Origin of the sequence: Shewanella eurypsychrophilus (assembly GCF_007004545.3) — a bacterium.
GTDB classification, from domain to species: Bacteria; Pseudomonadota; Gammaproteobacteria; order Enterobacterales; family Shewanellaceae; genus Shewanella; species Shewanella eurypsychrophilus.
On the sequence record NZ_CP045503.2, the window covers coordinates 5,193,185 to 5,308,527 of the forward strand.

Annotated in this window: 101 protein-coding genes (1 of these 101 cut by a window edge); 31 read left to right on the forward strand and 70 right to left on the reverse strand. The window is 44.2% G+C overall.

Annotation, left to right across the window (positions count from 1 at the left end; translation table 11 throughout):
* Positions 1-118 precede the first annotated feature (118 nt).
* Positions 119-1,177, forward strand: a complete 1,059-nt coding sequence (locus tag FM038_RS22230) for a nuclease-related domain-containing protein (protein ID WP_142873794.1) — start codon at positions 119-121, stop codon at positions 1,175-1,177.
* A 55-nt stretch (positions 1,178-1,232) separates the two neighbouring features.
* A complete protein-coding gene (locus FM038_RS22235) occupies positions 1,233-1,757 on the forward strand; it encodes a hypothetical protein (protein WP_142873793.1) in 525 nt (174 codons plus the stop codon).
* A gap of 424 nt (positions 1,758-2,181) precedes the next feature.
* Here FM038_RS22235 and FM038_RS22240 read toward each other — a convergent pair whose 3' ends face one another.
* The 3 genes from FM038_RS22240 to FM038_RS22250 form a co-directional block, all read right to left on the reverse strand.
* On the reverse strand, positions 2,182-2,778 hold the full coding sequence (locus FM038_RS22240) for a hypothetical protein (protein WP_142873792.1): 597 nt from the start codon (positions 2,776-2,778) through the stop codon (positions 2,182-2,184).
* 413 nt (positions 2,779-3,191) lie between these two features.
* Positions 3,192-4,844 carry a chaperonin GroEL gene (gene groL / locus FM038_RS22245; protein ID WP_142873791.1) on the reverse strand — a complete coding sequence of 551 codons (1,653 nt, stop codon included), beginning with the start codon at positions 4,842-4,844 and terminating at the stop codon, positions 3,192-3,194.
* A gap of 83 nt (positions 4,845-4,927) precedes the next feature.
* Complete coding sequence (locus FM038_RS22250; RefSeq protein WP_076411974.1) at positions 4,928-5,218, reverse strand: co-chaperone GroES; 291 nt, start codon at positions 5,216-5,218, stop codon at positions 4,928-4,930.
* 250 nt (positions 5,219-5,468) lie between these two features.
* On the opposite strand from FM038_RS22250, the gene FM038_RS22255 reads away from it, so the two are divergent.
* Together FM038_RS22255 and FM038_RS22260 are read left to right on the forward strand one after the other, a co-directional pair.
* Positions 5,469-6,803 (forward strand): MATE family efflux transporter, encoded by a 1,335-nt coding sequence (locus FM038_RS22255; protein ID WP_142873790.1) that lies wholly within the window; start codon positions 5,469-5,471, stop codon positions 6,801-6,803.
* Between the two features lie 54 nt (positions 6,804-6,857).
* A complete protein-coding gene (locus tag FM038_RS22260; RefSeq protein WP_142873789.1) occupies positions 6,858-7,547 on the forward strand; it encodes a Qnr family pentapeptide repeat protein in 690 nt (229 codons plus the stop codon).
* 64 nt (positions 7,548-7,611) lie between these two features.
* On the opposite strand, the gene FM038_RS22265 is transcribed toward FM038_RS22260, so the two are convergent.
* Positions 7,612-8,556: a LysR family transcriptional regulator gene (locus tag FM038_RS22265; RefSeq protein WP_142873788.1), complete on the reverse strand. Its 945-nt coding sequence runs from the start codon at positions 8,554-8,556 to the stop codon at positions 7,612-7,614.
* A 249-nt stretch (positions 8,557-8,805) separates the two neighbouring features.
* Between FM038_RS22265 and FM038_RS22270 the strand changes: the two genes are divergently transcribed.
* From FM038_RS22270 to FM038_RS22285, 4 genes are all read left to right on the forward strand, one after another.
* A complete protein-coding gene (locus tag FM038_RS22270) occupies positions 8,806-9,885 on the forward strand; it encodes an efflux RND transporter periplasmic adaptor subunit (RefSeq protein ID WP_185965826.1) in 1,080 nt (359 codons plus the stop codon).
* Between the two features lie 63 nt (positions 9,886-9,948).
* The gene (locus tag FM038_RS22275) at positions 9,949-13,020 is read left to right on the forward strand and encodes an efflux RND transporter permease subunit (RefSeq protein WP_195873153.1); all 3,072 of its coding nucleotides are present in this window, start codon (positions 9,949-9,951) and stop codon (positions 13,018-13,020) included.
* 217 nt (positions 13,021-13,237) lie between these two features.
* Positions 13,238-13,639, forward strand: a complete 402-nt coding sequence (locus tag FM038_RS22280) for a hypothetical protein (RefSeq protein WP_223292949.1) — start codon at positions 13,238-13,240, stop codon at positions 13,637-13,639.
* A gap of 116 nt (positions 13,640-13,755) precedes the next feature.
* The gene (locus FM038_RS22285; RefSeq protein ID WP_142873787.1) at positions 13,756-14,115 is read left to right on the forward strand and encodes a hypothetical protein; all 360 of its coding nucleotides are present in this window, start codon (positions 13,756-13,758) and stop codon (positions 14,113-14,115) included.
* A 185-nt stretch (positions 14,116-14,300) separates the two neighbouring features.
* On the opposite strand, the gene FM038_RS22290 is transcribed toward FM038_RS22285, so the two are convergent.
* From FM038_RS22290 to FM038_RS22310, 5 genes are all read right to left on the reverse strand, one after another.
* On the reverse strand, positions 14,301-14,603 hold the full coding sequence (locus FM038_RS22290; protein WP_142873786.1) for a hypothetical protein: 303 nt from the start codon (positions 14,601-14,603) through the stop codon (positions 14,301-14,303).
* 192 nt (positions 14,604-14,795) lie between these two features.
* A complete protein-coding gene (locus tag FM038_RS22295; protein ID WP_142873785.1) occupies positions 14,796-15,200 on the reverse strand; it encodes a hypothetical protein in 405 nt (134 codons plus the stop codon).
* A 139-nt stretch (positions 15,201-15,339) separates the two neighbouring features.
* Positions 15,340-17,742, reverse strand: a complete 2,403-nt coding sequence (locus FM038_RS22300; protein WP_142873784.1) for a zinc-dependent metalloprotease — start codon at positions 17,740-17,742, stop codon at positions 15,340-15,342.
* A gap of 233 nt (positions 17,743-17,975) precedes the next feature.
* Complete coding sequence (locus FM038_RS22305; protein WP_142873783.1) at positions 17,976-21,683, reverse strand: response regulator; 3,708 nt, start codon at positions 21,681-21,683, stop codon at positions 17,976-17,978.
* 286 nt (positions 21,684-21,969) lie between these two features.
* Positions 21,970-23,364, reverse strand: coding sequence for a PhoH family protein (locus FM038_RS22310; RefSeq protein ID WP_142873782.1), 1,395 nt, complete (start codon positions 23,362-23,364; stop codon positions 21,970-21,972).
* A 407-nt stretch (positions 23,365-23,771) separates the two neighbouring features.
* Between FM038_RS22310 and rapA the strand changes: the two genes are divergently transcribed.
* Together rapA and FM038_RS22320 are read left to right on the forward strand one after the other, a co-directional pair.
* Positions 23,772-26,678 carry an RNA polymerase-associated protein RapA gene (gene rapA / locus FM038_RS22315; protein ID WP_142873781.1) on the forward strand — a complete coding sequence of 969 codons (2,907 nt, stop codon included), beginning with the start codon at positions 23,772-23,774 and terminating at the stop codon, positions 26,676-26,678.
* Between the two features lie 128 nt (positions 26,679-26,806).
* Positions 26,807-27,721, forward strand: coding sequence for a DUF3530 family protein (locus tag FM038_RS22320; RefSeq protein WP_142873780.1), 915 nt, complete (start codon positions 26,807-26,809; stop codon positions 27,719-27,721).
* 45 nt (positions 27,722-27,766) lie between these two features.
* Here the strand turns inward: FM038_RS22320 and FM038_RS22325 are convergent, their stop codons facing one another.
* Positions 27,767-28,264 (reverse strand): YqhA family protein, encoded by a 498-nt coding sequence (locus FM038_RS22325; protein WP_142873779.1) that lies wholly within the window; start codon positions 28,262-28,264, stop codon positions 27,767-27,769.
* Positions 28,265-28,425: 161 nt separating this feature from the next.
* Entirely contained in the window at positions 28,426-29,232 is an 807-nt protein-coding gene (locus FM038_RS22330) for a crotonase/enoyl-CoA hydratase family protein (protein ID WP_142873778.1), read from the reverse strand.
* A 286-nt stretch (positions 29,233-29,518) separates the two neighbouring features.
* Between FM038_RS22330 and FM038_RS22335 the strand changes: the two genes are divergently transcribed.
* Together FM038_RS22335 and FM038_RS22340 are read left to right on the forward strand one after the other, a co-directional pair.
* Positions 29,519-30,514 (forward strand): response regulator, encoded by a 996-nt coding sequence (locus FM038_RS22335; RefSeq protein ID WP_142873995.1) that lies wholly within the window; start codon positions 29,519-29,521, stop codon positions 30,512-30,514.
* Positions 30,515-30,527: 13 nt separating this feature from the next.
* Positions 30,528-31,490: a GGDEF domain-containing protein gene (locus FM038_RS22340; protein ID WP_142873777.1), complete on the forward strand. Its 963-nt coding sequence runs from the start codon at positions 30,528-30,530 to the stop codon at positions 31,488-31,490.
* Positions 31,491-31,582: 92 nt separating this feature from the next.
* Here FM038_RS22340 and rraB read toward each other — a convergent pair whose 3' ends face one another.
* The 6 genes from rraB to FM038_RS22370 form a co-directional block, all read right to left on the reverse strand.
* Positions 31,583-31,996, reverse strand: a complete 414-nt coding sequence (rraB, locus tag FM038_RS22345) for a ribonuclease E inhibitor RraB (protein WP_142873776.1) — start codon at positions 31,994-31,996, stop codon at positions 31,583-31,585.
* A gap of 131 nt (positions 31,997-32,127) precedes the next feature.
* Positions 32,128-32,853, reverse strand: coding sequence for a 1-acylglycerol-3-phosphate O-acyltransferase (locus tag FM038_RS22350; RefSeq protein ID WP_142873775.1), 726 nt, complete (start codon positions 32,851-32,853; stop codon positions 32,128-32,130).
* Positions 32,854-33,094: 241 nt separating this feature from the next.
* Positions 33,095-33,886 carry a metal ABC transporter permease gene (locus tag FM038_RS22355; protein WP_142873774.1) on the reverse strand — a complete coding sequence of 264 codons (792 nt, stop codon included), beginning with the start codon at positions 33,884-33,886 and terminating at the stop codon, positions 33,095-33,097.
* Positions 33,887-33,957: 71 nt separating this feature from the next.
* Entirely contained in the window at positions 33,958-34,872 is a 915-nt protein-coding gene (locus FM038_RS22360) for a metal ABC transporter solute-binding protein, Zn/Mn family (RefSeq protein ID WP_185965825.1), read from the reverse strand.
* On the reverse strand, positions 34,856-36,073 hold the full coding sequence (locus FM038_RS22365; protein WP_142873773.1) for a hypothetical protein: 1,218 nt from the start codon (positions 36,071-36,073) through the stop codon (positions 34,856-34,858). Before FM038_RS22365 ends, FM038_RS22360 begins: the two co-directional genes overlap by 17 nt.
* 242 nt (positions 36,074-36,315) lie before the next feature.
* Positions 36,316-36,600: an ABC-type zinc uptake system zinc chaperone gene (locus tag FM038_RS22370; RefSeq protein ID WP_142873993.1), complete on the reverse strand. Its 285-nt coding sequence runs from the start codon at positions 36,598-36,600 to the stop codon at positions 36,316-36,318.
* Positions 36,601-36,935: 335 nt separating this feature from the next.
* Here FM038_RS22370 and FM038_RS25345 point away from each other — a divergent pair, with 335 nt between their 5' ends.
* Positions 36,936-37,061, forward strand: coding sequence for a hypothetical protein (locus FM038_RS25345; RefSeq protein ID WP_272877520.1), 126 nt, complete (start codon positions 36,936-36,938; stop codon positions 37,059-37,061).
* A gap of 138 nt (positions 37,062-37,199) precedes the next feature.
* Here FM038_RS25345 and FM038_RS22375 read toward each other — a convergent pair whose 3' ends face one another.
* Positions 37,200-37,535, reverse strand: a complete 336-nt coding sequence (locus tag FM038_RS22375; RefSeq protein WP_142873992.1) for a hypothetical protein — start codon at positions 37,533-37,535, stop codon at positions 37,200-37,202.
* 220 nt (positions 37,536-37,755) lie between these two features.
* Here FM038_RS22375 and FM038_RS22380 point away from each other — a divergent pair, with 220 nt between their 5' ends.
* Positions 37,756-39,360, forward strand: coding sequence for a mechanosensitive ion channel family protein (locus tag FM038_RS22380; protein ID WP_142873772.1), 1,605 nt, complete (start codon positions 37,756-37,758; stop codon positions 39,358-39,360).
* Between the two features lie 54 nt (positions 39,361-39,414).
* Here the strand turns inward: FM038_RS22380 and FM038_RS22385 are convergent, their stop codons facing one another.
* A complete protein-coding gene (locus tag FM038_RS22385; protein WP_142873771.1) occupies positions 39,415-41,127 on the reverse strand; it encodes a formate--tetrahydrofolate ligase in 1,713 nt (570 codons plus the stop codon).
* A 187-nt stretch (positions 41,128-41,314) separates the two neighbouring features.
* Here FM038_RS22385 and FM038_RS22390 point away from each other — a divergent pair, with 187 nt between their 5' ends.
* A complete protein-coding gene (locus tag FM038_RS22390) occupies positions 41,315-42,262 on the forward strand; it encodes an aldo/keto reductase (RefSeq protein ID WP_142873770.1) in 948 nt (315 codons plus the stop codon).
* Positions 42,263-42,403: 141 nt separating this feature from the next.
* Here FM038_RS22390 and FM038_RS22395 read toward each other — a convergent pair whose 3' ends face one another.
* The 3 genes from FM038_RS22395 to FM038_RS22405 form a co-directional block, all read right to left on the reverse strand.
* A complete protein-coding gene (locus FM038_RS22395) occupies positions 42,404-43,237 on the reverse strand; it encodes a MaoC family dehydratase (protein WP_185965834.1) in 834 nt (277 codons plus the stop codon).
* 261 nt (positions 43,238-43,498) lie between these two features.
* On the reverse strand, positions 43,499-44,125 hold the full coding sequence (locus FM038_RS22400; protein ID WP_142873768.1) for a chemoreceptor glutamine deamidase CheD: 627 nt from the start codon (positions 44,123-44,125) through the stop codon (positions 43,499-43,501).
* Positions 44,126-44,263: 138 nt separating this feature from the next.
* Positions 44,264-45,145 (reverse strand): TraB/GumN family protein, encoded by an 882-nt coding sequence (locus FM038_RS22405; RefSeq protein ID WP_142873767.1) that lies wholly within the window; start codon positions 45,143-45,145, stop codon positions 44,264-44,266.
* Positions 45,146-45,200: 55 nt separating this feature from the next.
* Here FM038_RS22405 and FM038_RS22410 point away from each other — a divergent pair, with 55 nt between their 5' ends.
* The gene (locus FM038_RS22410) at positions 45,201-45,512 is read left to right on the forward strand and encodes a prephenate dehydrogenase (RefSeq protein WP_142873766.1); all 312 of its coding nucleotides are present in this window, start codon (positions 45,201-45,203) and stop codon (positions 45,510-45,512) included.
* 108 nt (positions 45,513-45,620) lie between these two features.
* Here FM038_RS22410 and FM038_RS22415 read toward each other — a convergent pair whose 3' ends face one another.
* Positions 45,621-46,157, reverse strand: a complete 537-nt coding sequence (locus FM038_RS22415) for a DUF3016 domain-containing protein (protein WP_142873765.1) — start codon at positions 46,155-46,157, stop codon at positions 45,621-45,623.
* Between the two features lie 230 nt (positions 46,158-46,387).
* Here FM038_RS22415 and FM038_RS22420 point away from each other — a divergent pair, with 230 nt between their 5' ends.
* The 3 genes from FM038_RS22420 (at position 46,388) to FM038_RS22430 (ending at position 47,733) form a co-directional block, all read left to right on the forward strand.
* Positions 46,388-46,693, forward strand: coding sequence for a hypothetical protein (locus FM038_RS22420; protein WP_142873764.1), 306 nt, complete (start codon positions 46,388-46,390; stop codon positions 46,691-46,693).
* A 92-nt stretch (positions 46,694-46,785) separates the two neighbouring features.
* The gene (locus FM038_RS22425) at positions 46,786-47,067 is read left to right on the forward strand and encodes a hypothetical protein (RefSeq protein ID WP_185965824.1); all 282 of its coding nucleotides are present in this window, start codon (positions 46,786-46,788) and stop codon (positions 47,065-47,067) included.
* A gap of 348 nt (positions 47,068-47,415) precedes the next feature.
* The gene (locus tag FM038_RS22430) at positions 47,416-47,733 is read left to right on the forward strand and encodes a hypothetical protein (RefSeq protein ID WP_142873762.1); all 318 of its coding nucleotides are present in this window, start codon (positions 47,416-47,418) and stop codon (positions 47,731-47,733) included.
* A 58-nt stretch (positions 47,734-47,791) separates the two neighbouring features.
* Here the strand turns inward: FM038_RS22430 and FM038_RS22435 are convergent, their stop codons facing one another.
* Positions 47,792-48,307 carry a DUF4240 domain-containing protein gene (locus FM038_RS22435; RefSeq protein ID WP_142873761.1) on the reverse strand — a complete coding sequence of 172 codons (516 nt, stop codon included), beginning with the start codon at positions 48,305-48,307 and terminating at the stop codon, positions 47,792-47,794.
* A gap of 226 nt (positions 48,308-48,533) precedes the next feature.
* Here FM038_RS22435 and FM038_RS22440 point away from each other — a divergent pair, with 226 nt between their 5' ends.
* From FM038_RS22440 to FM038_RS22455, 4 genes are all read left to right on the forward strand, one after another.
* Complete coding sequence (locus FM038_RS22440) at positions 48,534-48,938, forward strand: hypothetical protein (protein WP_142873760.1); 405 nt, start codon at positions 48,534-48,536, stop codon at positions 48,936-48,938.
* A gap of 276 nt (positions 48,939-49,214) precedes the next feature.
* Complete coding sequence (locus FM038_RS22445; RefSeq protein WP_142873759.1) at positions 49,215-49,487, forward strand: HU family DNA-binding protein; 273 nt, start codon at positions 49,215-49,217, stop codon at positions 49,485-49,487.
* A gap of 263 nt (positions 49,488-49,750) precedes the next feature.
* A complete protein-coding gene (locus FM038_RS22450; RefSeq protein ID WP_142873758.1) occupies positions 49,751-50,443 on the forward strand; it encodes a TorF family putative porin in 693 nt (230 codons plus the stop codon).
* Positions 50,444-50,848: 405 nt separating this feature from the next.
* On the forward strand, positions 50,849-51,022 hold the full coding sequence (locus tag FM038_RS22455) for a hypothetical protein (protein ID WP_185965823.1): 174 nt from the start codon (positions 50,849-50,851) through the stop codon (positions 51,020-51,022).
* 142 nt (positions 51,023-51,164) lie between these two features.
* Here FM038_RS22455 and FM038_RS22460 read toward each other — a convergent pair whose 3' ends face one another.
* The 3 genes from FM038_RS22460 to FM038_RS22470 form a co-directional block, all read right to left on the reverse strand.
* Positions 51,165-51,650: a helix-turn-helix domain-containing protein gene (locus tag FM038_RS22460; RefSeq protein WP_142873757.1), complete on the reverse strand. Its 486-nt coding sequence runs from the start codon at positions 51,648-51,650 to the stop codon at positions 51,165-51,167.
* Between the two features lie 2 nt (positions 51,651-51,652).
* On the reverse strand, positions 51,653-52,852 hold the full coding sequence (locus tag FM038_RS22465; protein ID WP_142873756.1) for a potassium/proton antiporter: 1,200 nt from the start codon (positions 52,850-52,852) through the stop codon (positions 51,653-51,655).
* A gap of 346 nt (positions 52,853-53,198) precedes the next feature.
* A complete protein-coding gene (locus tag FM038_RS22470; RefSeq protein ID WP_142873755.1) occupies positions 53,199-54,572 on the reverse strand; it encodes an alanine/glycine:cation symporter family protein in 1,374 nt (457 codons plus the stop codon).
* A 1,237-nt stretch (positions 54,573-55,809) separates the two neighbouring features.
* Here FM038_RS22470 and FM038_RS22475 point away from each other — a divergent pair.
* Positions 55,810-56,061: a YgjV family protein gene (locus tag FM038_RS22475; RefSeq protein ID WP_142873754.1), complete on the forward strand. Its 252-nt coding sequence runs from the start codon at positions 55,810-55,812 to the stop codon at positions 56,059-56,061.
* Positions 56,062-56,960: 899 nt separating this feature from the next.
* On the opposite strand, the gene arsJ is transcribed toward FM038_RS22475, so the two are convergent.
* The 4 genes from arsJ to FM038_RS22495 form a co-directional block, all read right to left on the reverse strand.
* Positions 56,961-58,193, reverse strand: coding sequence for an organoarsenical effux MFS transporter ArsJ (gene arsJ, locus FM038_RS22480; protein ID WP_142873753.1), 1,233 nt, complete (start codon positions 58,191-58,193; stop codon positions 56,961-56,963).
* Between the two features lie 88 nt (positions 58,194-58,281).
* A complete protein-coding gene (locus FM038_RS22485; RefSeq protein WP_142873752.1) occupies positions 58,282-59,319 on the reverse strand; it encodes an ArsJ-associated glyceraldehyde-3-phosphate dehydrogenase in 1,038 nt (345 codons plus the stop codon).
* A gap of 132 nt (positions 59,320-59,451) precedes the next feature.
* The gene (gene arsB, locus FM038_RS22490) at positions 59,452-60,498 is read right to left on the reverse strand and encodes an ACR3 family arsenite efflux transporter (RefSeq protein WP_142873751.1); all 1,047 of its coding nucleotides are present in this window, start codon (positions 60,496-60,498) and stop codon (positions 59,452-59,454) included.
* A 23-nt stretch (positions 60,499-60,521) separates the two neighbouring features.
* Positions 60,522-60,869 (reverse strand): metalloregulator ArsR/SmtB family transcription factor, encoded by a 348-nt coding sequence (locus FM038_RS22495; protein WP_142873750.1) that lies wholly within the window; start codon positions 60,867-60,869, stop codon positions 60,522-60,524.
* Between the two features lie 240 nt (positions 60,870-61,109).
* Between FM038_RS22495 and FM038_RS22500 the strand changes: the two genes are divergently transcribed.
* On the forward strand, positions 61,110-62,381 hold the full coding sequence (locus FM038_RS22500) for an alpha/beta fold hydrolase (protein ID WP_142873749.1): 1,272 nt from the start codon (positions 61,110-61,112) through the stop codon (positions 62,379-62,381).
* A 42-nt stretch (positions 62,382-62,423) separates the two neighbouring features.
* Here the strand turns inward: FM038_RS22500 and pmbA are convergent, their stop codons facing one another.
* A complete protein-coding gene (pmbA, locus tag FM038_RS22505; RefSeq protein ID WP_142873748.1) occupies positions 62,424-63,764 on the reverse strand; it encodes a metalloprotease PmbA in 1,341 nt (446 codons plus the stop codon).
* A gap of 140 nt (positions 63,765-63,904) precedes the next feature.
* Here pmbA and yjgA point away from each other — a divergent pair, with 140 nt between their 5' ends.
* The 3 genes from yjgA to FM038_RS22520 all read left to right on the forward strand — a co-directional run bounded on the left by yjgA (position 63,905) and on the right by FM038_RS22520 (position 67,601).
* Positions 63,905-64,444, forward strand: a complete 540-nt coding sequence (gene yjgA, locus FM038_RS22510) for a ribosome biogenesis factor YjgA (RefSeq protein ID WP_142873747.1) — start codon at positions 63,905-63,907, stop codon at positions 64,442-64,444.
* Between the two features lie 83 nt (positions 64,445-64,527).
* On the forward strand, positions 64,528-67,032 hold the full coding sequence (locus FM038_RS22515; protein ID WP_142873746.1) for an Ig-like domain-containing protein: 2,505 nt from the start codon (positions 64,528-64,530) through the stop codon (positions 67,030-67,032).
* Positions 67,033-67,199: 167 nt separating this feature from the next.
* Positions 67,200-67,601 carry a hypothetical protein gene (locus FM038_RS22520; protein WP_142873745.1) on the forward strand — a complete coding sequence of 134 codons (402 nt, stop codon included), beginning with the start codon at positions 67,200-67,202 and terminating at the stop codon, positions 67,599-67,601.
* 235 nt (positions 67,602-67,836) lie between these two features.
* Here FM038_RS22520 and FM038_RS22525 read toward each other — a convergent pair whose 3' ends face one another.
* From FM038_RS22525 to FM038_RS22710, 38 genes are all read right to left on the reverse strand, one after another.
* Positions 67,837-68,985, reverse strand: a complete 1,149-nt coding sequence (locus FM038_RS22525; protein WP_142873991.1) for an ABC transporter permease — start codon at positions 68,983-68,985, stop codon at positions 67,837-67,839.
* A 14-nt stretch (positions 68,986-68,999) separates the two neighbouring features.
* Positions 69,000-70,154 carry an ABC transporter permease gene (locus tag FM038_RS22530; RefSeq protein ID WP_142873744.1) on the reverse strand — a complete coding sequence of 385 codons (1,155 nt, stop codon included), beginning with the start codon at positions 70,152-70,154 and terminating at the stop codon, positions 69,000-69,002.
* 13 nt (positions 70,155-70,167) lie between these two features.
* Positions 70,168-71,139, reverse strand: coding sequence for an HlyD family secretion protein (locus tag FM038_RS22535; RefSeq protein WP_142873743.1), 972 nt, complete (start codon positions 71,137-71,139; stop codon positions 70,168-70,170).
* The gene (locus FM038_RS22540) at positions 71,129-72,544 is read right to left on the reverse strand and encodes a TolC family protein (protein ID WP_142873742.1); all 1,416 of its coding nucleotides are present in this window, start codon (positions 72,542-72,544) and stop codon (positions 71,129-71,131) included. Before FM038_RS22540 ends, FM038_RS22535 begins: the two co-directional genes overlap by 11 nt.
* Before the next feature lie 130 nt (positions 72,545-72,674).
* The gene (gene tldD, locus FM038_RS22545; protein ID WP_142873741.1) at positions 72,675-74,126 is read right to left on the reverse strand and encodes a metalloprotease TldD; all 1,452 of its coding nucleotides are present in this window, start codon (positions 74,124-74,126) and stop codon (positions 72,675-72,677) included.
* Between the two features lie 58 nt (positions 74,127-74,184).
* Positions 74,185-75,039: a carbon-nitrogen hydrolase family protein gene (locus FM038_RS22550; protein ID WP_142873740.1), complete on the reverse strand. Its 855-nt coding sequence runs from the start codon at positions 75,037-75,039 to the stop codon at positions 74,185-74,187.
* Positions 74,963-79,153: a YhdP family protein gene (locus FM038_RS22555; RefSeq protein WP_142873739.1), complete on the reverse strand. Its 4,191-nt coding sequence runs from the start codon at positions 79,151-79,153 to the stop codon at positions 74,963-74,965. The genes FM038_RS22550 and FM038_RS22555 overlap by 77 nt, the downstream gene beginning before the upstream one ends.
* Positions 79,153-80,655 (reverse strand): ribonuclease G, encoded by a 1,503-nt coding sequence (rng, locus tag FM038_RS22560; RefSeq protein WP_142873738.1) that lies wholly within the window; start codon positions 80,653-80,655, stop codon positions 79,153-79,155. Before rng ends, FM038_RS22555 begins: the two co-directional genes overlap by 1 nt.
* A gap of 55 nt (positions 80,656-80,710) precedes the next feature.
* Positions 80,711-81,304, reverse strand: a complete 594-nt coding sequence (locus FM038_RS22565) for a Maf family protein (protein WP_142873737.1) — start codon at positions 81,302-81,304, stop codon at positions 80,711-80,713.
* A gap of 3 nt (positions 81,305-81,307) precedes the next feature.
* On the reverse strand, positions 81,308-81,796 hold the full coding sequence (gene mreD / locus FM038_RS22570; protein ID WP_142873736.1) for a rod shape-determining protein MreD: 489 nt from the start codon (positions 81,794-81,796) through the stop codon (positions 81,308-81,310).
* Entirely contained in the window at positions 81,793-82,680 is an 888-nt protein-coding gene (gene mreC / locus FM038_RS22575) for a rod shape-determining protein MreC (RefSeq protein WP_223292950.1), read from the reverse strand. The genes mreD and mreC overlap by 4 nt, the downstream gene beginning before the upstream one ends.
* Before the next feature lie 161 nt (positions 82,681-82,841).
* Positions 82,842-83,891: a rod shape-determining protein gene (locus FM038_RS22580; protein ID WP_142873735.1), complete on the reverse strand. Its 1,050-nt coding sequence runs from the start codon at positions 83,889-83,891 to the stop codon at positions 82,842-82,844.
* Between the two features lie 244 nt (positions 83,892-84,135).
* The gene (locus FM038_RS22585) at positions 84,136-88,803 is read right to left on the reverse strand and encodes a DUF6701 domain-containing protein (RefSeq protein ID WP_142873734.1); all 4,668 of its coding nucleotides are present in this window, start codon (positions 88,801-88,803) and stop codon (positions 84,136-84,138) included.
* Positions 88,796-89,272: an MSHA biogenesis protein MshP gene (locus tag FM038_RS22590; RefSeq protein ID WP_142873733.1), complete on the reverse strand. Its 477-nt coding sequence runs from the start codon at positions 89,270-89,272 to the stop codon at positions 88,796-88,798. Before FM038_RS22590 ends, FM038_RS22585 begins: the two co-directional genes overlap by 8 nt.
* Entirely contained in the window at positions 89,262-90,101 is an 840-nt protein-coding gene (locus FM038_RS22595; protein ID WP_142873732.1) for a PilW family protein, read from the reverse strand. Before FM038_RS22595 ends, FM038_RS22590 begins: the two co-directional genes overlap by 11 nt.
* Complete coding sequence (locus FM038_RS22600) at positions 90,101-90,709, reverse strand: type II secretion system protein (protein ID WP_142873731.1); 609 nt, start codon at positions 90,707-90,709, stop codon at positions 90,101-90,103. Before FM038_RS22600 ends, FM038_RS22595 begins: the two co-directional genes overlap by 1 nt.
* Positions 90,699-91,154, reverse strand: a complete 456-nt coding sequence (locus FM038_RS22605; protein WP_142873730.1) for a pilus assembly FimT family protein — start codon at positions 91,152-91,154, stop codon at positions 90,699-90,701. The genes FM038_RS22600 and FM038_RS22605 overlap by 11 nt, the downstream gene beginning before the upstream one ends.
* 210 nt (positions 91,155-91,364) lie before the next feature.
* On the reverse strand, positions 91,365-91,886 hold the full coding sequence (locus FM038_RS22610; protein ID WP_142873729.1) for a type II secretion system protein: 522 nt from the start codon (positions 91,884-91,886) through the stop codon (positions 91,365-91,367).
* A gap of 132 nt (positions 91,887-92,018) precedes the next feature.
* The gene (locus FM038_RS22615; protein WP_142873728.1) at positions 92,019-92,516 is read right to left on the reverse strand and encodes a pilus assembly FimT family protein; all 498 of its coding nucleotides are present in this window, start codon (positions 92,514-92,516) and stop codon (positions 92,019-92,021) included.
* A gap of 179 nt (positions 92,517-92,695) precedes the next feature.
* A complete protein-coding gene (locus FM038_RS22620; protein WP_142873727.1) occupies positions 92,696-93,199 on the reverse strand; it encodes a type II secretion system protein in 504 nt (167 codons plus the stop codon).
* Positions 93,200-93,213: 14 nt separating this feature from the next.
* Entirely contained in the window at positions 93,214-93,717 is a 504-nt protein-coding gene (locus FM038_RS22625) for a type II secretion system protein (RefSeq protein WP_142873726.1), read from the reverse strand.
* A gap of 95 nt (positions 93,718-93,812) precedes the next feature.
* On the reverse strand, positions 93,813-94,418 hold the full coding sequence (locus tag FM038_RS22630; protein ID WP_142873990.1) for a pilus assembly FimT family protein: 606 nt from the start codon (positions 94,416-94,418) through the stop codon (positions 93,813-93,815).
* 130 nt (positions 94,419-94,548) lie between these two features.
* On the reverse strand, positions 94,549-95,037 hold the full coding sequence (locus FM038_RS22635) for a hypothetical protein (protein ID WP_142873725.1): 489 nt from the start codon (positions 95,035-95,037) through the stop codon (positions 94,549-94,551).
* Positions 95,038-95,147: 110 nt separating this feature from the next.
* A complete protein-coding gene (locus FM038_RS22640) occupies positions 95,148-96,368 on the reverse strand; it encodes a type II secretion system F family protein (protein WP_142873724.1) in 1,221 nt (406 codons plus the stop codon).
* Between the two features lie 29 nt (positions 96,369-96,397).
* Positions 96,398-98,143 carry a GspE/PulE family protein gene (locus FM038_RS22645; protein WP_142873723.1) on the reverse strand — a complete coding sequence of 582 codons (1,746 nt, stop codon included), beginning with the start codon at positions 98,141-98,143 and terminating at the stop codon, positions 96,398-96,400.
* Positions 98,140-99,378, reverse strand: coding sequence for a tetratricopeptide repeat protein (locus tag FM038_RS22650; protein WP_142873722.1), 1,239 nt, complete (start codon positions 99,376-99,378; stop codon positions 98,140-98,142). The genes FM038_RS22645 and FM038_RS22650 overlap by 4 nt, the downstream gene beginning before the upstream one ends.
* Positions 99,375-99,620: a hypothetical protein gene (locus tag FM038_RS22655; RefSeq protein ID WP_142873721.1), complete on the reverse strand. Its 246-nt coding sequence runs from the start codon at positions 99,618-99,620 to the stop codon at positions 99,375-99,377. Before FM038_RS22655 ends, FM038_RS22650 begins: the two co-directional genes overlap by 4 nt.
* On the reverse strand, positions 99,611-100,525 hold the full coding sequence (locus FM038_RS22660) for an ExeA family protein (RefSeq protein ID WP_142873720.1): 915 nt from the start codon (positions 100,523-100,525) through the stop codon (positions 99,611-99,613). The genes FM038_RS22655 and FM038_RS22660 overlap by 10 nt, the downstream gene beginning before the upstream one ends.
* A gap of 3 nt (positions 100,526-100,528) precedes the next feature.
* Positions 100,529-102,232, reverse strand: coding sequence for a pilus (MSHA type) biogenesis protein MshL (mshL, locus tag FM038_RS22665; RefSeq protein ID WP_142873719.1), 1,704 nt, complete (start codon positions 102,230-102,232; stop codon positions 100,529-100,531).
* A gap of 5 nt (positions 102,233-102,237) precedes the next feature.
* Positions 102,238-102,567: an MSHA biogenesis protein MshK gene (locus FM038_RS22670; RefSeq protein WP_223292951.1), complete on the reverse strand. Its 330-nt coding sequence runs from the start codon at positions 102,565-102,567 to the stop codon at positions 102,238-102,240.
* Positions 102,548-103,204 (reverse strand): MSHA biogenesis protein MshJ, encoded by a 657-nt coding sequence (locus FM038_RS22675; protein ID WP_142873718.1) that lies wholly within the window; start codon positions 103,202-103,204, stop codon positions 102,548-102,550. Before FM038_RS22675 ends, FM038_RS22670 begins: the two co-directional genes overlap by 20 nt.
* Positions 103,201-103,806, reverse strand: a complete 606-nt coding sequence (locus FM038_RS22680) for a PilN domain-containing protein (protein ID WP_142873717.1) — start codon at positions 103,804-103,806, stop codon at positions 103,201-103,203. The genes FM038_RS22675 and FM038_RS22680 overlap by 4 nt, the downstream gene beginning before the upstream one ends.
* A complete protein-coding gene (locus FM038_RS22685; protein WP_142873716.1) occupies positions 103,803-104,744 on the reverse strand; it encodes an MSHA biogenesis protein MshI in 942 nt (313 codons plus the stop codon). The genes FM038_RS22680 and FM038_RS22685 overlap by 4 nt, the downstream gene beginning before the upstream one ends.
* A gap of 313 nt (positions 104,745-105,057) precedes the next feature.
* The gene (gene csrD / locus FM038_RS22690) at positions 105,058-106,968 is read right to left on the reverse strand and encodes an RNase E specificity factor CsrD (protein ID WP_142873715.1); all 1,911 of its coding nucleotides are present in this window, start codon (positions 106,966-106,968) and stop codon (positions 105,058-105,060) included.
* A gap of 281 nt (positions 106,969-107,249) precedes the next feature.
* The gene (locus FM038_RS22695; RefSeq protein ID WP_142873714.1) at positions 107,250-108,497 is read right to left on the reverse strand and encodes a malic enzyme-like NAD(P)-binding protein; all 1,248 of its coding nucleotides are present in this window, start codon (positions 108,495-108,497) and stop codon (positions 107,250-107,252) included.
* 177 nt (positions 108,498-108,674) lie between these two features.
* A complete protein-coding gene (locus FM038_RS22700; RefSeq protein ID WP_142873713.1) occupies positions 108,675-109,511 on the reverse strand; it encodes a thermonuclease family protein in 837 nt (278 codons plus the stop codon).
* A gap of 417 nt (positions 109,512-109,928) precedes the next feature.
* Positions 109,929-110,141, reverse strand: a complete 213-nt coding sequence (gene rpmE, locus FM038_RS22705; RefSeq protein WP_142873712.1) for a 50S ribosomal protein L31 — start codon at positions 110,139-110,141, stop codon at positions 109,929-109,931.
* A 172-nt stretch (positions 110,142-110,313) separates the two neighbouring features.
* Positions 110,314-111,081: a LysM peptidoglycan-binding domain-containing protein gene (locus tag FM038_RS22710; protein WP_142873711.1), complete on the reverse strand. Its 768-nt coding sequence runs from the start codon at positions 111,079-111,081 to the stop codon at positions 110,314-110,316.
* Between the two features lie 100 nt (positions 111,082-111,181).
* Here FM038_RS22710 and priA point away from each other — a divergent pair, with 100 nt between their 5' ends.
* From priA to FM038_RS22725, 3 genes are all read left to right on the forward strand, one after another.
* On the forward strand, positions 111,182-113,377 hold the full coding sequence (gene priA, locus FM038_RS22715; RefSeq protein ID WP_142873710.1) for a primosomal protein N': 2,196 nt from the start codon (positions 111,182-111,184) through the stop codon (positions 113,375-113,377).
* Between the two features lie 135 nt (positions 113,378-113,512).
* Positions 113,513-115,258: an arginine--tRNA ligase gene (gene argS, locus FM038_RS22720; RefSeq protein WP_142873709.1), complete on the forward strand. Its 1,746-nt coding sequence runs from the start codon at positions 113,513-113,515 to the stop codon at positions 115,256-115,258.
* Positions 115,259-115,278: 20 nt separating this feature from the next.
* Positions 115,279-115,343, forward strand: the 5' portion of a protein-coding gene (locus FM038_RS22725) for an SPOR domain-containing protein (protein WP_142873708.1). The gene runs 523 nt beyond the window's last position; the window shows 65 of its 588 coding nt (coding positions 1-65); it begins with the start codon at positions 115,279-115,281; its stop codon lies beyond the right edge, outside the window.

Here is a 115,343-nt window from a genome sequence, read left to right on the forward strand (position 1 = left end):
GCCCTCTTTTACAGTAGCTTTTTTATACTAAGACTATGTATTATAAAGCTGATTTTTATCAAGCTGCTAGCTCTTACCTAACGAAAGAGTTAAAGCAGTGAATGGATGCGATTGATAAATGATTCTTAAAACTAAGCAACTGCTAAACGCCAAGTCACCTCAAACTATTGCAGGTCAAAAGCAAGAGACGAATGTCGCCTTCTTTCTGCGCCGCGCCTATAAAGATAACCAACAAGTGCTGGTCATCAACGATTTTAAATTCACTTTTAATGATGAAACCGCTCAGATCGATCACTTGATCATTTACCCCTATGGCTTTGTATTGATCGAATCTAAGAGCATCAAGGGTCATGTCAAAGTGAATAAGCAAGGAGAGTGGACAAGAAGCTACAGCAGTCAATGGAAAGGCATTCCCTCACCCATCAAGCAGGTAGAGCTACAACAAGCCCTGCTCAAAGCGCTATTACGCGAGCACCGAACAGAGATATTAGGCAAGATGTTCGGTATCACCCAAGGGATTGATGGACGCTGCTGGGATCACCTCTGTGCCATATCCAGCGATGCTGTCATCGACAGAGATAATATCCCCTCAAAGGTTTCCGACAAACTGGTTAAGTCTGAATTCGTGGTCGATAAGCTCAATAAGCTGATGAACATCAGAAACAGATTCATGAGAGTCGTCAACATCAGCGACACACGCCCTGACTTTTCACAGAAAGACTTAGGCTCAATAGGCTCATTCCTACTTGATCAATGCTTAGAAAATGGTTTAGTAAAGCGCACAGTTCAAGGCTCAGAAACTTGTAAAAGTCATCAAGCAGATTCAGCAACCACTCTCCCTAAAGCACACATAGCAGAACCAACTCCCAGTGACCCACAAAAGATACAAGTCCCAACAGCCATCTATCAAGGCGCACCAGCAAAAGCAGCCGATAGTACAATCACTAAACCAGCTCCTCAAATAGGAATAAGCTGTAAACATTGCGGAGAATCAAACAACACCACCCCAATGTATGGCAAGTTTGGCTATTTCGTTAAGTGTAATATTTGCACCAAAAATACACCGATGAAACAGGCCTGCGTGAAGTGCGGTAGCAAGAGTACTAAAGTGCAGAAACGAAAAGAGACCTATACGTTGAACTGCCAAGATTGTGGTAGTGGCCAACAGGTGGTTTAGTGATTATGAAAGATCTACGCTTCCCTTATTTACCCATTTGTAAAGAAGGAACTTTATGAACAAATTATATTTAACCATTGCTCTACTAGGATCTCCTTTCCTTACAGAAGCATCCTGTGACGATAGAAAACCTATACCAACTATTGAGCAAAAAGAAATTATTAATAAGTTAATCGTGAATAGATTGAAGCATCAACGCTACTCAGTGAACAAGGAGTTCCATCAAAGGGATGGCACTGACTTCTTCGAAATCGAAATCCCTGAATTATATAAAGATATAATATTAGACTCAGTGAACGTAACTTATTGGGATAGTAATCAAATTCCTGTTGTTCATGCATCCTTATTTATGGGTGAGGGGTTTAATTTTAAAAACGAAGTGATTGAAGAGGATTTACCAAGTATTCCTCTTAAAGGTTGGGATCGCACAGGTTCAAAAGTTGTAATTCTATCAGTCAATGATAGATCGCAACTAACTCCATCCGTCACCCTAAACTTTGGAAATATGTGTTACAACCATTTCGAAATGTCGATCAATAATATGCCAGAGCTTATCGATAAAAAGTTACAATCCAAATAGCATTACTCTTTATTGCACAACTAAAAAGACCCGGTATCGTTAGGTACCGGGGCTTTCATTCGTTTTGCTTTAAGCTTTTAGGCTTTAGACCAGCAATGACTTTTTGCTAATTTTGGCGCCGGATAAATCGTGTTAGAGCAAGGCGCTTTACCACGACGTTTAGATCTCTTAAATGAGTGGTGTTAATAAAAAGGCCTGCGCCCTTCATTTTGAGCAGTAGTAGAGATAGCGCCCTTGGTTTGACTCTCCTATTCCACCTGAACAACTTGATATCTTCAGAGAGTGGCTAAATAGCAAATATCAACTCGGAAGTGATAAGTTCAGAGCCGAAATAGAAGCACATCAGCTTGCTAAGTTGGTCATCGAATACCAGATATTTCAGGGTAAAGCTAAAACTTAATGAGCTCAGATTTTGTCCCGTCAGTCAGATTTCAATCTTCATCGAGGCTATAATTTTTTTAAGCTCCTGTTCATCATCAGAGTGTGAGAAAGAGAAAGCTATTTGAATCAAATACGGTGGACTCCAATAAGCGTATTGGTATTGGGAAAATATTCGTTTCTCTTCAGGCAATATAGCCAAGAAATTATGAATTGATGGATATTCTGGAAGAGGAAAAGCGTTCGCTATTATCATAACATCCGGAAAATTTACTCTAATTAAAGTCGTTTGATCTTGAATCAACCTATCCAGATTCCCCCATTCATCTTTTCGAATAGGGGTAGCTACAACATTAATAATAGAGTTACTTGCGATGCCATTAACTTGCCGTGGTTTAGCCAAACGTAACAATGTCAAAGGGATAAAATCTCTAGCAAAGCCTATCGCTTCTTGAGACATTGTCATGTGTTTTTCAGCTGAAATAAGAGCTTCATCGAGAGCTGAGTCATTTATGACCTGCCATGAACCGCTGTAAGTTATTTTCAATCCAATTTCTAGATTATCATAAACCTGTGTTTCTGATTGTTTGCTGCAAGACAACACCATCATTACTACGAGAATTAAATAAATTGTACTTTTCATAAATTAAGACTAGCAACCTTACTTTTCATTCCCTTGAAGTTTCAGCTTACCCAATACAAAATAAACTTGTCAATTAATAGATTAACTCCAAATAAGTGGAGTAAAAGTAAACTTAACTAAAAGAGCTGGATTCCGGCCCAAAAGCATTGCCGGAATGACGGTGTAGTTAGCTGCGCTGACAGCTAGAAAACAAAAAAGCCCCGATACAGTTAGGTATCGGGGCTTTCATTACTCTTTTTCAAGAAGTTTGGCTTTAAGCTTTTAGGCTTTAGACCAGCAAGAACTTTTTGCTAATTTGGGCGCCGGATAAATCGTGTTAGAGCAAGGCGCTTTACCGCGACGTTTAGTTTTTCTTAAACGAGTAGTAAAGGAACGCAGCTATCACCGATTTAGACCAGCAAAAAAAGCAAAAATTACATCATGCCGCCCATTCCGCCCATACCACCGCCCATTCCGCCCATGCCGCCCATATCACCAGCGCCAGCTTCTTGTGGTGCATCACACACCATAGCTTCGGTTGTGATCATTAGGCCTGCAATAGATGCTGCAAACTGTAGTGCACAACGTGTCACTTTAGTTGGGTCAAGGATACCCATCTCTAGCATGTCACCGTAAGTGTCGTTACCGGCGTTGTAACCGTAGTTACCTGTGCCGTTCTTCACGTTGTTAGCAACAACTGAACCTTCTTCACCCGCGTTAGCCGCGATTTGGCGTAGTGGTGCTTCCATAGCGCGAAGTGCAATAATCACACCGTGCTTCTGGTCTTCGTTGATAACTGCAACATCGCCAATCTTGCTAGCAACACGTACCAGTGCAACACCACCACCAGCAACCACACCCTCTTCAACAGCAGCGCGAGTCGCGTGTAGTGCATCTTCTACGCGAGCTTTCTTCTCTTTCATTTCAACTTCAGTGGCTGCGCCAACCTTGATAACGGCTACGCCGCCAGCAAGTTTAGCCATACGCTCTTGAAGCTTCTCTTTGTCGTAATCTGACGTTGACTCTTCAGCTTGGATCTTGATCTGTGAAACGCGAGCCTTGATTTGAGTCTCTTCACCGTTACCGTCAATGATAGTGGTGTCATCTTTAGTGATGATAACGCGCTTAGCAGTACCAAGATCTTCTAGCGTCGCTTTTTCAAGCTCTAGACCAATCTCTTCAGCGATAACAGTACCGCCAGTTAGGATTGCGACATCTTGTAGCATAGCTTTACGACGGTCACCGAAACCTGGCGCCTTAACAGCTGCCACTTTCACGATACCGCGCATGTTGTTTACAACAAGAGTAGCTAGTGCTTCGCCTTCAACGTCTTCTGCAACGATAAGCAGTGGCTTACCTGTTTTAGCTAGACCTTCAAGAATTGGCAGCAATTCACGGATGTTTGAGATTTTCTTGTCAACAAGTAGGATGAACGGGCTTTCTAGCTCAACGCTGCCAGTCTCTGGCTTGTTGATGAAGTATGGAGATAGGTAACCGCGGTCGAACTGCATACCTTCAACAACGTCTAGTTCGTTCTCTAGTGCCTGACCCTCTTCAACAGTGATCACGCCCTCTTTACCAACGCGCTCCATCGCTGTTGCGATGATTTCACCGATAGTCTCATCAGCGTTTGCTGAAATCGTAGCAACTTGTGCAATCGCTTTAGACTCTGAACACTCTTGAGATAGGTTTTTAAGCTCGGCAACTGCAGCGATAACCGCTTTGTCGATACCGCGCTTAAGATCCATTGGGTTCATACCAGCAGCAACTGCCTTTAGGCCTTCAGTCACAATAGACTGAGCAAGCACTGTTGCTGTAGTAGTACCGTCACCGGCTGCATCGTTGGCTTTAGAAGCAACTTCTTTAACCATCTGTGCGCCCATGTTTTCGAACTTGTCTTCAAGTTCGATCTCTTTAGCAACAGACACACCATCTTTAGTGATCAGTGGAGCACCGAAGCTCTTGTCTAGTACAACGTTACGACCTTTTGGGCCCAAAGTTACTTTTACTGCGTTTGCTAGTACGTTAACGCCTGCAAGCATTTTTACGCGTGCATCGTTACCAAATAATACTTCTTTAGCTGCCATCTTTAATTGTCCTTTAAATTCTTTTTAAATTGCCTGTGGCATATTGATACCAGAGGCACTGGAAAATATCTAAACGAAGTGATTTAGCTCACTACAGCCATTAGATCAGATTCTGAAAGGATCAGAACTTCTTCACCATCAATTTTTTCTTTCTTCACGCCGTAACCTTCGTTGAAGATCACTGTGTCGCCAACTTTTACGTCAAGTGGCTGAACAGAACCATTTTCAAGAATACGGCCATTGCCTACTGCAAGTACTTCACCGCGAGTTGACTGCTCAGCTGCACTACCGGTTAGCACGATGCCACCAGCAGACTTTGATTCAACTTCAGAACGTTTAACGATAACGCGGTCATGTAATGGACGAATATTCATGTATGCTCCTAATGATTTTTTTACCCAACACAGTTGTTGGCAGATTATCAATTTATCCGGCTGTGTTAATACGGTAACGGGTGCTACCTTTAACAGACAAACGCCGTTAGATGTTTGATATATGGGGGTCATAAAGAACAGATCCAAGGCCTTTACAAAAAATATCTCACTTTTTTTAGCTGGTCTTTATAAATGCGAGGGCAATCCTGATAGAATTGCGCTCCCTCTTTAGATTAGGCATCACTTCTCCATGAAAGACAGACACGGGCTGCTAACACAGCCAATTGGTCGTGTACTGCTAAATATGAGCCTCCCAAACCTGATTGGTATCTTAACCATTCTGGGGTTCAGCCTCGTCGACACGTTTTTTATCAGTCAGTTAGGTACTGAGTCTCTGGCTGCTATCAGTTTTACTTTTCCAGTTACCTTAGTGATCTCTAGCATTGCAATCGGCATTGGCGCTGGTGTATCGACTAATCTTGGTCGATTAATCGGTAGCGGCCACGCGCCCAAAGCCAAAGTCTTTCTTCATGACTCCTTGCTGCTCACCTTTTTACTTATCGCCTTTGTTTCACTGCTAGGTAGCTTGTGTGTCAATCCGCTATTTAGCCTGCTTGGGGCCAATGATTCCAGTCTGCCCTTGATCCGTGATTACATGTTTATCTGGTATCTTGGGGCGCCGTTATTGGTACTCTTGATGGTGGGAAACCAGGGGCTTAGAGCCACTGGCGACACTCGCTCACCGGCAAAGATCATGATGCTAGCGGCATTGATTAACTTGATATTAGATCCACTGCTTATCTTCGGTATCGGGCCTTTTCCACGCCTTGAGATCCAAGGTGCGGCCATTGCAACAGTGATCTCTTGGGTTGTCGCCCTCGCGCTATCGAGCCATCTACTGATCTTTAAGCGTCACTTAGTGGAGTTTGCCGAATTTGATTTGCAGCGGCTCAAGTGTAACTGGAAGCAGTTAGCCCATATTGCTCAACCCGCGGCCATGATGAACCTACTCAATCCGCTAGCCAATGCGGTGATCATGGCTTTACTGGCACGAATCGATCATAGTGCGGTCGCGGCCTTCGGCGCCGGCACTCGTATCGAATCGGTACTGTTAATTGTCGTGATGGCGCTGTCATCGAGCTTAGTGCCCTTTATTGCCCAAAATTTAGGAGCTGGCCAAACGGCGCGCGCGCGTGATGCGCTGTTACTGTCCCTCAAATTTATACTGATTTTCCAGACCTTGCTCTATCTGCCTTTAATGCTGATGGCAGCCCCAGTGGCACAGATATTCAGTAGCGATCCGCAAGTCATCGAATGGCTCACCTTCTACATTATTGCTTCGCCTGCTGCCTATGGACCTTTGGGGATCGTGATCTTGATGGCAACCTCGCTCAACGCCTACCACAGACCCATGAGTTCCTTGGTACTCAACATCTGTCGCTTGTTCTTGATCATGCTGCCTTTAGCGGCGCTAGGCTCATACTTAGGTGGAGTTAAAGGCTTAATGTTGGCGCTACCAATTACCAATACTGTGATGGGTATTGCCTGCTATATTTTGGCAAAAAAAATATCTGAGCCTGAATAGTTATAAACAGTACATAAACCAGTAGATAAGCGCCAACAGATAAGAGAGACCAAGATGCAGGCCGACAATTTCACAGACTCATATACAGACTCACACACAGGTAAGAAGTTTTTCGAAACGAGTTTCAGCGGAGAAGATCTGCAAGATGCCATATTTGAGCGCTGCGAGTTTTACCGTTGTGATTTCAGCCGTGCCGATCTTACAGATGCCGCCTTCAACAAGTGTAAATTTATCGAGTCTGGTGAGAGTAAAGGCTGTAACTTTAGTTACGCCACCTTGAACGGTGCCAGTTTTAAGCACTGTAATTTGAGTATGGCCAACTTTACTGGAGCCCGCTGTTTCGGCATCGAGTTTCGAGAGTGTAACCTGCAAGGCGCGGACTTTTCTCGCGCCTCGTTTGCCAACCACATCACCCAAAAAACCTTCTTCTGCAGCGCCTATATCACAGAGTCGAACCTCTCTTACGCTAACCTTGAATCTGCCAAATTGGAGAAGTGCGAGTTAATGGACAATCGCTGGCGCGGCGCCAACTTGCTAGGCGCTTCGATGAAAGGCTCAGATCTCAGCGGCGGTGAGTTCTCACAATCACAATGGGGGACTTTTGAGTTGGCAGGCTGTAACTTATGCCGAGTAGAACTCGAAGGCCTCGACCCGCGCAATGTCAAACTTGAAGGCGTGATGATAAACGAGTGGCAGCAGGAGCAACTGCTCGCACCACTGGGAATAATAGTGGCGCCGAATTAAAACAAGGAAAATAGGTACTAGGTTCGAGTACCTAGGATCTAAAGCCTATCACCTAGGACCTCAATTAAACCCATGACTTAATTGAGCCTCTTAACCTCTCTTCACGACCACAGCCTTTACCTGAATTACAACGTTCAAGCGTTGCCATCATATGATCGATAAATCGCTGACTCGCTAAGCTGATAAAGCGCCTTGAGGGGTAAACCAGACAGCACTTACCGAGGTAGGGTTCTACCTCTTTAAATAACATGGTCAACTCACCACTTTCCACATATTCACGTGTCAGCTCTATAGGCAGAAAAGCGATACCACGACCCGATAACGTGGCTTGTAAACAGAGCTGAATACTATTGAGGCATAGGTTTCCTTTCACCGCTATGGTCCTATCATTGCCAAACGGCACCTCATTAAATATTCGTCCATTAGGATAACGAAATAGGATGGAGTTATGTTTGCTGAGATCTTCTGGTAGCACAGGGGTTCCAGCCTTTGCCAGATAATCGGGGCTGGCAACAAAATGCAGCTCTTCATTGAGCACCTCACGAGCCACCATCTCATTTTCGTTAAATGAGTCCTCAACCATAAAGGCGAGATCGATATTATTGCGGATCATATCTTGCTGTTCAGTGCTGACAATCAGCTCGACGGTAAGCTCAGGGTTATGATCCATAAACTCGAAGATACCACTGACAATATCCATTATCTGGGGCACTGGAAAAATGAGGATCCGCAAGTGCCCGCCAATCTCGGCTTGTGTATCGGTAAGCTCTGCCATGGTCTGCTCTAAATCGCCGAGTATAGACAGGGTCTTATCGTAGAAGTGGCTGCCAGACGCCGTTAATGTCATAGAACGACTCTGACGATGGAACAACTTTATATTGAGATCATCTTCTAATATTTGCAGCCGGCGACTCACGGTCGATTTAGGTAGATTTAGTAGATCTGCCGCATCCACTAGACTGCCAGTTTCAACGATACGGTGGAACAGGGAGATATCTTCAGTTTTCATAACTTACTCTCATAACTTACTCTCATAACTTACTCTCATAACTTTTCTCATACGACTTCACATTCAGCCAAGCCGATAAGCTAAATCGATGGCATTAAAGATCATGCTCACGGTTAATGATAGCAATCAAGCTTTAATAGTCTCATTTTATGGAACTCATGATTCCACACACTCCCATTTTGTTCAACTTTAGATATTGCTATCTTAGCCGCCAATGATACATCTTGTCGCACATACGGAATTCGGTTTATGAAATATCTACCCAACACACTCGTCGTCGCTATGCTCGCTACGATATTGGCTGGTTGCAGCGCAGAATCTACTGAAGTTGCCCCACAACCAATAAGACCGGTGAAATTATTAGAGGTCACAGATATTAATGCCGCTTCTATTCGTGTGTTTCCAGCCAAAGTTGCCGCCACTAAGCAAGCTGAACTCGGCTTTAGGGTATCGGGTCAGCTCATCGACTTTACGCTGGTCGAAGGTGTACACGTTAAAAAAGGCGCTGTTCTGGCACAGTTAGATGATCGAGATGCCCGCAATACCTTGCTTAATCGCGAAGCCGATCATGAATTAGCGACTGCCGACTATAAACGTAAAGGGGAGTTACTCCGTCGCCAACTCATCTCTCCAGCCGATTACGATCTCGCTAAGGCCCAACTTAAATCAGCCACCGCGGCGCTGGCCAATGCGCGCGATCAATTAAGCTACACCAGCTTAATCGCCCCTTATGATGGTACGGTTGCTAAAATATCAATCGATAATTTTCAGATGATCCAGGCCAATCAGTCGGTGTTAATCTTACAGAAAGATAACGATATCGATGTGGTCATTCAGGTGCCAGAGTCGATGGCCAACCAAGCCATCACATTTAATCCTAATGCTAAATTTCAGCCTCAAGTCCGTTTCAGCAATCAAGCTGAAAAAAGCTATCAGGTAAGCCTTAAAGAGTATGCAACTCAGGTCACTCCGGGCACTCAAAGCTATGAAGTGGTCTATACGCTACCAAGACCCACACAGATTAATGTACTGCCAGGCATGAGTGCTGAGCTGATGTTAGATCTCTCATTAGGCAACGAATTAAGCAAAACCGTCATCCCTGCAAGTGCAGTAATGAAGCGTGATCTTGATGGCGAGAGCATCGTCTGGGTCTATCAAGATGAGACGGGAAAAGTGACGCCAAAAATAGTCACCTTAGGTCGTGTCACAACCGATGGGATCGAAATATTAACTGGGCTTAGCCTAGGTGATCAGCTGGTTGTTGCTGGTGTCCAGTACCTGAGCGATGACCAACAAGTTAAGCCGCTTCGCTGGCAACGTGGGGTGTAGTATCCACAGACTTCACCTTCATTCACTCTCTATTACTGTCTTTCGCCTGCAAGGATTTAACCTGTGAACTTCGCTCAATACTCAATCGAACATAAAGTTGTTAGCTGGATGTTTGCCCTACTGCTGCTCGTGGGGGGCAGTATCTCCTTTCTTAATCTCGGGCAGCTGGAATTTCCTGAGTTTACCCTTAAGCAAGCCCTTGTCGTTACCGCCTATCCTGGCGCCTCGCCTGAGCAAGTAGAGGAGGAGGTCACCTTAATCCTTGAAGATGCGATACAGCAACTCGATGCCGTCAAACATATCACCTCGGTCAACAGTGCGGGTTTATCTCAGATTGAAGTTGAAGTTGAAGAGCATTACGGCGCGGATGAACTGCCCCAAGTGTGGGATGAACTTCGCCGTAAGGTTAATGACAAAATAGCAGAGCTGCCGCCCGGCGTTGCTACGCCTTCTGTTATCGATGATTTTGGTGATGTTTATGGCATCTTGCTCAACATCACAGGCGATGGCTACACCAGCCGAGAGCTGCAAAATTATGCCGACTTTCTGAGACGTGAACTGGTACTGGTCGATGGCGTTAAGAAGGTCAATATTGCCGGTGATATTACCGAGCAAGTTGTTGTCGAGATATCGCAGCAAAAGCTCAATGCCTTAGGCCTAAACCAAGACTATATTTATGGCCTGATCAACAGTCAGAACGTCGTCTCTAATGCCGGCAGTATCCGCGTCGGAGATAACCGTATTCGTCTACATCCTACTGGCGAGTTTAATCATGTTAAGCAGATGGAACGCTTGCTTATCAGCGCGCCAGGTAGCACTAAGCTTATCTATTTAGGTGATATTGCTAAGATCTATAAAGACGACGATGAGACACCCTCAAATATCTATCACGGTAATGGTGAAGCTGCACTGTCGGTAGGTATCGCTTTTTCCAGCGGCGTCAATGTTGTCGATGTAGGCGAGGCGATAAACCAAAGGCTTATCGAGCTTGATAACCAACGTCCAATTGGGCTAGAGCTCGTTACCGTCTATGACCAGAGCAAGATGGTCGACCAAACCGTGACAGGTTTCTTAATCAACCTAGCCGAATCTATCGCTATCGTGATCGGTGTACTGTTACTGTTTATGGGAGTGCGTGCAGGCCTATTGATGGGCTTGGTACTGCTGCTGACTATTTTAGGCACCTTTATCATGATGAATGTGCTCAATATCGAGTTGCAGATCATCTCGCTCGGTGCATTGATCATAGCATTAGGTATGCTGGTCGATAATGCCATTGTTGTCACCGAAGGTATTCTCATCGGCATTAAACGAGGCTACAGTCGCCTAGAAACGGCTAAACAGGTGGTCAAACAGAGTCAGTGGCCGCTATTAGGCGCAACCGTTATCGCCATTCTTGCCTTTGCTCCCATCGGGCTGTCCGACACCGCAACGGGCGAGTTCTGTAAATCATTATTCCAGGTCTTGCTGATCTCTCTGTTTATCAGCTGGATCACCGCCATGACCCTGACCCCCTTTTTCTGTCATCTTATGTTCAAAGATGGCGAAGTCAGCAATGATGAAAATGATGACCCGTACAAGGGCTGGTTATTTCAGATATACCGTAACAGCTTAAACATGGCGATGCGCTTTCGCGCTATCACGATACTTTTCGTTGTCGCCGCGTTAGTCATGTCAGTAATGGGCTTTGGCCATGTGAAAAACGTGTTTTTCCCCGCTTCGAACACCCCGATGTTTTTTGTCGATGTGTGGATGCCTGAAGGGACTGACATTAAGGCCACCGAACATCTACTGGGACGCATCGAACAAGACTTGATGCAGCAGCAAGAGACCCATGACATTGGCTTAGTCAATCTCACTGGTGTCGTTGGGCAAGGTGCGCAACGCTTTGTGCTCTCTTATGCTCCAGAGAAAGGCTACAACGCTTACGGTCAACTCTTGATTGAAATGACTGACCTCACCAGCTTAAACCAGTATATGCGTACCCTGGAACGGGAGTTAAGCCTCAAATACCCAGAAGCGGAATATCGCTTCAAGTATATGGAGAATGGCCCAAGCCCAGCGGCTAAAATAGAGGCACGCTTCTATGGCGAAGACCCTGAAGTATTGCGTCAGCTCGCGACTCAAGCGGAAGCGATTTTAGAGGCTGAACCGACAGCTGTCGGTGTAAGACATAGCTGGCGTAATCAGGTTACCTTAATTCGTCCCCAATTGGCCTTAGCTCAGGCTCGCGAAACCGGGATCAGCAAACAAGATCTCGATAATTCTCTGCTGGTTAACTTCAGTGGTAAACAAGTCGGTGTCTATCGTGAAAATAGCCACCTGTTACCTATCATTGCCAGAGCACCTGCCGAGGAACGACTCGATGCGGACAGCTTATGGAAACTTCAAGTATGGAGCAGTGAAAACAATGTCTTTGTCCCGGTAAATCAAGTGGTATCTGAGTTCACCACCGAATGGGAAGATCCACTCATCATGCGCCGAGACAGAAAGCGTATGCTGGCCGTCTATGCCGACCCGATCAATGGCACCGATGAAACAGCCGATTCCGTATTCAGAAAAATCAGATCTGATATTGAAGCGATCCCACTGCCGAGTGGCTATGAACTGGAATGGGGTGGGGAATTTGAAACCGCTGGAGAAGCACAGGTTTCGGTATTTAGCTCGATACCTATGGGATATCTAGCCATGTTCTTAATTACCATATTGCTATTTAACTCTGTGCGTCAGCCTCTGGTTATCTGGTTTACGGTACCACTCTCCTTGATTGGTGTGGTGTCAGGTCTATTGATATTTGATGCACCGTTCAGCTTTATGGCACTGCTTGGGCTACTCAGTTTGACCGGCATGATCATCAAGAATGGTATCGTACTGGTTGATCAGATAAATCTGGAATTAAGCCAAGGTAAAGAAGCTTATCTCGCCATCGTTGACTCAGCGGTGAGCCGTGTCAGGCCGGTATTAATGGCTGCTATCACCACCATGCTAGGCATGCTGCCGCTGTTGTCAGATGCGTTCTTCGGATCTATGGCAATCACCATCATATTCGGCTTAGGCTTTGCATCGGTGCTGACACTGATCGTCTTGCCTGTTACCTATGCGCTAGCCTTCCGCATTCCTTACCCTAAACCGTAATAGAAAATAGGAAGTAGGCAAAAGAAAGTAAAAGTAGGAGGTAAAGCACCTATAGAACCAGCAAGAGTCACACGTTTACAATTTGCTTCCCGGCAAGCCCGACCCATTTATGGGTCGGGCATACTCCTTTGGTCACCTTGTTTACCCGATGTGAAGTTTCACTATAAATGCGCCCCTGATATGCTGTGAACTTCTGCGATCAAATAGGCAGCTTAAAATGAAGCCCTCACTCTCCATCATATTTATCAGCTGCACATTAGTCATATCGGCCTGTGCCCATCAAGAAACGCCTGTTCCAACAGCCACAGAGACGAATGACAGTTCACAAACCTATCAAATCGGCGTCATGGTTGAGGCCATCTCTATAGCCTTAACTAAATCCCACGAGCCACAATCTCTCGAAACGATTAGCCTTTACGGCACAGACTCACGCTACTATGTGATGATCCGTGGCTGGCTAGTTCAGGAGCTAGCGGGTGTGCAGAGTCAGTTAGATGCAAGCCAACAATCACAGTCCAGATCCATTTCAATATCGGAGTCCGATTTGGAAACTAAACAAAAATTCATCGAACAGGTGGTATTTTTACAGCAAGCGATACGCAGAATTGATTTAGAATGATCCTCGCATCCGAAATTTGGTAAAAGGTTTTATACCATGTCGTCATCAATGTGCCTTGAATTGAAAAAACTGACAGTCTCTGAACTGACCACATACTTATATGGAATGGTATTAATATGAAAAAGGCTATCACAGCAAGTCTACTTTCAGCATTTGTCTGCCCCGGCGCCGGGCATTTTTACCTAAAAAAGTACAATATAGGTACCTTAATCTCAGCCGTCAGCTTAACGGGCTTAGTTTATTTACTCTATCAGGCGGTAGAGCGAGCGCGCGAGATCTCAGATCAGATCTTATCTGGCGCAGTCCCTCTGGATATCGAGATTATCACTCGGTTGGTTACACAGCCACCCGCTAACGCGCAATACGTTACCTTAGCAACTTGGGTATTTATTCTAGGTTGGGCTGTGGGGATATTCGATGCTTATCGACAAGGGCATGCGTTAGATAAGAAAGAGGAAAAAGCTGAGGAGCTGTAAGTTTAAGTTTTAAGTTTTAAGTTTTAAGTTTTAAGTTTTAAGTAGAAGCGAATCTCTCAAAAAAGAAAGGCCCCAAGCAAGACTGTTCATCTTAGCCTGGGGCCTTTACTTCAAACGTTTTGACTATTGCAGCTATCGATTATTTAGCTATCATTTCATCTGTCTAAGATACGGTCTCGCGACTTTCAACTCTGCTTGAGAGCCGTTGTGGTGGAGAAGTCATGCTGTATCGAAGGCGATACTGTGACTTCCCTTGCTTCAACATCATTTTTTGAAAACTGGTAATCTTTGCTCGCCGCTACGGTTTTTGAAAAATCATGTCGGCTCGAGTCTTGCTGTAACTGATTACCTGTTGCTGGCTGATTTTTTGAAAAATCATAGCTAGATTTGGCCGCAGAGGTTTTTGAAAAATCAGGAATATCTGCAAAAGCAGACGCCGATGAAAACACAAATACTGCAGATAAGGCCACGCTGGTTAACAACTTCATATAACACTCCAATCTTTTTGACCACAAATATGTAACAACCACTCTAGATTAAATTACATCATCAGTGAACAAATGAATTACATTTTATGCAAATTGATACATTTATGTTCAAAATGATAAAAAAAATGAGCCAGAAACATCTGCTATTTCTTTGAATAGAAATAGCGTTCTAGGCTAAAAATAGATGTGAAGTTAAGCGATTGGAGGGCGATATACTTGAACTGACTCGGCAGTCTGAACTGACCAGAAGCGGTTGGGCATCATTTCTGAAGATGTCGACTGCATTAAATCTAATGAAGACTGAATAACGATACCAGTCATCGCAGCACAATGTGTCACACAGTGGCCGCTGGCCAATATGATACAAGATAAGTCACCTTGAACACGCTGGTCTTGAGGGGAGACTGGGCTAGTTGCAATATCAGCACCGAGTGAGGCTGTTTGCTGGTCAATACCAGCTAACTGAAATGCCGATGGCTGCGTCGCGACTTCATGGCTCACCGAATGTAAAAACTCAGAAGTAGCCATCGCAGGGGACAGAAGATTCTGGCCAACTAACGCGATAAATAACAGCAGATGTATGATCTGTTTTGCCATGACTTAAATTATTCAGCCTTAAAAAATGCTACAAGGAATAGATGACACAGGGATAGACATTCAGCCCAGTGAATAGTTCAAAAAAACAGGCTCTAGTTCCTAGGTCCTAGAGCCTGATACTTATTTCCTATAGATTTTTCTAAATCGGTGATCCCGGTGGCATCTTTAGTGGCTGTGGGATTAACTTAACCTTAGCGTCTTTTAATCCGCTCTCAACACCTTCAGCAAGCCAGGAAAAATGCGCTGCCTCATAGGCACTCACACGTTTTACTTTTCGCTTAAGTTGCTTGAGGGTATAACGCAGTCGATCGGCAAGCTGCGCCTTTACTTCGGGTCGTGTCTGCTTAGCATGATAACTCGTCAGTATCTCATCCAATATCACAGTATTTACCCGCATCCATACACCTTGTTCGGCGCCTGCAGGAATATCGTCATATAAGGTACTGCCCAATAGCTTATCGACAATGGCAGGCACAGATAGCTGCTCCCTGTCGCTGATATAACCTTGATTCACTCGATTCAAACGCTGGGGTGATAACAATTGTTGTACCGTATGTCGGCTCAATACCTCCGCCATGCCTAGCGGATCTGTGATGACGCCCAGGCCAGAATCGAAACCCTCACGCGTTTTGCTATAGTTGCCCGCTTTAGGCACTAAAGCATCTTGCAGTGACTGCGAGATTGACAGTGTTGAGGGGCTCAAAGTATCAAGCAAGGCATCAAGTGCACTTCTTTGCAGCTGAGGGGCTAAATAGTGCCAAGACTCGCCGTCGATACCTTCACTGTAGCTGTAGGTTGTGCCGCCTATAAATTTGGCAGCCGCGGTAATTTGGTAACGATTCAATAAATAAATCGGTACAAAGATATCGCTTAGCTCACCTCGTGGCTGACCTTTCAGCAGTGCATTAGTCGAAAAATCTTCGATGGCTTTTGAGCGTATCTGGCCGATACGAATGAGCTCGGCAACGGGATCATTGCCATTATCCCATAGGCTGGCATAGGCATTACTGGCACTCTTTGAACGTGAATCAGCCTCACCGATATAACGCAGTCCTTCCGCTTGAACCTTCTGCATCAGCTCCGTGAGCTGTACTGATTCTTCTGCTTGGCTGGCAAACTCACGGTAACCATATTCGACAATATACTTATCCCAAGCACCAACCCCGACTCCATAAGGCGCCGATATATCGATCTTATCGCCTTTCAGCGTCGCCTGAGGATGTGGGTAGTCCATCACAGATGCATTATCGTTACTTGAAGCTGCAAAGTTATGATCGAAGCCTAAGGTATGCCCCACTTCGTGCGCCGAAAGTTGACGGATCCGCGCGAGTGATAACGCCATGGCAGCATCTTCTGCCGCTTGCCTATCTTCCCATCCAGCTGTCAGGCCACGGGCAATAAGATGATCTTGGCGTACACGTTGGCTACCTAATGTCACATGCCCTTTGATGATTTCACCGGTTCTTGGATCGGCAACTGCAGAGCCATATGACCAGCCTCGAGTGGCTCTGTGAACCCACTGGATCACGTTATATCGCACATCTTGTGGATCGGCATCTTCAGGCAACAACTCAACCTTAAACCCACCAATAAAGCCTGCTTGCTCAAATGCCGTTTCCCACCAGCTGGCCCCATCGAGTAGTGCACTGCGCATTGGCTCAGGCACTCCAGGATCTAAGTAGTAAGTAATAGGCTTAATCACTTCACTGGGCTCTGAGCCAGGATTGACTTTCTGTAAGCGATGACGCAACAGATGGCGCTGCTTAATATCTTGATTAACTTGGGTACCATAATCTAAATATTCATCAGAGAGATAACCACTCATAGGATGATATTCACGGGCCACATACCCCTCTTCTGGCAGCTGAATAAAGGAGTAACGCAAACGTACCGACATATGATTAGCGTCAGGGGTAACCTGAGCGACATAGTTACCCGCTTTAGCACTGTTAAAGGTCAGCAGAACATCCACATCACTATTGCGCTCAAAAGACTTAACGCCTTCGGGAATAATAAGAGAGCGTGTTTTGTCGAGCTGATAACTGCCTTGTTTAGTGTCTTCTAGCACCGCACTGATACCGTGAAGATCATTAATGACCAAATCATTGATGGAGACTAGCGCTCGCTTGCCATCTATCACCTTACCGCGCCAGAGAACTGATTCGGCAAAAGCCTCTTTAACCGCTCTTTGCTCAGCGGCATTATCTGTACTGGCACGATACTGAGTATTAAGTTGTTTTAGGATGAGATAGGGACCGTGACGCTCAAATTGCACCATGCGGGTATAACCTAGCTGACCACGGTCTAAGCCAATATCATTTGACCCCACGCCATGGGGCAGGCTGGTCAGTAACAAGAAAGGTTGATCGAGTTTATTGGCTTCTAAATAGAGTTCGCCATCGACTTTAGAATAAAACAGATTAATAAAGCCCTTGGCTGACTGGCTTTTTTTAATAATGGATGCAGTACTTGTTGCTGCGGCGACATCGACGATGGGCATGGATAACAGTGCTATCGCCAATGCGAGATTGTAGGGTTTCATTTTGTCTCCTTGAATGAGGCTCTGGCAGTATTTTATGCTCAACAATTCAATATTATTTTTTGTTTTATACCAATGAACAAATGTTGAGATACTGTTGTAATTTTGCACTAAAAACACTAAAGGGATAGCTTAACAGCTATCCCTTTAGTCTCAAGTGCAAATCATTCATTTAGCCCGTAGAGATTAAATTAGTTCTTGTTTAACTTAATCAGTGATCGGCAGAACTGTCAGCCTTAACTCACCTCATCTTTCAGCTTGATCCAGTAACTCAAGGTATCAAACAATTCATTAAGTACTATGGGCTTAGTGATGTGAGCATTCATGCCTGCTGAGAGACTCTTTTCTCTGTCACCAGACATGGCATGAGCCGTCATGGCGATAATCGGCAACTCTTGCAGACTAAAGTGTTTTCTGAGCTCTTTGGTGGCCGTTAAGCCATCCATGACTGGCATCTGAATATCCATCAACACCGCATCAAAACTCTTCTCAGCAATCATATCTATGGCGATTTGACCATTATCAGCCACATCGACCTCATAACCCGCACTTTTAAGTAGTTCGGTGGCCACCTGCTGATTGATAAAGTTATCCTCAACCAGAAGCACGACACCAGCATGTTCATCTATGCTCTCTTCCACCGGTATCTCTTGTATCGGATTCAGTTTTGGCTCATCGGCGAAGGCACCGATAATCTCATCGAACAAGGCAGAAGCCTTAAATGGCTTTTGTAACATGGCGTAGATGTTGGAACGATCGGCGTCCTCCTTCAATGGCTCAGCCGCATAAGCTGTCATCATTATCACTATCGGACGCTTATCTAAACGGCCATCAGCCACCATACGGTCCAGCTCTTCGATGACTTGAATACCATCCATTTCAGGCATCATCCAATCGAGTAGCAGAAGGTCGACCGACTCTTTTTCTAGCTTATACAAGGCTTCAGTACCATTAGCGGCAGTTTCAACATCGAAGTGAAAATCTCGCATGACTGCAGAATATATCTGTAAAGCAGTAGGGTTATCATCGACAACCATGGTCTTCAACTGACCTAACTTTTCAGGCACTATCATGGGCCTGATTTCTGCTTCCTCGGCAATTTCAAAGCTAATGGTGAAGCTAAAGGTACTTCCGACTCCCATCTCACTCTCGACCTGCATCTGGCCACCCATCATAGACACTAAGTGTTTACTGATAGATAAACCCAGTCCGGTGCCACCGTATTTACGCGTGGTCGAGCCATCTGCTTGAGCGAATGCATCGAACAAACTTGCCTGCTGCTCTTTACTGATCCCGATCCCGGTATCACGCACCCAGAATTTGAGTGTAATGCGGTGATCTCGCTCGCCCACATCTTCACAGCCAAGTTCAATTTCACCGCTTTGGGTAAATTTAACCGCATTCGAGAGCATGTTAATCAATACTTGCCCTAAACGAAGTGGATCCCCTTCCAAGATCAAACCAGCGGTTACCGGTGCATAAAGTAACAGTTCGACACCTTTCTGCTGTGATTTAAGCGCGTTAAGATCCAGCGCATGATCCAGCACTTTATCCAGTGGAAATGCCACCCGCTCCAGCTCTAACTTACCCGCCTCAATCTTAGAAAAATCGAGAATATCATTGATAATTCTTAGTAGTGATTGCGCAGAGAAGCCCGCTTTCTCTAAGTAATCTTCCTGTTTAGGAGTTAGGTCGGTTCGCTGCGCCAGCTGCAACATGCCAATAATGGCATTCATGGGCGTACGGATCTCATGACTCATATTGGCCAAGAACTCACTCTTGTACAGGTTAGCCGACTCAGCATCTTGCTTAGCCTCAAGCAAGGCCACCTCGTTACTCTTGTGCCGAGTAATGTCTTTGTGAGTTCCTACCATACGCTTTGGCTGATTATCGGCTGTATACTCAACCACACGGCCACGAGACAGTAACCAGTGATATTGGCCACTCTTGCCCAGCATCCTAAATTCAATATCGAAGGCGCCGATAGGATCGGATAAATACTGCTCACGGTACTCTTGCACACGGATTCTATCGTCTGGGTGGATCAGATTATCGAGCGTCGATACCAGTGCCGGGAACTCATTGCTCTTATAACCTAGCATTGAGTAATAAGCCGGATTACAGATAATTTGCTTAGAGTCCAGATACCAATCCCACAGACCATCTTCTACCGCATCCATGGCCAGGTGATAACGTTCTTCCGAGAGCCTTAGTTGTTCAGCAGACTCATACTCTCGAGTCACATCACGCCAGACGGCGATCAAGCCAAGTAGCTCGCCACGTCGATTATAAAAAGGCAATTTCAAGGTATCGAGTAGCACAGGCTTACCCGCCAGCTCGACTTTCTCCTGATAACGCAGAGGTGTACGCTCAGACAAGACGCGCTCATCCTCAGCCCTGATCCGAACCGACTGTTCATCCGAACTAACCTTTATCGTCTGTTGACCAATCATTTCACTTTCGGTGTAACCCAGCATGCGCTCAGCCGACTTATTACACCCTAGGTATTTGCCCTCTTTATCCTTGAAGACAATAGCTTCAGGGATCGCATCGAGCAATGAACGCAGTAAGGCGTACTCCCGTTCACGACGCTCTGTGGTCTCTTTGAGCCTATCGGTACGACGGGCAACTAGTTTATCCAGCCTTCTATTTTGCTCGGCCAAGTGTCTAGTGTATTGCTGGTTTTCCTCAAAAATACGACTCACCAGCAGGAACCATGGCTCCCAACCTTGTGAGATCTGCTCAGGTGGCTTGCGTGGTTCCTGGGAGCAACCTTCTAGGTGGCTCAAGAGTCGTGACGCCGGATTAACGAAAGAGCGTCGAGTCTGCCAATGGACTATGGTGACCAATATAGACAAGGCCAATACAACCAGAATGAAGGTCAGCTCCAGTTTCTCCCAGGAGTCCTTAAATAGCTCATTTCGTTCTTGCAGATAAAGCAAACGCCAAGGGGCGTTCTGTAGAGCGACTGAATGAATGTAATAGCCATTACGAATGATGCCTTCATGAGCATCAAATAACTCAGACTCAGGAATAGAGTGCAGCTCTGAAGGGATCTTCTGGCTAATATGATAAACACGGCTGATCTCAGTACCGTCAATATCACTATGGGACAGAATATTATTGTTTTGATCCAGCAAGATAACGGTACCTGGCATCTTGAAATAGAGACGGATTTGTCTGGCGAGTGATGCCAGTGTCATGTCTAGATTAATTGAGCCAATAAACTCGTCTTGCAGGTAAATGGGCACACCAAGCGTGGTCAATAATCCCTTATCTGTTGGATCGACATAAGCCGGACTCCAGAATACGCTACGCTGGGGATTCATTGCAGGTGTGGCTAACTGAAACTGATTTTTATTGAGCAGCTCTTCCCTAAATCTTTGCTCATCCGACGGCCAGGGAAAATAAGACATGATGCGGCGTTTAGAGATGTAGTAGATAGAGGATGCTTTCGGCGCGGCTTCCGTCGCGACAGGAAATGACAACGACAGCTCGAACAACATCTCTAGCTCTTGATAAAACTTATCACTACGACCATTAAGAGAGCCTGAACCGGTAATGCGCCCCATATTAGTAAAGGGCTCACCACTCTGGGCATAGCTGGGCTCTAGAGTAAAATATTGGCCACTCTCATTGAATTTTTCATATTGGGGTAAGCGGTCTTTTCGTACCAATTCACCTAGCCTTAAGTGATCGACAGCAACGTTTCTAAGACTCTTTACCGCACGAATACTCGACTCAAGCAATAGATCGATCTGCAGGACATGACGGTCAACCTGCTCTTCTCTTTGCTCCATAAGCTGTGTTTTTTGGCCTTCAAAGAAAAACCAAGCGGTGATCAATGCCATGATAATCACACCAATATAGGTATAAAAAACAGCACGATTGTAGTTTTTCTGTATCGGGGACTTCAGTTGAAGATCCGGCTCAGTCGATTTCATTCATGGCCCTTGAATAAGCCCGCACTTCCTGCACCGACTCTAAATTTCATTATCAGTATAGTATCAGGAAGATAGCTGAATGGAATACATCATATTAATCTAATAAGTTAACTATTTTCAGATAAAGACGTTCGCTAAACACTCGACTTACAGATAGATAAAAAGATAATGACAATTTTACGATTTAGCTACATCTTTTCTCAATCAATAATCACTGACAAAAAAGCCCTCCTAAATTAATTGAAGGGCTTTCTTACACCGATTGGCATAAGTGACGTCTTGTCACTTATAAGTTTTCTTCGGCAAACTCTGCCAAACGAGAACGTACCACGCCATTGAGGTAGATATTAGCGCTGCCTTCAAAGTCTTTAAAGCGCTCTACGATATAGGTTAACCCTGACGTTACAGGAGTCAGGTAATTAGAATCGATCTGTGACAAGTTACCTGCACAAATCAACTTAGTGCCCTCGCCCATCCGGGTGATCATCGTTTTTATCTGCGATGCGGTTAGGTTCTGACATTCATCGAGGATCACCACAGAGTTTTGAATCGAGCGTCCACGCATAAAGTTGATCGACTTAAACTGAATATTAGCCTTATCCATGATGTAGTTCATGCTACCACTTGGGTTAACATCATTTTTATGCAACACCTCTAAAGTATCGGTAATCGCCGCTAACCAAGGGGTCATTTTCTCCTCTTCAGTGCCGGGTAAAAAACCAATAGACTCGGCAATTTCAGGGGTATTACGGGTCACGATTACCTTGTCGTAGAGTCCGCGCTCAACCACCATCTCCAAGGCGGCAGCCATGGCTAACAAGGTTTTACCACAACCTGCTGGGCCCGTTAAAATAACCAGGTCGATATTGGGATCAAGTAGAGCCTGTAGCGCCATCCCTTGGTAGATATTTTTAGGACGGATCCCCCAAGCATCCAAATTGAGCAATCTGTCTTTACCTAAGTCCAGTAACTTAAGCTGACCATCTACTATCTGCTGAATTCGGGCGCAAAAATTGGAGTCTTCATCTAACAAGTATTGATTAATATAGAAATTTTCATCGCCGACCTCAGAGACTGGAATCGTATGTACTGTATGTCGGCCGTGATTTTCAGTTAATACGTGTTCTTTTCGCTCCCAGAAATCACCTTTAAATTGATGGAATCCTTTGGTTAAGAAACGAATGTCATCGATAAGTTGATCGGTGCGATAATCTTCGACCTGCTTTATCCCTGCCCCTTTAGCCTTGAGGCGCATGTTAATGTCTTTGGTGACCAGAACAACATGGCGAGGGTGATTAATTTTCTGCAGGTGAAGTGCGGTGTTAATAATACGATTATCGTTGTTATCTCCCGGAAGGGAAGCGTGAGTCATTTCGAGTTGATGGTCTGGGAAAATAGCAAGCGTCCCGCATGCATCACCATGATCTTCTCGCCGAGGTAAGCTGACCCCCTGAACAATCTCCTCTGGTGTGGTTTTGCCACCGAGAATAACCTCCAGAGCCCTGATGGCTACACGAGCATCTCTGCTAACGTCTCGTTTTCTATCTTTTATTTGATCCAGTTCTTCCAGAACTGTCATGGGGACAACTACATCGTGCTCCTTAAATGAATAGATAGCTAAGGGTTCATGTAGTAATACATTGGTATCCAGTACAAACAACTTTCTGTCGTCTTGTTCCATGGCGCCTCCAATTGTGTCTCTCAATTTTATTTTGTGATTTACACGGCTCCCAACCCTTAAATGAGTCTTTAAAAATAATAATACAGATAAAATTTCAGTGAGCACTTGTAAGAAAAAGTCGCTATCACCTTGATTTCATACTGCCACTATTAAAGGCCTGCTTCAATCACTTGCTTAGAACATTCTATAATCGAGACTCAACTAGTTAGATGACACTGCTATTACAAATGGCAAAATATGAATTTGTTTGTATAATTTGTAATCACGACTATAAATATTTAAGCTAACAACAAGCAGATTCTTTAGCCCATTAGCCCCCTTTACCTAGGCTAGCATCCTTGCACTTTTAGGGAGTTTAGGTAAAATACGCGCCCTTTCGTGGTTCACCCGTAGATGAGAAATAGTTAATGCCCTTTTCCTTAGGTCAACGCTGGATAAGTGATACAGAATCAGAACTTGGTTTAGGTACTGTAGTAGGATTAGAAGGCCGTATGGTCACACTAATGTTTCCAGCAACTGATGAGAACAGGTTGTTCTCACGCGCCGAAGCTCCCCTAACTCGAGTTATTTATAATCCTGGCGACAAAATTGAAAGCCACGAAGGCTGGAGTCTGACCGTCAGTGAGCTTGAAGAAAAAAATGAGCTCATCATTTACCACGGCATTCACACAGAAACAGGTGAACAGGTCAGTCTAAGAGAGACCCTGCTTAACCATAATGTGCGCTTTAACAAACCACAAGACAGACTGTTTGCGGGTCAGATAGACCGTCTTGACAGATTTGGTGTGCGTTATAACTGTCAGCTTCTAAGAAATAAATTAGCCACTTCAGACCTACTCGGTCTACAAGGCCCAAGAGTCGGTTTAATTCCTCATCAGCAGTGGATTGCCCATGAAGTGGGTCGCCGCTTTGCGCCACGCGTATTGCTAGCCGATGAAGTAGGCTTAGGTAAGACCATTGAAGCGGGTCTAATTATTCATCAGCAGCTGCTCACAGGTCGTGCTGAGCGTATTTTAGTGATAGTTCCTGATACGCTCCGCCATCAGTGGCTCGTTGAGATGCTGCGTCGTTTTAACCTTAAATTTTCTGTATTCGATGAAGACAGATGCATCGAAGCTTACGCCGACAACGACAATCCTTTCTACACCGAGCAACTGGTGATCTGTTCACTTGAATTGCTACGTAAAAAGAAACGTCTTGAACAGGCATTAGAAGCCGATTGGGACTTGATGGTTGTCGATGAAGCTCATCACTTAGAGTGGGCCGAAGATGCACCGAGCCGTGCATATCGCGTCGTTGAAGCTCTCAGTGAAGTGGTGCCAGGCGTACTGCTACTCACCGCAACCCCAGATCAACTCGGTCATCAGAGCCACTTCGCTAGACTGCGCTTGCTTGACCCAGATCGTTTCTACGATTACGAAGCCTTCCTCGAAGAAGAAAACAGTTATAAAGATGTGGCCAGCGCAGCCGAAGCACTTGCCAGTGGTAATCAACTGCCGAGTGATGCTGTCGCCAACTTAACTGAGTTGCTTAGCGAAAAAGATATTAGCGCTAGCATTGAGTTGATTCAGGCAAGTGACGCCGATATCGACCAACAACAAACTGCCCGCGATGCACTGTTACAAGATCTGCTAGACCGTCATGGTACTGGCCGCGTCTTGTATCGTAACAGCCGTGCGTCAGTTAAGGGATTCCCGACTCGTATCTTTAATGCCCACCCACAGGCAATGCCGAGTCAATATGTCACCGCCGCCCGCGTTGGTGTGATGATGAATGGCCACTTAGATACTGCTGGTAAGGTTAAACAAGCCCTAAGTCCAGAAAAAATCTACCAAGATTTTGATAGCAATAGTGCAAGTTGGTGGAAATTTGATCCTAGAGTCGATTGGCTCATTGAGTTCTTAAAGACTCATCGCAGAGAAAAAATCCTTATCATCGCCAGCCAGGCTGAAACAGCATTGAGCCTGGAAGAAGCACTACGCACCCGTGAAGGTATTCAGGCAACCGTCTTCCACGAAGGCATGTCGATTATCGAACGAGATAAGGCCGGCGCTTACTTTGCTCAAGAAACCGGTGGTGCTCAGGCTCTTATCTGTAGCGAAATTGGTTCTGAAGGTCGTAACTTCCAGTTTGCCAGTCAGCTTGTCTTGTTTGATCTACCACTCAATCCTGATTTGCTAGAACAGCGAATTGGTCGCTTGGACCGTATTGGTCAAAACAACGATGTAGAGATCCACTTGCCTTACCTTGCAAACACGGCACAAGAATCCTTAATGCAGTGGTACCATCAAGGGCTCAATGCATTCGAACAAACCTGTCCAAGCGGACATATTTTGTTCAAGGAATTTTCTGAACCTCTGCTTTCTCAGCTGATCAACCAAGATGAAACAGAGATGCTGGTGCTTCTCGAAAGCACGCAAACTCGTTACCAAGAATTGAAAATAGCGATGGAGCAAGGTCGCGATAAACTACTAGAGATAAACTCTCATGGTGGTGAACGTGCCACTAAGCTAGTTAAGCGCTTAGCCGAACGAGATCAAGATACTCAGCTGATCGGTTCTGTGATCCGCCTATGGGACATTATCGGTGTCGAGCAAGAGGACTGCGGTGAAAACAACATAGTGCTTAGGACCAGTGAACATATGATGTTCCCGACCTATCCAGGCCTATCTGAAGATGGTATGACAGTCACGTTCGATAGAGATGTTGCACTCTCAAGAGATGACATCGCCCTCATCACTCAGGAGCATCCGATTGTACAAACTGGTTTAGATCTGATCACCTCATCTGAGACCGGAACGACCAGTGTTGCAGTCTTAAAGAACAAGGCTCTGCCAGCGGGTACTATCTTCCTTGAACTGATCTATATGGCCGATGCATCCGCGCCTAAATCGAGTCAGCTGTACCGTTATCTGCCACCAACGCCAGTGCGTATCTTGCTGGATAAAAATGGTAATAACCTGTCTGATAATGTCACCTACGAAAGCTTCGATAAGCAACTGAGTGCGGTTAATCGTCATATCGCCAGCAAGCTTGTCAATGCTTCACAAGCTGTGTTGCACCCTCTGTTCGCCAAAGGTGAAGAGTTTGCCCAGATTGAACTCAAGCTTCTTGCTGATAGTGCACGAGTGAAAATGACCACTCAGCTTACCAGTGAACTTGAGCGCCTTGAGGCATTGAAGGCTGTCAATCCTAACATTCGTGATGAAGAGATCTCTCACCTTAAAGAGCAGATGACTGAACTCAATGGCTACCTTGATGACAGCTTGTTACAACTTGATGCAGTGAGATTAGTACTCGTGAGTCACGTTTAACAATAACAAGTATTTAGACCCCAGGTGCTAGCACCTAGGGTCTATCTCTTTGGTCCTTTTCACTCTCTTAACCTGTATATCCTGTTATACTTTCATTACCATTTCCTTTATCTCTCTCCTCTATCGTTATGCGCTTATCTGTCTCTTCAGTTCTCATATTATCGCTCTGCTTTACTTGCTTATCGATAAGCTTTACAAGCTTGGCTGCCGATCCTGAAACTAAGACCTCTAATGAAGAAACTGTCGAGAAGAAAATTGAAATGCGGGCTAAATATGACTATCTTCCTCCAGAGGAAGTTATCGAGATAACGGTGGGCAAGCAGAAGAGTGAGATATTAGTCAAACCATGGAGTGGTAAAAAGAAGTTAGGGGCTGCCATTTTAATTGCGACCCCTGGTATGGGAGCTGATGGCGCAGGCTTAAATGCCTATCTAAGACGTGAACTAAACTCTGCAGGCTGGGCAACGATTGCCATAACACCGCCGAAAAATGTCTCTACACCTAACTTCACCACTAAACCAGAGGATATCGTCGAAGCAGGCAAGGCAAGCGGAGTTCAAAAAGCCAATGAAGCGACGCGGCAATACTCAGAAGCCTTGTGGAAAGAGATCCGTGAGAAGCAGACTCAGTTTGTCAGTCAGACCATGAGTCAACTTGACCAACTCGGTGCCCCCTATCCAGGCAAACGCTTACTTATCACCAGTGGACAAGGCGCAGGGCTCACCATCTCCATGATTAGCAATAACCTATTACCAAAACCTGATATTTTGGTACTGATAAACCCCTACATGAAGATGAAGTCTGAAAATCAGGCGCTAGCAAAAATGTTAGCTAGCTTAGATGTTCCGGTATTGGATATCCAATCAGTCGATGGACATAGAGCCTCGTATGCTACGGTGGAAATGCGCGCCGAACTTTCGCCACAAAATGAGCCTTATCGATACAGCCAGCAAGTTTTATCACTCAACCTCAATAACCAAACATCCTGGCATACCGCATTAAAGTTGATTGAAGGATTCGCATTAAGGATCAGCAAACACTAGAAGCTAGCTAGATCCTAGAGTCTAGGAGCTAGGACCTTCACTCAATCACTTCTTCTCTTTTGTCAGCATCAGCGATAGCGCGATCAAGACGACGATGATACCCATATAGAGCAGCTCTAACATGGAAGTAGGCTTCATCTCGGTAAAGTAGGAGAACACCTTGATGATCAGCATCATCAGGATCACTTTTCCCAGCTTACTTTTAAGCGAATCTATGCTGCTAATAATCAGAATCTTACCACCAGCCTCACTTTTCTCTGCCACCTCTAACTTACTGATAAACAATTCATATAGGCCGAAAGCAAAGATGAGTAACACAGCACCTAGCAAGAAGGTATCTAATATCTCAACCACCACCATTACCAGCTCATTTCTCACTTCATGACTACTGCTAAAGATATAGTTCCAGATAAGTTCAAGCATATGGATGACATCTATAACCCCCATGATGAAAATCACGAATGCGGCGACAATACATGCAAAGACGCCCAACATAACCGAAAGTCGGCTACTCCATAAAATACGTTCAAATAAGTTTTGCATCTCGATCCTTGATTTATACCAATCGGCATAAGACTAAAAATTGAGTGGGATGATAGAGATTCACCTAAGGAAGACTAGCAGTATATGGACAGGATGTGATCAGGCTCACCTTCTAATCAACTAGAGTCTAGTAGGGAAAGTGAGCCAGTAGGAAAGCTAAGTTACCACCAAGATTGCCGCGCTTGATACGCTTTATCGGGGTCGCCTGTCTGGCGTTTTGCGGCGACAATTCGATTCTTGCCAAGCAGTAATTTAATTTGGCTAATCGACTCACGAGACAGCAAGCTTCTGATACTTGAGTTCCAGCTCTTATTGATACTCTGTTTAATCGCGGCATTGGCATCGGGCGACGTCTTAGCAAGTTGCTCAACAAGCTCAATGGCCCTCTCCATAGGAGAATCTATAACCTCAGTGACTAGACCTTTACTTAGGGCATCTTTTGCGGTGATGACACCTGCAGTCATAGTCAGCAGCATGGCTTGATCTTTTGTTACCAGCTCTCTCAAGGACACCAGCCCTGCCATATCCGGCAGCAATCCCCACTTTGCTTCCATAATCGATAGCTTGGCATCTTGCTCGGCAATGCGAATATCGGCGCCTAGTGCTATCTGCATGCCACCACCAAAACAACAGCCTTCAATCACTGCAATAACGGGAACCGGTAATCGACGCCAACCTAACGACACTCTTTGCGCTAAATTAGCATTGCCTGGTAACCACTTAAATAATAGCTTCATGGGCTGCATAGGTGATTGGATAACACTTTTCACATCGAGACCTGAACTAAAGTTACCCTTGCTTCCAGATAAGATCACCGCACAAATTGAGCGATTCTTCTTTAGTTCACGGATCACTGAATCTATCTCAGAAAACATCTCAAAGTTGAGTGCATTGTATTTATCAGGCCGGTTTAAGGTGACATAGGCCACCTGCTTGCTAATGTTAAGTTGAACGAACTTCCTTGCCATATCACCCTCGATTATTCAAACTGGTCTGTCCAGAATAGAGGTTAACATATTTGGATTATTTCACTAATAGGGATAACATATAAAATAAGTTTTGACTTACGTCAAAAAAATGACGTATCATTTTCTTCTTTTTATCCATAGTGATAGATACCCGTTTGCCTTTAAATTAAAGTCGAACCAAAAATAAAATAACAAAAACCACGCCTAAATTTATCAATTGAACCACCGAGCTCATTAATAAGTGTTATCTTGAATAGATGGGCAGATTAGGATGTTTAAAACGATAATGCCGATCCCAGTATTAATATGCGATGACTCCGCACTAGCAAGAAAGCAGATGGCAAGAACGCTTCCCAAAGAGTGGGACGTCGATGTCACCTTTGCAAATAATGGTGCAGAAGGCATAGAAGCCATCCGCGCGGGAAAAGGCGAGGTAGTCTTTCTCGATCTGAATATGCCTGTAATGGATGGTTATGAAGTATTACAAACCATTCAACAAGAAGATCTGCCTGCACTTGTCATTGTCGTCTCCGGCGATATTCAGATTAAAGCTCACGAACGAGTAAAAGCACTCGGTGCTTTGGATTTTATTCAAAAGCCTGTCAGTGCCGACGCCATCAGTAATATTTTACAAGAATACGGTATTCTCACCATTGCCTTAGGTGATGAAGTCGCTGACAGTCCAATGATAGAAGTTGATCTTCGTGACGCCTGTCAGGAAATCGCTAATGTCGCCATGGGGCGTGCTGCCGATCTGCTCGCTAAATTACTCGATGTATTTGTCTTACTACCTATCCCGAATGTTAATGTGCTCGAAGTCAGCGAGCTGACCATGACGCTCAAGGCCACTGAAGAGCACAGTAAAATTTCGGCTCTATGTCAGGGTTTTATCGGTGCTGGAGTTGCGGGGGAGGCCTTACTGCTATTTCATGACTCGTCATTTAAAGATATGGCCAAATTAATGGGGCTCGAGAATCCAGAAGATCAAAATACTGAAATGGAAGTCATGATCGATACGGGTAACGTGTTGATCGGTGCCTTTCTTAACGGTATCTCTGAGCAACTGCATATGAAGTTCAGCCAAGGTCACCCAGTTGTTCTCGGTCGCCACTGTACCGTGAACGATCTCATCCATGATAATTCTGAGAAATGGTCCCGTACTTTAGCGATGGAGATTAACTATCGGATCGAACACCACGATATTCAATGTGACCTGCTCCTGCTGTTCACAGAAGATTCATTACCGACGCTTAATTATAAGCTCGGTTATCTGTTAGATTAAGTTGGGCCTATCTATGTCACATGACCGAAGCGCAATGAACGAACTCCACTGGTTGATCGATATGGTTCAAACCATTGAAGTTGGCCTAGTGGTGCTAGATAAGAATTTTGATATACAGCTTTGGAATGGCTTTATGGAGAACCATAGTGGTGTATCTCCAAACTCCATTAAGGGAAGCAATCTATTTGAACAGTTCGACTATCTGCCTGCCGACTGGCTAAAGCAGAAGATGGAATCGGTATTTCTTCTTAAAAACCGCGCTTTTATCAGCTGGGAACAGAGACCTTACGTTTTTAAGTTTAAAAATTATCGTCCAATTACCGGGCGAGCCGATTTCATGTATCAAAATGTCACTCTACTGCCCTTATCTTCTCTTACAGGACAAATCACTCATATTAGCTTAATTGTGTATGACGTCACTGACGTTGCCATCAATAAACTGCAGCTTAAAGCGGTCAACGAACGACTAGAGCACTTGAGCCAAACCGATGGACTCACTCAGTTACACAATCGCAGATACTGGCAGATATGCATGCAGAAAGAGTTTGATCGTCATGCCCGCTATGGCGATGCTACCAGCTTAGTCATGTTTGATATCGATCATTTTAAAAAGGTCAATGACACTTATGGCCATATGGCTGGCGATAAAGTGATCCAACATATCTCGCATATCCTCAAACAGTCATTACGTGAAACAGACTGCGCTGGACGCTATGGTGGTGAAGAATTTGCCGTTGTTCTAGCTAAAACCAGTGCAACCGATGCGTTAACGTTTGCTAATCGATTAAGACAAAAAATTGAAAATACCGCGCTAGTCTTTGAAGGGAACTCGATCAAAGTCACCGTGAGTATGGGCATTAGCGATCTACATGAGCAGGTAGAAAATAGTGGCCAATGGTTATCTTTTGCCGATCAAGCACTTTATGAAGCTAAAGAAGCTGGCCGTAATCAATGCATGATCTACAAGGCTAAATAATCGATACCGGGACCAGAGTCCTGAACATTGAAGCATAAAAAAGGCCCACTACCCGGGCCTTTATCATTGTCTAAAACTAAAGCCTACAAGGCTTAGTCTAGGTTATCTTCATCAAGCTCTTCGTCCTGCTCATCATCACGTACTTCACCGTTCTCATCGATAAAGTAAGTACCCCAACCGTCATAATCAACTTTTTGCTTTTTGGCTAGCTTAAGTAAGCCTTCACATGCTTGATCAAGCAGTTCAACTTCAAGTTTATGGCTTGCAACAGCATCAAAGCAGTAGATAACAGAGCCATCTTCTAGCTCCATCTCTTCGGCATCATTGACTTCAAAACCTTGCTTAAAAGCGTCAACAGCGGCTTTCTCAAGACGATCGAAGTTAGTTGATGAAAAATGATGCTCAATTGTGTACTCGGCATCAGGCTCTGAACCGTCACCAAGAATAGCTTCGACTATTTCTTGATTTTCCTGTTTCTGTGCCTCTAGTAAACGCTCAATTGACATGGTGACTCCCAATAAAATAACTGCGGGGATTATATCTTATCCCCAGAGCAGTTCAAAGTACCGCTAGAGGCAATAAAAAGCCTCCATATAGGAGGCCGTATCTATTAGCGTCTTTTTAGATGCTCAAACCATTACTTAGCCATTAACGCTGTGGCCTCTTGATTAAGCTGCGTTAATCTCGCTGACATAATCGTATGAATACGAGAAGACAACTCTTTCACTTGATTCTTCGCGAGTCCCTTTGTCTCAATCGGGTCCATCATCTCTATGATAACGACACCATTGTTCCAACGGTTCAGCTTAATATGCCCTTGATTGGACGCTAAAACTGGCACCATAGCAACGCCCGCTTCAATCGCAGTATGAAATGCGCCTGACTTAAACGGTAATAAACCTTTACCACGAGATCGGGTACCTTCTGGAAATATCCAAACTGAGAGGCACTTATCTTTAATTTTTTTAGCCGTTTGAGCCATGGTTTCAAACGCTCTATTACGATTCTTTCTATCGATAAGAATGTTTCCAGACAACCAATATATTTGGCCAAAGAAGGGGACCCATGCCAGACTCTTCTTACCTAAACTTACTGTTCCTTTAGGAACCGCAGCTGTATGTGTAAACATATCAAAGTTATTTTGATGATTAGCCAGATAGATACAAGGCTCTTCTTGCACCTTAGCTTCAGGCTTACGAACGATAACTTTAATACCGAGTACAGGAGCTGCATAAGAAAAAATCTTAGCTAACATGTGTACATTGTCACGATGGCGCGGTCGCATTAAACAAAAAAGACCACCAAAAACAAACGCTAGCAAAAGCATTACAGCTAATATCAACGATCTGAGGATTAAAAGCACAACTATCTCCCTTGATTCCAGTCGCGACAGTATAGCCAGCAAGCAGATTCGACTCAATATAAGTTTACATATGTAGTCTGAGATCCGATGACACTAAAATAATGTTCAGACACCCATTCCAAGATCCGATCCCATAACGGTATTGTTTACATACCCAGTTTGAGATACGACTCATCGTTCCATAGTAGGACACCAGAGACATTTGAGTCTAACGCTTCTGACTTAATTAGCATGTCATTTATTACGAATTTACTACGCTAGTCGCAGTTTTCTGCTTAGGTTTTATCGCCAAAACAAATCTGAACAAGATAGCACTAACAGCCAGCGTCGCCACAATGGCGGCTCCGCTCGGCAGGTCTAATGTCGCCGATAAAATCAAGCCAAAGATATAGCCCATCAAACCCACAGAATATGCCGCCACCAACCTATACTTAGAGCCAAATTTATTGACCGCCAATGCCGGTAAAATCAAGGTACTAAAGACTAAGTAGACTCCAACCAGTTCGACAGATAACGTAATGACAATAGCGAAGAGTATGTAGAAACCACTGCCATCGAGCAGTTTAGGTTTTAAGTAAATCACTGACAGTATTATAAAAGAAACAATAGCAGGAAGAATAAGTTGAGACCAATTCACCCACAATATTTGGCCTGACATCAGCTGTTTAAGCATCTCAGCACCATGAGGGTCGTTAGACAACATCAACATAGCGGCAACGGCAGCAAGCACATAAAAGCAACCAATAATAGCTTCTAGCTCATCGGCCATACACTTAGATAACCAAGCGATAAATCCTGCTCCAGCAAGAGCAAATAAAGCCGGCATCCATACATTGGAAAATGGCAAGTGCTCAATATCATGGTTAAGGTGAGCGACGATAGCCCCCAATGCCGCAACTTGGGCTATGGCCAAATCAATAAAAATAATACCGCGTTTTAATACCTGCTGGCCAAGTAAAACATGGGTCGATAAAACTAATACACCCGCAGCTAAAGCGGGTAATAAGATTGAAATTAAATTGATATCGAACATAGGCGAATTCTCGCTTATTGTAATAGAAAATAAGGGCAGCCGATAACTCAGCTGCCCTTATGCAGATTGCTCTAGCGAGTACTTACATCCAACAAGAGATCTAACACACTGTCATATAAGCTAAACAGATCTTGACTCTGATCGTTGCCACCCACTGACATAGGGAGCACCTGAACTGGCAGATTGGCACGTTCGCCTAACCAGTTCGCCCCACGTTCGTCTTGGTAAGAGGCCACAATAATCGCCATCACATCACCCGCTTCGGTACGTGTCAGCAAGCTAGCAAGATGACTGCTACTCGGTGGCAGACCTGGCTTAGGCTCTAAATCGGCAACCTGCTCAATTCCCACCCAAGTAAACAAATATTTAAAGCTTGAGTGGTAAGCGATAACTTTCTTGCCTTTCAAAGGCTCAGCTTTCTTTTCCCAAACAGGAATCGCTGCTGACCATTTATGGCTAAAGCTCTTCAGCGCAGATTCATAGCTGGCTTTTGAATCAGGATCGATGGCAATGAGCTTAGATGTCAGGCCTTGTGCCACCTGCAACATTCTCTCGGGAGAAAAGTGTAGATGCGGATTTCCTTTAGCATGAACATCACCCATGCTGCGGTCTACGGACTTAAGTTGATCGATTGTCTCCACTTGCTCCGCAGCATAAAATAACCCCTGATCCGTTGAACGAACCTTAGCGTTAGATGACTTCATTTGCAGCATAGGCAGCCAACCAATTTCCAAATCTGCACCAGCACAGACAGCGATATCCGCCTGACGCATTTTAGCGATTAGACTCGGTCTGGCTTGAACCTGATGGGGGTCCTGCATCGCGGTCGTCGCCGAATAGATTCTGGCACTAGGTGCCAGCTCCTTTGCCAGAGCCGCGTACTCAGGTTCACAGGCAAAAATATTTAACTCGGCAGATGCGATACTCGAATAACTCACTACTACTGCGGCTATCGCCGACTTTACTAACTTAGAATTGATGCGCACCGTGAGCCCCCAGAGTCATAACATATTGAAGAGTTAACACATTGTCATCTTCGATACCGAAGTAGTTTGTGCCTTGTTGATTGGTGTACTGCAGGCGAACCGTAGAAAAATGACTGTGGTGCCACGCTAGGCTCACTTCCGTTTCCTTTAACTTCTGAGGGTCGAAATGATCGCCATGAAGCTCCTGCACATCGGTTTCACCATAACGAACACCAGTCGACCAGTTAGGGCTAAGCTGATACACACCGCTTAGATACCAGCCCTGCATATCATCGACACTGTCTGCAGAGTGCACATCTGTATCATGACCATCTTCCAGCGGCGCAAAGTCGGTAACTTTGAAGTACTCGCCACTGACTGTTAGATGTTGGTATTTGTAGTTACCATTCGGCGCCCATTTATAGACAAAATCGGCAATATAGGTATTTTCGCCAGTAAATGTTGCACTATGACTATGATCATCATGGCCAGCCTCAAGTGCTGCATGATCTTCATGTTCACCCTCTACCATACGGCCATTTTCGTTGCGCATATAGCTTAAACCAGCCTGCCATGAGCCATGACCAATATCACCACCAATCTTGGTATACGCGGTGTAAATACCTATGTTCTTATAATCGCGCTCAGCATGATCATCATGCTCTTCGAAATGCTCGTCACTTTCACCACCAGCGGCACGCATGTTATCGCCCTTAAAGCTCTCAAGTCCCATGGTCCAGTAAAGGTCTGTCGGCGCAACATAGTTAACACGAACACCATCGTCGAAATAATGGCTACCTAAGAAGGCACGGTACGCAGCAGGACGATCGGAGAAGGCATCGGTATGAACATGTTGGTTATTCAGGTAACCGACATCCGATAGGAAACGACCAGCACGGATAGAAAAACCACCAGGCATAGCCAAGGTTTGAATAAATGCTTCCTCTAGACCAAGTTCAGTTTCGCCATCATGCATCTCAATAACAGCGGTTAACTTACCGTAAAACATATCATCAATATTGGCGCTCATAGCGAGCTCAGTATGACCTAAACCGAAGCCTTCACCACGCTCTGCCATCGGTCGCTCTGTGTTTTGGTAATAGCCATCGAGTACTGCACTGATAGCTGGGTTTGTCAGTGTCGGATTATCAGCAAAAGCCGAAGTCGAAAAAAGGGCGCATGCAGCAGCGACGCAAGATATGCGTTGATTTAAAACAGTCATTTGTCTCTCCAAAATACAACAATTGTCCCCTAACATTCTTATGAATATTAAGTAATTAGGTGCTAGGTGGACATAATCAAAAAAATTATTACAAAGTGCTGAGTTAACAAATTAGCTGAATCACAAAAGTAATTTAGAATAGCCTAAACTAGCTTTGCAAAATCAATTGAGCACAAGAGCCCGCTAGCGTCTCTTGCTACAACTGAAAATACAGTTAAAAAAGTTAACGAAAATAATTTAATTTACGCTGCTGGAGGCGCGCGGCTATGGAAAAAACTAACGTGTGACGCTTTATGTTCACATAACAGAAAGGAAACGGTTTCGAAGGTCTGGGTAGATGCCTGTAAACTAAAAGGCGTTGTAGGTAATAGCTTATTGAGCTGATGCTTATGGAAACATAAGGTACATTCACCTTGCGCTCCATGATCAATATGCTCAACGCTATGGACTGAGGCAGCAAATGACAGGCAGATCAATATGGCTGAAAGCCATATTGCAATTCCTCGTCTTATACTGTTACTGACCATAAATACCGCCGTTAAAAACCCTAGTAAACCTCTTATCTCTATGTCGATACGAGATAAAATCGCGGTCAAGTTTATGCAAACAGCGAATTAAGTCAAGTTACCCTTTTAATAAAAATAGCTAATATTCATGTTATAAATGTAAGAAAAATACATGCAACATATGCTAAACCTCGTGAATCAGTAACAAAAATCAAGTTAGATAACATGATCAAGGTCACTTAAACTTGGATCATAATTAATACTGATTTAAGCTCTAAAGTCTAAAATTGCAACAGATAAGCCAATAAGCCTAATCCTATTGAGCTGAGATTTAACCCATGGGGGGAGTACAGATAATGTTAAAATTCTTACAAGAAAACGGCAAGATGATCTTTTGGACAACGTTTTTCTTTATCGCTATCGGCGGTGGCATCTATTATGTCGATGCTGCATTAGAAGCTCAGGTAACAGTTATCAACTAGCAACTAGCAACTAGTTAACTGGAATTGCAGTGATGTGGCCATCACTGCAATTTGTATTCTTTCGCCTTCAAACTGCTGTAAACCTCAGAGTAAGCAAGACAAGTCTATCAAATTTAATCTAAATCCATCATTTCTAGTCTATCGATACTTCTGCCGATGCTCACTGTCATCAACCACTTCAACTTCCGGAGCTTCTGCCACCTTGAGGTGATCCATCAGATGACTCACCAGCAAAACTATCACTGACACTATAGCCAATGGCGTTGTTATGTTGCGCATATCGGCTTCAAAATATCCATAAACCAATGCTGCAACACCAAAATAAAAGGCAAGCATCTTTAAACGAGTCAAGATCGGGTTTTTCCCCAACCACGCAGTGCAGTGCGGACATTGAACCTGAGCATTAAGCCCTTTACCACGTTGGTTTTTAACGGCATTGACACCGAATGGCTTACAACAATGAGTACATAACACAAGCAGGCTCTCTAAGCTTAGAAATTCGGTGACAAAGTTTAGCAGAAACGGAGGGGGAAATAAGCTTTCGTTTCTCAAAAAACCTCATTGCAGACTTCCCATAAATGGATCTGTTGCCCATTTATTTTAAAATCAAATAACGATAATTTGTTAATGAGAATTTACAGGCACTACTGCAAAGTAATATTATAAGCGCCTACAAAAGTAACAGGATTTACCTATGTATCGCACGCTCATCATAATGATGCTCGCCATCTGCTCTGTCTCGGTAACTCAGGCATATGCAGAAGACAGCAAACTTGCTTTAGAACTTAGTGCCCTACAGCAATCTATCGACCGTGACGTAAGCCAATTACGTTTAGATCAAGGTGAGCTTTCGCAGTTTACCGAATACCGAATTAAGCAAAAAGCAGACAAACTGCATCAAAAACTCAAAGAACAGATGGGAGTTACACCATTAGATATTGAGCTACTCACCCCTTATGTCACAGAGCAGATCAAGTTTCTTCAAGCCGTTGATGCCCACTATGCAGCGAGTATCACTAATCTCAAGTCTCAGCTTGGCAAAGGTAATGATGCCGAGATCATGATGCTATTTGCTAACAGAGAGATGGAGCGTGATGACCTACTCCAAGCTAAGTTAGACGTTTTGACTTGGGCAGAGCAACTTTCAATCAATACAGGTGATATGAAAGCTCAGTTCACGGCAAATCTGTTACAACGTGCCGATACCTTAGATAGTTTAGTGCATTACACTCAAGATAAATTGAAAGTAGCAGTGGCGGATGCAAGCTTAGCGGGTAAGGATGTCTCGAGCGAACAAACGGTTAAAGTCACTCAGCTTAACGAAAGGCTGAGCCATAGCAGTTCTAGCTTAGGTGTCGCAGTCGAGCTGTTAGATACATTAGGACAGGATACTTCAGAGCTGAAACAAACACTGTTTAGTACTTCCGGTGATATTACTCAAGATGTCCTTAACCTAGATGTTGCCAGCAGTTTAATTGAACAGTGGTTTACTAGCGCAAAAACTCAGGCAATGGAAAATGGTCCGAGTGTGGTATTTAAGCTATTTATCTTCTCCTTGATCCTATTACTATCTAGCCTAGTTGGTAAAGGCGTAGAGAAGCTCGTCAAGAAGGCTGTAAGCAACTCAAAGCTTAAGTTCAGTAAATTACTGCAAGACTTTTTTATCTCACTGTCTGGTAAGGCCGTATTCACGATCGGCCTGCTCATTGCCCTGTCGCAATTAGGCTTCGAGCTCGGTCCATTGCTAGCAGGTTTCGGTGTTGCTGGTGTGATCATAGGTTTTGCATTACAAGATACCTTGTCTAACTTTGCATCTGGCATGATGATCTTAATCTATCGTCCTTACGATGTCGGCGACCTGATCAACGCGGCAGGTGTCACAGGTAAAGTCAGCCACATGAGTCTAGTATCCACCACGATAAAGACCTTAGATAACCAGAGACTGATTATTCCGAACAATAAGATCTGGGGCGATACCATTAACAACATTACCGTCGAGCATCAAAGACGGGTAGATATGACGTTTGGCATTGGCTATAGCGATGATATCGAAAAAGCGGAGCGTGTCCTCAAGGAGATCATTCAAGCACACCCTAAAACGCTTCAAGAGCCAGAAGCTATGGTAAAGCTGCATACTTTAGGCGAGTCTTCGGTAGACTTTATTGTTCGCCCTTGGGCAAGACCTGAAGACTATTGGGATGTTTATTGGGATATCACCCGTGAAGTGAAAATGCGCTTCGATCAAGAGAACATCAGCATTCCGTTCCCACAACGCGACGTACATATTTATCAGAACTAGTTAAATTTAAGTTCTAGGATCCAGATCCTAGGAACTTAAGCCTAGGAACTTATTTTACGCTAATCCAACAATTTCGTCTTGTTCGTTGATATCGATATTCAAGTATCCCGGCTTTATTCCAAGACCCGGCATAGTCATCACTTTACCGACAAGCGCGGTAATAAAACCTGCACCAGCATTGATTTTAAACTGAGTAATTGGCAGTTCAAAGTCAGCGGGGATGCCCTTAACTTTCGGATCGTGACTAATTGATAATGGTGTCTTTGCTACACAGATAGCCAGTCCATCCAGCCCCATGGTTTTTATCTGAACCAGTTGCCGCTTAGCCTCATCGGATAGCTTGATGCCTTTAGCGCCATAACCAGACTCGGCAATCGTAAGCAGCTTAGCCTCAATGCTCGCCTCTAAGGGATAGAGAAATTTAAATTCAGAGACCTGATCTGTGGCATCGGCAACCATTTTGGCCAAGGCTTCAGCTCCTTTAGCTCCCTTTGCAAATGCCTCACTAATTTCACAACCAAAAGCCGATGTATCGCTCACAGCCGATTTTAACCAGCTAATTTCAGATTCGGTATCAGTTGGAAAACGATTAATGGCCACAACGACAGGAACACCGTATTGGCTGACATTATTTATATGCCATCTAAGATTAGCAAAACCCGCCTGTAGACGGAGCATATCTTCCTCGTTGATATCGAGTTGAGATGTTAACCCTGAGTTAGCCTTGAGCGCTTTTAGGGTAACGACCACTACCGCGGCATCAGGCGCTTTCCCCGACTCTCTCACCTTGATATTACAGAACTTTTCAAATCCCATGTCTGAGCCAAAGCCACCCTCTGTGACCACAAACTCAGATAACTTAAGTGCGATTCTATCGGCTATAATGGATGAATTCCCATGGGCAATATTGGCGAAAGGCCCCGCATGAATCAAACAAGGATCACCCGTTAACGTCTGCATCAGGGTAGGCTCAATGGCTTGGCTTAATATGACGGTCATCGCGCCTGCGACACCAATATCTTCCGCTGTGATCGGCTTGCCCCGAACATCTAACGCCAATATCAGTTTAGCGATGCGCTGACGCATATCTTTAAGATCTCGACTCAATGCAAGGATAGCCATAATCTCAGAGGCCGCGGTAATATCAAAACCCGAGTCATGAATCGGCCCATTATTGTCGCCAAACCCTACACTGATATTTCTCAGACTGCGCTCATTATGATCGACAACACGACGCCACAATATCTGCTTAGCAGATATATTCAACGGTTCGCTGCCAGCTTGCTCAATATAGTCTTCTCTGGATAGTCGGCTCTCATGAAAAAGGCAGGCATCGATGGCTGCTGCAGCTAAGTTGTGAGCGCTGCTGACCGCATGAATATCTCCCGTTAGGTGAAGATTGAGTTCCTCCATGGGCACAACCTGAGCTAGCCCCCCTCCTGCCGCGCCGCCTTTAATACCAAATACAGGTCCCATGCTAGGCTGACGAATACAAGCCGTCGCTCGCTTGCCTATGGCATTTAAACCTTGAGTCAGCCCTATGCTTGTGACTGTTTTCCCCTCACCAAACGGAGTCGGTGTCACGGCAGTGACAATCACCAATTTGCCTTCTAGGTTATCATCGAGACGCTTTAAAACTGATAGATGTACTTTGGCTTTCGACTCACCAAATGAGGACAGTTCGCTAGGTTCAAGACCCAGTTTATTGGCTATATGTTTGATGGGACGAAGTGTTGCTTGGCGTGAAATCTCAATATCTGACAGCATTCTATTGCTCCTCTTATTAGAGATGTATAGGGTAAGCGACCTATAATAGGAGCCAAGAATATAGTTGATCTCGGTGGCAGGCTAAATAGCTAAACCGTGATTAATGCTGCTTAGTTAAGCATTCATGAATCCAAATCAATAAATGGTAATCTAGTTGAATAAATTAACGTCGGATTAAGGAAAGGGTATGGCAACGACATCAGAATCTCACCGTCAGGTACTTATCGACACACATTCGCATCAGCCTCAAATTAAACTCTCTGATTTCATCGCTGGTTTTTGGCGAATGGATAGCTGGGATATGTCTGCTCAGCAAAGGATCCAACTCATCGAAGCCTATATTGATCTCGGAGTCACCAGCATGGATCATGCCGATATATACGGCCAATTCCAGTGTGAAACTTTATTTGGCGAAGCGCTGGCCCTAAAGCCTTCGTTGCGAGAGCAGATACAGTTAATCAGTAAATGCGGGATTAAACCCGCTTTCGATTCGATGCCTGAGCGCTATGTTAATCATTATGATACCAGTAAAAGTCACATCTTAGCCTCAGTCGATAACTCTCTCACTCGATTACATACAGATCGACTCGATCTACTGTTGATCCACAGACCCGATCCCTTGATGAGTGCCCACGAAGTGGCTGAAACCTTTAACCAACTCAAGCTAAGTGGCAAGGTTATTCACTTTGGCGTATCTAATTTTAGCCCTGCACAGTTCGATTTACTTCAGTCCAGTCTCAATCAGTTTGATATCAGTCTAACGACCAATCAGATAGAGATCTCACCACTGAATATGAGCAGCCTTAACGATGGTACCTTAGATCATTGCCAGCAACATCATATCTCCCCTATGGCATGGTCTTGCTTAGGTGGGGGGAATATATTTACCGGCAAAGATGAGCGCTCTATCAGGCTGAGAAAGCAGTTACATAAAATTGCCGATGAACATGGGATCCAAGATATTAGCCAAATTATCTATGCCTGGATATTGGCACTTCCCTGCCAGCCTAAACCTATTATCGGCAGTAGCCAGCCCCATAGAATAGAGTCAGCGATAGCGTCTAAAGCTATCAAACTAGACAGACAGCAATGGTTTAGCATCTGGCAAGCCTCAACAGGACATAGCGTACCTTAAAGTATGATTTTAGTTTTCCTCTATGTAGCTAAACCTATAGGTACTAGGTACTAGGTACTAGAGGTTGTTACACCGCTTTATTACAGATAGCAAAAAGGCGCCTGTAGCGCCTTTAAAATGAGTCAGTCATGAGTGTGAAGACTACAAAAAGCTGATCTGGCCAGAAAGATGCGGTCGACGACCTCGTGCATCTCTAAGCTCAAACATGAGATTATCTTCATCGATTTCAGTATCGAAGCTTACATCCGACGGCATAAACAGAGGCAACTTGAATGCCACATCGACTGTACAGGGGCGATCACCAATTTGTGGCATCATCTGAGCGATACAGCGAGCTTTAGACCACATACCATGGGCTAACACGCGGTCGAAACCGAAACGTTTTGAGAGTACAGGATGCAGGTGAATAAGATTGTAATCACCCGATGCTTTAGCATAGCGACGCCCAAGGTCCTCGGCTAGACTCCAGGTCTCAGCAGTATCCCAAGCCATGGCATTCGCTTTAGGTGGGCGCACACGGCGCTTACTGTTTTCGATGCGATAAAGGTAAGTCGACGAAGATTCCCACACCAATGTTCCATCAACAAAAGCTTTCGATACAAGCTCAAACTCCAAACCTGAATCCGTCACTGTACTCGTCGTTAGCATACATTCAATATCAAATTTCTCATCGATACTTAAGCCACGGTATTGGGTGATACTGTTTCTGAGATGTATCATGCCAAGCAGAGGGAAAGTGATCGCTTCATGAGTAAAAATAACCGCGTGTAAACGGAAGGCCATCACGTACATATAGGTCAATGGCAGGTTTTTACCGTCGAAATCGAAGCCACACACTTGAGAATATTGTGTCACTTTATCTGACGATAAACACACATTAGAACTTGAGACATAGATCTTCGGCAGTGGCAGCTCATTCCAACCAGGCTTGCGCCCGAAGAAGATCTTACGATAGAGGGAAAACAGAGAAGGCATCGCCTTCAATTCAATCGAATAATCATTTTCCACGTTAACCGAACCTTTCAAATTTCAACTCACCAAACCAATTTCTAGCTGGCGAGTATACCTTAAAGTCTGTCGGCGTGTGTTAAATTCAAACATATTTAATCTGTTTTAAAATTATTTGAGCGTACAGATGACTTAGAGGGAATAGCTTAACAAGACTGATTATAAGAGCAATTAAGCTAAGTTTAACAAGGCTCTTAGCGAGGTTAACTAAGAGCATACTCGTTAAAATCAAAACAGTTCGACCTGATTATCCTCTTGCTTCTTAACGATTTGCTTCAAGTAGACTTTTTCTTCTGACATCATCTGATCGATGCGTGCAGGTGATAAACGCTTTAGCAAAACTTTACCGCTGTTAGGGTGAAATAACACCTTGCGTGGCCAAGGACCGCCTAAATCTTCTCCCTCTATGGCAATTCCTTCAGTATCTAAATATTCCTTCACAAATTCGATATTCGATTTACCCACATTAAGTACTGAGGATTTTGTCATCTGTGCACCGCCAAAGATTTTGGCCTTCAATCTTTGCCGCTGACCTCCAGCACTCAAGATACCATTGATAAGTTGCTCCATCGCCAAGTTGCCATAGCGACAAGAATAGCTCGTTAGTTGATGCCAATCTTCATGTAGCTCCTTTTCAGGAAGAAGGAAATGATTCAAACCGCCGATGCCGAGGAATGGGTCCCAGATACAGGCAGCCACACATGAACCTAATCGCGTAAAAATTAATTCGTCCTGAGAAGAGATATAGAAGACACCGGGATCAACTCTTGCTACAACCTTGCCATGCTTATTATCCCAATTCCTGGGTATTTCCTCGAAGCCTATTCGTGGTGGAGGTATTGCGACAGCTTGCATTCAGCCTCCTTGCTGTTTGATTCTCATGCTTAATGAGCCCCAAGTATAGTCAGTCAAATGCAAGCAAGCCCTAATACTTAGTCATTATTTATCCCAGTTAAATTTAAAGCGATTCAGTCGATAAATTTGAGGGTATGATTATTCGCATGCTTGCTGCCAGCAATTCTTTACCTTGGCCCCGTGCTGGTTAAGCTCAATGGGAACACTTCTTCCTCCAACAAGATGTCCAGCCCCTATGACGATAAACATCGGCTGCTTGGTGGAAGTATCTCGCATCAACTCTCTAATTTTTATTGCCATATTGACGTTACGTTGCCAGAGAAGCTTTTCTAACATTTGGGTGTCGTCGCCTTCTGACATCTGGCCTTCCATAAGATCGGCAATATGCTGCTCATCCCCACTTCGCCATGCGCTAACTAAGCCGTGCATATCCTCATCAGGGGATGCAATTGCTTCCCTTACCATTTCCCACTGGGAAGCTTCATCGAATGAAGCCAGTAACTTGAACTGGAATTCAGTACTTTCCAGTTCAAGCAAGGGTCTGCCCTTATTTTTTGATATCAACACTTGATCGACACCATAATTCGCACTGTAACCCAGCTCTTCGAATCTATTCATGCCCAGTTGCATTGATTGTAACCAAGGGGAAAAATTGGCAAGCGAGGCACATACATGAGCCTTTGTCTTACAATATTCTTCTAAAACGGCTTGAGTCTCCTCATCCATTTCTAATGGATGTAAGCCATATTTTTTTATTAATGCCATTATATCGGCACTGGCAGCATCGGCTTCGACCACCAGAGAAGCTGCAGAATCAAATTTAGACTCGATAATCTCAGCCATGGGATAAAAACTTGCTTCCCCAACGTGGATGGACCCTAGCAAATACGCCGTTTGACCTTGATACTCAACTTGGAAGAAGGGAGGTTTGTCATCAACAGCCGCTTGGATCGGTGAAATATAACCAGCACATAGCAGCGCCCCTAGAGCAAGTAATAACTTATATTGACTTGTTGCCATCTTATTAGCCCCTTATAATCGCGATAATTAAAAGTTTATCCAATGAGAGGCTGTTATGCCACACACACGTGTAATTGAACAATTAAAAGAAAATCTACAATCAGCCTACCGCAAGTCCATCGATGCAGATGGCAAGCTTGATGAACTAAAGAAAGCGGGTCATGTGAAGTTCAATACTATTTTCAGTCAAAAGGAAGGCTTCTCTGCCAGCAGCAATCGCTTCAAGCCTTATGTTCAAGAGCTTGCCGATGAATTAGACAAGTTGCCAACAGATCCAGACAAACTGCCTGCCGCGCTGGCTACGTTTGTAAAAAAACTCGCCACACTGATCCAGACATTGCAGGCGTTTAAAGAGCAAGCCAAATAGATATAAACATAAGTATGCAGCCACAAAAAAAGCTAAATAAGCCATAATCTTATTTAGCTTTTTAGATTAACCATAATCACTCATTTTTACATCAAGCGATAACTGCAATCACAGCTTTGGTTTTACCGTTTTTTTCATCCAATCAGCCAGTAGCTTATCTTCAAATCGTAATGGCTTATCATTCATTCTGCCAACTGTATGCATAAATCCTAGGTCGGTAAGTTTTTCATCGCCAACCATAACGACTTTATCCCCTTCTAGAATTGAATAACTGAAGGTGATACGTGGAGGATAGATATCTTGAATAACACGGATATCATTCATCGTCGCGCCAAAAGTGGGTCGAACATCACCAGCGAGATCCAGATCTGTCACGATCATCTCTAGCTTTTGCTCCGGCTTAAGGATTTTACCCGCCTCTTTATTGAGGTTTTTTGTTAAGGTTTCAAACGTACGAGCCTCATATCGAGACTGAATATCGCTTGCAGCCTTCACATCCCGAAAACTTTTGGGATCTTGCCAAGTGATCTTAACCATGCCTTGTTCGGTCACAGGGTTTTCAACCACCTCTTCAGCAACCGCTATACCTGAAAGCGCTGCACCAGAAACCATAGTTCCCGCTAATAGTAAGTGAGTAAATTTCATATGAGCCTCCTAGGGCTTAGTATTCTTTATGGCATTTATCGTACAAAATCTAACCTGAATATTAGCTTAATGCAAAATAAAAAATAAAAATTCAGTTGTATAGCACACCATTTATATAAGACCGTAACATGAATGAGTTAATTACATATTATTGATCAAAGTCTGTATCAAAATTTATCATGCCTACTTAGAATAAGCCCCAGCTATAAATATTCCTAACCAGAGAAATTATGAAAAACGCCTCCTCGATCATCTTTGTTGTCCTGATCTTTACGATCCTTGCGGCGACACTTTACCTTATAGCAGATTCAGAAAAGAGTCCGTCACCGGAAACCTGGTCCTCCTTTGTCTATACCAATGGTTACAATTCGGGGCGCTACAAAAAAGTTGATGATTTTGAAAGCTATCAAGCTTGCCGGGAGTTCTCATTAGAGAAATCATTCCAGTTTGAAAATGTTCCCTGGGAATGTGGCCTAAGATGTCGTTTTGATTCCAGCCGACAAGGGTTTCAGTGCGAAACGATGGAAAGTGATTAGCCCACTTATATTGAAGATGAATTCAGCCAATATTCAAGTTCACAGTGATAACATAGCACCAAATGTTCACCCTAGTATTATTGAGATTAACGATGACTTCATCACTAAAAAATATTCTAATGATTGCTCTATTGACCACATCTTCAATGGCAAGTGCCACTGAACACACCACATTGGATATCGATGAGAGCACTGCTACTGCCGATGAACTACTGGTTCAGTATGAAGCAATAAACGAAGAGATGGATGCTGAATCTCAATTGGAAAAAATTGAACATCAGCTAGATCAAGAAAATTTAGAGCTATTACAGCCTATCTGTATTGAATATACGATCGATATCGATACTGGTGAAGAACGCTGTACCTCGCAGTAATACCAAATTGGTATAATCCCCCCTATCCCTGACAAGTAGTGCGAGGCAAGCTCCTCGCTCGACTTATCACCTACTGATTGGTATTACATAACTTACCCCGCAACAAGTCTCCCAAAATTCAACATCGCCAACATTTAAGTCGCTCATTTTTCATTCAGCTTGGGTTCAAGGTTAACCGTATACCATACGAATCAAGTTAACGAGCAGATGCTCGGCTCTTACGAGAGATACTCTCAAAAAGAGAATTTAGACACTACCAGAGGATGACACCTCTTAACGGTTTTCGACATACCGTCTAAGAGTCAACGGTTCCGAACCTGGTCACGACTACTATTTTGGAGACAGTTTATGAGCCACTCAATCACAAAAACTAAAGTCAATTTCTCTGGTAAAATCGCACTTGCTTCAGTATTTTTGATCGCTGCAATGATCACAGGACAAGCCCAAGCGAATCAGTTCACACCATCGGAGCAAGTTGCTGTTGATCAGCATTTAGAAATTATAGCTAACCAACAAGAGCTTTCCGATGAAGCTATGATTCAGAATCAACAACAAGATTTTGATGCCGGACTAGAATCAGCAGAAGATAAGTTTATGAATAGTATCTGTGATGAACACGGACGTGAATATGATAATGCTACAGAGGTCTGCTACGAGCAGCAATAAACTGAAAGCAATAAAAAGCGAGGCTAACCTCGCTTTTTTGCTATCAATACGGTAGCAATTAAAATGGAAAACGCTGACTCAATTGCGGATATTCAAGCTTGAGTTGCTTCTTCTTAGTGGTAAATTTCTTCCCCTGAGGCGTCGCCTTACCTGAAGGTACAAAAGGTAACTCATCGCCTGTTCTATCTTCGAATATCTGACCTGCGATCAAATCATACTCATCTAGAAAAGGATAAGGATAAGGATAACCATCTTTCTCGGGCCACTCTGGCAATAGAGCCACATCATCTGGACTGGCCACAACTTTTTCATACCAGTCTTGCCCTAATGAAATCAGAAAACATCTAAACTCAGCAAAGGCATATTCAGAGTCACAACCTGTAATAATATACGCCGCCCCCCACACAGACCAAAAATAGCTTTTGCGCATCTGCTGTCCAAAAATCTTATCGAACTCTAGCAGGTCTTCATCACTTAATAGCTCAAGTTTAGCCTTGAGATTATCAGCTAAACTAACCTGATCTTGCGTGGCTGTTTCTCTTGTCACCAGTTGCCAAAACTCTGTTTCAGTCATCTTTAATGTCTCATTGAACTACTGCTTATGGCTATTCTAACCAATCCTAATACCAATCGGTATAAGAAAGTGGTCTGCATTTTCTTCAAAAAAGAGAAGACCTTCGAACCGCTATTATCATAAGCTAAATAAATACCGATATCGCTTTGACATGAATAACCGAGTTTCTTACACTCGCCCACTATTAATCTTACCCACGACCCCATGGCGAACTGAGAGATATTCAATGAAAAAACCACCTTTAGCTTTATCTATTCTCATGTTCCTTTACATCATCTTAGCTTCAGTCGCTCTGTTTAGAGCCATCAGTATTCAAAGTGTGGATCTATTTTCTTTGGGTGTGATCCCAGTATTAGTTGGGCTCATTTTAAGAAGTCGCTGGGCAAGTATTATTTTTAAAGTTTATCTCGCCATTCAGACACTCGGACTATCGGCACTCGGTGGAACAGCAATCATCGCCTACCAAATTTCACCCCAAGATGTGAAAGTTGTCATCGATGGCCATAATATTCCGGTTGCCGCCGTGGCAGCCATTGCTATTGTGCTGCTTGCCTTTCAAATCTACGTCGCATTAGCCGGCTCGACAAAGCAGTACCTTCAAGCAGAAAGAGTTATCAATCAAGATGACTAGCTTGCTATATAAACTGCTCGATAACTAGTTAATCTTCGCCATTGACACTCAATCGATAACGGCCATTTCTAGAGCCTATTTATTAACTAAGTGGCTGATGATTCGCCCAACAGACCCGTTTTGGTGATGATTTACTCAAAAATTGACCTGAAATGCTAATTCTACTACCTAAAATGCTTTAAAAGTCGTAAGTCTTATGGCATGTTACGTAGAGCAATTACTAAGTATCTAATGTGGTTAGCTTAATTAAATCTACGGAAAGAAGAGACGATTCAAATGAATAAAACTGAACTTGTTGCAAAAATGGCTGAAAGCGCAGAACTGACTAAAGCAGAAGCTGCACGCGCACTTAAATCTTTTGAAGAGACTGTGACTGAAGCAATGAAGAACGGTGATAAGATATCTATCGTTGGCTTTGGTTCTTTTGAGACAACTAACCGAGCTGCACGAACTGGTCGCAACCCACAGACTGGTAAAGAGATTCAAATCCCAGCAGCTACAGTGCCAAAGTTTAAAGCTGGTAAGACCCTGAAAGACAGCGTTAACTAAAAGCATGTACTGATTAAAAAAACCTCCTCTCTGGAGGTTTTTTTATGTCCTTTTATCAAAGCATTGCACAAATAACGGGCATGCTTGCGCTAAAATAATCCATCATCGACCCTTTCTGACAACTTAATATCACTAATTAGTTTAAATTCAGCATGTTATCTTATGGCACGATACTCGCAGCCTTTAGACCAAGTCCACTGCTAAATACCAATCGGTATATATAACAATTCAATCGCAGGGATAAATCACTAAAGGGAATGATCATGAAACAAGCATTAATATCTAGCTCCATCTTAGCTTCGACCATATTCATATCAGCATCTGCTGCGGCCACGGTCACTGGTAATGTCGGCGCAACGTCTAACTACTTATGGCGAGGCGTGACCCAAACTCAAGATACGGTTGCCGTACAAGGCGGTGTGGACTATGGGCACGAAAGCGGACTCTACCTGGGAACTTGGGCATCCAATGTAGATTTTGGTGATGATACCAGTTATGAGCTCGACTTCTATGGCGGCTATGCAGGTTCAATCGGTGAAGATTTTGGCTACGATATCAGCTATCTCTATTATGCCTATCCAGACAGTGATTCTAGCGTAGACTTCGGAGAGCTTACCGCTGCGATTAGCTGGAAATGGTTTAGCTTAAGCTATTCGCAAGTGGTTAACGCTAGCGACGATGTCGCCAGTGACCCTCTAGATAATACCGATATGAGTTATATTGATGCTGGAGTGAGCTTACCGCTTTCTGAGACCTTGTCGATTTCCGCACATTATGGCTACTCAACAGGCGATGTTGTCACCGCATGGTTTGACACAAGTAACTATGCCGATTACTCAATATCTCTCAATAAAGCGACTGATTTTGGCGATATTTCATTTATGCTCAGTGATACAGATCTCCAAGGTGATGATCCTAAAATTGCACTTGGATATAGCTACAGCTTCGATTTGTAATTTTTACAGATGATCTTTGGCAATACTATTAAGTTAGCGTTTGCTAAAATTGTGATCTGAACCCAGTTGAGTTATCGCTGCCATGGCGATAACTCTAGAAGATAAACATAATAAGCACATAAAAAACAGCAGCTAATCGTAGAACAGTCTCGAATAGAACCCGCATAAATCCTTTTTTTGGCTTCTGTAAATAATGTTAAATCGATCCCACTTTTCCTTTCAATAGCCTGATATCTTTCTTATCAGCGCTTACTAATATGATGCTGGATATTTGCCAACTCAACAGAGTTAACATCCTAATCTACGGCGCTTTTTTTAATAAAGTTCCTGACATATTGTCAGTCTCATTTTCTACTCTATGGCCATATTACCTAGCCATGAGTATTGCATAATTAAGGAGTTTTTATGGCTCAGATTATTGAACTTGTACCCAACGATGCAGAAATAGAAGCCTTCGCCGCCCCTAAGAATCAACTCGCAGCGGATGAATTGAAACATAAGCGTGAAGTCAAAAAACGTTTAGAAGTGTTACTCGCCGAAGCCGAATTACAACGTGCTATGGGTGGCGACTTTTACTGAACAAGATCGGATGCTCAAGTACTACAATCCCTGATAGCCTAAGCATCTAGAAGTGGCTTATATGGGGAATGACCTCAACAGTTAACATGTCGTCACTATAAGTTCGATGACATGTTTTCAGGCTATCTTTATTATCAAGATTTCAATCCGATTTATTTTTCTTGAGGTAATTAGCCATATCAGACATCTGGTTATGTTTAGCTTCATCGCTAGAATATGCAGAGTCTCGCTTCAACAAATGAGCCCCGGCTAGCTTGTCATTATCAAAAGACTTAAACCCTTTTGACACGGCAAGCATTAAATCCATAAAGGCGCTCTCTACATCCTTAGGCATAACTGATAGCATCTCTATCGGCCATATTCCTTCTTTGACATCAGCATCTAAAGCACTATCAATTTTCGCCTGAACATAAATATCGCTCGGTGATAAATCCAATAAATCACACCACGCCCACAGCACGGGAATAGTAAGATCTGTTTTATCCTCGACTAATTTCATATATGTGGGATAAGACAAACCCAACTCTTTAGACAAGTCCAACTTCCGCTTTCTAAACTCACCTTTGTCTGTCTCTCTGAGTAGCACACTAACCATCGAATGCTGAGTTGGTTTGAACTCTTTTGGCATTATCAACCCTTCTCTTCTTTGATATTCAGCTTTAGCTTTTTAGCTAATGGCTCAATGGCTGCGCCCTGCAATAAGACTGAAAACAGAACAATGAAGAAGACAACATGTACCATCTCAATAGCCCCTTCAACGCCAGCGGCTGCTGGTATAAGAGCGAACACGATAGGTGTGGCCCCTTTCAAGCCTATCGATGAGATAAAAAGTCGCTTCTTCCAGCTAGCCTCTCTAAATGGCAAATAGCATATCTGCACAGCCAGAGGACGAGCAACAAACATTAGCAGTGCTGCAGGAACCAAAGACATCATAAAGACTGAAAACAGCGTCTGAGGGAATATTTGTAACCCTAAGATAATGAACATGAGTGATTGAGCTAACCAAGATACGCTGTTGAAGAAATGCTTATTCACCTCTTTACCGCGAACGATGCCATTACCCATTACCACGCCAGCCACATAAGACGCGATTAAAATGTTCCCCCCAGCGAGGTCACTCCCATAGGCTGCAAGAATAAACGTGGCCAGCACAAATACCGGAATAAGGCCGTATTCCTTTAGCTTGATATGGTTAAGCAGCCATACCCCAATCTTAGCGATAACATAGGAAATTCCAATACCGAACACAATCTGTGTGACAAGCGTCAGCCCCATATCCAAGGGCGAAACTGGTGCATCGGGGTTAAGGGCTATGGCCGTTAAGATCACCACCATGACCAGAGCAACGGGATCGTTGGTGGCTGATTCAAATTCTAATACCGTGTCGGTCTTTTCTTTTAGCTTAAGCTTCTTCGATTCCAAAATAGAGAAAACAGCCGCTGCATCGGTGGAAGAAACCACTGCAGCAAACAATAGACAGAGCACAATACCCCATCCCATAAACAGGTAAAGGCAGAAGGCCAGTATCACAGTGGTAAAAAACACACCGAATGTGGCAAGTACCCCACCCTCTTTATATGCCAGTTTTATACTGGCTTTAGAGGTATTAATACCTCCGACAAATACGATTATGTTTAGGGCAACGGCACCTACTGCAGAAGTGATCTGCAAGTTGTCATACACAAAATCAAACTCGCCATTTCCTAGGCTCAGGCCCACACCCATGAAAATTAACAGTGAGGGGATCCCTAGCGTTTTCGATGGGTGGTGCAGCAATATCCCTACTGCAATTAATAGTGCTACTCCCAGCAGCATGATCTCAAACGACATTAAACCTCCATACATTAGCTTAAGCTAAATCAACAAACAAAAATAATAGGCGAAATAAACACCGAAATCAATTTATTTAACATTAACGCTAAGTAATGTAAAAATAGTTTAACTGATGTTTTGTAATCGTTTTAAGTGATGACTTTAAGTGGTTGGCTTTGTAACTAGTTTTAACTGAATCACTCTAAAAAGTCACTCAGAGAAAGTGGCTAAGGATGCGGCTTTATTGATGGCACAACGAAAAGTGATTAATGCTCAGGTTAGGTCAAATACATAATGAAAAGCCAGCAGCTGTTCGCTACTGGCTTTTACATTAAAATCATCAGCTTAATTTATAATAAGCAAATTACACTTTAGCAGCTGCTTCATCTTCACGCTTCTTGATAAAGTATTCACGTGTCAGGCTAAATACCACAGGGCTTAGCAAGGCTAAAGCAATCAAGTTAGGTATCGCCATCATGGCATTAAGCGTATCGGCCAATAACCAGATGAAATCCAGCGAACTGATCGCCCCTAACGGCACCACTAAGATCCACAAGATTCTAAATGGCTTCACCGCTTTCACGCCAAAGAGATACTGGACACATTTCTCGCTGTAAACGCTCCAACCTAAGATGGTCGTGAAGGCGAAAACGGACAGGGCGATTGCCACTACATAGTTACCCATGGGCAACGCCGTTGAGAAAGCCAAGGACGTCAATGCCGCGCCATTCTCACCCGAAGTCCAGGCACCCGATACTATGATTGCCAGACCTGTTATAGAACAGACGATCAAAGTATCGATAAAGGTACCCAACATAGCTACTAAACCCTGTGCAACTGGGTTATTGGTCTGAGCAGATGCATGAGCAATCGGTGCACTACCTAGGCCAGCCTCATTGGAGAAAATACCTCGCGCCACACCGAAACGAATTGCAGCCCATACCGCTGCACCGGCGAAGCCGCCTTGAGCCGCCACAGGGTTAAACGCACTGTGAATAATTAAGGCAATAGCATCCGGGATCTCAGCAGCATTAACCGCAAGTACAGCCAGACCAGCAGCGATATAGAACAAGGTCATCAGAGGTACCAGCTTACCCGCCACATCAGCGATTCGCTTAATACCGCCCATCAGCACAGCGCCTACCAGCACCATAAGTACTAGACCAGTCACCCAAGTCGGTACACCAAAGTTACTGCTTAAGGCGTCGGCTACTGAGTTTGACTGGACCGTATTACCAATACCGAAACCAGCAAAAGAGCCAAACAGAGCAAACGCGGTACCTAACCAGGCCCACTTGCTACTCAGACCATTCTTGATGTAGTACATAGGGCCGCCAATGTGATTACCATTGGCATCGACTTCACGGTATTTCACCGCAAGTACTGCCTCGGCAAACTTGGTCGCCATACCAACAAGCGCCGTACACCACATCCAGAACAACGCACCCGGACCACCGATAAAGATAGCCGTAGCCACACCGGCAATATTACCCGTACCAATCGTCGCCGACAGCGAGGTCATCAGGGCATTAAAGGGGCTGATCTCCCCTTTCATTGTCTTATCTTTATCCGGGATCCGACCAGACCAGAGTAGTTTAAAGCCAGTACCTAGTTTAAGAATTGGCATCAGTTTCAAACCAACAGAGAGAAACAGTCCAACACCTAAAATCATCACTAGCATGGGGACACCCCATACAAAGCCATTGATCATACTGACAAATTCAGTAATTCCTTCCATTCAAACCTCTTCAATACTTGCTGATTATTTTTATATTTCCTGTGATCTAATGCCCAGGATATTTTTTGATTGCAACCCAGAGTACAACGAATAGTCAGGTTTTGGGAAGGGTGGAAGATAAAACTGATCGTGAATAGTTTTACGCATGCAAAACGGTAACTTGACTAATTATCTTGAGAAAATTAGCAGCTCTCTCTAGTTGGGGGCTGAACTTGTCGGATAACAAGTTTGATTCAAATCTCTTTTTGGCGTTTCATTTGGCGGGGTTGAGATGAACTTGCCGGATAACAAGTTTGATTCAAATCTCTTTTTGAAGTTTCATTTGACGCTTCATTTGGCGGGATTGGTATTTGTAGGGTTAATGCAAACCATAGCTTCAATGGTGTTTATTGCTTGCAGCAGGCTTTATGCAGATACTTCTGTAGAACGCTGCGAGTACGTCCCTGTAAGCTCGACGGTGGCATCCATGCCACCAACGTCCACAACCGCATCTACACCGGATTAATTTTCTCTTCGATTTATGTTCATAGGATAAAACATCAAGGCTTTAGTTGAATAGAGTCAGAACACTGCTCTAACTCATGTGAGTTTTGGGATATGGATGCATAAATTGATAAAGTATCAGAACCAAATTGGAAAAATCTAGGTCATTTAGAGAGATCTGATGCAAGTAAAAAATAACCATTAAGCTTCAATCTCCAACAACCCATCAAATACCAAAGGCACTGGATTCCCGCCCAAAAGCATTGCGGGAATGACTAGCAGTAAAGCTAAATCGAATAGAGAGCCTTCTTGTAAACTACCAGTGTAGATACTGCTGTGAGCTTCCAAAACAGGGATGTTTTGGTAGAGCCTCCATGGAGGGATTCACGGCGTCTCACAGAAGTACCTACATATAAGTCGCAGCAAGCGATAAGTAACGATGAAGGTTCGACTTCCAATAATCAACCAAATATCGACTCAGCCGAAAGCTAAATAAAAATGTAATCCAGCCTTCATTCTAAGGCGACTCTCTCACTATGACTGTTAATTATACCGACTGTATGATAGGCGACAGGTTAAGCTATTATTTTAATGCTTATCAATATGTTACAAATAGTAACCTCAGCCTTTCTTCTTGGATAAATATTAATTTACAGGTTAATGTGAGCTGAGTTTACGAATAATTGTTGATTTTTAAAGAAGCTATTGAAGAAGAAATTAAGAGGGAGTTATAGAGTGAGTTATGGAGGAAATAATGGAGATGATTAGTCCGGTTGAGTGGCTTGGTTATATTGCATCGGCGTTTATTGCGGTCTCATTTATGATGAAAGATATTATGCGACTACGCTTGCTAAACTTCACTGGCTGCAGCTTATTCGTTATCTATGGTAACTATATTTCTGCGTGGCCAGTGGCAGGCATGAACGCCTTCGTAGCCTGCATCAATCTTTACCACATTATAAAAATATACCGAGAACGCTCAAACGCTTTAACAGTAGCAAAATAGTGACCACGATAGGTGCTGATGGCAGCCTGCGTCTTCATTTAACAAATTAAATATCAAGGAAGATTATATGAGCTCAACAAAAAATAAAGAAACAAACAAAGCCCTATATCTATTCATCGCCGGCAGCATATTAGGCGCAAGCCTCGTTTTCGCAATATTATTCTACTAGCAGTAAAGCCAAACAATCTGCTGCAGATACGGCTTCAAGCTTCCAAAAGCATGGCCATTCTATGACATCCATGTCACCACGGTATTTGTGCATCCCTGCAGGCACCCTCTACAAGCGATAGATAACCATGAAGTTTCGATCTTCAACAACCCATCAAATACCAAAGGCAGTGGATTCCCGCCCAGAAGCATTGCGGGAATGACAACCTGTGGAGACGCTACCCACAATTTAAGAAGCTAAATCGAATAGAGAGCCTTCTTGTAAACAACCAGTGTAGATGAGGCTGTGAGCTTCCAAAACATGGCCATTCTATGACATCCATGTCACCACGGCATTTGTGAATCCCTGAATGGCACCCGCTGTAAGCGATAGGTAACCATAAAGTTTCGATCTTCAACACTCCATCAAATACCAAGGCAGTGGATTCCCGCACAGAAGCATTGCGGGAATGACAACCTGTGGAGACGCTACCCACAATTTAAAAAGCTAAATAGAATAGAGAGCCTTCTTGTAAACAACCAGTGTAGATGAGGCTGCGAGCTTCGACAGCATGGATGCTGTCGCAGAGACTACAGGGACTGTACTAGCGTCGACTCGCAGAAACATCTGCACATTAGCTCACCGCAGGTGATAGATAACCATAAAGGTATGACCTTCGAACACTTCCAAACATAAAACTAGACCTAGTGAACGAAGGTAAAAATGTAACCTAGCCTTCATTCCAAGGCGACTAATCCTTTGGTAGATAAATGCTAATTAATGCCGTCATCCCTAGCATAGCCGATGAGATCCACAAGCAGGCTTCCAGCCCTGCGACTTGATACACATAACCAGACAATACAGTGCCAATCAGACGCCCCATAGCATTGGCCATGTAGTAGAAGCCAACATCGAGTGATACGCCATCGTCACTGGCGTAATGGACGATCAAAAAACTGTGCAATGAAGAGTTAACCGCGAATACAGCACCGAAAATCATCAGGCCTGTGAGTAAACTCAGTTGTGGGCTCAGATTAAAACTCAAGGCTAAAGCTATCAGTGCCGGAATAGCAGTCAGTGCGCAGACCCAGAATAGTGCTTGCCTTCCTCCTGGCGTTGAACCATCAGATCCCATCGTTAACCTCGGAGCTTGGGTTTGTACAAAACCATAAGCAATCACCCAGAGGGCAAGGAACCCGCCGACAGAGTAGTGATCCCAACCCAATTGGCTGCCAAGGTACAGTGGCAAGGCGACTACAAACCAGACGTCACGTGCGGCAAACAGGAACATACGCGCTGCCGACAATATATTAATACTGCGACTCTTGGAAAATATCTCGCTGAACTTGGGCTTGTTTTTGGCTTTACCAAGATCTCGCTTGAGCGTAAGTAGACTCAATACCCAGACTAAGGTTAGCGCTATGGCCATGATAGCAATGGCAATTTGGAAACCAACCACACTCAAGAGCGCGCCACCAAGAAAGAAGCCCGCTCCCTTAAGAGCATTTTTAGAGCCCGTAAGTTTTGCAATCCAACCATAAAGCTGTTGAGCGCCCTTGTCTTTATCGTCAGCCTTATCGGAAGTGACCAACATCTTGATTGAGCTCTTGGCACTCATCTTATTGAGATCTTTGGCGATCCCAGATATTCCCTGAGCAGCCATAACCCAGAATATAGTCAGCATAGAGCTCAGCACTAATAACATAGCCAGCGCGGCAACTTGTAAACCAAGACCGATATTCATGGTCTTGTTTAGCCCCAACCTAGCACCGAGATAACCACCTACTAAGTTAGTCACCACGCCAAAAATCTCATAGAACAGAAACAGCATGGCGATAGACAGTGGCGTATAACCCAGTTGATGAAAATGCAGCACCACCAGCATACGCAGCGCGCCATCGGTCAAGGTAAACGCCCAATAGTTACCTGTGACGATAAGATACTGTTTTACCTGCTCAGGCAGGGATTTGATACTGGTAAACATAAGTTCCTTAGTTTCGAGTTCCTAGGATCTAGATTCTAGGAACTTACAGCTTTCTTAGCCTTATCTTGAGCTTAGAACTTATAGCTTCTTATCTTTTATCTTGCAATCCAACCATTCTGGCCAATTCAGCGGTTCGGTTAGCATATCCCCACTCATTGTCATACCAGACATAAAGCTTCACTTGCGTACCATTAACCACCATGGTCGATGGTGCATCGATAATGCATGAACGTGGGTCGGTTTTGTAATCTACGGATACCAGAGGACGCTCTTCGAAACCTAAGATATCTTTGAGCTCTCCCGCTGCAGCCTCTTTGAGTAGGGCGTTGACTTCATCCTCTGTAGTGCCGCGCTCAAGCTCGAATACACAGTCTGTCAGCGAAGCGTTGGCCAAAGGAACGCGCACCGCATGGCCGTTAAGCTTGCCTTTAAGCTCTGGGAATATGTGGGTAATAGCGGTCGCTGAACCTGTCGTGGTAGGGATAAGACTCAAACCACAGGCTCGAGCACGACGTAGATCTTTATGGGGAGCATCAAGTATGGTCTGAGTATTGGTAATATCATGAATCGTGGTCATAGAGCCGTGCCTGATACCGATCTTTTCGTGCAACACTTTGACAACAGGGGCAAGGCAGTTTGTGGTACAAGAAGCTGCTGTCACTATGGGGTGGGTAGCTTTATTGTAGAGCTGATGGTTAACTCCCATCACTATATTGAGTACCCCCTCTTCTTTCACGGGTGCAGTCACTACGACACGCTTAACTCCTTGGTCGAGATAGGCTTGCAGCTTGGCTTTGGTCTTCATCACCCCAGACGCTTCGATAACCAGATCACAACCAGACCAGTCGGTATCAGCTATCGCCTTGTTTCGGCTAGTAGGAATGCGCTTATTGCCAATAATAATGTAGCCCATACTACTAACATCATCACTGCCAACATCTTCTCCCGTCGCTTCATGCTGCCAGCGACCATGGATAGAATCGAAGGTCAGTAGATGAGCTAAGGTCTTAGCATCTCCAGCTGGGTCGTTAATGTGCACAAATTCAACATCATCCCATTCCCAAGCAGCTCTTAATGCCAAGCGTCCCATGCGGCCAAACCCATTGATACCTATCTTAATACTCATGACTCAGTTCCTTGATTGCTTCTATTACTCATTCAGCTATTGCTAACTGGTTTATCTCTACTGAAAAACTCTTAAGCTAGATCCTAGATCCTAGATCCTAGATCCTAGAGCCTAGAGCCTTTCAAGCAAATATTATGCTTCGACCGCTTCATTACCCGTATCGGCTTCATATTTTCCTCGGCGACTATTCACAAAAGCAACCAGAGTCAGCATCACTGGCACCTCAACAAGTACACCGACCACAGTGGCAAGTGCCGCTCCAGAATGAAGACCAAATAGCGAGATAGCCACGGCGACAGCTAACTCGAAGAAGTTAGAGGTTGCTATCATGCAAGCCGGCGCCGCAATCTTATGAGCTAGCTTCAGCTTCTTAGCTAGATAGTAGGTCACAAAGAAGATGCCATAGGTCTGGATCATCAGAGGAATGGCAATGAGTAAGATATTTTGTGGCTCATTGATGATCGTCTGCGCCTGGAAACCAAAGAGTAATACGACGGTACCAAGCAGACCCAGCATAGACCATGGTTTTAGCTTGCTAACGAAGCGATCTAAAGATTGCTTATCACCGTCTGACTCAAGCTTTTTACGCGTCAATGCACCTGCAACTAAGGGCAAGACGACATAGAGAAACACCGAAGAGAGTAAGGTCTCCCAAGGCACCTCAATATCACTGACACCTAGCAGTAATGCACAGATAGGAGCGAACGCCACCACCATGATGAGGTCGTTTACCGATACTTGCACTAAGGTATAATTTGGATCGCCCTTAGTGAGCTGGCTCCAGACAAATACCATAGCAGTACAAGGCGCCACACCAAGCAAAATCATGCCAGCAATATACTCAGTGGCATTTTGCGGATCGACCCAGTCAACGAATAAAACCTTAAAGAATAACCATGCCAGCAACGCCATGGTAAACGGCTTAACCAACCAATTGATAACAAGTGTAAGTATCAGCCCCTGAGGACTTTTCTTAACATCTTTGATTGATGAAAAGTCTATCTGCACCATCATGGGATAGATCATCACCCAGATAAGCACAGCGATCACTAAATTCACATGGGCATATTCCAGTGATGCCACTAAGGCGAACACATCTGGAATGACATTTCCCAACATTAGGCCAGCAAGAATAGCTAACCCGACCCAAACACTGAGATAACGTTCAAATAGTCCCATCTCTACCCCCTCTTTATTCAATACTAGCTACAGCAAGCTTTCACACGCTCAGGGCGATCGCCCATCTTATGTAAGCTGGTGACTTTATGGGCAATAAGCCCTGTGTTATTTGCACTTAATTCTACCAGTGAGTTATTTATCCACTCAGGTAATACAGGGTTAACCCGATAAAACACCCACTGGCCCTGGCGCTTATCGACCAGTAAGCCAACTTTCCTCATTTGAGCTAAGTGCCGTGACACTTTAGGCTGGCTCTCATCTAATGCTTGCATCAACTCACAGACACATAGCTCCTTCTCTTCGATGATCAACAACAGACTCAGTAATCTGGTTTCATCGGATAGCAGTTTAAAAAATTCTAATGCAGTCATTTTTACTCCATTCAAGCTAGTCTTTGGCATATAAAATCTGGTTCCAATATCTGGAACACTCAGTAAAAAATAAGATATACGCCAAAACGAATATACGTCAAATAGTATATCTGTTTATCCATATATACAATAGATGATCCGACAAAAATGAACACTGCAGATAAAATTTATCCAAGTCTTTAGTCGGCAATGGCTTTATCGGTATACTCAACGCTCAGTTATCTAAGGAGAGAGTAACTTATGGGGTTACCGCGTCTTTGCATTTCAACCTTTTCGACACTTTCTTTGATACGTGCGCTACTGATTTCTTTAACGTTAGTGTTGAGCGGTTGCAGCCAGTTTAGGGATCTGGCGAAGGACGTCGAAAGCCTAAATCAGGACTACATTCAGTATGAAGTTCAGGTAGAGGGTAGGCTCGACAGTGATACCCTCATTTTAATCCTACTCGAAGATATTGATGCTAAGAACATTGATGGCTTTGATGTCATGCTTGGAGAAAGCGACATAACACTACAGGCCGTAACATCTAGCCAATACCTATTTATTTTTATAGACAAAAATAATGATCTAAGATTTCAAGTCGATGAAGAGTTTGAGCTTATTCACCTAACTGAAGCAGATAGCAACAACCGCCTTAGCATCACTCTCAATGCCACTGACTCAGATTACCCGCTAAACCTTGTCGATAAGCCGCTTAAAGAGATCACCAACTTAAGGATATCCCAAGCAAAATTTGGTGAAGTGACTGAGCTTACTGATAATAGATTTGATAAAGAGGGAGCCAAACTGGGAATGTGGCAACCCATCACTCACCTGCAACAGGGTAACTCAGGGCTATTCTTTTTAGCGCCCTATGATAAAAACAAAATTCCGGTCATTTTAGTTCACGGCATGGCGGGAACAGCCAGAGATTTTGAGCCACTGATTCGCGCCATTGACAAAGAGAGATACCAAGTATGGGTATTTAACTACCCAACGGGCCTACCCCTATTAATGGTGGCAAAGGGGCTGGATAATTTAATCAATATTATCAAAGCAAAACACCAATTTTCTCAAGCTCATCTACTTGCTCATAGCATGGGTGGATTAGTGTCTAAAGCCTACCTCAATATCTGTACTAAAACTGCCAGCTGCGCTGAAGTGATCAGTTTCACCTCAATTTCGAGTCCTTTTGGCGGTGTCGACTCAGCACAGAATGGAGTCGATTATGCACCTGTGGTTATGCCCTCTTGGCGAGATCTGGCCCCTAAAAGTGAGTTTATTGAAGATCTATTTATCAATTCGGAGACTATGCCGCCCCACCTGCTCAATTTTGGCTTTAAGATATCTGGTTTACTCAACCAGCAGAGCGGCGATGGGGTTATCAGCCTTTCGAGCCAATTGACCCTACAAGCCCAGCAAAGTGCCGAGAAGGTACGAGGTTATGATGAAGATCATGTGGGGATTTTAAGCAATGAGCAGCTACACAGAAGTATTGCAGAATTTTGGAAGGAGGCTGAACTAAGTCAATAGCACCTGTAACCTAGGAACTATTGACTAGCAACTCAGAAAAACCTAACTTCCTGCGATCTTCATATCACTGAGTAAGATACCACCTGTGCGGATCGATGATCTTAGATCGCGATCTTTACTCACCCCAACGATATTTTGATACATGTCTTTAAGGTTGCCCGCTATCGTGATCTCTTCCACTGGGTAAAGGATCACGCCATTTTCAACGTAAAAACCCGAAGCGCCACGAGAATAATCTCCCGTCACACCATTCACACCTTGGCCCATCACTTCTGTAACGATTAAACCTGTGCCCATCTCTTTAACGAGTTCATCAAACGTTTGTCCCGTATGTGAGAGTGTCCAGTTGTATATACCACCAGCATGACCGGTATTTTTAAGACCAAGCTTACGCGCAGAATAACTGGTTAGTAGGTAAGTTGAGAGCACGCCATTATCTATGATAGAACGATCTTGCGTGGCAACACCTTCACTGTCATAACTTGAGCTAGCCAGACCACCCACTAAACGTGGCTGTTCTTCAATACTAAACCAATCAGGAAAAATCTGTGTATCGATAGAATCCAGCAAGAAGCTAGATTTACGATATAAACTACCACCGCTTATCGCACCAACTAAATGGCCCATGAGTCCGGTTGCGATTTCGGGGGATAAAAGCACTGGCAGTTCAGTCGTAGCAATTTTCCGTGCGCCAAGACGACCTAAGGTTTTTTCTGACGCTTTTTTACCAACCTCTTCAGGTGAGAGTAATTGGTTAAATTTACGCGAAATCGTATAATCATAATCACGCTGCATATTGCCATCAAGCTCGCCAATAACTACACAGCTCAAACTATAACGAGAGCTAGAGTAACCATGGAGAAAGCCATGGCTATTACCATAAACCTTGATACCTGTATGAGCATTAGCGCTAGCACCATCAGAATTTTTAATGCGGCTATCCACATCTAAAGCAGCCTCTTCAGAACGTGCAGCTAGCTCTGTTAACTCAGCAGGTGAAACATCTTGAGGGTGGAACAAGCCTAAATCTGGAAAATCCTTCGCCATCAACTCCGCTTCAGCAAGTCCATTGTATGGGTCTGATGAGGTAAATTTAGCAATGCCATCGGCAGCTTTTACCGCTTCTCTGATCGCTTCAGGGCTTAAGTCAGAAGTCGACGAACTGCCCTTACTGCCATCACGAAAGAGAGTTATACCTAACGCACCATCTTTATTAAACTCAACAGTTTCAACCTCTTTCATTCTAGTTGAAACTGACAATCCTTGTTGTTTACTAATGGCAACTTCCGCACCGGATGCGCCGAGTTGCTTGGCATAATCGAGTGCCATAGATACGGCGTCTTTTAGTGAATCCAATTCGATGTCAATGCTAGGTGTCGTCACAAATCTACTCTTTTGTTATCAGGGATCTTATTAGCATAACAAACCCAATTCCCAAGTACATTAAATAACTCATCTAGTCGATAGGCGATTTTCCTGTGAAATGTTATTATTACTGTAATTTAGAATAGAGATTTTTATATATGAAAGTAGTTGGTGATTCAGAACACTTTAAACAGCCCCTCGACCATGATGAAAATTATATCAGCAGAGCCGATATAAAACGTGAAATAGCCATATACCAGGAACTAGGAATTAAAGTTGCTAGTCTTAGTAAGACTCAGATCGACAAGCTAAACCTTGATGAGCATCTGTATGACAACGTACTAAAGACCAAGACCATCAAGATCAATACCGAAGCTTACCGTCGTCATCTACAGTATCTTGGAAAATTGATGCGTTTTGAAGATATCGAAACACTTCAACTCGATATCAAAAATGTACTGAATCAAAACAGTAATGAGAGTGCTAAATTGAATGTCGCTGAAAAGCTAAAAGATCAGCTTCTTGTTGAAGGCGATACTGCAATTCAGACGTTAATCGAAAAATACCCAGAGCTTGATAGACAGAAACTTCGTCAATTTGTGCGTCAAACGAAAAAAGAGCTATCTAAAAAACCTGATGAAGCCTCTAAAACGGCTGTGGAACTCGTTAAATATTTACGTAGTGAAACATCTGAATAATATAGATAAAGCTATATATTTAACGATATAATTGCACCACCACATTTCGTTTTCGACTTTTTTGTTTCACAAGGATGTTGCTAATGCGACTGATAAAACTTGCTTCAACGGCTTTAGTATCACTACTTAGTTTGTCTCTACTCACGGGCTGTAATGGCTCATCGGACGATAGCGGCGACAATGGTGGCAATACTGGCGAGTACGCCCTCTCATTGAGTTATAAAACCGTTGTCGATGGCAAATGTGCCGAGGCAACCGATGAGCTAAGTTTTACCAGTAATGCGAGCATCTGTGCAGTAGCAAAACTAACTCAGGGCGGCAGTAATAGCAGTGGTGGGCTGGTCAGTTACAGCGCCACGCTGGGCACCTTATCTCCAACAACTAAGTTAACGAACTCGAGTGGTATTGCCGAAGTCATTCTGACGAATGCTGACGGCACATTAGGTGCTGGTACCCTGAGTGCTGAATTTGATACGGGTGCAGCTGAAAATAATATTTTATCTGTTAGCAAAAACTATGAATTTATCGATGGTGGCACCTCTCCTGGCGAGGAGACACCTAAGATCAGTGCTAGCATCATTAACGGTGCAGCCACAGTCACTCAGTTTAAAGTCGATGAAACTGTCCAGCTGCAAGCCCAGTTTTTAGATACTTCTAGCCTAGGTATCGCAAACCAGTTAGTGACCTTTACGGCCGGCAATGTCACCTTAACGCCAAATACCGCCCTAACCAATGGCCAAGGTATCGCCCAGGTAAATTATACTCCCAGCGAAACAGAACTTGGAGCTGCCAGCCTTAATGTCTCGTTAGACTACCAAGAACAAAACTTTCAAACAAACAGCTTATATGAAGTGTTATCTGCCGATGCGATTGGCGGTGAGGGAGTGCTAAAACTTGGCCACTTCGACAGCAACAATAACTTTGTTGAAGGGGAACTCGAAACCTCACTGACTCCAATTGACGGACAATATGTTATCAGTGCAGGTGGTAGCTTTGGTGTTACTGCAACCTTAATCAACCAAGCCGATGACGGCACAATTACTCGCGTACAGACACCTTCATCGATTAGCTTTAGTTCTGATTGTGTTGTGGGCAATAATGCCAGTCTCGATACCCCAGTGACCACGCTTTCAGGCCAGGCCAGCTCAACGTTCCAAAACACTAGCTGTAGTGGTAACAGTCAGCGTAACGACCAAATAGTAGCAACCACTCAATCAGGCAACCTAACGCTAACCGCAAGCCTTCCCTTCACGCTAGAAAGCCAAGCCTTGGCAAGTCTTAGCTTTGAATCGGCTGAACCTAAGGTTATCCGCATCAAAGGTGCTGGTGGTACAGGTAGTACTGAATCTTCATTGGTGACCTTTAAGGTCACTGGATCTGATGGACAACCCATAGCCCAGCAGGAGGTATCATTCTCTCTCGATACTTTAGTGGGGGGCTTAAGCTTCTCTAATGGCCTAGCGACAGATAGCAGCTTTACCAACTCAGTAGGTGTTGCCAGCGTTCGAGTAGAATCCGGTACTGTGCCAACCCCAGTACGCGTACTAGCCTCTGCAACCGATACCGATTCAGGTAAAGTGATCACTAGCCAGTCAGAACAGTTAACGGTCAACACTGGCCTGCCTCAGCAACTTGGTTTTAGTTTATCAACTTCAACCCTGAACCCAGAAGCAGGCAATGTTAATGGAATCACTGAGACCATTACCGCATATGCTTCAGATAGCTTTGGTAACCCTGCGCCCGACGACACTACCATCAATTTCACCGCGGAAGGTGGACAAATTGAAGCAAGTTGCCCGACTGTAAATGGGTCCTGTAGCGTCACTTGGACATCTGCAGATCCTCGCGTACCTGATCATAGAATCACTGTAATGGCCTATGCACTTGGCCATGAGACCTTCTTCGATACCAATGGTAATAATATTTTCGATAGCGAAGACGGAGCGGCAGTCGACGCCTGTTTAGCTGGAGATATTCTTGTTGCCTGTAGCGGTAACGGCATGGATACCGAAATATACGGGCCTAATGGCTTTAGTGACCTACCGGATGCCTTTCGAGATGACAATGAAAATGGCATCTATGATGAAGGGGAAAAGTTCTTCAGCACCATAGCTAGCACCGAGCACGGTGACCGAGACACGCTCTTTAACGGTCCTCAGTGTGAAGGAAGCTTATGTGGAACAGGGCAGAGCAATAAAACTTATATCCGTAAAGCTTTGATAATGACCATGTCAGGTTCAAACTCTCGTTTTACTGTTCTACAAGATAATCAAGAAATTTATAGCTCAGAAAATGGTTTAGGGACTGGAATTCCAATTCCTGCTGATGGAAGCTCAACGTTTATTGTTCGCTTCTATGATAGTGCAAATCAAATAATGCCAGCAGGCAGCACTGTAGCCATTTCAGCAACAGATGGTAATTTGGCCTTTGATGGATATAGCGTCCCTAATGCTAACTCCCACGGAGGCACAGGTACTAGTTTTGGCTTGTCCCATGGAGGAACAGCTGCAATAAGCCAAGTGTCTATCAGCTTAACGACACCGAGTGGCGTCATTACAACATTACTCCTAGGTGTACCACTCAGTTAGTAAGAGATAAAATATTAGTTAACAATCAAAAGCCCATTTAGCTCCACGTTAAATGGGCTTTGTTATACTTTCAGGCTATGTGAACCAAGCGAAACTAGCGATATACTCTACCCGCTGAATGTTAGACAAGGCTGTCTACACTTAAACCGCATCTAAAGGAATTTTCAATGCGTATTAAAACCCTAACAACCACCCTTATTCTTACTGCTTTTTTAACCGCGTGTGCGGCTAAGCCTCCTATCATTGCCCAAGAAAAAACCGTTACTGTATCTGGCCAAACGCTAAAGTTTGGTGGTAAATTCGATGTGGAGAAAAAGAAGCTAGAGCTAACCGTCAATGGCGATGCATTGATGAAAGGAAAATTCCCTCCATACACGCCAACACAGAACTTTAAAGCCAATTATAAAGAGCTAAAAATAGCGAGTAGCTGCTACTTCGGCTCAGTGCTAGGTGATCAAGGTGGAGCCTTTGGGGTGATTGCTGGGGCAATTCAAGCCAGTAAATCTAGCTCAGGTGATAAGTGCGAACTGTTTGTCGATGGTGAGAGCGTAGAAACACTCTACTTTTAATCTCGGCTATTCCATCTAAATCTAGCCTAAGAAAAGCCCGCTAACGGCAAAGTTAGCGGCTTAATAAACAAGATGCAGCAGTCTAACGTTCAGCCGTTATTCAATTCTTACTCAACTCATTTTCAACTCTTATTCAACCACCACACAGCTCTTTATGCATCTCTTACGCAAGCCTTACGCAACTCATATACAAGTCACTCTAATAAGGTATTGCTAAGTCAGCACTAGGGCATCACTAGCTTTGGCTTGCAGAACTCTGCTGTAATCTCTTAGATACACCGTAGACAGCCAGTAAACTAAATACGCCAAACAAACCCCATAGCTGTAACCACTTAGGTAAAACACTCGACCAAGCAGCGCCCATCTGATTAAGCTCTATCATGCCCATGATGGCAGGCACTGCAGGGATCAGCTGAGATACCCAGATTAATGGCTCTGGGATCAGCGCTAGAGGCCAAACAAATCCCGATACAAACATGATCGGCATCGATACTAGCAACAACACTTGCGTTGGCAGGTCTCGCCTAATAAACAAGGTACTCATTGCGATACCTGCGGCGCTGGTTGCCAGTAAAAATGGCAACATCCATAGCGCAACTAAGCCTAGGCTGGCTTGCACGCTAACCTGATACCAATAAAAGCAAAATCCCACATAAAAACTACTAAAGAACAGGTAGATCAGCATAAATGCCGAAATGCGCCCACAAACAATCTTCAATGGAGAGATATTTTGCCAATAGCCCTTTCTGCGCCACTGACCGGCACCTAAAATCCCAGTGCCTATCAATAAGGTTTGATGCAATATCAGCAAGAAAAGTCCAGGCACCACATAAGGCGTATAGCCAAGACTTGGGTTAAATGCGGGTATACTGTTTATCTTCACCGCATTAAGGCTCAGTGCGGCCTTTTTCGGGGCCTCTCCTTTGGCAAGCATACCAATCAACTGTACTTGTTTACCCGCATCCATTCCCGCCGACACTAAGCCTTCGGCTACTGCCGAATAGATAAGAAAATAGCTGGCATCACCGCCGTAGCTCAGGGTGACCCCTTTGCCCAATAACAGATCTCGCCTAAAGCCTTCAGGGATCACTAACAGCCCATGAGCACGACCCGACTCGATCCAGCTTTGCGCCTGAGTAATACTGGTAACCTGACCTATCACATCGATCTTGGCGCTGGCGTCGGCGTGGCGGATCAAGCGGCGACTCAGTGAAGAATGATCCAGATCGACCACCACCAACTGTTGCTCGGTAGGCACTTGATGCAGATAAGGCAAAGGATATAAAACCGAATAAAACAGCACGCCACCAAACAGGGTCACAGCAATGGCTTTATCAGCGACAATCGCTTTTAACTCAGTCAGTATCAACTGCCAAAACGTCATTTCAGTCGTCCTGCTCATGAACGCTCCTCATTACTTGTCGAGGCAAGCTCAAAGCGCCGAGCGAGTAATATAAGCAGAGGTATGATAAGCAAAAATCCCCAATAGCTAGTCAATTGGCCGGCAACCGTCTCCCAGCCAGAACCATAACTGATCACACTGACATGAGAGTCTATATAGTGACTCGATGGCATGATCAATCGCCACCATTGGGCGAGCATGGGCATTTCATGCACCGGAAATGTGATCCCCATAAACGCAAATGCGGGTGCAAACAATGCTGTTCCGAAACTAACCATTCGCGCACTATCGCGCATAATAAAAAACACTAATAATACCAATAGCCATACCGCGAGTAACATCACTACTTGGGCCAATACCAGTAATGCCAGACTTCCCGCTGCGGGTAGAGCTAAATACTGATATAGAAACGTGAGAATAAAGCCGCCTTGGAGTAACAAAAGCGGGGTATATACGGCAACCTTGGCGATAACCCTCAACCACACGCCTTCTCCAGGTATTAATAGGCCTTCAGGGGTTAACTCACGACTCAAACCGTTAGCGAAGGTCAGCATAGCTAGCAACTGCCACAGCGCCACCAACACTGGCGGTACCAGAAAGCCCACATAATTATTATTGCGATTAAACAGGGCGGTTGTCTGACTGGTTACTGGACTCAAATTCACCGCAACCTGAGACTTAGGCACACCTTGAAGCAGTTGTTTAACCCCTGCGACTTCGAGTAACCCCGCCCCTAAAGTCAGTTGGATCTGACTCGACAATAGCTTACCCACCAGTAAGAACTGGCTGTTATAGCGGATATCTATGGTAGGGCTACGGCCCGTGACTAAGTCGCGTTTAAGATCATAGGGCAGCACAATAATGGCGTAAACATCTGCTTGCTTCATCGCCGTCACGGCACTTGGCAAATTAGTAAAACTTTGCGGAGTTATAACTGGATTAGCCACAAGATTTCGGGTCAACATGCGGCTTAGCTGGCTATTATCCTGATCGACAACCGCCACAGGTAACTGTCTCGGTAACCCAGCACTAAATAGCCACCATAGACAGAGTATGCACAGTAAGGGGATATAACTGACTAAAGCCAGTTGCCAAGGCGAACGCCACAGAGCATCGAGTTCACGGCGAATAATAGACGTTAAACGAGTCATAATAATTTCAGTGTTAGCGGGTCAAAATCACTGACATACCGACCCGTAGATCTTTAATCTCAATGCTTGGACGCAGCTCAACTTCAAAGGTGCGCATATCGAAATCATGACCACTTTCAGTTGAACGCCAAGTGGCAAACTCGCCCATTACGCTAACATGAGCCACAGTAAACTCCACATCACGCTCGAGTGCTGGCAAAGTCATCATCAGTTTAGTGCCTTTAGCAAACAGCTTTAGCTGATCTTCTCTGACTTGAAACACCGCCCATGAATCTTGCATATCAATCAAGCTCACCACAGGAAAACCACTGGGTGCTAGCTCTCCAGGCTGCAGCAAGACTTCGCTGATCTCGCCTGATTTTGGCGCTCTCATCTGACTATCGGCTAAGATAGCATTGACCTCGTTAACTGCACCTTCGGCCATTCTCGCATTACCCGCCGCAGCCGCTTTAGTCTCATCACGTGCACCTTCTTGAGCCATCTCGTACATGGCTAGAGCCGCTTGCTCGGTATATTTAGCCGCCTGATATTGGGTAAAAGCTTCATCACGTTTCTGTCTGGCCAGTACACCTTCGACAAACAATACTTCAATTCTGCTATAAGTGGTCTTAGCCAGTGTGGCAGCAGCTTTGGCTTTCTGCCATTGCTCTCTGGATGCCATCACTTGCTGCTTACGTGCACCACTGTCGGCTTCGAGTTGCATAGCCTGAGCTGCATCTCTGCCCCCTTCAGCCTGCATCAATTTAGCACTCAGTTCCGGGCTATCTATGGCAAACAGCAGATCACCAGCTTCAACAGCATCACCGCGTCTCACCATCACCTGCTCGACACGACCAGGGACCTTAGATGAGATATTGTATTCTCTGGCCTCTATCTGTCCCTGTAGTTGCTCAACTTTCGGCGTGTAAGCCAGTTTGAGTCCATAGCCAAGCACGCCGACTAAGCCAACAAGCGCCACAACGGCAATAATTCGATTAGCCTGCATTGTTACTCTCCTCTATCGCGCGAGTCTGAGCACTGCTGCGACCTAAAAATTCATCCAGTTGACCGCTAATGGCCATCAAACGCGCATATGCCTGAACATATCGATATTTAGCACCAAGTTGCTGAGTTTCAACGCCGGTGAGTTTAAGCTCGGCATCGACCTTCTCAATCGATGTCGACAGTCCTTGGCGAAATGCTAAATCTCTTAAGCGTTTATTTTCAGTCGCTAAGCTGACTGAAAGCTCTAAAGATTGCACCTCTTCCTGGGCCTGTTGTAGTTGACGGTAGCTCTGATCTAATAACAAACTCAAATCCTGCCGCGTCTGCGCTTTAGTGTATCTAGCCTGAAGCAATGCGCTCTTAGCCGCTTCAACTTTGCCACTGCGGCCATCTCGGCTTAGCAGGGGGACTTTGACCCCTACACCTAGCATCCAATCAGGCTCCATCTTAGAGAACAAACTGTCATCCTCGTACAAGGTGTAATTGCCGTAAAGGAATACGGTTGGATGATAAAGTGATTTCTCTACATCCACTAAACCTTGAGCTTGAGCCTCTTTAGCTTCCAATAATTTAAGAGCCGGGTGCTGAGACAGAGTCAGTTGGCTTAAGCGCGGTAATGAAGGCGCTATTGGGAGTATAAATAGCCCTGAGCTGGCATCGACCTTTTGAGCATGTAGCATACGTGCAAGGGCTATCTCTGCCATCTCTACTTGACGCTTTGAACTGGCAAAGTTGACCTTGGCATTTTCTAATGCCACTTGTGCATTTAAGCGTTCAACTTTGGCGATCTGACCTTGCTCTTCTAACTTCTGAGCGTGTAATGCATGCTCTTCAAGAGACGTCACCAACTCACCTCGAGTCTGTGCCAGCGATTGGCTCACTGCGACACCATAATATCTATCTACCAGCTGAATAAACAGGTCTCGGGTTGTCAGCTGCAGCCCCTGCTCTTTCTCGGCAACATGCGCTGCATGTATTGCTTGAGCCGCTGTAATTTTGCCACCAGTATAGATGGGCCACATGGCTTGTAAGCTAGAGCGGAAAATATCTTGTTCTGTAAAAGGGGTGACAAACATCGAGCCAGGCATGGCTGCTAATGCACCGCCAAGGGCTGGAGGAAGTGTACTGGGATCCATCGATGCCAAAGGATTAAGATCACGTAGATCCATCTCTATAGGCTTTTCGAGTCGAGTATAGCTAGCGTTAAGCGTCAGTGATGGCAAGCCAAGATCTTGACCCGCTTGATGTTCAGCTTCGGCACGATAAACTTCTTGAGCGCCAGCTTGTAGCTTATCACTGACCGTAAGCAACTGCTGCCAGGCTTGTTGAAAACTAGTATCTGCCGCTTGAGCAGTAATAGGGCTTAACGCCGCTAAAGACATTAAGGCTAATTGTGAAAACTTCATCCCTTTCCTCTACATCTTTATATGCATAATCTAGAGTGTTTACTCTAATCCTTGATCGATTTTAGCATTCATTGAAGTTAAATAGAAGGCGCTAACCTTGTGATTAACGCCTCAGTTTCATACTGATAATTTAAGCCGTACCGCCCACAGTTAAACTATCTAACTTCAAGGTTGGCTGGCCAACACCAACAGGAACACTTTGACCATCCTTACCACATACACCGACACCTTGATCTAAGGCTAGATCGTTACCCACCATAGAGATCTGCTTCATGGCTTCTGGTCCATTACCGATAAGCGTCGCGCCTTTTATGGCTTGAGTCACTTCACCATTTTCAATCAGGTAGGCTTCAGATGCCGAGAACACAAACTTTCCAGAGGTAATATCGACCTGACCGCCACCAAAGTTAGGTGCATAAATACCTTTCTTCACCGATTTGATCATTTCACTCGGATCAGAAACTCCTGCTTCCATATAAGTATTGGTCATTCTTGGCATTGGCAGATGTGCATAAGATTCACGGCGACCATTCCCCGTAGGCTTCTCACCCATAAGACGAGCATTTAACTTATCCTGCATGTAACCTTTTAAGATGCCATCTTCGATAAGAACAGTCTTTTGCGTCTGCACACCTTCATCATCAACACTCAATGAACCACGGCGATTGACCATAGTACCGTCATCGACAACCGTGACTAATTTAGAGGCAACCTGCTGACCAACAAGCCCGCTAAATGCACTGCTACCCTTGCGATTAAAGTCGCCTTCTAGACCATGACCTACCGCTTCATGCAATAATACTCCAGGCCAACCCGCACCTAAGATCACTGGCATTTCACCAGCTGGCGCATCAATGGCCGTTAGGTTGACAGAGGCTTGTCTCACCGCTTCACGAGCAAACGAGAAACAGTTAGGTAAACCCGCATCATCTGTTTCCATTAAGACCTGATAATCATGACGGCCACCACCACCACTTGCTCCGCGTTCGCGCTTGCCATTGTCTTCTAGAATCACACTGCAGTTAAAACGCACCAGAGGGCGTATGTCGGCGGCTAAAGTACCATCGCTCGCCGCAATAAGGATCTCTTCATGCACACCAGAAAGGCTGATCACCACTTGTATAATGCGACTATCGAGACTTCGAATATAGGCATCAGCCTGCTTAAGCAGCTCAATTTTCTTCGTTTCTTCCATCGCAGCAATAGGATCAGCGCTCTGGTACAGTGCCTTCATCTCTTGACGCTTCCAAGCTTGCACTCCAGCACCCTTGCCGCCGCTAGTTGCGATACCACGTGCCGCTTCAGCCGAAGCCACTAATGCCGATGGCGTGATCTCATCGGCATAAGCAAACCCTGTTTTCTCACCAGTAATGGCACGAACACCGACTCCACGTTCAATATGGAAGCTACCTTCTTTAACGATGCCATCTTCTAATACCCAAGATTCATGACGACTTCCTTGAAAATAGAGATCTGAAAAATCAATGTCGTGGTGATGAATGATATTTAGGTAGCCCTGTAAATCATCCAGTGAAAGTCCATCTTGCAAAAGGCTCTGTTCTACTTGGGTTAAAAATGGCATTAATTATTCTCTCTTGTGCTTAAATTCTTACAAAATGCTAGGTATTAGGAGTTAACCGCTACGATCTACTCTTCTGTAACTTATGCTGTAGCTGGGGTTCTGCAAATCGATTATGACCGACAATTGGCATCTGTTGCCTAATGGTTATCATTTCAGATTTATCTAGCTGTGATTGAACCCAACCGCAACCTGTCATCTTCTGTGCTTTTATCCGCCCCCAAGGATCGACAATCATGCTTTGTCCCCATGTTTCTCGACTGCCTTGGTTATGCTGGCCCCACTGACCGGCTCCAAGGATAAAACATTGGTTCTCGATCGCTCTAGCTTGTAACAAGGTCTGCCAGTGAGCCTCTCCAGTGACCTTAGTGAAAGCAGCTGGCAATGCAATGATCTCGGCTCCGGCTAATCTCATGGCTCTGAATAACTCAGGAAAACGTAAATCGTAGCATATCGCTAAGCCTAACTTACCAAAGGGAGTGTCGATTACACTAATTTTCTCACCGGGACAGAAGGTATCGCTTTCACGGTACTCTTTGGTACCATCGGAAATATCCACATCAAACAGATGCAACTTATCATAATCTCCCAAAACCTGGCCTAGGTTATCAAACAGATAAGTTCGACTATAGACTCGACCATCACCAGCCGAGACTGGAATCGTTCCCGCTACTAAGTAGATGTCATATTGACGAGCCAGATCTGCAAGCGCTGTTTTTAATGGGCTGGATTGATCGTCACCAGCATATTGCAGCTGTTGACTTTCATGGCCACCAAACAGCAAGCAACACTCAGGCAGTACCACTAACTGAGCCTCTCCTTCGATTCGCGGAAGCTGACTAAGCTGCGACTCGATATACGCCAGATTCTTCGATATGTCTTGACTGCTTTGGCACTGTAGTAGGTTGATTTGCATCTTGTACATCCTTTTCTATGCGCTCACTTTCTTTAAAGTTAGGCATCTCTATCACATTTGTCGCAGGTATTTCGACACCTGAATTGGGCTGTTGAACGGCGGGCTCATCACTATCAGGAATTTTTTCAGCTTCTGGCTTACGGGGTAATATAGATTCAGGGATCTCAATCTCCTTACTCTTACGCCCAAGCTCTTCAAGTTTTGGCTCAGCCATAGTACCCGTTAGTTGAAAGCGTATTTCAGAAATAACCTCTATGACAGGTTCAAGTACCTTGGTTAATGCAAATGCGCCAAGCCCCAAGGTCCAGCCACCTGTAGTCAACAAAACAACGGTCGGCACACTAGAGGCAAGTTGCGGTACAAATCGAATATCGTAATTCAGGCTCTCTGTCATCAGGTCTGTATAACCTCTGACTTTCATATTGCCCGCTACCGCATCCATCTCTGTATCCCGAGTTTTCACCACACCGTCGTCAATATTCAAGGTACCGGTAAAAGAGTTAAAATATAAACCTTTACCAAACACGTCTGAGAAATCTAATGACAGCTTTCTCAGCAGAGAGTCTAAGCTAAAGAGTGAAAATATACGCGCCCCTTTATCACTGACTTCCGACAGATGTCCCTTGCCTAAATCAAATGATACTAAGCCATTGAGCGATTCTACAGAAAACTGATAAGGCGCTCCTAGCCATGATACTTCAGCACTCACCTCTACCGGAGCATCCTTAAGACCTGGATCCATATCCACGATTGCCGATAACGCATCAAACTTAGTGGCAGTAAGTTTCACATCAAACTGGGTAATATTTTCATTATTCTCGTTTTTCCAAACGCCTTTCCCCCTCAGTTTGACCTCAGGAGTTGTCAAAGACACGGTTTGGATCTGATAACTATTATTCACTGGCGAACCTTGCAGCACCAGATGACCTAACGGACTGCCATAGAAGGAGAACTCATCCACATCTATGGCTAACGGGGGAAGGTTGTCTAGTACTGTCACGGTTTGGAAATCAGCATTTGACTGATCTTTTATTGTCGGTGCTAGGTGGAACTTAGAAGCCACCAACTTAAGGCCTTGTGTCGCCCAATCAGGATAAAAATCAACTCTGCCATCGAGCTCATTAGACTTTGCCTCAAAACGCCAGCTCTCAGCAGTAGGCCTTGCTGTCATCTCAAGATCTGTCAGCGCTTGCCCCATTAGGTTAAAATGAGCAATATCGGCATCGATACTCACTAAAGGCGGGAAGAAGGCTTTATGAGTTGAATCATTCACTATTTCTACAGCTAATGCTTCTGAGGCGAGCTCTTCTGCCACTACACTCTCAGCGGATATAGCTTCATCAACGACGACTTGAGTATCAATAGAGGCAGAAGTCTGTTTATTCACTAAGCTAACGCTCGGTGATGCGGTAAAGCGATTGATAATAGGCAGCCAAGGTGTCAAGTCAGTTTTTGCTATGTCTAGTTGTAGATGACCCTGCTCTTTCTTAAGTTGATCACCGGGCTTAAAAAGCCTTCCAAGCAATAGATCATAATGGGCAAGTTGATTGCCAGACTCTTGATCAAACCCTCCCCAAAATTCCATCTGCTTACCTAACTTAATGCCGAGAGATGATTGCTTGTTATCACCAATTAATTCTGCTGACAGCTTTCTCGCTTCATTTTTAGATTTAGTAAATGGAGCGGGGAGCGCCAGATCGACACCCAATAAATCGGTACTAACCTGTGCTTGAATACGATAGCCAGTTGGGTCAAAGACTAAGGTTAGTGAACCATCCCAGTCTAACTCACCAGAATAAAAGTCCTGCAAAGGATTGGCTAATTCATCTGATAATTCAGCGAGCTGCCACGCGCCTTTCATATCAAGGTTTAAGCCATAATTTCTGCCGACATTACCCGTTTCAAAATCGAAAGAAATAGGCTGTTGAAACAAGGTAGCTGAGATATCTTGGCCTTTAACGACTTCATTAACGAAGCTCACTTCGCCGGATACGGCACCGAGTTGCACCCCGGGCTCAGTAATATAAACTGGCGTACTATCAAATTTAACCACACCTTTTATATCTTCTTTGACGACTTCACCAGGCCTGGCATTATAAAGTGGGATCTTAAGATCTAAGCTGGCAGCCACTTCACCGTTAATCTGCACCACAGATAAGGTCGAGCCTACTGAATCTGCAAGTGGAGATGCTTGTATCACTTGGGTAGCAGCCCACCCTTGAGTCTGTAGCGCTGCCGTGACCTCAAGCAGTGAACGAGCGCCTAATTGCGGGATGGCTATTTTCGCTCCATCGACCACCACATCCATCAGATCGCCTCGATTGATGGTGAGATCCATGCGCTCATTTTCAAACAGTGCCGATAGATTCAACTCTGTGACACTGGGCCAGTCAGGCTGAAACTCAAATTCCGCTTGCTCTATGGTAAAACTAGCCTGAAAAACGCCAGAATGGTCTTGATAAGGATAACCAGCGAGATCACCATGCCAAACCAATTTACCATCTGGGAGATTACCGGCCACTAAGCCCTTTTCTAAATATGCGACTAAACCAGGACTCATTCCCTTTAACGGTAAATATTTACCGACTTGTGCAACGTCTGTGATCTTCAAGTCACTCAATAGGGCTAAGTGTGTTCGCTCACCAAGATCTAACCGAACTGATGCATCGACCGAAATATCTGGATTACTCAATTGCAGCTTGGGAATAATTAACGCTTGCTCAGGCAGATAAAACTTAGCATCGAATGCCTTCCCTACTAAGGAAAGTGGCGCTTTAAATCCACCGCTAAAATCTAACAGATAATCTTGCTCAGGCACTGAGATGTAAACCGATTCATCTGCCCAACCTAGATCTAGGTCTATCGGTGCGCTACCGGGAATACTAGCATCACCCGTCCAACTCAGTTGCTGCACAGCTAAAGATAGCTGCGGCGCCTGATCGACAAATTTAGTCAACTTAATCGCGTTAATATCACCGGTCGGATTGAGCTTTTGCCAGGTATTCAACGTAGACAGTTCCACTCCCGGAACCAGAGGAAGTAGAGGTAACAGTGAGCTGGTATTAAGTGTATTGAGATAACTAAAGACAGCTTGCTCTCGTTTTTCTACTATAAAGAGAAGCTCAGACCAAGGTGTTTGATTTGATTCGAACGCAAGATCGCGACTACTGAGACGCCAGCCCTCCAGAGTCGGTAACCATTCCAACTGACCCGCTTTAACTTCAAATCGTTGCAACTGATCACTCAAGCTCCATTCTAGCCAACTTGGGGAGAACTCGATTAAGCCTGAATCAATAGATCTATGACTCAGGTTCATCCAAGCCTGTAGATTGATGACACCTTCTAATGCCAGCTTCTCTTTCTCATCATAGGGATTTTGCTGCCTCGACGCCCACTCACCCAGATCTAATGACTGAGCCGCTAAGTAAACTTGCCCCTTAAGCTCATCGGGGCGATTGCCACTCCCCTTAATATCGAGCTGCAAGGATAATAGCTCAACCTCCGACGCTTCCTCATCGAGATATAACTTACCCTCTCCACGGTGGAGGTTTGTCGAGTTATACCACTTTAGGTCTTTAACAAAGATAGGACGATAGTCATGATTCTTGCTTAGCAGCTGTAAACTTGCTTGTTTAATTGAGAAACGCTCTAGTTGTTCAAGCAGTAACTGATAAACCCAATCAGTGTCGGCTTTCTGCACGCTGGCAGCGCCAGAACTGGTATTGAGCTTATCGATATCCAATGCCACCTGAACACCATCGAAGATAACATTCTCAATTTGAGGTGTTCTGGTGAGCAGGCTGTCCCAGAAATCGAACTTGATATGGACAGCATTGACCACTGAGGAAAATGGTAAGTGCTCTTGAGGCGGGATAACCAATTTTTTAACGGTTAATGCGGGACCAAAAGCTTGCCATTCTGCGGCCAATTGCCCAACATTAACTTGGATCTGATACTGCTGTTCGACATAACGAACCAACTCAGTTCTCACTTCATCGAGCTGAGGTAACAGTCCCCTAAATAAGCTCACTACTAGTGCAAATAACACGAGTATGATCGCTAAAATTTGCCAGCAGAACCGGCTGAACTTTCGGGGACAAAATTTACGTGACACTACATTATTACCACATCAAACTGATTTTGAGCATACATGGGCTCATTCTGGAACCTAACACGCTTACCGATATAGACACCGAGCTCAGCAACTAGATGGCTCTCTTCCCCCGTAAGGCTATTAAAAACGGCTGGGGCACAGTAGACCAAGAACTCATCGGCATCATAGCCACGATCTAGTCTAATTATTTCTCTAAATAGCTCGTAAGAGACAGTTTCAACCGTTTTCAAGCTACCAGAACCCGAACAAGATGGACATTCACCGCACAAAACATGCTCTAAACTTTCTCTGGTACGCTTACGGGTCATCTCAACCAAACCAAGACCAGAGAAGCCACTTATATTAGTTTTGACTCGATCGTTCGATAACGCCAGCTCTAAGCTATTTAAAACACGCTTTTGATGTTCGGCATTTAGCATATCGATAAAATCGATAATGATGATACCACCTAGATTACGCAGCCTAAGCTGACGAGCAATGGCGTGGGTGGCTTCAAGGTTCGTATTGAAAATGGTTTCTGCGAGATTACGATGACCCACAAATGCACCGGTATTGATATCGACAGTCGTCATCGCCTCGGTCTGATCTATGATGAGGTAACCACCGGATTTAAGCTCGACTTTACGCCCAAGCGCACGCTGTACTTCATTTTCAACATCATAGAGGTCAAAAATAGGCACTGGACCTGAATAATGTACAATTTTGTCGGCAATTTCAGGCATAAATTCCTGAGTAAAACTTTGCAGCTCATCGAACGTCTGACTCGCATCGACTTGAATTTGATCTAACTCAGTACCGACAAAGTCACGCACGATACGCACTGGGAGGGCTAAATCTTGATATAGCAGTGACACGCCTCGGCGCTTGCGTCGCTCGCTCACTTTAGCCCACACTCGACGAAGGAAAGCCGCATCTTGTACCAGCTCTTGTTCACCGGCACTTTCAGCAGCTGTACGAATAATAAATCCGCCATCTTCATCAACAAAGGGCTCGGTCAAACCTTTCAAACGAGCGCGAACTTTCTCTGACTCAATGCGCTGAGACACGCCGATGTGACTCGAACCTGGCATAAATACTAAGTATCGAGAAGGAAGCGTAATATCAGTCGTCAGACGTGCACCCTTGGTGCCTAATGGATCTTTCACCACTTGTACCATGATATCCTGACCCTGCCTTACCAGCTGAGCGATATCACGCACGACGAAGTTACCCTTCTCGACGTCGGCAACACACTCTGTGTGAGGCACGATATCGGATGCATGTAAAAAAGCCGCTTTATCCAGACCGATGTCGACAAATGCGGCTTGCATCCCAGGTAAAACACGACTGACCTTACCCTTGTAAATATTACCCACTAAGCCACGCTTCATCCGCCTTTCAATATGGACCTCTTGCAGCACACCGTGCTCAACCAAAGCGACTCTTGCTTCTGTTGGGGTCACATTGATCAATAGTTCAGAACCTATCTTTTGCTGTACTCTATTTCTGGCGACGCGACTCATATTTACACTCACTTATAATAGATTCTAGATTCTAGGTTCTAGGGCCTAGATAACTTTATAAAACTTTCATCTCTTTTAGCAGCTCACGGGTCTCAACCATAGGTAAACCCACTACAGCGGAGTAACTGCCATCAATACGCGCAACAAAACTGCCACCTAAAGCTTGGATACCGTAAGCACCCGCTTTATCCATAGGTTCACCTGTGGCGATATAGGCCTGAATATCTTGCTCGCTCAACTGACTGAATGTCACTTTAGTCTCAACCAAACGCGTTACAGTCGTCGTGCCATCCGTTAGGGCTACCGCAGTCATCACATGATGAGTTTCACCAGATAACTGAGAAAGCATAGCCATAGCATCTGCTTCATCTACGGGTTTGCCTAAGATCTTATCGCCCAATACCACTATGGTATCTGAACCTAGCACCACAGCATTATCAACGTGAGTCAGTGCGAGTCCGGCTTGCGCTTTTTCAACAGCAAGACGCAAGACGAAAACCTCAGCCGTTTCACCCGCTATATGGCTCTCGTCGATATCGGCTGACAGCGTTGTGAAGCTAAAATCTGCGCGGGAGAATCCCAGCTGAGAGAGCAGCTCTTTACGTCGCGGCGATGCCGATGCTAATACGAGTTCAGTAGAATAAATCATATTTTATCTCACCTTATACAAACGCCGTAATCGACGTAACATCCAAAATATCCAAGGCCAGATAATCAAACCTGAAATAGCGGGTAAAAATATGCTTTCATCGAACGATACCGTCGACACCACAAACTGGACCCAAAACACGACTAAATGGTGTAAACAAACCAGACTGGCTATCATTAAGGCTTGTTGCCACATGGGGAAATTGCGTAGTCGTTGAAAATGTAATACCACCACGTATACAACCAGCGACATCGACAGGGCGCGCACGCCTAAATGTGCTCCCAGTAAGATATCTAAGATCACCCCAAGCACCCAAGCCGATAAGATGTTATATCTATGCGGAAGAGCCATAGCCCAGTATATAATCACCAGCAATAGCCAGTCAGGACGCCAAGCCTCCACGATATCAGGCAATGGCATTATCTGTAATAACATGGCGACTAACAGGCTTAACCAAACAACCCAGCGGCCGTTGGCAATGTGCATGCTCATAGGCTCACCTCAGGTTTATTCTCATGCGATACTTTACCTAGGCTTTCGCCTGGAACATGCTCACTATCTTCAAGCTCATCGGGCCAAATCAAGAGTAAATACCGAATTCGATCTAATGCAGCCAATGGTTGAGCCGTTACAGTGGCATAGCTCTGGCCATCATCTTTTATCACGCTCATAACCCGAGCAACTGGGTATCCCTCAGGAAAGCGATTGCCGAGCCCAGATGACACCAATAAGTCACCGACTCGAATATCGGTACTCTTAGACACATATTTAAGCTCGAGCTCATCGAGCACGCCCGTACCGTTAACCACTAAGCGAACGTCATTTCTAGTTATCCGCACTGGAATGCCATGAGTGACATCAGAGAGCAAAAGAACTCGACTCGTCAACTCACTGACTTGCACGACTTGACCTACGACACCTTGAGCATCAACCACAGGCTGACCAACAAAAACACCGGTTCTCACCCCTTGGTTTAACACCACATACTGATGATAAGGATCACTGGCGACTTCCATCACCTCGGCAACCACTTTCTTGGCATCCATATGCACAGGAGAGCCAAGCAGATCACGCAGGCGATCATTTTCTTGTCTTAGATGTTCGAAGCGCTGCAGACGCTCACTCATTAACAGTTGCTGACGTAAAAGCGCTTTATTCTGCTTGGTGAGCATATTGCGAGTAGCCAAACTTTCAGCAGACCAATCCAGCAGGGCACCGGGGGTGTTGGCAACGTATTGCAGAGGGCTAAGTACAGAAGAGATGGATTTACGAACAGGGTCGAGCCGGCCGTTGGCCACGATAAGGATCACCGACAAGATAATAGCCAGTGTTAATCTAAACTGGTTTGAAATACCACGAGCAAAAATTGGCTTCATAAAAACTTATAAACGGTCTTGAAATACCAGTTGCCAGCTCAAGAGTTACGTTCCTTAATGAGTATGGTATTCTGAATTGCTATCTATATATGGCGGAAAAAACGCGCTAAACATACCAATAGAAATAAAATAAGGCGGTAAAATACCGCCCTAAAGACAACTTAAGTCTCTTCGGAGAATAGGTCGCCACCGTGCACATCAATCATCTCTAGCGCCTTACCACCACCACGTGCTACACACGTTAGCGGATCATCAGCAACCATAACTGGAATACCAGTTTCCTGCATGAGCAAGCGATCCAAGTCGCGGATTAATGCACCACCGCCGGTCAGTACCATGCCACGCTCAGAGATATCTGAGGCCAATTCTGGCGGAGACTGCTCTAACGCAACCATCACAGCACTGACAATGCCAGATAAAGGCTCTTGTAGTGCTTCTAAAATCTCATTACTGTTCAGCGTAAAACTACGCGGTACGCCTTCGGCTAAGTTGCGGCCACGAACCTCAATCTCTAAAACTTCGTCACCTGGGTATGCTGTACCAATCGTATGCTTGATACGCTCGGCAGTTGCTTCACCAATCAAGCTACCGTAGTTACGACGTACATAGTTGATAATCGCATCATCAAACTTGTCACCACCAATGCGTACAGAAGATGAATACACCACACCATTGAGTGAAATGATAGCAACCTCAGTCGTGCCGCCACCAATGTCGACAACCATTGAGCCAGTAGCTTCAGAAACAGGAAGCCCTGCACCGATTGCCGCAGCCATAGGCTCTTCAATCAAATACACTTCACGAGCACCAGCACCCATTGCAGATTCACGAATTGCACGGCGTTCTACTTGTGTCGCGCCTACAGGTACACAAACCAAGACTCTTGGGCTTGGACGGAATACGCTGTTGTTGTGAACTTGCTTAATAAAATGCTGAAGCATCTTTTCGGTCACATAGAAATCGGCGATAACGCCATCTTTCATTGGACGAATAGCTTGAATATTACCGGGAGTACGACCCAACATCAGCTTAGCTTCAGTACCAACAGCTGCCACGGACTTCTGCCCGCTACGTCCTCGTTCACCACGAATAGCAACAACAGAAGGCTCGTTTAACACTATGCCTTCATCACGAACGTAAATTAAGGTGTTAGCCGTACCCAAATCGATCGAAAGATCGTTAGAAAAAATGCCACGCAGCTTCTTGAACATGTAACCAGCCTGTCTCAGTGGAGTCCGAAAATAAAAAATCAGGTAACTCTAACAACGACACTCTGATGACACAAGGGTGATGAGGTTAACATTTGCTAATGAAGCGACTTTTTTTTCAATATCATAAGAAAGAAGGCATTTAGGCTCTAAATTCAAGAAAATATACCTTAAAAAGAAATATATACAGCTGTGTAGTTGTCGCAGCCACACACCTAGAGTATTGACTCTAGGTGTGACCTTGAGGCTAATTCACTTCCCGCCAGTAGATCACCTTGTCATGACCTCGATATGTCCCAAAGAAGGCACTGGCTCTTGGATCATATAAAGCATTGGCATTATTACCATCATAATTCCAATAGCCTTTTAACCAAGGTTGAACATGTTGCTTTAGCGGGACGATACCGGCTGCATTGGGCACAGTGAAATAGATCTGATTTACACCACCTTGAGTGGTGCTACCTTGTAGAGTTAATCCAGGATTACTATAAGCAATTAAAGCCGGGAACCCCGTAGGAAAGGTCATATTCAATCCTGTTGTCACCGTCTCACCAGTGTCAGATGAAGAGACAGTATTGTAAACGGAACAACCATCTTCTCTATTCACAACCCAAGTTGGCCCACTTACCTCAGTAACATACTCAGTTCGAATGGGGATCCGTAGGCTCTCAGTTTCTGGACCATAACCATTTTCAAGCACCAGTCGACCATACCTAAGTTCAAAATCATCTCCCAATGCCACCTCTTCAAAGGTGATCCCAACACAAGCAGCTGAGGTTGCACTTTCTTGATAACAGATACCGTCAATGTCCTTTAGATCATTGGCTGATAGCCTAAGCTCAAATAATGCATCAAAGGGGGCTACAGGCGTTGAAGTGCGTCTGTATCTAAGTGTTCCATCTTGCAAATAAGCCGACCTTGCTCCGCCAGCAACCCCATCAAGAAATACAACTGAGCGAGATCCTGAGTCAATTTCTTCTAATACGGGTAAACTTGACCCAGCTAAGTTACTAAAACTTCGTCCAGTCCATTGATTTATATATTTCCACCAAGCCTCAACTTGGTAGTTTTTAGTCTCATTACCATCCTTATTCTTACCAATAACAAGCAACCTTGGCTCTGCTCCAGTCTTAAACAGGAAAGGTTCATCCATATAGGTAAACGAGCCACAAGTTGGTAGTGGCTCGGGATCCACGGTTGTGACACTCAAATAATAGGGGGTGAACCTTCCCATATTTTCTGTCGTAGCCCCAGGGATATCATAACCAAAATACCCACCGACTTTAGGTGTTACCGAGAAGGTAAAAATTCCAACTTCTGACACAGATTGTTTAATTACCTGCTCACCCGTTGCTTGCTCGTATTCACTTAACCCAAGTGATCCAGTTACTCCCCCATCGACAGCTAAGGGGCTGATAAGATTGTGGGATAGCATCATATTCTTGTGGGTGAAATTAGGTGTAATGATATTACCGCTACAGATATCAACATCACTATCAGACTGCCACGCCATGGCTTTTACGGTAATATCAAACGCTTCGCCAGCTCGCTTATATTTAGTACTTGTAACGCTACAGCTTGTACAGGCTTCAGATTCAACACATAAGCCTATAGGTCGGCGCACAAACTTGTCACTACCATCCATAATTAGACCCGACTCATCAGCCGTTCCTGTGTATCGTGTATTGAGTTGCACTTCACCTGCATCGGCATAATTAACATCGATTTTTGCCTTACCATTACTGTCAAAATTGAGCGTAATAGCTCTAGCTGTTGCCTCAGTATCTCCGATCATCTCCTCTGTCGAACCGGACTTAACAGAGACTTTTTTAGTACCTGTAGATGGGGCAACATAATCACTCCAGAAAGCGAGTGATTTTGCCGTATTTTTAAATGCGGGGACACACTGCTGTCCAGCATCATCCTGCTTGACGGCTTTCACCAAAATATCTGTCGTTGGTTTATTTGAAAACTCATCAGGAATATCGAAAATAAAACCGCTTGCGGCAAATGAGATAGTACAGCTTGCTGTATTGAGTAGACCCGCTCCTTGTTTACATAAGGTATCGCTCCCAGCGACCGTTGATGGAGACGAGCTAGAGACGCCTATGGTAACTGGGTCGTCTGTATTTGATCGTAAACTCACTTTAGCAATACCATTTAGCAGGTTAACCGTATTACCTCCAACCCAGCCACCATTAGCCATACTTGCAGGGGACAAGGTCGCAATAACAGGGTCAGTAAATAGATCACACTCAGCATTTCGACAGGCTCTAATCGTCATCTCTTCTGCATTACACGTTAGCGGACTACTTGAGTAATCAAACTCGAAATGGTGAACAAGCTGACCCACAGGGTCTGAAGCCAAAGCACAAACTTGGAAATTATCAATCTCATGGTTATTATTCGCTCCACCAGTAGAACCTGTAATGGAGAGGTAAAAATCCTCAGGAACTCCCCCTTGCTCAGTGATACTTCTGGCATCAAATTCTGGGATCAATATTTGAAAGCCATTGCCATCTTTTATGTCTCGTTCAACCAACACCAGTGCCTGTCCAACCTCTGTTGAATCTACTGTTATTCTGTATCTATGGTTAGGCTCAGCGGTATTGGTCCCTCTAACATCAATAGCTGGATTTAGATTAGCTTTAGTCCCCGCTAAATACATATAGCCTGAATTTACCGAACCACGAATAGCAACAGATTGAGCCCTAAATCCGGGACCATCGACTTTACCCTCATTCGGGCTAGAAAAATTACCGTACTCGTCTAGCCCTACGCCTATCCAACCTCCAGCAAATCCTGCTGTACCATTGTTTCGCTGAGCATAGCCTAATGCACCACCAAAACTTCCAGGTTGTGGCGTGATCGATGCGTCAGATAGAATTATGGCTACACCATCTCCACCCGTACCACTTTGAGGAGACCAAGCAAAGTAATCAAACTCTACCTGTACAAAATTATCTGCTGCTGGAAATAAGCGCTGGTAAGTGCTCGATGTTGCCTGATTTCCTCGCGCAGGAGTGATCCGCATCCTTTGAGAAGCTATCGCTGGAGACGTTGAACTCCCCAGTGTTTTAATGGCCCAGTCATCACCTAAGTCATCACGATTAAAGTCATCATTAAAGCACTCTAACTCTGGAGTATCATCAATAATCTCTAGTGCTACAAACCCGTATTGCTCCGCGGTATGATCTCTTTCATCATCTTGATAAAGATCTTCATCAACAACCATGCTGACTGTGTTTTTTGTCAATACGCAACGTCTTAACCAGCCACCGTTATTACCATATCTAGAGTGCTTGCCTGCTACGAAAGTCGGTGGGTGATTAAAACCAATAAGGGGGCGAGGGTAACCACACTGATCGTCAGCATCTCCAACACTTCCTGAGGGCAAAGTCCAAATGTCACTACCAAAATGATATTGCACATCTTTGCCATTCAAAGAGATCGTACCCACTCCCTTTTCTAAGGCTAAATACGCAACTTTCTCATTTTTTAATCTGTTGAGTTTGATATCTGCTGGTTGGCAATACTTATTACCATAACCATTGCCAGACCCAGCATCAACAACTTCAGACACATCCATGCCAATAAAAATATCATCATCATCATCTCGTGTTACCGTACTGGTTAACCAGCAGTTGTTCTCTGATGATTGAATTTGATTTAACACCACATCATAACTTTGGCTTAAAGATACTTTCTTGTATTTACCAAGGTTTTTATAGAGCACATCCTTTGTATTTTTAAATCCTGCTTCAAACTTAGTGCCATTCGAAAATTGATGCTCTCCTGCAGTTGTCGCTACCCAATGAACTTCAGCCATTGGCTGAGAGAGAAGATCAGGCTGCCACCAAGGAGTTACTGGCTCCCTCTTACTCCAACTAAAGCCAGTATTAGACACATTGGTAAGAAACACCGATGCTGGCCCATCATTATCATTGGGATCATCGTTGGTGATTGTCGGCATAACAAAAACCAAGGGGGTTACGCCTGCTGCAAATGGGGTCTCAAATATGACAGTGCCAGACGCTGCCTTGCCGAACTGAAAATTAGCATCTTGCACAGTCGCATCACAATTTGGAACCACATTAATTTCATCTGTTCGACTGATAAAATTAATAACAGCACCACCTTTTAACTCAATATCTTCACTTGCAACGGCACCGTTGAGCGTTGAATTTCCTTCTAATAAGACATCATCTTCACCAACTAGATATGCATTGAGGTTCACCCCACCCATAAGCTTCAAATCATCATAGGAATAAATTAAAAAACGAGTAGGATCTGAGGGGGAGTCATCATTTTCTATATCGTAGCCACCTTTTATAAAAAAGCTGACCGTGCCACTAGCAGGGAAAACAACAGTAACACCATGATTTATTTCTAAGTCACCAATCCAATACTGACCAGAAGATAGCTCTAAACGACCGCTTTTAGCCTGCAAGGTTTTTAATTTATAAATACCATCTGGAGTCGTGAAGCGTATGGTTCTATCGGATCCATTTTCTAACTTAACATCGCCGTATTCACCTTGCGAAATATCAATTGTCGGGTTTCCATGGCTTGGTGGGCCAATGTTGTTATTACTGTTGGATTTACACTGTGAAAAGCTGACCCTGTCTTCCGGGAGCTTAGCTAGTTTATTCGACTTTATACATTCAATAGCACTTTCGCCACTGGGATAACAAGCCTTACCCTTATCTTCAACTTTCTTGGCCGGTAGCTCACCGTTTTCTGGAGCATTATTGAGTCTGGCAGAGCTTTCAAATTTTATCTCTCCATCCTTATCTATGGAATTGACCCCTTCAATGAAAGTCTTGCTCCAATCGGTAGCCTCAACAGGCGCAAGCAGCCCTGAAAAAATGAACAGTATTACGACTGCAAATGAATGCTTAATGCTATTAATCACGGGCCTCTACCTCCACCTGACGGTTAACTCTTAGGCAGTTTCCGTTATTGTTAGTGCAATCGCCGGTTTCACAGGTTGCTGTACTGGTGATGCGATAATGGTTTACCGTATTTACTACACTGGCGTTACAGGTCAAAGCGACTCTACAGCCATGAAAACCAGGCTCATTAGGCACATCCCAATCACTGCTAGCTTCGCAAGTTGCTGCAGACGCATCAAGTGGAAACAACTGAGCCAATGCGCTATCGGCACCTGAGTTTGCAGCCGCTAACGCACGAGCTCCCCACACCTCAAGGTTCACCTGCTCATCGGCATCTTCGAGTACATTGATCAACGCTGATGCCATCAAAAACATCACTGTAATAACAAAAATACCAATCACTAGTGCACTGCCCTGCTGATTCGCAAGGCTACCGCCTGTTCCCCTTTGAAAAGGTATCTGGGTACGTCGATTCATATTAAGGGACATTGACCACCTGCACTTGGTGTTGATATTGAAACGCTTGCTCATTAACTGCAAATTGCGGAGTCAGTTGCACTACAGCATTATTACTTAACGTACCAGGGGTATAGCTGATTGGCCAGATTGGAGACGTATCACTTATCACAACACTCTCTGCCATTAATGCACTTGCTGCATCGCCTCCCATTTGGTCTGGGGTGGGTTGAGTGACTCTAAACATATTATAACTGTTGTAACGCCTAATATTACCGTTGGCAAAGAAACAATAGCTCACTGCGTTACGCACCATAAAGAACCGAGAACGTGGTGAGGCTTCACTGAAGCGAACGGCTCTATCAAATGTGATAGTTGTTGTGTTTGTATCTATATCAGCAAAGCTAGCAATATCCAATAAACGCCCTTCTGTCGCTATGGGTGTAGCTGAGTAGATATGTTCAGGCAGCAGAGGGTACACCAGCATTTGCTGAGCTGGATTTATGCCTTGAGAGGGGATCATCACAGTTGCTGTTAATGCGGAAGCTGCTGGAGCAATCGGAATATCCAAATATGATGCACTTCCCTGAATGGGCACAAACTCAATACATTGAAATGTTGCTGGATTATTGGTTACACGTAAACTGTTGGGCACCGCATTGCGGATCTCTCGGGTCATGCGCTCCATAACAAAACGACTTTGGCTCAGCACTTGGTCTACCGAAGTTGATTCAACAAAGATGCGCGTCCCCAAGATGACAAAACTACTTACACCAAGCACTAACACCCCAAGAATAATGATCACCATCACCATCTCAACCAGGGTAAAACCTGATGACCTCACCTCTTTTAAGCCCAGCATCAATAGTTACTCCTAACCGCATTGTAAGTGATCACTTCACTATTAGGTGTGGTGACATCGATACGGATTAACTTAGTGTCTATACCGGAAGCATTAACATAAGTCACCGTGACACTAAGTTGATAATTAGGGTATTCACTCGCATAGGTGTTAGCTGAATTAAGCATCAAGCTTGTCTGGCTTAATCCATGATAATCATCGACATCATTAAAGCTATTGCGGTTTTCACCGGCGTCTGGCCCAAAATTGACAGGTAGCGTGCAGACATCTCCAGCCGGTAAACCTAGCTCAGGTCTAGGCTCCGCACCGCAAGCTGGCACTCCACCATTAGCATTAGTATTTTGATCATAACGTTTACTCCAGATCTCATTAAGTATCGAGTGAGCGAGCTCGGCAGAGCGAACTCTATGCAAGGTTTCAGCTGCACGATCGGCTTGAGGAAATAACATGCTAGTCAGCAAGACCAAGGCGATGCTTAGCACCACTATGCCTACGACTAATTCGATTAATGTGAAACCTTTCGAAGTTCGCCCTTTAGCAATAAACCTTTTTGATGCTAAAAGTGAATCTGGCAGTTTTATCGTTTTCTTTGGAGGATTAACGGCCATGAATATACCCCTGACTCTCAATATCGATCAGCAAGGTCTCATCGGCAATCACATTGATGCATGGGCCACTACAGCCCATACTGGAGATCCCGGCGGTATCGAAACTCACATTGAAGGTATCATTACTATCAGATGCTCGCGTTAAACTAGCGCCTCCCGAAAATGCTTGTTTAGCTTCCGTTCGGTTCGTTCCACTGCAGGTCTGATTATCGAATCGACGTAACTGATAACCACTGGCGTCGACATCGACTCGATAGCAACGATCTTGGTTATTCATCGCCATCAACTGAGCCTTGCGCAATTCACTAATAAATTCGTCCCTCAAGGTAAAGGCACTATAGCTGGAACTGGTCATCAGACGTGGTAAAACCACCACAGCAAGGATGGCAATTAACATTATGGTGGTCACTAGCTCTACCAGAGTAAAGCCGGCATTATTTCTCATCTGCATACCGTTTAATTAAATCGATTAACACTCCGCTGTTCAGTAGTGAGTATGACAAAAAATCCTGATAGTTCATATGTATATACTAACTATTGACTTAAATAGGAAAATCTAACTCTTTCAAGTAGTATTGCATCGCTTAAAAAGAAAACCTCCAGCTTTTGCTAGAGGTTTCAATGATAATAACTAACTGTAACTAGCGGCTAAAAATTAACAACCTGTTTCGATAATCTCGTAGTCCGGTGGAGTGATCACATCGTTACTTTCAGATGCCTCAGTATAATCTAAACGGCAGTCTCCATTTGACGCCTTCCCTTTTGGTACGAAAATAATTGTAGAGCCTGTTGATCGGACTCCCCAATCTTCGGTTGCTAGCGTTCCATTACCAGTTAACTCTTCAAACTGCATATCCAAAGCAAGTTCAAGGTTTGTTATCGTTGTCGCTTCAGTACCAAAGCTCTTGATATAACCATAACTAAGCTCAATATCTACACCATCTTCCAGCTCAACATCCTGATTATTTTCTGTTTCCAGTCCTTGAATTGCAGCCTTAGAGTAAACGAGAGCGTTAGCTCCTTGAAGTGCAGCCTGCATACCACTAAGTGTTGACTCCCTAGCATCAGACTGAAGGTTAATAAACTTAGGCGCTGCCGTAACAGCCAAAATGCCTAAGATGATAATCACCACGACCAGTTCAATCAGGGTAAACCCCTGCAGTTTAAATCTATTCATACTACTCATCCTCGCTAAAAAACGCTAATTAACAATAATGTAACACCAGACTCATTTATTAAATAGTATAAAAGGAGATATACGAGCTAATTTACCAAGCTGTCACTTCTCCAAGCTGCACTCAACGAGTAATTAGCAGGCGAAGGGGTCGTCACTTCCTGTCGGTGTATAGAGCTGATAAGTTGGTGACGTCGATTCATCAGCCGCTGGTACATAGGTAAAATGGCAGGTATCTGCTGGTGCGTTTACGGGCGCAAACTTTAACACACCTCCAGAATCATCCATCTGCCAATCAGCAGCCTCAAAATCCATCGCGTTAGCGACCTCATCGATGTCAGCTTGTAGGTATCCAAAATTAGTTACCGCTAAGTCATTAGAGCCAATATCAACTCCATCAGTACCCACCCAATCACCTGAAGCTTTTTTTTCATCACCACCAATAGCAGCTTTTGAATAGACTAAAGAGTTTGTACCTTGCAGCGCGCCTTTAAAGCCATTTAATGTCGACAGACGAGCATCGCCCTGAAGATTGATAAACTTAGGTGCAGCTGTCACCGCTAAGATCCCTAAGATGATAATCACCACGACCAACTCAATCAGGGTAAACCCTTGCTGCTTATTTATAGCCATACACTTTCACCTCATTTTACGCTTCCATGCAATATTAATTTAATTCTAGTCAAAGAAATAACCAATTAACAATAATGTAACACCCAGATAGCAGGATGAATAGTATATATATAGGGAAATTATCATTTTATCAGGCACAAAAAAGGCCTGCTAAGCAGGCCTTTTCGATTACTCAATAATTAGCAATCATCTACATCAGGTAAATCACTAAAGTTAGGTGTATCACTACCATTAATAGCCTCAGTATAGATAACTGTGCATGTTGTTGGTGCATCGGCTTGACGTAATGTGATTGTGCCAGGCGTTGCATTGCTTGGGGTTGCTGGATTTCCTACTGACCTAGCGGTAACAGCATCCACAACCCATTCATTAACAAAATCAATATCAAGTGCAGCAGCAAGATCCACTTGTGTAGCTAGTAAGTAACCATATGCAACATTAACATTAACTCCAGTTGCAATAGTCACAGCAGCTGTATCAGCACGCTCATCACCAGCAATAGCAGCTTTGGAGTAAACTAAGCTATTTCCCCCTTGAATCGCCCCTCTAAGGCCCTGAAGGGTTGATAGGCGAGCATCGGACTGCAAGTTAATAAACCTAGGCGCCGCAGTTACTGCTAGAATACCCAAAATAATAATAACAACCACTAATTCAATTAGCGTAAAACCATTTTGTTTTTGCATTTTCAATCCTCTAATTAACAGCCTGTATCAACAATTACATATGTAGGTAACACTGATGTGCTTTCGGCTTCCGTATAAGTAATTTGACAAGTATTACTATCATTTGGAGCGCCAGCCTGGTTTATAATAATGGCTAAAGGTGTCCCTGAAGGAGTACCAACTATCCACTCTGTGTTAGTTGTCCCAAATTCAGCATCAATTGCATTATTGAGTTCGTCAGCACCCGCCTGTAAATAACCGAAATTTGTTACAGCAAGATCTTCTGCTCCAATATCAAGTCCATCGTCATCATCAGCAGCCCAACCCGTTGTTGATAATGTTTCTTTACCGTCTATTGCCGCCTTGGCATAAACTAAGCTATTAGCGCCTTGCATTGCTCCTCTAAGCCCCTGCAGGGCTGACTCACGCGCATCTGACTGAAGATTAATAAACTTAGGTGCTGCTGTTACAGCAAGAATACCTAAGATGATAATAACAACCACTAATTCAATTAGCGTAAAACCATTTTGCTGCTTCATTTTTTACTACCTTTATATAACTAAAGTTATGACTCAATTAAGAGAAAACGACTAAAACTCATTTACTGTTCAATGCTAAAGAGCTTATTACAGATCTAATTTGTAAAACTGACTACTGTGCCAGTCCCTGGGTTATAGGTGATGCCATTGCCTACATCTAAGTCAGGCACTGGATCTGCGACACCATCAGAAGGTTCTAGCTTTAATGAAGCCACTTGATGGTACACACATAAATCACCGACGCCGACCTCATTGCCATTCAAATCAATCAATGGGATCCCAACACCCTTTATCACTTTTACAGTGTATCTTTGGTTACGTGCATCTTCTGTGTAAATAACATTACGTGGGGCACTCTGTAATATGCTATTAAATACTTGCTGGCAACTTGTGTCGCTCATTGAAGTTGCACTGGTATTCGTTAATCCGGTTGGATATCCAAATCGAGTATCTAATGCAATCTCAACCCCATCTAAAATGACAGTGCTATTGTTTCGACCATCAACTTCCCACTGGGCGCGAACAAAACCAACCGCAGTAGATAAGCCACCAGAAACGCCATCTAAACTAGCGTTTTCCGCATCATCAGTGACATTGAGGAAACGTGGAATGGCGGTGGCGGCCAGCAAACCGAGGATCACAATGACAATCACAAGCTCGATCAACGAGAACCCTTGCTGACGATTTCTATAATTTGGCATATTTTGACCTTCAAACTGATATTTCATTTGATTTTCAATCTGCTTATTCATATAAGCCCCCACATCTTATTTTACAATTCTAACAGTTCACAGAATTTTAGAAACCTATGATACAGCTCTATTTTCTCACTTATTTGTCATTAGTCAAAAAAATTACATGGCCAGATATCAACTGATAACCAAGCCGATCGGAGTTGTTAGCAATATAACTACAAACATCTCCTTCAGCGCTCATTTTAGATACAAGCTGTTGAGACAATGTATCGTGACCTAAAAGCTGATACCAGAGTTGTTCACAACCCGATGAGTCAGCTTGATTCGGCAGAGGCCAGCCCCCTGAGCTCATTTTAACAATTGAAGTCGCATATTCTGTGCCAGCAGAATCCCAACTCAGATGCATCTCATCAGGGCGACCCTGTGCTAGCCACTGGGCCTTCACCATACCAAGGACATTGAGTAAACGAGTATGATCGACTCTTAAACCTTGTGCGCTGATATTATTCACTGAGCCAAAATAGCGAAATCCCAAAACGCTCAGCAAAGTCAGCAGCAAAACGATAGCAATCACCTTACCAAAGACTTGCAGTAACTCACCGTCCGCATGTTGCTGACTCTGCATACTATTTAAAACCTTTATCTAAATCAGCCATTCTCACCTAAGTTCCGCCCTTGACGACATTAAACATATCCCACCATCTACAGCTAAGTTGATGTTCATTATCAATTTCACTAAGACCCGCCCTTAACAACATTGAGCATATCCCACATAGGAAGATAAATACCCAGTGCTAAGATCAGTACGATACAGGCGACAAAGCCAATTAATATAGGCTCGAGTTTGGCGGTAAGGTTCTTTAGATCGTAATCCACTTCGCCTTCATAAAAATCGGCGGCATCGTTTAGCAATTGATCGATCTGCCCTGTCTCTTCACCTACGGCTACCATCTGTAACACAAGTGGAGTAAATAACTGGCTCTGATTCGATACTCGCAGCATAGAGTCACCAGATTCAATGCCTCGACGCATACCGACGATCCTGTCATGCATATAGGCATTATCTACCGCATCGGCGACTAAACTTAGTGCTTGGGTCATGGGAACGCCGGCACTGAGCATCATAGAGAAACTGCGGCAATATCGAGATAGTGTAGAGCGCTCGATGATACTACCTATGGCAGGAATATGCAGTTTCCACTGATCCCACTGCTTCTCACCTTTTTCTGAATTGTGCCAATAACGAATACCGATAAAGGTGGCAATAAGTCCCACCAGCATGGCGGGCCAATAATTAACAAACGCACTCGATGTACCAATCAAGATTTTTGTCGCCCAAGGCAAGTCGGCACCAAAGCGAGAAAACATATCGGCAAACTTGGGGATCACCATGATATTTAATATCACCATGGCAATAGCGATGGCGATTAAGACAAAGGTGGGGTAACGCATTGCCGCCTTAATACGGCGACGGGTTTCTTGTTCACGCTCGATATAGCCAGACAGCTGTATAAAAGCATCTTCAAGCTTACCAGTGTTCTCACCCACGTGAACCATAGAAACAAACAGTGCATCGAACACATCCGGGTGGTGATTCATCGCCGATGAAAGTGGTCGCCCCGATGTTAATTGCTCGGAGATATCATTGAGTGCATCTCGCATACGTTGTGAGTGTGTTGTTTCTGATAGCCCAGCAATCGCGCGCAGAATAGGAATCCCAGAGCGCGTTAATGAGTACATCTGCCTGCTAAAAATTTGCAGTTCGGCAAGGCTAACCTTAGGTCTAAAAATGGCGGCTAATGAGAAGTCAGGTTTCTCTTTAGTCTCATTGAGCTCTAAAGGGATCACCGCACGGGACATAAGCTGATCGGCAGCCGCACTTTCGGAGGTGGCATCAACCACCCCTGTCACCTGCTGTCCTTGAGCATCGCGCCCACGGTATTTATAGACTGCCATTAACTTTGTCCCTGCTCTTCAATAGTCACTTATTGCTTCACCATATCGGCTGAAAGAGGTATTTGAGATTCAGTCACATCTTCCACCAGCTTAGCCACCTCTTCTATCGTCGTCATACCCTCGGCGAGATACTTCAAGGCGGATTCTGCTAACGGAGTAAAATTCGGGCTATTTTTGGCTGCTTGGGCAAAGTCTTGCGGGTTGCCAGTACGCATGGCTTCAATCATAGATTCATCCAACTCTAAGATCTCAAACACCCCAATACGTCCTCGGTAACCACTGCCATTACAGCTTTGACAACCTGAGCCAATTTTAAATGTCGCCTGAGAAAAATCTTGTTGGCTTACGGAGTTTAACCAAGCCCAATCTTGTGTCGATAATTGATATTCGTTTGAACAATTCTGACAAACTCGTCTCACTAATCTCTGTGCAATAATCACCCGAAGAGCACTGGCTACTAAGTAGCTCGCCGCCCCCATATCCAGCAATCTTAATGCACTCGTCACCGCATCATTGGTGTGCAATGTCGATAGCACGAAGTGACCTGTTAACGCGCCTCTAAGACCAATCTCTACGGTTTCTTTATCTCGCATCTCACCCACCATGATGATATCGGGATCTTGACGCAAGGTGGTTCTCAATACATGTGAAAAATCTAGGCCAATTTTATGGTTAACCTGAACTTGGTTAATACGCGGGAGCTGGTATTCCACCGGATCTTCTACAGTGATAATTTTACGATCTGCGGTATTAAGCTCGCTTAACACACCGTATAAGGTCGTGGTTTTACCGCTACCTGTTGGCCCAGTAACCAAAAGCATTCCGTGGGGACGCTTAATCTGTTTACGAATTCGAGCTAAAATTTCTGGTGGCATCCCCGTTTCATTTAGGGTCAATAAGCCTGCAGATTGATCAAGCAGTCGCATCACCACAGACTCGCCATGATAGATAGGCATAGTCGACATACGCACATCAATCTTATGGCCTTTGATCTCCATATGAAAACGTCCATCTTGTGGTAGACGTTTTTCAGAAATATCCAAACCAGCCATTAACTTGAGACGTAACACCAGAGCAGCTGCAATACTCGCCTCTGGCAAAATATTTTCATGCAGCTGTCCATCGATACGCTGACGAATTCGCAGCACTTTCTCACCAGGCTCGATATGAATATCCGAGGCTCGCATCTGCACCGCATCTTCAAAGATGGACTGGAGTAACTTAACGACTGTGGTTTCGTTATCACTGTCACCGTCGGTCAGGCTCGCCAGATCGAACTGATCATCGGCGGCATATTCCTCTTCCAGCTTACCTGCTATCTGCGCAATCTCATCGGTGCGTCGGTAAAGATTATCGAAGGCATCTAGCAGCTGACTTTCAGTGACTACCGCAATCTTCAAACGCTTAGGTAAGACCTGCACCTCAAGGTTATCCATAGCCTGTAAATCGGCCGGATCGCTCATCGCAATTAAAACACTGTCGCCATTATCTTCGACCACTAAAGCACGATAGCGTCGAGCTTGCACCTCTGGCAGCAGGTTCACCACCTCTGCAGGAATAGGCCTTTTGCTGATATCGATAAAAGGAATATTAAGTTGCTGAGACAGAAACTGTAACAGCTGCTCTTCGGTGATAGATTGAAGATCGATAAGTGTGCGGCCTAATTTTTTGCCGCTGTGTCTTTGTTCAGCCAGTGCTTTTAACAGTTGTTCTTCACTGATGATCTGTTCCTGAACAAGGAGATCACCCAGCCGCATCTTTAACTTCGGTTTCACTCGCTATCTCCTAACTGAACTAGTCTATTCTCGATATAATCTTGAGCCTGCTTGGAAAGCCCCTGCGCCGACAACGCTTGTTGATAAGCTTGCTTTGCTGGCACATATTCTTGCTGAGCATCCAGGGCGTAACCTAATCCCATCCACCATTTAGCTTGTCCGGGAGCGACACGTAATAGCTTGCGGTAACTGTCTTCAGATAACTCATGTTTGCCTATGCTTTGAGCCAAACTCGATTGCATCGTCCACTTCTGAACATCTCTCGCACTTCCGTCAGGGATCTGGGTCAAACTGGCCATAGCTAATTGAGTTTTACCGGCGGCTTGCTGAACTCTGGCCAGTAATAATGAATAGTCGTACTCAAGAGGAAATATCGCGATGCCCTTAACTAAGGTCTCACTGGCTAAATCGAGACGACTCTGACCATAATACAGGGCTGCAAGCTGTCTTCTGGCTTTATGCATATCTGGAACAAGCGCTAACACTTCGCTGTAATAAACAATGGCATCACTCAGAAGCCCTCGCTCTTCTGCCGCTGTTGCCAGCGAGTATCGTCTTTGAGCTAATTGCTCATTGGATACCTGAACTTCTGTTACCGCCATCGAGCTCTCTCTTGGAATAGCTTTCAAGCTCGCAGCACGAGCTATAGTAGGCTCTGAAACTGGAGCAGGATCTGAGACTTGAGCTAGATCTTGAACAGGGTCTAGAGTTGGCTCAACACTCGCACTCTCTTTTATTGCTATAGCTTGTATTGCAGGAGCCTTTGCTACTGCTATCTCGGGTACTTGGCTTTCTTGGCTGATTAATACGTTAGCCTCTTGTGTGGCTGATGATTCTAAATCAAGTTCAGAGCTAATTGCATCAGCAGCAGTGACAGAGACTAGTTGTGAAACTAGAGGTTCAGCTCCCTGAACTGGCTCACTAAGAGGAGTTGTAGAGGCTGTGCTTATACCTTCCCCTTCACTAAGTTTGCTTGTATTAGCTACTGCACCATCGGCTTGAGCCACTCTAGTATTGGTAACACCTTTAGATATCGGCGTCGTAGCATTAGATAGCTGCATGTAGCTATATATGCTCCCAGCTATCAACAAAATCGATACCAGTGCTAATAATACCCAAGGTAATCTTGAAGTTGGCTTAGCTTGATACTGCACCGAAGCCACATTCAAGCTTTCCAGTGAATGAGGTTGCTGACGCTTATCCAAATCTTTCAGCATAGAGTTAATCACGCTCATGAGTTAACCCCATTGAATAAATGCAATCCAAGTCCAGCCATCAATGAGTTAACTTCATTAAATAAATACAATCCAAGTCCAGCCATCAATGAGTTAACTTCATTAAATAAATACAATCCAAGTCCAGCCATCAATGAGTTAACTTCATTTAATAAATGCAATCCAAGTCCAGCCATCAATGAGTTAACTTCATTAAATAAATACAATCCAAGTCCAACCATTAATGAGTTAATCACACCCATGAACTAACCCCATAAAATAAATGCAATCCAAACCCACTGACCAACGACATGATGCCAAGCCCCATAAACCAAAACCATCTGGCTCTCAAACTAAGTTTAGTATCTTGGGTATCTATGATAGCCCCTTTGACATGACGATATTCAACACGCTCAGCGCCTTCGCCAAAACTGAGCAACAAGGACTTATGTGCCAGAATATTGATCAATCTAGGTACGCCTTTCGAGGCAGCCGCTAACACACGGGTATTTTTATGGTTGAATAAGGGCTCTCCCTCGCTACCGGCTACACTTAACCGATAGTGAACATAGGCATTAGCTTCATCCAAGGTGAGTGGTCTCAGGCAGTAACTAAATGTGATTCTTTGTCTTAATTGCCTAAAGTTATGCTGATTCAGCCTTTCATCTAATTCTGGCTGAGCAAAAAGCACCACTTGTAATAGTTTTCGGCTCTCGGTTTCTAGATTAGTAAACAGGCGTAAAGCTTCTAAACTCTCATCTGGCAAAGCTTGTGCTTCATCAAGCACTAAAACAATTGAATGACCATGAGCACACAAGGCAAATAACTGCTGCTGAATAAGCCCAGTTAATTGCATCTGATTAATTTCGGCAGAATATTTAAGCCCTAACTCTAACGCGACAGCCCACCTTAATTCTTCAGGAGACAAATACGGATTAGGCAGGTAAGCACAATGAAAACGTTTAGGTAACTCATTGATCAATTTACGGCAGATAAGGGTTTTTCCGGTGCCGACTTCACCCGTGACCTTAATAAAACCTTCACCTGTCTGCAATGCAGTTTGCAACACCTGCAGCGCCTCAACATGAGGCGCAAGTCCAAAGAAAAACTCAGTATTAGGGGTTAATGAAAAAGGGGTCTCCGTTAGCCCAAAATGTTGCAGGTACAAAATTTACTGTCCTTGTTCGCTGTCATCTTGCTCTTCTGGATACCAGCGATCAAGTAGCTCTTTAGAGCGCTTTAATTCTTCTTTCCAGGTATTTGCCCCAACAACTGTAGGTTTGAGCAAAATCACTAATTCAGTCTTCTTCAGAGACTTAGACCGGTTAGTAAATAACTCTCCCAGAAAAGGAATGTCGCCCAATATAGGGACTTGAGATTTGATTTCGATATTCTCACTCTTCATCAAACCACCGATCACCACAACATCACCGCTTCTCGCCTTAATCACGGTATCTGATTCACGGATATCGCTTTGAGCAAGGGGAAGTTCGAGTGAGCTACCTGAAATTTTTATCGTTTTGATCTGTTCTTTAATATCGATAACCGATGGATGAATATGCAATAACACATTACCTTCACCATCTATCTGCGGCGTCACATCTAAGGCTATACCTGAGAAGAAAGGAGTCAGCTCCACTTCAGGTGTAGTAACTGGTGTTGTTCCAGCAACTGTTGTAGATGAAACATCGGTCACAAAGTACTCATCGGTACCCACTTTAATCACAGCTTTTTGGTTGTTTGAAGCGGTCACTCGAGGGCTGGAAAGTACATCTACATCACCTTGAGTATCGAGCAAACTGATCATTGCGCTAAAATCGTTGCCAGAAAACGTCAGCGAAGTCACACCACCAATCACACCGGTTATTTGATCTGATAAACCACTTCCGCCTGGGGATGTACCAAAAGATATGTCTGTATCACCAACATGGCCTAAAACATTTTCCCAATGGATCCCTTGCTGATAGCCATCCGATAACGTGACTTCTAATATTTTCGCTTCTAAGATCACTTGTCGTTGTAAGTGAGTCTCTGCCATTTGTAAGAAAGAACGAACTTGTCTTAATTCATTTGGGTAAGCTCGAATAGTGACAAGCCCAGCTTGTGGTGTTACAACGACCTGACGCCCACCGCTAGTATTGCCTACTATCGATACCAATGTTTCTTTTAACTCACCCCAAAAGTCTGTCTTAGTTGTCGAGCGAATAAAGGTACCATTGGTCGTCTCATTGCTACTACCGCCACTGCTAGAGTCAGAGCTGTTATTCGATGAGCTATTGTTACCATTGCCATTACTATTACTGTTGCTGCTACCTGAGCTTGAATTATTGTTACTGTCAGAAATTCGTCCAGAGTTAACTGAAGTCAAAGAAAGACCTTGGCGCTCCATATAGAGATAGTTCAAAGGGAATGTTTCTGTACGCATACCGGCTGGATAGATACGTAAAATTCGTCCTTCACGGCTAACTTCATAACCATAAATATCTTCAACAACCTGCAATGTCTCACTCAAGGTCACTCCCTTTAGCGACAGTGAAATCGTACCAGAGACATCTGGGTGAACAGCCACACTCAGTGGAGTGCCTTGCACTAAACTGGGGAAAAATACTTTAGCATCGACATCATGAGCTGAAACATCAAAACGACGCTCGGTTCTCTGTGTGGGTGCAAGCCCAGCAAGAAGTTCTGCCGAGGCGAGTTCTTTCTGGATAGATTCAGGCATTGTCGCCGGAGGCGGACTAAGCTTCTTATTCGATTCAGCTTGAACCGACTCCGCAAGCACCTCTTTAGAAGCTACAGGTTCCGGTCTGTTGGTTGTCTGGCATGCTACCAACAGCAAAGCTAACAGAGGCGTTATAGTTTTTAGCGCAGTCATTTTAATTAATTTTCCTTTGTCTCTGTTATTGCTTGGTACATGGCGAGGTTACGCCCATCTGATAAGGACACAGAACTTACGTTAATCGCGGTAATTTTCACACCTTGTATCCGATCTCCAACAGATAATATTTTATTATTTATCACAGCATAAGAAGCACTTCCTGACTTCAATACGCTGTTTAATACCAACTGATTTTCGTTATCTGTAGTCGTTGATGCGATAACAATCGCACCATGACCCGGACGAGTGGGATCTCGTAATGTTTCCGCCTGAATGCTAGTGGTAAGCAACATCAGTACAGCAATTGGCACGTTAGCCTTGAGTAGCGACACTGATAAAGTCCTTATTTATGCTTAAGGTATAGAGTTCCAGCACCACTGTCGCAACAGGATACTCATCAACCTTATAATCTATTTTTTTCCAGTACAGTTTATTGGGCATAGCTTCTACAGCTTGAATAAATTTGAGCATGGAAAAATAATCCCCTTCTAAGGTCAGACTGATCCCATGACTGTATAAATTCATTTTTTTATCATCGCCGACTTCAAGTAGTGGAGTCGGAGGTATAGATTTAAACTCGTGTAAATCTATACCTGTGACCTTACTAAGTAACTCACTCAGCAAGGCTGGCATATGATTAGCTGGCACCATATCGACCATCTGGAATGAAAGCTGGTCATCTAAGTCTGCATTTTGTTGCTTTAAAACCGCGAACCTATTGTTATAGTCGTCATTAGGATCTTGTGCTAAACGCTGTTCATACAGTTCAACTTGCTGCAGTGAGATATTATTCTCACTGGCTAAAGCTTTATTCTGTTTTGCTAATTTTTGCTGCTCTAGCAGTAAAGACTCAAAGGGCAGATAGCAAAGCATGCCTATCACGACTAAAGCTGCTGTCGCCACCATGACTCTTTCACGTTGACTCAGTACGTCAAATCGAGTGGCCCACTGTTTCCATATTTGCTTCACTTGGCCTCCTCCGTTTCCGCTTTGCTCGTCAAGGTGAAACCAAGTGGCTTATCTTCTCCACGGCTCATCGACATAGTGGCAAATGCATGGCCCTTCAACGTCTCAGTTGTTTTTAAACGCTCGACCCATAAAGGCACGCTATTAGGTGCCGAGCTGAAACCTTCAAAGATATAGCTATTTTCTTCCACGCGGATACGATTTAGCCAGATATTACTGTTTGCAACTCGAGCAAGATCGGTAAAAAGCAGCGAATAACCATGGCTGGTTAGCGCCTCTCTTTGACTCAACTCACCAATCAACATCTGTTTCAACTCCACCTGCTGAGACAAAAGCTCAACCCTATCGACAAGCCGAGCATCCGGTGTACGTTGGGCAATAGCAGACTCTAAGGATTGCTTTTTACTGTTCAGCAGTCGCTGCTGTTGCGTTAATTCTGATTTTTCTGCCTCTAAATCCAGCACTAAAACATAAGTAACAGTACTACTGACTACAAAAATGAATACCAGCAAGCCTAAAGCCTGAGTCAGGCGTTTAAAGCTGAGTCTTTGCTCTTTCGGCAGTAAGCTATCGGAATACAGGTTAACGCGTTTCTTTAAGTTCATACCTGCGCTCCTGCTTCACTTGAGTTAATTCGAGCAAACTCACCATAACTCAGCAGTGCAATTTTTGACTCAACAGAATCTATAGCAATAGCGTTAACTTTCTGGTTGAAGTTTTCACTCACCAGCTCGGCAAGCTTTTCGACTTGGCCATTAATTAACAGCTCTATCGAAGCGACTGGCGCCTGACGCAGTTGGCTCTCGAAATAATCCATTGAGCGCTGTAACTCCAAACTTAAATTGTCCGCCATTCCCATGGCTAACTCATCTTGGCTAACGGTATCGAGCTTATTAAAGCCCCTCACCCGTCTTTGCATGTAAAGTTCACCTTGCTTAACGACGGTCAATAACAGCTCCTGACCTGAAACATGGCACAAGACTAATCTCGCTTGATTATCTTCTGCAAAGAGACCGGTAACCGCCATCTCCTCGATACTGATCCCAATGATCTGTATTTGGTTTTCTTTCGCTGCAACCGCCATGGCTGACATTATCGGCTTTTCTGCCACAACCACGTTTAATTTATTACTATTGGCTAATGGCGAATCAAAATAATCAAAATGTATATCGGCTATCGACTGACTAACCATGTCTTTTACCGACCATAACAAGGCTTGAGAGATCTCCTCAACTTCTACATGGGGCTTATCGACAATTAACAATTGATAAAAAGATGCGCTTAAGGTGATATGAATACGAGCAGGCCCAAACTGCTTTGCCATCAGAGCAAAAACGCCCTGCCAGTCAGTGCCATTAAATGCAAACTCCTGAATGCTACCATTGGTTTCAATGATGTCAGACCCAATGGCTTGCTCACCGTCATTTGATGACGCTGTAGCTTGATACACAACAAGTTTATCTGGACGAACGTAGACACCAAGTTCGATATACGAATGGTTTTTTTGCCAGAAGGCCAATCTACTAAAAAGACTTTTTTCCATTTAAAGAACGTCCGTTATTACTTTAATCATGTTCCAATTCATACTTTGGATTGGGCATAGGAGGCCATAAGGATTGAGCTACAGAAGCTAAAACAGTGGAAGGGCTAGCATCTGAATGGGCCCTATGTGTCCAAGCGTCAAAATTCTTACACTTATTGTAGCGGCTAATCTGCTAATTTTATAGAAAAAACACACAATGAAAACGATCGAATAGGGTTTTGTTCACTTATAACTTCAAAACCTCTCACACTCAGCCTAAATAAGAAACTCTTGTTGTAAAAATCCAGCCTAACATCGAGGGCGGAGTACATCCTTAGACTTCCTCAACGGGATCACTAAACAAACTTCCCTGGCCAGCACTTACTCCGAGAATTTTTAACGTTTGCCACTCTTCGAAAGACTCGACGCCTTCGGCAAAAACTTGCACATCGGTACGATACAATCCACCAATAAGGCTTCGAACAAACAATTGATTTTCCTGACGAAGATGAATTTGAGTAACGATTGAACGGTGCAACTTAATAAAATCAAAATGACATTCTTTAATATATTGCGTACTCACCACTTGCTGACCGACTCTGTCCACACACAAGCTAGCTCCCATCTTCTTAATCATATCGAGTTTGTCTTTCAACTGAGATTGATGATGTACCACAATATCTTCATTTATCTCAAAAATTAGCCTAGGTGTTAAGTGCCGATATTCTAATAAGCTTGTCTTCAACCAGCGAATGAAAGCACGACTTAACAAGGTATCTAAGCTTAAATTAATACTGTATTTAGTGGTTTTATCTTTAGGATCAGAGAGTAGATCAAACAACACCATCTCAATGACCTGGCGTTCAAACTGCGGCGTTAAACCACATTTAATCGCCATTGGAATATACAAGGTTGCTCTGATCAGATTGTTTTTATTATCTCGAATGCGGCTGGATATCTCGAAATGCTGAGTCTCCATATCACTGTCCACTACAGGCTGGGAAAAAACAACTAACCGCTTATTAACCAGTGCGTACTCAAGAAAACTACGCCACCTTACCGAGCCCTTTGCCAACTCTTCATCTACGGCACCCTTGTCATACATAAACCAGCCACTACTCCCCTGAAATTGGGCAGCCCTCAGGGCACGCTCTGACTCATCAAGAAGCTGTTCCTTGGTATCTCCTACCTTGAAATAGGCAGCACCAATATGGAAGAAATCTTCATTATTATCGGTAACAGGCAGAGTTTGACTCAGACACACTTTAAGTAATTTTGCCGCTAACTTCTCAACATCTTTTAGTGAGATTTGCGGCACGACTATGGCAAACTGGTTAAAGGAGCGACGGGAGAAAATACTGTTTGCCTGGCTATCTAGTATCTGATTAATATCACTGATGGTCTGATTGAGCATCTCATCGATAGAGTCATCCCCTAGCTCTTGCTGTAGCAGATCCATATCCTCCATCTCGAGCAGAAATAGCACACCCGGTGCCATCATGCCGCGATCGTTACTCAATGCATCGAGACGATTCTTTAAAAATAGACGATTGCCAATTCCAGTTTCAGGATCGAGAAACGTATTAGAGCGAATAAATTGATCGAATCTAGCCCTTTGTTTTTCCGCATCATCTAACTCCAATAGCATATGAGTCAAAGCGCGGTTTATCAGCCGAGGACGACCGTCGCCCTTCTCAGCTAAGGCTTTCTCATATTCATTCTCCAAAATCAGCTTACTGCGTACTGCTAGATCTTCTATCCCCTGTAGCTCATTTGATAACCACCTCTGACCCTGCCGCACAAAAAAGATTATCGAAGTAAGCCCAATGACCAAAATGAGCAATTCGTACCAAGACAAAGAATACATTGTAAAAGGCTGAGGCAAGGTCACCTTCAGATTCAAATCTTCACTCTTAAGCAAAGGCCTTTGGTAGCTCATTCCTTCTGTTCTGGGCATATCAGACTGATAGCTATAAATTATTTCGTCTTTAGCCGTGATCTGCAGATTTAACGCGTTATAAGCCTTTAATATTGAGGGGAGCCAGGAGGAGAGTGATTGATTGTTTTCATGCTCATAATGATGAATAAGCATAGTTTCAAGCTCGGTGACCTTTTGCAGCTGAAATTTATAGGTCAACTGAGTGAAGCTCACTAAGGCGATAAGCAAAAATATAAAGGCAACCGCAGCTAAAGACATGAGCCAGAAGCTAGTTAATTTACGGGTTAAAATTTGTGTCAGTTTCATGATCCGCTTCCTGCAGAATTTATTATTCTTATTAAAATCGAAAGCAAGTCCAGATATGTAGACCAGAGAAAGCTCGATTCATCGCATTTACAGAACAGCGCAAAATAGTAAGACAGAAAAGGAAATTGTCTTATCTAAAGCTAAACCATACAAATAAATCTCTCACTCTTCAATCTTTGAGTGAAATTCACGTAAGGGTTTACTCTTTTACAATTTCAATACTTAGTGAAGAAAATAAAAAAGGGGCCCAAGGCCCCTTTCAATACAGCAACTAAGCTGAATTAACTCATGTAATTTTCAGGTAACTCTGTAATAGCAGCAACACCTGAATCAATGGCCGCTTGCGCAACAGCTTTAGCCACATTTGATAATAGGCGAGGATCCATAGGCTTAGGGATCACATATTCAGGTCCAAAACTCAAAGATTCAACACCTGGGTAGGCTTTAAGCACTGACGCCGGAACGTCTTCTTTGGCCAATTCAGCGATCGCATGCACGGCTGCAATCTTCATCTCATCATTAATCTTTGAGGCACGAACATCGAGTGCACCACGGAAGATGAATGGGAAACAAAGCACGTTGTTCACTTGATTAGGGTAGTCGCTACGACCTGTTCCCATGATCAAGTCTTTACGTACATCGTGAGCAATCTCAGGTTTGATCTCTGGGTCTGGATTAGAACAAGCAAAAATCACTGGTTTCTCAGCCATCAAAGCCACATCTTCAGCGCCCAAAACATTTGGACCAGAAAGGCCTAAGAAAGCATCGGCTCCCTTGATGACATCTCGAAGCGTACGCTTATCAGTATTGTTAGCAAATAATGCCTTGTACTCATTAATGTCTTCACGGCGTGTATGGATCACACCTTTTCTATCCAACATGTAAACATTTTCACGTTGAACACCACACTTAACGAGCATGGTCATACAGGCGATGGCAGCAGCTCCCGCTCCCATACAGACAAAAATCGACTCTTCAATTTTCTTGCCTTGGATCTGTAGTGCATTCATCATGCCTGCCGCAGTAACAATCGCAGTACCGTGCTGATCATCATGGAATACAGGAATGCTACAACGCTCAATGAGTGCCTTCTCGATTTCAAAACACTCAGGAGCCTTGATATCTTCTAAGTTAATTCCACCAAAGGTATCGGCAATAGCTTCAACTGTGTTGATAAACTCTTCAGCCGTACGATGTTTGACTTCGATATCTGTCGCATCAATATTGGCAAAGTGTTTGAACAGTAGCGCCTTACCTTCCATTACTGGCTTTGATGCTAGCGGGCCTAAATTACCTAAGCCTAAAATGGCTGTTCCATTTGAAATAACAGCGACCGTATTGCCTTTGGCTGTATAACGATAAGCATCATCTGGATTGGCAGCAATTTCACGTACGGGTTCAGCAACACCTGGGCTATAAGCAAGTGCCAGATCCATACTCGTTTCGGCTGGCTTGGTTAGGCAAACAGCTGTTTTGCCTGGTACAGGGAACTCATGGTAATCGAGGGCTTGTTGGCGAAGATCTGACATTTTTTTAATCCTGAAAATGCAACGAGTTAACTTTTAATGAGGTCTTTTTTAGCAAGCTATCTCGTCAGCTTTTATTAATGCTCACGTAGGGCCTACTAAAGTGGGTACGATACTCGAATTGTCACACTTTTTAAACAACATATTAGTAAAATTCAGCTAAAGATAAAGAATGTTGCTCTAAGGCTTATTTTGCAAACTTATCTGCGATGGATGAGAGCTGATTAACTGCCACTTTTTGTAGGAATAATACAACGTACCACGGGCTATTATCGGGGTTTCAAGCAGTTTTAGGTTCAAAATGTTGATAAACTTACTAGAATCTTGTCTAGGTATACCAATATAGAATTTGTTATCCAAAATTAGCCATAAATGCTGAGACTTTCTTTCAAAACCGGTAACAACACCTTTAATTTCTCCCCAACGGTTTAGATCGTCACGGTTAAGCTTGTCGACAGTCTTAGCTTGATAGTCTGGATGAGACCATAAACCTAAATTTTTATCACGAGCATTCAACTCTACCTCATTGAGACATTCCCAGAAGTAATCATTTTGGTACACACGAGTTTTTGCATAGCCTTTACGTAATAAGGTCTCCTGTAGATGCTCACCATCTAAGGTATAAACATATGCTAAGGTCCTGCCATATGGATCTAACTTTTTCCTATCGAAGGATAAATTAAGTAACTGACCGAGTTGCAGGTGCTGCTGCAGAAAATGACGAGCCTCCTTGGCATAGGGCTCAGACAGTGCCGGATACTGAAAGTCCATCTCGGGTGAGTCTATGCCAATTAAACGCACTAAGCGTCCATCCTTAAGGGTGATGGTATCGCCATCGTTGACATAATCTAGCTCAACTTGCTCATCGAAGCTTGTCGTCACACACTGGCTCTCAGAGGCTGTGGCCAGCTGAACTGAGAGGCTACACAGGCCTGTTAATAGAAATACGCAGTGACGTATCCATCGAGTTTTGTTTCGAAGCAGAATGAGGACCGAGAGGAGCTTAAAACCTAGCATTATTCTTTCTCCTCATTAATAGCATGCGGTGCAAGCTTAAATAATCACCATGAAGAATATAACAGATTAACAAAGACGGTGTTTTTCAAGATAGGTAACACTTTTAGATCTAACAATTAGGTGTGTAACACTTAGCTGACACAATAAAGGCACCGTAGCTAAGATGACACCTTAGCTATGTTCCAAGAGTAGCATGAGGGTTGAATTTCAGACACAAAAAAGGCGCCGTAGCTAAGATGACACCTTTCTATTTTCCCAAAGCAACATGAGGGTTGAATTTCAGGCACAAAAAAGGCGCCGTAACTAAGATGACACCTTTCTATAGTTCTAAAAACACGAGTGTTAAATTCTAGGCACAAAAAAGGCGCCGTATAGGCACCTTTTCGTTCGATATAGAAGTTCTTTAAAGAATAAAGATTACTTCTTACCAAGAGCACCGAAGCGCTTGTTGAACTTATCGATACGTCCACCAGTGTCCGTAACTTTCTGTGTACCAGTGTAGAATGGGTGACATGAACCACATACGTCCAAGTGCAGTGACTTACCTGCAGTTGAATTTACTTTAATTACGTTACCACAAGTACAAGTTGCAGTGATTTCTGCATATGCTGGATGGATATCTGCTTTCATTGGGATTACCTCTAAGTTGAAGGCCATGTCGCTCTCCCAACCCGAAGTTGGACACCACATGCTGTTAATAAATTATTTAGGCGCGAAATCATACAGTAATAAAAAACAAGATACAAGAGGCTTTAAGCCCTTTCATTCCATATCATCCTAAGTGAATGTTTTAAAGGAAAAATCAAAGTAACTCAAAGGCTTTCTTTGCCATATTACTGTCTGCATATTTTTCTCTAAGAGCGATAGATGGGCATTTAAGCGGTACATCGGCCCGTAAACTGTTTATTTTACCATCTATAAAAGCTGGAATGTTCGCTTCAAAAATGGCCAAGATCGCGCCATAAGTACTTATTCCCCATCGCTTGCCTTGCTGAGTCCCTATGCGCCATAACGTCATATCGCTTGTATATTCAAGCTGGCAAGAGCTATCGATTAATGCTGCTCTATAGCGAGCTGAAACTGGCTTATCTGCGTCTATCGACTTAGCTGGCACCGCTTTAGTGTTCGTCTGTGCGCTATAGGCAACAGACTTCTCAAGTTTTAGATGTTCATCCGACGTCTTGGTGGATAATTCAGGCGACAGCTTCTGTCCCTTAAACAGATTAAACTGCTTTACATCACGCCACTTGTTGACCCTATATTCTCTGATCACTAAAGTTGCATTAGGGTCTAGCACATCTTCGACTCCACTCACCAACAAGAGAAAATTATTGATAGGCTTCACCATCAATCTCTCTTCACCACTTGCTTGGCGAACCACGAACTGTATTTTATCTATGCTTTCATGCTGAGATACGATATTGAGCCTAAATTTAGGATAGCCACCCAAAATAAATTGCTGCTCATTAATGCTGACATGAGAAATTTGGGCATAAGCATTACCCACACTGGAAAAAAAACCACAGACAAGCAGTAGCGTTATCATCACTGATTTTATTATTGTAGACATTGGTTCCATCCCCTTACGATGCCAATAATGTAGATAAAAGTAGCCCTAAACAGGTTGGCTGGTTACACTGCTTTCATCCTTTGATTAAGCCTGTCCATCTATGCCCCTGTTTGTTGAAGTTGCCCTCCCAGTCCCTATGCGGCAGACCTTCAGTTATAAAGTACCTGAATCTGTCACTTGCTTGCCTCAGAAGGGCATGAGAGTCAAAGTCCCTTTCGGCCGCCAGCAATTGATTGGCCTAGTTACACAAACAACGGATACATGTAACTTAGCAGCAAATAAGATTAAATCTATCATTGAACTGTTAGATGATGAACCTTTACTGCCTGATTCACTTTATAAACTTACAGCATGGGCCGCTAGGTATTACTTTTGTAGTCTGGGGCAAATGCTATCTCAAGCCCTCCCTGTCGCGTTACGTAAAGGCGCGGAAGTTTCCGCCGACACCACCACCTTTTGGTCACTAACCTCCGCAGGTAGAGAAGCTTGTCTCGATACACTCAAGCGAGCACATGCCCAAAAAAAGGTCATGGAATATTTACAAAAAGGTGAAATGACCCAAGATGAACTCAACAGCTTAGCCTTGAGTAAATCTGCAATAAAGGCACTACAGGATAAAGATTGGATTGAGAAACATGATCGAATTAATCAAATAGATCTCAGTTGGCGCGATGAGCTAACGCTAGGAGAAGATCCGTTAACGCTCAACCCTGAACAGGCCATTGCCGTTGCGACACTAAACCAACAAAAGGGTTACCACTGTACGCTACTCGAAGGCATTACAGGTTCCGGTAAAACTGAAGTTTACCTCGCATTACTTGAATCTGTGCTCAAACAAGGAAAGCAGGCGCTAATCTTAGTGCCTGAAATCGGCTTAACACCGCAAACTATCAGCCGATTTAAGAGCCGTTTCAATGTTCAAGTCGCTGTGATCCATTCAGGCTTAACAGACAATCAAAGGCTTTCGGCCTGGCAAAAGGCTAAAACCGGTGAAGCAGCCATAATCATAGGCACGCGTTCTGCACTTTTCACCCCAATGGCTTATCCTGGCACCATCATTTTAGATGAAGAACATGATTCTAGTTTTAAACAGCAAGAAGGCATAGGCTATCACGCCAGAGATCTTGCGGTCATGCGAGGTCATTTAGAACAAATACCCGTTTTACTGGGCACTGCGACACCTTCACTGGAAAGCCTACAAAATGCCCTCAGTGGTCGTTACAAGCACCTCGAATTAGGCCAACGTGCCGGTAATGCAGAAAAAGTACGCCAAGGCATTATTGACATCAGTAACCAGCCACTTAAAACAGGCTTGTCACACGCGTTAATTAATGAAATACGTATTCACTTAGATGCAGGCAATCAGGTACTCCTATTCCTCAACCGAAGAGGCTTTGCCCCCGCATTGCTGTGCCATGAATGTGGCCATCTGCACGAATGTGATCGCTGCGATGCCTTTTTTACCGTGCATCAGTCTTTGGGAGAGATCCGCTGTCATCACTGTGGTAACCATTACGCCATTCCTCGTCAATGCCATAGCTGTGGCAGCACCATGCTGATGGGACAAGGCGTCGGCACAGAGCAACTTGCCGATGCATTAGAAAAAGAGTTCCCTAAATACCCAGTTGTGCGTATCGATCGTGACACAACTAGCCGCAAAGGCGCGCTGGAAGCTCATCTCAATGCGATTCATAAGGGCGAATATAAGATTTTAGTCGGCACTCAGATGCTTGCCAAAGGGCATCATTTTCCCGATGTGACCTTAGTAGGGTTATTAGATGTCGATGGTGCACTCTTTAGTGCGGACTTCCGGGCACCGGAGCGATTTGGACAGCTCTATACCCAAGTATCGGGTCGAGCCGGCCGCGCTAGAAAACCAGGCACCGTTTTAATGCAGACCCATCAAGCGAATAATGCCGTTTTGCGTGAGTTAATGCATAAAGGTTATGGTGAATTTGCTCGCGGGCAACTCAATGAGCGCAAACAAGCCTTGCTGCCGCCGGCGTGGCACATGTTACTCATACGCGCTGAAGCTCACCAAGCCATAGATGCCGATAATTTTCTATCTCAAGTTGCCGAGCTATTACCGCAGAATGAAGTCTGTGAAGTGATAGGCCCCATGCCTGCGCCTATGGACAAGAAAGCGGGAAAGTATCGTCGACACTTGATATTCCAGACCAAAACAAGAGCACTTCTACAACAAGCCTTCGAACAGGCACAGCCCCAAATAGAAGCCTTGCCTCTGGCTAAGCGATGTAAATGGAGCCTAGATAGGGATCCTCAAGATCTGCTTTAAAGCCAATTAAACACAATAAATAGAAAAAACTGCTATTTATTTGGCATAGAGGATAGCAATTGACCACCACAAACGGCTAAAATGTGCGGTTATCGCTAAATCTTTCCATCATTAGTAAGTGGTCACTTAACGCCAATGAAATCACATATTCAATCTTTGCTCATCCAAGCCCTAAACGTCCTTAAACAACAGGAAGTTATTCCAACTGATTTTGAAGCTCGCATTCAGGTGGATCGAACAAAGGATAAGACCCATGGTGATTTCGCGACTAACTTAGCCATGATGCTAACGAAAGTTGCGCGTAAGAATCCAAGAGAGATAGCTCAGCTCATCATAGATAGCCTGCCAGAAGATAGTCAGGTCGCAAAGGTTGAGATCGCTGGCCCTGGTTTCATCAACTTCTTCATCGATGACAACGCATTAGCCAATCAACTAATGACGGCATTAAACGATGATCACCTAGGTATTGTTTTACCAGCACAACAAACTATTGTCGTTGATTACTCCTCACCTAACTTAGCTAAAGAGATGCACGTGGGTCACCTACGTTCGACCATTATTGGCGACAGTGTGGTACGTGCTCTCGAATTCCAGGGTCACAAGGTGATCCGCCAGAATCATGTTGGCGACTGGGGCACTCAGTTCGGCATGCTATTGGCTTATATGGAAGAGTTACGCGCTAAAAATGGCGAGCAAGCTCAAATGGAGTTATCTGATCTAGAAAACTTCTATCGTGCTGCTAAAGTTCGTTTCGATGAATCCGAAGAATTTGCCATTCGTGCTCGTAAGCTTGTGGTCTCATTGCAATCAGGTGATGAATACTGCAATAAGTTATGGCGCGAGTTTAACGATATTTCTCTTAACCACTGTCATGATGTTTATGCACGCCTTGGGGTCAGCCTGACACGTGAAGATGTCCGTGGTGAAAGTACTTATAACGACGATCTCAAGCCAGTCGTTGATGAACTTAACGCTAAAGGCTTACTGTCAGAAAGTAACGGTGCAAAAGTCGTTTTTCAGGATGAATTTAAAACGAAAGATGGCGATCCATTACCTGTCATCATACAGAAAGCCGATGGTGGCTACTTGTATGCCACCAGTGATATGGCCGCAATGCGTTACCGCTCTAATGTGTTGAAAGCCGATCGCGTCTTATATTTTGTCGATCTGCGTCAGGCTCTTCACTTCCAACAAGTATTTAAGCTTGCCCGCAAAGCTGAATTTGTCAATCCTGACATGAACTTAGAACACATGGGCTTCGGTACTATGAATGGTGCTGATGGCCGCCCATTTAAGACACGTTCTGGTGGTGTCGTAAAATTGGTTGACCTGCTAACAGAAGCCGATACACGCGCATTGGAACTGGTTCGCAGCAAGAACCCTGATATGGATGAAGCAGAACTTGAGAAGATCGCTAAAGTGGTCGGTATAAGTTCAGTTAAATATGCAGATCTATCTAAAAACCGTGCTAGTGATTATATTTTCAGCTTCGAGCAGATGCTGAGCTTCGAAGGCAATACCGCTCCTTACCTGCTTTACGCTTACACCCGTGTTGTCGGTATCTTTAAGCGCGCTGCAGACATCGACTTGAGCGATGCAAAAATCATTCTGGAACATGATAAAGAGAAGACGCTAGGTAATAAGCTTGCCCAATTCGCCGAGGTATTATCTCGCATGGTTTCCAAGGGTCATCCCCATGCCATGTGTGCTTACCTGTTCGAGCTTGCAGGCGCTTTTTCTAGCTTCTATGAAGCTTGCCCAGTATTGGCAGCAGAGACTGAAGAACAGAAGAAGAGTCGTCTGTTAATCGCTCAACTTACGGCAAAGACACTGAAGCAAGGTCTAGATTTGCTGGGTATTGAAACCTTAGAGCGTATGTAACTTAACGGTATCTTTGACCAATGACGAATCGCGACTACGCCAACAGAAATCCGGCAAGAAAGGGCAAGGCTAAGACCACACGCAG

Excerpts from the sequence above, each read along its gene's own strand:
- FM038_RS22230 (WP_142873794.1), top strand. The coding sequence starts at position 119 with ATGATTCTTAAAACTAAGCAACTGCTAAACGCCAAGTCACCTCAAACT.
- FM038_RS22235 (WP_142873793.1), top strand. The coding sequence starts at position 1,233 with ATGAACAAATTATATTTAACCATTGCTCTACTAGGATCTCCTTTCCTT.
- FM038_RS22240 (WP_142873792.1), bottom strand. The coding sequence starts at position 2,778 with ATGAAAAGTACAATTTATTTAATTCTCGTAGTAATGATGGTGTTGTCT.
- groL (WP_142873791.1), bottom strand. The coding sequence starts at position 4,844 with ATGGCAGCTAAAGAAGTATTATTTGGTAACGATGCACGCGTAAAAATG.
- FM038_RS22250 (WP_076411974.1), bottom strand. The coding sequence starts at position 5,218 with ATGAATATTCGTCCATTACATGACCGCGTTATCGTTAAACGTTCTGAA.
- FM038_RS22255 (WP_142873790.1), top strand. The coding sequence starts at position 5,469 with ATGAAAGACAGACACGGGCTGCTAACACAGCCAATTGGTCGTGTACTG.
- FM038_RS22260 (WP_142873789.1), top strand. The coding sequence starts at position 6,858 with ATGCAGGCCGACAATTTCACAGACTCATATACAGACTCACACACAGGT.
- FM038_RS22265 (WP_142873788.1), bottom strand. The coding sequence starts at position 8,556 with ATGAAAACTGAAGATATCTCCCTGTTCCACCGTATCGTTGAAACTGGC.
- FM038_RS22270 (WP_185965826.1), top strand. The coding sequence starts at position 8,806 with ATGAAATATCTACCCAACACACTCGTCGTCGCTATGCTCGCTACGATA.
- FM038_RS22280 (WP_223292949.1), top strand. The coding sequence starts at position 13,238 with ATGAAGCCCTCACTCTCCATCATATTTATCAGCTGCACATTAGTCATA.
- FM038_RS22285 (WP_142873787.1), top strand. The coding sequence starts at position 13,756 with ATGAAAAAGGCTATCACAGCAAGTCTACTTTCAGCATTTGTCTGCCCC.
- FM038_RS22290 (WP_142873786.1), bottom strand. The coding sequence starts at position 14,603 with ATGAAGTTGTTAACCAGCGTGGCCTTATCTGCAGTATTTGTGTTTTCA.
- FM038_RS22295 (WP_142873785.1), bottom strand. The coding sequence starts at position 15,200 with ATGGCAAAACAGATCATACATCTGCTGTTATTTATCGCGTTAGTTGGC.
- FM038_RS22300 (WP_142873784.1), bottom strand. The coding sequence starts at position 17,742 with ATGAAACCCTACAATCTCGCATTGGCGATAGCACTGTTATCCATGCCC.
- FM038_RS22305 (WP_142873783.1), bottom strand. The coding sequence starts at position 21,683 with ATGAAATCGACTGAGCCGGATCTTCAACTGAAGTCCCCGATACAGAAA.
- FM038_RS22310 (WP_142873782.1), bottom strand. The coding sequence starts at position 23,364 with ATGGAACAAGACGACAGAAAGTTGTTTGTACTGGATACCAATGTATTA.
- rapA (WP_142873781.1), top strand. The coding sequence starts at position 23,772 with ATGCCCTTTTCCTTAGGTCAACGCTGGATAAGTGATACAGAATCAGAA.
- FM038_RS22320 (WP_142873780.1), top strand. The coding sequence starts at position 26,807 with ATGCGCTTATCTGTCTCTTCAGTTCTCATATTATCGCTCTGCTTTACT.
- FM038_RS22325 (WP_142873779.1), bottom strand. The coding sequence starts at position 28,264 with ATGCAAAACTTATTTGAACGTATTTTATGGAGTAGCCGACTTTCGGTT.
- FM038_RS22330 (WP_142873778.1), bottom strand. The coding sequence starts at position 29,232 with ATGGCAAGGAAGTTCGTTCAACTTAACATTAGCAAGCAGGTGGCCTAT.
- FM038_RS22335 (WP_142873995.1), top strand. The coding sequence starts at position 29,519 with ATGCCGATCCCAGTATTAATATGCGATGACTCCGCACTAGCAAGAAAG.
- FM038_RS22340 (WP_142873777.1), top strand. The coding sequence starts at position 30,528 with ATGTCACATGACCGAAGCGCAATGAACGAACTCCACTGGTTGATCGAT.
- rraB (WP_142873776.1), bottom strand. The coding sequence starts at position 31,996 with ATGTCAATTGAGCGTTTACTAGAGGCACAGAAACAGGAAAATCAAGAA.
- FM038_RS22355 (WP_142873774.1), bottom strand. The coding sequence starts at position 33,886 with ATGTTCGATATCAATTTAATTTCAATCTTATTACCCGCTTTAGCTGCG.
- FM038_RS22365 (WP_142873773.1), bottom strand. The coding sequence starts at position 36,073 with ATGACTGTTTTAAATCAACGCATATCTTGCGTCGCTGCTGCATGCGCC.
- FM038_RS22370 (WP_142873993.1), bottom strand. The coding sequence starts at position 36,600 with ATGGTCAGTAACAGTATAAGACGAGGAATTGCAATATGGCTTTCAGCC.
- FM038_RS25345 (WP_272877520.1), top strand. The coding sequence starts at position 36,936 with ATGTTAAAATTCTTACAAGAAAACGGCAAGATGATCTTTTGGACAACG.
- FM038_RS22380 (WP_142873772.1), top strand. The coding sequence starts at position 37,756 with ATGTATCGCACGCTCATCATAATGATGCTCGCCATCTGCTCTGTCTCG.
- FM038_RS22385 (WP_142873771.1), bottom strand. The coding sequence starts at position 41,127 with ATGCTGTCAGATATTGAGATTTCACGCCAAGCAACACTTCGTCCCATC.
- FM038_RS22390 (WP_142873770.1), top strand. The coding sequence starts at position 41,315 with ATGGCAACGACATCAGAATCTCACCGTCAGGTACTTATCGACACACAT.
- FM038_RS22395 (WP_185965834.1), bottom strand. The coding sequence starts at position 43,237 with ATGCCTTCTCTGTTTTCCCTCTATCGTAAGATCTTCTTCGGGCGCAAG.
- FM038_RS22400 (WP_142873768.1), bottom strand. The coding sequence starts at position 44,125 with ATGCAAGCTGTCGCAATACCTCCACCACGAATAGGCTTCGAGGAAATA.
- FM038_RS22405 (WP_142873767.1), bottom strand. The coding sequence starts at position 45,145 with ATGGCAACAAGTCAATATAAGTTATTACTTGCTCTAGGGGCGCTGCTA.
- FM038_RS22410 (WP_142873766.1), top strand. The coding sequence starts at position 45,201 with ATGCCACACACACGTGTAATTGAACAATTAAAAGAAAATCTACAATCA.
- FM038_RS22415 (WP_142873765.1), bottom strand. The coding sequence starts at position 46,157 with ATGAAATTTACTCACTTACTATTAGCGGGAACTATGGTTTCTGGTGCA.
- FM038_RS22420 (WP_142873764.1), top strand. The coding sequence starts at position 46,388 with ATGAAAAACGCCTCCTCGATCATCTTTGTTGTCCTGATCTTTACGATC.
- FM038_RS22425 (WP_185965824.1), top strand. The coding sequence starts at position 46,786 with ATGACTTCATCACTAAAAAATATTCTAATGATTGCTCTATTGACCACA.
- FM038_RS22430 (WP_142873762.1), top strand. The coding sequence starts at position 47,416 with ATGAGCCACTCAATCACAAAAACTAAAGTCAATTTCTCTGGTAAAATC.
- FM038_RS22435 (WP_142873761.1), bottom strand. The coding sequence starts at position 48,307 with ATGACTGAAACAGAGTTTTGGCAACTGGTGACAAGAGAAACAGCCACG.
- FM038_RS22440 (WP_142873760.1), top strand. The coding sequence starts at position 48,534 with ATGAAAAAACCACCTTTAGCTTTATCTATTCTCATGTTCCTTTACATC.
- FM038_RS22445 (WP_142873759.1), top strand. The coding sequence starts at position 49,215 with ATGAATAAAACTGAACTTGTTGCAAAAATGGCTGAAAGCGCAGAACTG.
- FM038_RS22450 (WP_142873758.1), top strand. The coding sequence starts at position 49,751 with ATGAAACAAGCATTAATATCTAGCTCCATCTTAGCTTCGACCATATTC.
- FM038_RS22455 (WP_185965823.1), top strand. The coding sequence starts at position 50,849 with ATGGCTCAGATTATTGAACTTGTACCCAACGATGCAGAAATAGAAGCC.
- FM038_RS22460 (WP_142873757.1), bottom strand. The coding sequence starts at position 51,650 with ATGCCAAAAGAGTTCAAACCAACTCAGCATTCGATGGTTAGTGTGCTA.
- FM038_RS22465 (WP_142873756.1), bottom strand. The coding sequence starts at position 52,852 with ATGTCGTTTGAGATCATGCTGCTGGGAGTAGCACTATTAATTGCAGTA.
- FM038_RS22470 (WP_142873755.1), bottom strand. The coding sequence starts at position 54,572 with ATGGAAGGAATTACTGAATTTGTCAGTATGATCAATGGCTTTGTATGG.
- FM038_RS22475 (WP_142873754.1), top strand. The coding sequence starts at position 55,810 with ATGGAGATGATTAGTCCGGTTGAGTGGCTTGGTTATATTGCATCGGCG.
- arsJ (WP_142873753.1), bottom strand. The coding sequence starts at position 58,193 with ATGTTTACCAGTATCAAATCCCTGCCTGAGCAGGTAAAACAGTATCTT.
- FM038_RS22485 (WP_142873752.1), bottom strand. The coding sequence starts at position 59,319 with ATGAGTATTAAGATAGGTATCAATGGGTTTGGCCGCATGGGACGCTTG.
- arsB (WP_142873751.1), bottom strand. The coding sequence starts at position 60,498 with ATGGGACTATTTGAACGTTATCTCAGTGTTTGGGTCGGGTTAGCTATT.
- FM038_RS22495 (WP_142873750.1), bottom strand. The coding sequence starts at position 60,869 with ATGACTGCATTAGAATTTTTTAAACTGCTATCCGATGAAACCAGATTA.
- FM038_RS22500 (WP_142873749.1), top strand. The coding sequence starts at position 61,110 with ATGGGGTTACCGCGTCTTTGCATTTCAACCTTTTCGACACTTTCTTTG.
- yjgA (WP_142873747.1), top strand. The coding sequence starts at position 63,905 with ATGAAAGTAGTTGGTGATTCAGAACACTTTAAACAGCCCCTCGACCAT.
- FM038_RS22515 (WP_142873746.1), top strand. The coding sequence starts at position 64,528 with ATGCGACTGATAAAACTTGCTTCAACGGCTTTAGTATCACTACTTAGT.
- FM038_RS22520 (WP_142873745.1), top strand. The coding sequence starts at position 67,200 with ATGCGTATTAAAACCCTAACAACCACCCTTATTCTTACTGCTTTTTTA.
- FM038_RS22525 (WP_142873991.1), bottom strand. The coding sequence starts at position 68,985 with ATGACGTTTTGGCAGTTGATACTGACTGAGTTAAAAGCGATTGTCGCT.
- FM038_RS22530 (WP_142873744.1), bottom strand. The coding sequence starts at position 70,154 with ATGACTCGTTTAACGTCTATTATTCGCCGTGAACTCGATGCTCTGTGG.
- FM038_RS22535 (WP_142873743.1), bottom strand. The coding sequence starts at position 71,139 with ATGCAGGCTAATCGAATTATTGCCGTTGTGGCGCTTGTTGGCTTAGTC.
- FM038_RS22540 (WP_142873742.1), bottom strand. The coding sequence starts at position 72,544 with ATGAAGTTTTCACAATTAGCCTTAATGTCTTTAGCGGCGTTAAGCCCT.
- tldD (WP_142873741.1), bottom strand. The coding sequence starts at position 74,126 with ATGCCATTTTTAACCCAAGTAGAACAGAGCCTTTTGCAAGATGGACTT.
- FM038_RS22550 (WP_142873740.1), bottom strand. The coding sequence starts at position 75,039 with ATGCAAATCAACCTACTACAGTGCCAAAGCAGTCAAGACATATCGAAG.
- rng (WP_142873738.1), bottom strand. The coding sequence starts at position 80,655 with ATGAGTCGCGTCGCCAGAAATAGAGTACAGCAAAAGATAGGTTCTGAA.
- FM038_RS22565 (WP_142873737.1), bottom strand. The coding sequence starts at position 81,304 with ATGATTTATTCTACTGAACTCGTATTAGCATCGGCATCGCCGCGACGT.
- mreD (WP_142873736.1), bottom strand. The coding sequence starts at position 81,796 with ATGAGCATGCACATTGCCAACGGCCGCTGGGTTGTTTGGTTAAGCCTG.
- mreC (WP_223292950.1), bottom strand. The coding sequence starts at position 82,680 with ATGAAGCCAATTTTTGCTCGTGGTATTTCAAACCAGTTTAGATTAACA.
- FM038_RS22580 (WP_142873735.1), bottom strand. The coding sequence starts at position 83,891 with ATGTTCAAGAAGCTGCGTGGCATTTTTTCTAACGATCTTTCGATCGAT.
- FM038_RS22590 (WP_142873733.1), bottom strand. The coding sequence starts at position 89,272 with ATGTCCCTTAATATGAATCGACGTACCCAGATACCTTTTCAAAGGGGA.
- FM038_RS22595 (WP_142873732.1), bottom strand. The coding sequence starts at position 90,101 with ATGCTGGGCTTAAAAGAGGTGAGGTCATCAGGTTTTACCCTGGTTGAG.
- FM038_RS22600 (WP_142873731.1), bottom strand. The coding sequence starts at position 90,709 with ATGGCCGTTAATCCTCCAAAGAAAACGATAAAACTGCCAGATTCACTT.
- FM038_RS22605 (WP_142873730.1), bottom strand. The coding sequence starts at position 91,154 with ATGAGAAATAATGCCGGCTTTACTCTGGTAGAGCTAGTGACCACCATA.
- FM038_RS22610 (WP_142873729.1), bottom strand. The coding sequence starts at position 91,886 with ATGAATAGATTTAAACTGCAGGGGTTTACCCTGATTGAACTGGTCGTG.
- FM038_RS22615 (WP_142873728.1), bottom strand. The coding sequence starts at position 92,516 with ATGGCTATAAATAAGCAGCAAGGGTTTACCCTGATTGAGTTGGTCGTG.
- FM038_RS22620 (WP_142873727.1), bottom strand. The coding sequence starts at position 93,199 with ATGCAAAAACAAAATGGTTTTACGCTAATTGAATTAGTGGTTGTTATT.
- FM038_RS22625 (WP_142873726.1), bottom strand. The coding sequence starts at position 93,717 with ATGAAGCAGCAAAATGGTTTTACGCTAATTGAATTAGTGGTTGTTATT.
- FM038_RS22630 (WP_142873990.1), bottom strand. The coding sequence starts at position 94,418 with ATGCCAAATTATAGAAATCGTCAGCAAGGGTTCTCGTTGATCGAGCTT.
- FM038_RS22635 (WP_142873725.1), bottom strand. The coding sequence starts at position 95,037 with ATGCAGAGTCAGCAACATGCGGACGGTGAGTTACTGCAAGTCTTTGGT.
- FM038_RS22640 (WP_142873724.1), bottom strand. The coding sequence starts at position 96,368 with ATGGCAGTCTATAAATACCGTGGGCGCGATGCTCAAGGACAGCAGGTG.
- FM038_RS22650 (WP_142873722.1), bottom strand. The coding sequence starts at position 99,378 with ATGAGCGTGATTAACTCTATGCTGAAAGATTTGGATAAGCGTCAGCAA.
- FM038_RS22655 (WP_142873721.1), bottom strand. The coding sequence starts at position 99,620 with ATGGGTGTGATTAACTCATTAATGGTTGGACTTGGATTGTATTTATTT.
- mshL (WP_142873719.1), bottom strand. The coding sequence starts at position 102,232 with ATGACTGCGCTAAAAACTATAACGCCTCTGTTAGCTTTGCTGTTGGTA.
- FM038_RS22680 (WP_142873717.1), bottom strand. The coding sequence starts at position 103,806 with ATGAACTTAAAGAAACGCGTTAACCTGTATTCCGATAGCTTACTGCCG.
- FM038_RS22685 (WP_142873716.1), bottom strand. The coding sequence starts at position 104,744 with ATGGAAAAAAGTCTTTTTAGTAGATTGGCCTTCTGGCAAAAAAACCAT.
- csrD (WP_142873715.1), bottom strand. The coding sequence starts at position 106,968 with ATGAAACTGACACAAATTTTAACCCGTAAATTAACTAGCTTCTGGCTC.
- FM038_RS22695 (WP_142873714.1), bottom strand. The coding sequence starts at position 108,497 with ATGTCAGATCTTCGCCAACAAGCCCTCGATTACCATGAGTTCCCTGTA.
- FM038_RS22700 (WP_142873713.1), bottom strand. The coding sequence starts at position 109,511 with ATGCTAGGTTTTAAGCTCCTCTCGGTCCTCATTCTGCTTCGAAACAAA.
- rpmE (WP_142873712.1), bottom strand. The coding sequence starts at position 110,141 with ATGAAAGCAGATATCCATCCAGCATATGCAGAAATCACTGCAACTTGT.
- FM038_RS22710 (WP_142873711.1), bottom strand. The coding sequence starts at position 111,081 with ATGTCTACAATAATAAAATCAGTGATGATAACGCTACTGCTTGTCTGT.
- priA (WP_142873710.1), top strand. The coding sequence starts at position 111,182 with ATGCCCCTGTTTGTTGAAGTTGCCCTCCCAGTCCCTATGCGGCAGACC.
- argS (WP_142873709.1), top strand. The coding sequence starts at position 113,513 with ATGAAATCACATATTCAATCTTTGCTCATCCAAGCCCTAAACGTCCTT.